Consider the following 115,343-nt stretch of genomic DNA (forward strand, 5'->3'; position numbering starts at 1 on the left):
TCCATCAGGTTTGGTGGCGATAGCGAAGAGGTCACACCCGTTCCCATACCGAACACGGAAGTTAAGCTCTTCAGCGCCGATGGTAGTTGGGGGTCTCCCCCTGTGAGAGTAGGACGCCGCCAAGCTTGTCATATTTATATCATCGCGGGGTGGAGCAGTTCGGTAGCTCGTCGGGCTCATAACCCGAAGGTCGCAGGTTCAAATCCTGCCCCCGCAACCAAAATGGTCCGGTAGTTCAGTTGGTTAGAATGCCTGCCTGTCACGCAGGAGGTCGCGGGTTCGAGTCCCGTCCGGACCGCCATTTTTATGACTTGTAAACGAAAACGTATAGTTTCGTTTTTTTTTATGTCTTTTTCTTTTCGTACGTATCCAAGATGCAATGAATTGGTTTGTGTTTGGCTACACGTTATGTGAAAAGAAAAAGATAGATCACTTCAACCCAGCCTGGTTTTTTCATACCAGGCTTTCTTTATATCATTTTTAATTGGAATTGAAACTCATATTGGCTTACACTAATACTAATTATGTCTGACATCGTGTCTACTCAATCAATTGATTGCATGAAGGGGCTGCTTTTTATGGATGAATTTGATCTTATTCGCCGAATTACACCAAAAGAAACACATCAGCGTTCTTTGGTTATGGGCATCGGTGATGATGCAAGTGTTTATCAACCTCATTCACATTGTGAAGAGGTCGTTTGTGTTGATACAATGGTGGAGTATGTTCATTTTCGCTTTGATTTTTCCACACCTTTTGAGATTGGCTTTAAAGCACTAGCGGTCAATGTCAGTGATATCGCCGCAATGGGAGGAACCCCAAAGTATTATCTTGTATCGATTGCGATCCCCCCTCATGGTGATGAGACGATCGTCTCAGCTCTTTACGAGGGAATGAAAGCATTGGCTGACACCTATCATATGGATTTAATTGGTGGAGATACAGTCGCCACTCGCAGTGACTTTGTCATTACAGTGACGGTCATTGGCGAGGTTCCCAAGGGAACAGCTTGTTATCGTCACAGTGCTCAGACAGGAGACGTCGTCTTTGTCACAGGTGAGCTTGGTTCATCAGCTGCTGGCTTATCACTTTTAATGAACGAAGTAACCCCTACCAAGGCAGTCGACAAAGCCTTTTTTCTTGATCGTCATAAAAAGCCTCAGCCTCACATTGCTGCTGGACATATTTGCTCAAGCTTCCCACGGGTCACCTTGAATGATGTGAGTGATGGATTAGCGAGTGAGCTGAATGAGATAGCCGAAGCGAGTCATGTGACGATAGAGATAGAAGCAAACAAGCTCCCCACACATCCAGATTTACCAGTGCTGCGTAAAGACTGGCTGGAATGGGTGTTATTTGGCGGGGAAGACTTTGTATTAACTGGTACGATTCCAGAGGCTGATTGGGAAAGCTTTGAAATGCAATGTAGAAAAGAAGACATTCAAGTCAAACGCATTGGACAAGTCAAAGGTGATCAATCAGCAAGCGTTATATTAAAAGACAATAAACAGCAAACAATGTTAATGAAAAAAGGATATAATCATTTTAAGAAATGAGGTGACATAACTGTGAAATTAACATGGACGACAAAAGGTGCGGATGAGACGAAACGAATTGCCGCTGCTTTGGCCAAACTTGTGATGCCAAGCGATGTTTTGACATTAGAAGGGGATTTAGGTGCAGGCAAAACTACTTTTTCAAAAGGTTTTGCAGAAGGCTTAGGGATTACCCGTATCGTCAACAGCCCTACCTTTACGATTATTAAAGAATATACCGATGGCAGACTGCCACTTTATCATATGGACGTGTACCGCATGGAAGATGCGGAAGAAGATATTGGGCTCGAAGAATATTTTGAGGGCGAAGGTGTATGCTTGGTTGAGTGGGCACATCTCATTGGACCTCAATTGCCTTCCACCTATTTGAAAATAGAAATGCTGAGAACAGAACGTGAAGAAGAACGTCATCTCACGTTTAGTGCAAAAGGGGAACGCTATAAGACCCTTTGTAAGGAGATGAAAGAATTTGACCATACTGGCAATTGATACGTCTAACCATACACTAGGAATTGCCCTTGTAAAAGGTTCCACAGTGATTGGTGAGAGCATCACGTATTTAAAAAAGAACCATTCCGTCCGAGCGATGCCGACTGTTGAGGCATTAATGAAAGAATGTGGTGTAGCGCCAAGTGAACTAAGTAAAATCGTTGTAGCGAAAGGACCTGGTTCCTACACTGGTGTCCGAATTGGTGTGACCATTGCAAAAACACTCGCGTGGACGCTGTCTATCCCGATATCGGCTGTTTCAAGTTTAGAAACACTTGCGGCAAATGGTCAATACTTTGATGGATGGATCTCGCCACTATTTGATGCGAGAAGAGGACAAGTTTATACTGGGCTATATACGTTTGAAGAAGGAAAAATTAAAGAGATCAAACCAGACCAAAATATCTTGCTCACGGATTGGCTTCATGAGCTGAAGCAGACAGGAAAGCCTGTCCTATTTCTTGGGCAGGATGTGCATCTTCATGAAGAGAGCATTCGCTCCATTTTAGGAGAAACTGCTGTGATAGCAGAGGGAGCTTTTCAAAACCCAAGACCTTCAATGCTTGCGTTTTTAGGGACAGATCGTCCTGCTGAAGATGTTCATCAGCTTGTTCCTAACTATATTCGTTTGGCAGAAGCGGAAGTGAAATGGCTTGAAGGACAAAAATAATCTCAACATAACAGAGATTCGAAAAATGACGGTAGCGGACATTCCAGAGGTGTATACGATTGAAGTGCATTCATTTACTGCACCTTGGAAAAAAGAATCATTTGTCTATGAGATTCTCCATAACCAGTACAGCCATTATTTCCTCATTGAAGAAGATAAACAGCCTGTTGGGTATTGCGGGGTCTGGATCGTCATGGACGATGCACAAATTACGAACATTGCGATTCTCCCTGAGCATAGAGGAAAGGGCTACGGGGAAGCATTGCTGCGATATGTCATGGAATTTTGCAAAGAAAAAAAGACAGATCATCTTTCTTTAGAGGTGCGGGTTTCGAATACACCTGCACAATCCCTTTATGAAAAGCTTGGTTTCAGACCAGCTTCTATTCGAAAGAATTATTATACGGATAATGGGGAAGATGCATTGGTCATGTGGGTGAATATAAATGAGTGAACAAACAGATCGATTCATATTAGGTATAGAGACAAGCTGTGATGAAACAGCTGCATCCATTGTAAAAAATGGGAAAGAAATTGTGGCGAATGTTGTAGCCTCGCAAATAGAAAGTCATAAACGATTTGGCGGTGTTGTACCAGAAATCGCTTCAAGACATCACGTGGAACAAGTTACCATCGTATTGGAAGAAGTGATGACACAGGCCAATATGAGCTTTCAGGATTTAGATGCCATTGCTGTCACAGAAGGACCGGGCTTAGTCGGTGCCCTTCTGATCGGTGTCAACGCAGCCAAGGCACTAAGCTTTGCTCATCAGATTCCTCTTGTTGGTGTACATCATATTGCTGGGCATATTTATGCAAACCAGCTTGTAGATGAATTACAGTTTCCATGTTTGGCTCTTGTTGTCTCTGGTGGACATACTGAACTTGTGCTAATGAAGGAGCATGGATCTTTTGAGGTCATCGGAGAAACATTAGATGATGCGGCTGGAGAAGCCTACGATAAAGTGGCTCGGACGATGGGTCTCCCGTATCCAGGTGGACCTCATATTGATCGGTTAGCACATGAAGGAGAGCCAACGATTAAACTTCCTCGTGCATGGCTTGAAGAAGGTTCCTATCACTTTAGCTTTAGTGGATTAAAATCAGCTGTAATTAACACATTACACAATGCATCTCAAAAGGGAGAAACAATTGCTCCAGAGAATTTGGCAGCAAGTTTTCAAGCAAGCGTCATTGAGGTGCTTGTTGGGAAAACATTAAAAGCGGCTGAGGCCTATGGCGTAAAGCAGGTTGTCCTAGCTGGTGGAGTCGCTGCCAATAAAGGACTGAGAGAAGCTTTGACGACAGCATTCACAAAGCTACCTGACGTGAAGGTCATTATTCCGCCGTTATCTCTTTGCACAGACAATGCAGCCATGATCGCTGCTGCTGGAACCATTGCGTTTGAAAAGGGAATAAGAGGCGATATGGCGATGAATGGCCAGCCGGGCTTACCGCTTGTCTCATATGAATGAAAACTCCTGTGGATACACAGGTTTTTTTCATTTTCAATGAAAGCGATTTATTCACATGTAAACGTTATATATCCACAATTATTTGAAAATTTTGTTTTAAAATGAAGAGAATGTGTATAAAAAAGAAATTTTGTGTGGATATGTGGTTAAAAACCTGTGAATAAAGTGGATAAGTTCAAAATTTTTAAGAATAACAAAGAAGTTTTTGTGGATATTAATGTGGATAATAAATTTTCACTGAAAGAAAAAAGAGCACCCATTTGGGCACTCTTTAAGATTCGGATAGCTCTTCCCACTCCGCGAAAAGTGATTCAAGCTCTTGATTAAGCGTATCATTTTCTGTTTGAATGTCTTGGACCTTCTCATGATTTTGGAAAATAGCAGGATCACATAGAAGCTCTTCATTTTCACCAAGTTTCTCTTCAATGACAGCAATCCGCTTTTCAATTTCCTCGATTCTGCGCTGCTTTTGTCTTTCTTTCTTTTTCAGTTCTTTTTCTTCCGCATAAGAAAGCTTTGCTGTTTCTACTGGCTTTGCTGCTTGTTTTTTAAGCGGTTCATTTTCTTGAAGCGCCTCAAGCTCTAATTGTTCATTTTTCTTTTCAAGGTAGTAGTCATAGTCACCAAGGTATTCTTTTGTTTCCGCTCGCGACAGCTCGAATACTTTCGTTGCTAGTCGATTAATAAAATAACGGTCATGCGAAACAAATAAGATGGTTCCTGGATAATCGATCAGCGCATTCTCTAAAATTTCCTTACTATCTAAGTCCAAATGGTTCGTAGGCTCATCAAGTATTAGGAAATTGGCTTTTTGGAGCATCAGCTTTGCCAGGGCAAGCCGGGCTTTTTCTCCACCGCTTAATGCATGAACGGGCTTTAAGACGTCATCACCAGAAAAAAGGAAATTCCCTAAACATGTCCGAATTTCTTTTTCATTCATATGAGGATAGTCATCCCAAAGCTCATTGAGCACTTTTTTGGATGATGTCAGTTTGGCTTGTTCTTGGTCATAGTAGCCGATCGTGACATGAGATCCAAAGGTGATGTCGCCTTTTACAGGCGTTAATGTGTTCGTTAACGTTTTTAAAAGGGTTGATTTCCCGATCCCGTTAGGACCAATGAGTGCCACGCTATCCTCACGTTTGATCTGAAAAGAAAGGGAGGATAGGAGCGGTGTTTTTTCATCATAACGAATGTCGAGATCATGTACCTTCAGCACATCATTGCCGCTTTGTCTCGTAATATCAAAATGAAAGTTTGCGGATTTTTCATCACCTAATGGCTTATCTAAACGATCCATCCGTTCCAGCTGCTTGCGTCTGCTCTGAGCGCGCTTTGTGGTTGAGGCTCTTGCCAGGTTGCGATCTACGAAGTCTTGGAGCTTTGAGATTTCTCCTTGTTGCTTTTCGTAGAGCTTCATATCACGCTCTAGCTGCTCAGCTTTCAGTTCAAGATACTTACTATAGTTGCCTGCGAACTTTTTCATGGCAGTTCTTGAGACTTCATACACATGGTTCACCACTTTGTCTAAGAAGTAGCGGTCATGGGACACGATCAGAATGGCGCCTGTATAATTTTGCAAATATTGCTCCAGCCATGATAAGGTATCAATATCTAAATGGTTGGTCGGCTCGTCCAGAATTAAGAGTTCTGGTTTCATTAATAAGAGCTTTCCAAGCGCTAGACGGGTTTTCTGGCCGCCGCTTAAGGATTGAACGGTTGTCTCATCTTCAAAGTGACTAAAGCCCAGCCCATGAAGAATGGAGCGGACATCTGCTTCGTATTGATAGCCGCCTTGATCTTTAAATTCCTGCTGCAGTCTGTCATAGGTTTTCATGAGGGAATCCAGCTCAGAACCTGTGGAGGAAGCCATTTTCTCCTCAATGATTCTCATCTCTTGTTCTATCCCTTTTAAATGATCAAAAACCGATAATAATTCGTCTTTTAACGTACGTGTAGATGTCACATCGGTATGCTGTGCTAAATAGCCGATCGATAGGTCTTTCGGTTTGATGATCTCACCTTGCTCGTAAGACAATTGACCGGCAATGATTTTCAAAAGCGTGGATTTGCCTGCGCCGTTACGACCTACAATGGCAATCCGATCCCTTGCTTTGACTTCTAATTTTATATTCGTTAAAACGGTATCAGCACCAAACGATTTGGACAGCTGATTCACTTGTAGAATCATCATGTAACTTCACCTCTGCTATAATATGTTAAGTGTAGCTTATCAGCAGTAAACCGGCAAATGTTACATACAATCGCCATATTCAAATGAAAGACAGATAGGAAAAAATAGTGTATCATTTGAGTGAGGGAGCGTTGAAAGATGAGTCAATTTAGCCACTTTAACGAACAGGGAAGAGCAAAGATGGTCGACATTAGTGACAAATCGTCTACAGTGAGAACCGCCGTTGCTGCTTCAAGCGTTCGTATGATAAAAGAAGTGTTTCATAAAATACAACAACGTGAAATTGGAAAAGGGGATGTGCTGTCTGTTGCACAGGTTGCTGGCATCATGGCAGCAAAGCAAACATCTACCATCATTCCAATGTGTCATCCGCTTGCACTAAAAGGCGTGGATATCTCCTTTGATTGGGAGGAAGACGGAAATGCGTACATTCTGAACATACAAGTACAGGTGAAAACAAAAGGAAGTACGGGTGTGGAGATGGAAGCGCTCACTTCTGCTTCAGTATGTGCACTGACCGTTTACGACATGTGCAAAGCGATTGATAAAGGCATGATCATCGGTCCTACCTATTTAATTGAAAAGACAGGCGGGAAAAACGGTGATTTTCACAGAGCATCTGATATTTAAGTTGGAGGACCTTATATGAATATAGATCAGTCAAAAATTCCACAAGCGACAGCCAAACGTTTGCCGCTATATTACCGTTTTTTAAAAAATCTGCATGCATCAGGAAAACAAAGGGTGTCATCGGCAGAGCTTAGTGATGCAGTCAAAGTGGATTCTGCCACCATTCGCCGAGATTTTTCGTACTTTGGTGCACTTGGGAAGAAAGGGTATGGCTATAATGTCGATTACCTCTTGACCTTCTTCAGAAAGACACTTGACCAAGATGAAATGACCAATGTCATGCTCATCGGTGTCGGGAATTTAGGGACTGCTTTTTTACACTATAATTTCATCAAAAATAATAATACAAAAATTTCAATGGCTTTTGACGTCAATGAGAGTAAAATAGGAAGTGAGATAGGCGGCGTGCCTGTCTATGATTTGGATAAGCTTGAAGAGCATGTTCAAGAGGTAGGAGATATTCCTGTTGCCATTTTGACAGTACCTGCCGTAGCAGCTCAATCCATTACAGATCGTTTGATTGCCCTTGGCATCAAAGGAATCCTTAACTTTACGCCGGCTCGATTGAATGTGCCGGAACACATTCGAATTCATCATATAGATTTGGCGGTTGAACTTCAGTCTCTTGTGTATTTCTTAAAGCATTACTCTGTTACACAGGAGGATTGACGAAAAGGGGTAAAGGGGGTGGAGCAAATGGGTCCGATTGGTCCTGGAAGTTTGGTTCTGATTGCGATTGTTGCGCTCATTATTTTTGGGCCGAAAAAGCTTCCTCAATTAGGAAGAGCAGCAGGAGATACATTACGTGAATTTAAAAATGCCACAAAAGGTTTAGCTGATGATCAGGAAGAAAATAAGAAAAAAGAAGATCAGTAGAATAGGATGAGCTTCATGAATGTCAAAGATATGCCGCTTATGGAGCATATTGTGGAACTGCGAAAACGTTTAGTGATCATTGCGATGTTTTTTGTTGCCTTTATGGTGGCAGGTTTTTTTCTCGCTAAGCCGGTCATTGTGTATTTACAAAATACGGATGAAGCGGCGACACTGACGCTGAACGCGTTTAAGCTCACAGATCCTCTGTACGTGTTTATGCAGTTCGCATTTGTCATTGCTTTGGTTTTGACGTGTCCCGTGATTTTATATCAGCTATGGGCATTTGTGAGTCCTGGCTTATATGATAAAGAAAGAAAGGTGACACTTGCTTACATTCCGATTGCACTGCTTTTATTTTTGAGCGGTGTGGCTTTCTCTTATTTTATTTTGTTTCCCTTTGTCGTCGATTTTCTGATGCGGATGTCGAATGATTTAAATGTAGAGCAAGTGATTGGGATTCATGAGTATTTTACATTTCTGATGCAGTTAACACTTCCATTTGGCTTTTTGTTTCAGATGCCCGTTGTGTTGATGTTTCTCACAAGACTTGGCATCATCACACCGATGTTTTTATCAAAAATACGGAAGTATGCCTATTTTGTCCTCCTTGTCATTGCCGCACTGATTACACCGCCAGAGATCGTTTCTCACCTCATGGTTACCTTGCCGATGCTCGTTTTGTACGAAGTGAGTATTGTCATTTCGAGAGTGACCTATCGCAAAATGCAGCAAACAGAGACAGAGGAGAAAGAAAATTATGATGTCTCATAAAAAAGCATCGTGATCCAAATAAGGGTCACGATGCTTTTTCTATTGTGAAAGGAATTGATTGATCGCTTGAAATAGATGTTGATAATAGGTAGGCTCATGCGGGACAAAATCTTGTACACAGACTACTCTGTTTTCCTCACGTTGTTCTTCGGCTTCATCCACTTTAAAGCCCTCCAGATGAATATTTTCACATTTTCTCATGAAAAGCTGCTGTGCATCCATTAGCTTTGCTCTGTAAAGTCCAGCGACTTCTTCTTTTTGTAATTGAACGTTCATCTCTTCTTCTTGATGAATGTAAAGATACACATGGCTAAATTCACGATCGATGAAATTTGGCAGATGGATTTCATCCTGTATAACTCCTGCAAAGTTCAGATCCTCAAAAGGGATAGAAAGACCAAGCTCTTCTTTTACCTCTCTCATACCGTCAGAAGGCTGTTCATTTGCAAGAAGGTGGCCTGCTGCTGTGATATCAAACAGAGCAGGAAAATCTTTTTTTGCGGGGCTTCTTAGCTGAAAATAGAGATACACGGTGTCATGTTCCTTTTTGAGAAGCCAGAAATGAAAGGTTTCATGCCAAAGGCCTTGGGCGTGGACATCTGAACGGGGTGCAACTCCAATCGCTTCATGCTGCTCATTTAAGATGTTCAGTTTTTCTTGTTCCATGAAAACTTGTCCTCCATAAAAAAACCATTTTCCAGAGATTAGAAAATGGTTTTTGATTTATTTTTGCTGCTGTTTTTTGAGTTTGACAGAGAAGGCAAACATTTTAAACGCGATATTGATATTATAGGCCGCAAACACCATCAGCAAAATGCTGTAAAATGACCACATGTCACCTGGATTTTGAATGGCCATATAGGTGAAAGCAACACCTACGGCAAAATAAATGACGCCCCATACGACAGGGTTTCTCATGAGAAAAAGCCTCCAATAATCATTTGCATTGTTTGAGATTGTTCTTCAATCATTTTTCTTACTGGCTCAATCTGCACAAGAATGACGAGCGAGTTCATCAGCATATGTGCACCGATTGGAACGATGATACGTTTTGTTTTCGCATATAAAAAGGCAAATGTAAAGCCCATCGCAGTATAAAGTAAGATATGAGCAAAATCATTGTGTACAGCTGCGAATACCACTGAACTGACAAGCGCTCCAATAAAGAAGTTCGTTTTTTCATAAATCACACCAAAAATGATTTTTCGGAAAATGATTTCCTCTAATATCGGTCCAATCAGGGCGATGACAATTACAAGCCATGGAACTGCATCCATAATGGATAAGATGGCTTGAGTATTTTCGGATTCACGGCCAATGCCAAATGCATATTGTTCAATCGCTCCTGCAATCGATTGTGCAAAGAGGGAAAGAAAGAAACCGCCAATGATCCAGGCGATAGCTACCCCGACTGAAACCGGTGCTTCATTTCGAAGTGAAGCTTTTGGCACAGTCCGAAGAATGAGCAGAATAATGATTAATCCGATACAGAAGCTGATGATTGTCCATGTTCCTGACAATTTAGAGAGCTCTGTTTGTGTCATCGGTGTCTGAATGAATCCTAACCATTTCATGATGAACACATAAGGAATCGCAGAAACCTGCACCAATATATACGTTAAGATGATGTACCAATATTGTTTTTTCAAGTAACGAAAACCCCTTTACTAAAAGAACTAGATTTATTGTAACACAAGTCTTCTTTTTCGATGAAAAGGAAAGAATCTGAGTTGAAAAAAGATCATGAAAGCGTAAAAATTTTTAAAGGTTTTTACTTGAAATTACAGAAGACATTCTTTATTATAATAAATGTGTTAGCACTCACTGGTGATGAGTGCTAAAAAAGACTACATATAAAAATTGAGGAGGTTGTTTCTTATGTTAAAGCCATTAGGCGATCGCGTAATCATTGAACTCGTTGAATCTGAGGAAAAAACCGCTAGCGGTATTGTGTTACCGGATTCTGCAAAAGAAAAACCGCAAGAAGGTAAAATTGTTGCAGCAGGTTCAGGTCGTGTACTTGAAAGTGGTGAGCGCGTTGCGTTAGAAGTAAACACAGGCGACCGCATTATCTTCTCAAAATATGCAGGCACTGAAGTGAAATATGAAGGCAAAGAATATTTAATCCTTCGTGAGAGCGACATTTTAGCTGTTATTGGTTAATCACATAAAAAAACATTGAGATATATTTCTAAAAAGACTGAGGAGGTTTCGTTATTATGGCAAAAGATATTAAGTTCAGTGAAGAAGCACGTCGTGCGATGTTACGTGGTGTAGATGCACTTGCAGATGCTGTAAAAGTAACTTTAGGACCTAAAGGACGTAACGTGGTTCTTGAGAAAAAATTCGGTTCACCACTTATCACAAATGATGGTGTAACAATTGCAAAAGAAATCGAATTAGAAGATGCATTTGAAAACATGGGTGCAAAACTTGTGGCTGAAGTTGCAAGCAAAACAAATGACGTAGCTGGTGACGGTACAACTACTGCAACAGTTTTAGCTCAAGCAATGATCCGTGAAGGTCTTAAAAACGTAACAGCTGGTGCAAACCCTGTTGGCGTTCGTAAAGGGATCGAAGAAGCAGTGAAAGTAGCACTTGAAGGCTTGCACGAGATTTCTAAACCAATCGAAGGCAAAGAATCAATTGCTCAAGTTGCGTCTATTTCTGCAGCAGATGAAGAAGTAGGCAGCCTAATCGCTGAAGCAATGGAGCGTGTAGGTAACGACGGCGTGATCACAATCGAAGAATCTAAAGGGTTCACAACTGAGCTTGAAGTGGTTGAAGGAATGCAGTTTGACCGCGGATATGCTTCACCATACATGGTGACTGATTCTGATAAGATGGAAGCGGTTCTTGAAAATCCTTACATCTTAATCACTGATAAAAAGATCACGAACATTCAAGAAATCCTTCCTGTACTTGAGCAAGTTGTACAACAAGGAAAACCATTATTGATCATTGCTGAAGATGTAGAAGGCGAAGCACTTGCAACTCTTGTTGTGAACAAACTTCGTGGTACATTCAACGCAGTGGCAGTCAAAGCACCTGGATTCGGTGACCGTCGTAAAGCAATGCTTGAAGACATCTCTGTTCTAACTGGCGGAGAGTTAATCACAGAAGACCTAGGACTTGACCTGAAATCAACTGAAATCGGTCAGCTTGGCCGCGCGTCTAAAGTTGTTGTGACAAAAGAAAACACAACCATCGTAGAAGGCTCAGGAGATTCTGCTCAAATCGCAGCACGCGTCAACCAAATCCGTGCGCAAGTAGAAGAAACAACTTCTGAATTCGATAAAGAAAAATTACAAGAACGTCTTGCAAAACTAGCTGGCGGCGTCGCTGTCATCAAAGTTGGGGCTGCAACGGAAACAGAACTAAAAGAGCGCAAACTCCGCATCGAGGATGCACTGAACTCAACTCGTGCAGCAGTTGAAGAAGGTATCGTATCCGGTGGTGGTACAGCACTTGTGAATGTATACAAAAAAGTCGCTTCAATCGAAGCAGATGGTGACGTTCAAACAGGTGTAAACATCGTTCTACGTTCTCTTGAAGAGCCAATCCGTCAAATCGCTCACAACGCAGGTCTTGAAGGATCCGTCATCGTTGAGCGCTTGAAAAACGAAGAAATTGGCGTAGGCTTCAACGCAGCAACAAACGAATGGGTAAACATGATCGAAAAAGGAATCGTTGACCCAACAAAAGTAACTCGCTCTGCACTTCAAAACGCAGCTTCTGTTGCAGCAATGCTTCTAACAACTGAAGCAGTCGTTGCTGACAAACCAGAAGAAGGCGGCTCAGGCGGCGGAATGCCAGACATGGGCGGCATGGGTGGTATGGGCGGCATGATGTAATCAGGGTTTCAAAACCTTGTTATATCAACGTCTGAAATAATAATATGCTTTTCTTGTCGTCATATTTGTCCTTGTGTTATTAAAAACAAGGCAACCTGTGACAAATAAGTTAACTATAGAAGAAGGCCTTTCATCAGTTTGCAAAACTGTTGGGAGGCCTTTTCTTCCATATTAACAGTCATATGAGTATAGATATTCCTATAAAAGAGAAAGGCTACTCTCGAAGTTTTTAAACCACTGGTTAGTTGCTATCAATGTTTAAACAACCTATAGTAATAGGAGCTTTTAAATCTGAGGAAGATATTTTTAGGTATATTAAAGGAATTGATCTTCTAGTGCTGATGATGTTGGCTCAGAGGCAATCGATGGGAATGGAAAAATATAGTGACTGTAAAGAGAGTGACGGAGAGTTTTCAATTTGTAGAAAGTTTAAAGCTTAGCAAGAAAAGAGTAAACCCTAAAAGTCTACTCTTTAATGTTTAATCATCTTATGATTAGCAATCTTCTGCTTTGCTATGATGAAGAGGTGGTGGAATTAACCATCCTTTTTCTTTGTTAAGTCTAAGGGCTTTTGCTCCAAGTGCTGTCTTTTGAACATGAAACTGTCCAAACATCATAGCTATGTCTTCTCGAATGGATTGCCCCATAATTGTGCTACACGATACTAAGCCTGCCGCAATGTTCGCCGAAAGGCCAGCGGCTATTTCTGGATCTTGAAAACGTGCCCCTACTGGAATATCGTCTATACAAGCTTTAGGTCGTTCAGGAGGTGTTGGAGGTAAGCCGATTCCATTTTCTTTTAATAAAGTTTCAATTTCTTTGATTTCTTGTTGCCCACCCTGAATAGCTTCTTCAATTAATTTTTGTAAGTCTTCGTCACCTGCATGGTTTAAGTGGGTTTGATAACCAGCAACTAAACCTTTAGCTACCATCAAGTAAGACCATGTACCAAACACTTCACCATAGTGCATAGGTTCATCCGTTGGATTTCCACTTAAAATTCCCATTGTCATCCTCCCTAATTGTAAAATATTCATTAAGCGACCTTCCTTTCTTGACGATTGGTCACCTTTTTATAGTTCCTAAATTAAACCATTATATTCATCATTTTAATGATGGTTGTTAAAGGTAAAAATTCTAATTTTAATCTATGTGGACTCTTACGAATAATGGCTAATAAAACTGGAGAGATTATGTTATAAAAAGAGGCGGTTGCATAAAGGGAAATTATCTTCTAGCAACGAATATATATGATAAAATGTAGTGGCATATTATGAGCTCTCTTCTTCTTTTTCCCATTGCCTAACCACCTTCGTTCGCGATGATCAGAGATCGTTATTTTTTGTAACGATTACCACTATTAAAGAAACGAGCGAAATAAAGAAAATGAAAAAACACTTTCTCAATGAAGGTGTTTTTTTATTGTGTTTACAACAAAAATAAACTATAATATTGTTATGTTTTATGTTGTAAATGCAACAAAAGGAGTCGTGATAAATGAGAGAGATTTTGCGAGAGATTGGCGTCATCGCTCGGGCGCTTGATTCTATAAGTAATATTGAATTTAAAGAGTACGATTTAACGAAGGGGCAGTATTTGTATCTTGTGCGTATCTGTGAAGAGCCTGGCATCATTCAGGAAAAGCTGGCGGAAATGATCAAGGTGGATCGAACAACGGCTGCTCGTGCTATCAAAAAATTAGAACTGCATGGTTTTATTGAGAAGAAAGATGATCGAGTGAATAAAAAAATCAAAAAGCTGTTTCCCACTGATAAAGGGGAAGCGGTATATCCAATGATCAAACGAGAAAATGATTATTCGAATCAAGTAGCGCTGGATGGATTTTCTGAAGAGGAAGCAGAACAGATATATGAGTATCTTCTAAGGGTGAGAAAAAATATCGAAAAAGATTGGGATTATGTGAAAAAAGGAAATAAGAGACGCTACTAAATGATAAGGAGTGATGACTTCAATGACCGTCACTTTTATTCCATGTAATGAACAGCATATAGAAGAGCTGCAAAAAGTCGGTATCGACACATTTATAGAAACCTTTCAGAATCAAAACAAAGCGGAACATATCGATGCTTACGTAAAGACAGCATTTCATCCGAACCAGCTGTTAAAAGAATTACATCATCCATCTTCACAGTTCTATTTTGTTCAAGTGAATGGCGAAGTTGCTGGTTATTTGAAGGTCAATATGGATGATGCGCAGTCAGAAGAGATGGGAAGTGAAGCGTTAGAGATTGAAAGAATTTATATTAAGCAGTCCTTTCAAAAACAAGGATTAGGCCGATATTTAATCAATCAAGCCTTTGAGATCGCGAAGAAATATCATAAACGTGATGTTTGGCTTGGGGTGTGGGAGCACAACAAAGCGGCCATCGCATTTTATCAAAAGCTAGGGTTTGTTCAAACAGGAGTGCATGCATTCCTTATGGGGGACGAAGAGCAAATGGATCTCATTATGACCAAAACACTGAGCTGATCTAAAAGGGGGAAGAGAACATGCATGTTCCATCATTTTTTCAAATGAAAGATATGGAGAAAATCAAATCATTTATTCAATCAAATTCATTTGCAACAGTTGTGACCACAACGGATGAAAAACCCATTGCGACACATATTCCAGTGAGTTTTCATCAAGTTGAAGATTCGTATGTGATTACAGGGCATATGGCGATTGGAAATCCACAGTGGAAAACGTTTGAAGAAAATGAGAAGGTGCTCGTCATCTTTCAAGGACCGCATGCCTATATATCCTCTTCATGGTATGAAAAAGAAGCCGTACCGACATGGAATTATCAGGCTGTCCATGTATATGGAAAGGCTGTGCTGTTAGAAAAAGGGGAACTGGTAAAAGAATTAACCACGATGCTGGAAACATACGAAAGCCACAGAGAACAGCCTGTTTTATGGGATACATTGTCTGATGAACTGTTAGAGAAACAAATGAAAGGGATTGTGGGCTTTAAAATCATCATTGATGAAGTTCAGGCTGCTTTTAAACTAAGCCAAAATCGCCATGAAAGGGATTATGCTCACATCATTGAAAAGTTGGAAGCAGAGGGTGACCTGGAAATGGCTGAGGCGATGAAGAGAGAGTAAAGGATGTATGAGAAAAGCACTCTTATGATCAAGAGTGCTTTTTTTTGTTTTGAGAGAAATGAGATATCTTGGCTTATAATGTCACATTTTCTTTAAAATTACATAAAAAAATCCACTATTTCCATAAAAAATCAGATCAATTCCTTATAATAAAGGTATCTGAGAATGGGGAGTGAGTCGAGATGGACCAAAACTTGCTGCAAATGAATCAAGTGAGATCAGAGGATGAATTAGCGGTTGTTAATATATCTTCTACAGAAATTGGGGCGCTGTCAAAGGAAGCGGCTGAGCGGATTTTACAAACGAAGGATACGGATGATATTCATTTACTGATGTATGTCCCGATTGAAAAGAAAGCAGATTTGATTTGGTTGATTGAAAGTGTTGGACAGGCGTTAGAAGATGAGGATGACGATAACGTTGCACTTGAATTGGCTGATTTGCTCTATTTCTTTGTCATTCCATTTTATAAGGAGTATATTTTGAGGGAACATCATTTGTATGAGTGTATAGATGATTTGTTGGTACGAATAGCATCAAGGACTCACTCAGATATTCACACACTAGTCGATGCGATGAGAGACGATTTGACTGAATAAACATGAAAAAAGGCTTGTAGAGAAGTCCTCTACAAGCTTTTTTCATCGTAAAAAACCATAAATTATTGGGCTCTTTCCCACGTGATTTTTGTTTCATTTGTTTTTTTCTTTCCTTTTGCCAGTACTTTGCCGTTTTCTTGTTTTACGGTGATGTTTAGGTCGTAAAAGGAATAGAGGGCGCCAAGGCTGTCATTTTCTGGTTTGTGCAGATTGTTTTCTTTTTCAGTTGATGCCCCGATAGCCAGCGTCTTGGCAAAGTTTAAACCGATGACTTCAGCGTAATCACTATTGGTATCAGAGGAAGCTGTTACATTTAAAGAAATGACTTTTTTCTTTTGATCAACAGTGATATCCGTGTCTTTTATAAGTTTAGACTGTTCCATGACTTCTTTCGTTTCTTTTTGAATGCGTTCATTAATCGTTGGAAGTGTCTTCGTTTCTGTTTTTTGTTCGTTTGTCGTATTCGAGCAAGCTGCTAGTATGAAGAGACTTGCAACTAGGCTCATGAAAACAAGTAGACTTTTTCTCACGTTCGTTCTCCTTTTTTCTGCGAAGTATGTATGTTTATGTTACCACGAATCCTAGTTTTGATTAAAAGAGAAGTGTTGATAAGCTGTGAACAATAAAAAGCACCCAAAATAGGGCGCTTTTTTCTTATTGTGCTGAAAGGCTTGTACTTAATGGAACAGAAGAAATGACGGTGAATTTAGGAGCCGCAGCACCAGACTCTAAATTTTTACGTAAAAGCGATGATTTGATTGTTCCATCCCATTTTTTATAGACACTTCCTGAAGTATTCGCACGAAGCTGTACATTCGAGAAACTTGCTTGTGAGTAGCTGTTTGTTCCATTATCTTGGACGCCGTGAACCATTTTGACGACATCGAGGTTTTTCAGACGACTAGGGTTGAAAACAGGCTGCTTATAGCGCAATTTCCCATTGACGTATAGTGACACTGTGCCATCACCATTGTTGATGAGCTTTAAGTTGACACGTGCACCATCCGTAATGCTCTTATCGTACTCACTGTTCCAGTATTGACTGCCGCCTTGTGAGCCGCTGCCAAGAAAGACCTTATAGCCAGAAGACGTTTTTGAAATACCGCTCTCTACAACGGCAGAGCCGAGACCGAGGTACCAGTCCGCATAGCCATTTTTAATAGTGGCTGTTTTCGGCAGCACAATATCAGCAGAGATACCTGACCATTTGGCTTCATCCGTTTGTGTCACAATCGCACCGTGACGGGGACCAGCTGCTGAGGCAGGGATACTTGATAGCATCAAAACGAAGGCCAAACTTACACTCAAAACGATGAACCACTTTTTCATAAAAATTCCTCCTTAAATTGGATTCACTTTTATTATATAAAATGAAAGAGAGGGGCTACTTACATTGTTTTGGCCGATTTTGGTATTTTTTGTGAACAAAATCGGTCATAAAGTGGTCAACTTGTATCCGAATTGTAATGTGACTGTAAAATAACTGGGGGCATCTTCATGTATAATAAGTGCAGAAACCAAATACGGAGGATTTTTTAATGAATAAAAAGCTTATCGCGACAATCGTAACAGTAGCTAGTTTATTTTTGGCGTTTAGTTTCTCACATGGAGCAAGTGCAAAAAAAGTAAGCGGCAATATTACTTGGTATAATGGTGTCGGTAAAAAGGGCGCAGATGGAAAAAAACTCGGTCATTGGGATGCAGCAACTAAAATGGGATTTGACGTACCGAAAAAAGGTACAAAACTTAGAGTGACAACAAAAGCGAAACCACATAAAGTGATTACAGTATATAAATATGATGTAGGCAGAATGCCAAACGCTGTATTAGACGTCAGTCCAAAAGCATTCAAAGCACTAGGGTATAAAACAAGTAAAGGTGTCGTAAAAGGGCATTACACTTATTAATACATAGGCATGCAGAGAAGCGGGAAAAGTTCATTTTCTGGCTTCTTTTCTTGTAGAGAGGGTCTGAAAGGCAATGAAAAAATCAACATGGTGGATCATCACGGTCATCGGAGTCGCAGTGATTGCGGCAGTCATTTTCTTCATGATGAAGCCGGGGCAAGAGGCAAAGCATGCAGGAAAAGTGAAAACAAATCAAGATGCAAAAGACGAATTACTCGTTTCATTTACAGATCAACAGTTAAACAATACGTATTACCTGCATGACCGGGCGCTTCATACGGAGAAACTGACAGCATATCCTTCGATTGCTTATGATTCTACGAAACAGCTTTTATATTACACGTATACGGATGAAGACACGCAAAAAGTGAGTATTCGAGAATTGAATGTGAAAACAGATGAAGAAAAAACGCTGTTTACGAGTGATGATTCCATCGACAGTATGAGGCTGTCTGGGGACGGGAAGCAGTTATATCTCAGGTATAATAAGGATTCTGGCGAACAATTTTATGTCGCTTCTTATGATTTGAACACACAAAAAATGAAGGTGTTATATCCAGAAAAAAGCAAGGATGATACGGTGAGTTCTTTTGCTTATGATCCGGCGTCAAACCTTCTGGCAATCCAGCATTATTCCTTAAAAGAAGATTACAAGAAAACCGATGAAGCGAATGAAAAGGGAAGAGACCCTGAACCAACGACCATGAAGATCACCCTTCAAACAGGTGCGAAGGGGAAGCGTATTACACGTATCTCGCAAACGATCAATGATATTTCATTTTCACCAGATCATAAGACATTGATTTATACAGAAGTGAAGGTGCGAAACGAAAAAGAAGTATCCTCTATTAAAATGCTTGATGTAGAAACAGGAAAACAGGCGACACTCGTTAAGAACAGTAAGAATGTGCATATTTTAAGTGCCGCACAGCCGCAATTTTCTACGGACGGATCTTCTGTTTATTTCTTAGGTGTTGCTAAAAACGCAAAGGAATTAAAGGATGACACCGGACGAAAAGCAAAGGTAAGAACGATATTTGAATACAATATCAAGAAGAAAACAGTGGAAGCCGCTTGGGAGAAGGATGGCGGAATTGTTAACAATTTCACTGTCAATCGATAAAGGGTACGTTCAGTTATTTGATATAACTGGACGTTTTTTTATTTTGCCGCTTGAAATGATGGTGAAATTGAGGAATTCATGGAAGGGAAAGCAATTTTTAAGCAGGAAACGTGTGGTATTTTCGTATTTTGCTTATGTGACAGAGGAAAAGAAAGAGAGTAATATGAGTGTACATAAAAAACGAGAGGACAGATGACTTCTCGTTTTCACTGATTTATTTGGTGTTATTGTCTAATAAATTTTGAAAGATAAACAGGGCATTAATGGAGTGAGGGAATCCAGCAACTTTTGTACAGTGCTTAATAATCTCCATGATCTCTATGACAGAAAGTCCGATATGTAATGCTTGTTCAAAATGAGTCTTTAATTCTTCATCACAATCGCCTTTTGTAATGAGGGCAGATAATGTACTGATGGCCTTTTGTTTTTCATCTAAAATGAAGTGGTTGAATTCTTTTTGTTCACCGAGTTCAATTGTTAGCTGTTCAATATTTGACCAAATGCTCTCGTTTTCCTGAATTGAAAGCTTTTCTATGTTACCTGCCGCTGTTTCTTGTGTGACCTGGCAAGTCTCTTTTTCTTCATTCAAATTGAACTCCTCCGTTTTTTATCGCAATTTTCCATTTGTTCGTTCATTGTGGCTTATGTGCCTTTTGATAGATGCAATGGGTATATAGTAGTATTATCGGTTTGCTGCGTCAACATTTTAAGTGTTGAATGCTCAAAGAAACCATTCATGCGATTTATTATTCCATTTTGAAAGGGCTAATGAATGGATGTCCGTTAGCCCTTTGGTGTATCAGAAGTTTTATACAAGTTTCTACGCATTTACGGGAAGAGTGGTTTCATTTTTATTAAATGATATCCATCGGCCTCATCATGTCATAATCTTCATGCTCTAAAATATGACAATGCCACACATATCGGCCGCTGTATGGAACAAATCGAGCAACGATCCGAATGACTTCACCAGCATGCGCCTGAATGGTGTCCTTGTAGCCTTGTTCATGTAAAGGAGGCGCTTCGTTTGGTCCTGTATACACGATTTCTCCTGTCGATTGATAGACTTCTGTATCAAATGGTCTTCTGTCTAAAACCCTAAATTGAACAAGGTGCAAATGAATAGGGTGTGTGCCCCTGGTTGGATTGACGATGGACCAAACCTCTAGACTGCCAAGACGAGGATTTTCGGTGACAGGGTCATTCCAAAATTGATTATCCAACAATAGGATAGGGCGGCCGTATTTATCCTGCGTGCCGCTAAGTGTGAGTGTACGCTCTCTATCAGCTTGACTTGGCCGAAGCGTTGGCAGCGGTTTGAAAATCGGACGTAATGTTTTAGGTACTCTCCCTTTTAGCGGACGTGTGACTTTGAATTGCATAATGTTCGCATCTGTTTCAGGATTCACATCCTGTCCGCAGCCGGCTGTATTTTTGAGAGTGATCGTTTTGTTTTCGTAAGCTGAAAAGTCGATGATGACATCGAAACGTTCAGCAGGTGCGATGCTAAAGGATTGATGGCGAACAGGTCTTGGCAAAAAGCCCCCATCGGAACCAATTTGCAAGATTGTGGCGTCGTTATCTAGATGCAGCTCGTAAGTTCTAGTATTGGACGCATTTAAGATACGAAAGCGGTATTTTCGCGGCTCTACTTCTAAATAAGGCCATACTTTTCCATTGACTAAAATCGTTTCTCCACAAAAAAAGGGCACGATGGATGGGTCTGGTAGGTCACTGTCTTCTGGCGTGTCGTTTGGTCTGCTAGGATAAAACAGTGAGCCATCCTCCTGAAACGTACGGTCCATGATCATTAAAGGAATGTCATAGTCATCTTTCGGCAGCTCTAAGGACTTTTCAAACGCATCAGAGATCAAATAAAACCCAGCTAAGCCGGCGTACACATTTAATCGTGTCAATGCCATCGCATGATCGTGATACCACAATGTGCAGGCTTGCTGATGATTTGGGTATACGTATACCTCTCGTTCAAAGAAGGGGCCGGTTGCTTCAAAGTCTCGTGAAAACCAAGCCTCTGGATAGCCGTCACTGCTTGCTGGTGTGACGCCGCCATGCAGATGAACGACCGTTTTGACTTCTGGTTCATCATGATGGCCGGCATGAATGGTGTGATCGACCGGCAGGAAATGCTTCAACGGCAATTTGTTCATCCATTTCACTTTGACTTTTTCATTTCGATTCGCTTGAATGGTTGGACCAGGCAAACTGCCATTATAGGTCCATAGCTTGGTTGGGGGCAGGTCTCTATGAACTTTTAGGAATACCTCCTCCATAGCAATTTCATAATACGTTTGTCTTGGGTTCTTTTTGACGGGCTTCGCGACTTCTGGAATTGGAAGCTCGTCAACAAATTTTTCTAGGTTCATGTCGTCTAATCCTCACTTATAATCCAATTTGATACAGTATAAGTGCGGACATGAAAATAGGTGAATAAAATAAAAAAACCCGCTTTTCAGCGGGAGCATTACGGGTGTTTATTTTCAAGCGCTGCATTTGCAGGCACTTTTTTATTCGGTTTAAAGACGAAATAAGCGGCAAGCACACCGAAGGTAATGATACTTGTCAAAATGAGCTGTGGTCTCATTGATTCGATAAACAGCATCGATGCCAAGATGGCGCAAATGACCAAAATGGTAAAGTACGTGAGATATGGGAACAGCCACATTTTGATTTTGAGCTGCTCTGGATTTTCTTTTTCGATTTTACGGCGCATTCTTAATTGTGAAACAGCAATGACCAAGTAGACAAGAAGGGCAATGGCGCCGGATGCATTGACTAAGAACAAAAAGATGGTTTCAGGATAAAAGTAGTTCATCATGACGGCAATGTAGGAAAAGAAGGTGCCTGCGACTGTAGCCGCTACGGGAACACCACGTTTGCTGATTTTCATAAAGCGTTTCGGTGCTTCGCCTCTTTCTGCCAATGAATAAAGCATTCTGGACGTTGTGTACAACCCAGAGTTTAAGCAAGATAGAACGGCTGTTAAAACAATGACGTTCATGACTTGAGCAGCTGATGGAACGCCGATGTATTCTAATACCGCAACGAACGGGCTTGTTAAAATACTCGCTGAATTCCATGGAAGCAAGGTCACAACGACAGCGATGGATCCGACGTAGAACACGATGATACGCCATACAACAGAGCGGGTAGCTGTTGTCACAGACTTGACTGGGTCTGCTGATTCTCCGGCCGCTATTGCCACAATCTCGGTTCCCATGAAGGAAAAGATGACGACGACAATTCCGAGTAAAACAGAGCTGAATCCATTTGGAAGGAAACCACCGTTCCCCGTTAAATTGGCAAGACCTGCAGTATGATGACCGCCAAAACCAAAGATAAATGCAAAACCGATGAGTAGAAAGAGAATAATGCTGACGACTTTTATTAATGAGAACCAGTATTCAAATTCGCCAAAAGATTTAACAGAAAAGATATTTGTTAATGTTAAGAGGATAGTGAGGATAAGACTTGTGAGCCAAACAGGTGCATCTCCATACCAATACTGAATAATGGCAGCACCGGCAATGGCTTCGATGGCGATGACGATGACCCAGAAGAACCAGTAAAGCCAGCCAATTGTAAACCCGGCCCAAGGACCGATGGCATCACTCGCATATTGTGAGAAGGAACCGCTTGTCGGATAGGCGCATGCCATTTCTCCAAGCATTCTCATAATAAAGATCACCAGAAGTCCGGCAAAAGAATAGGAAAGAATGGCTCCAGGCCCTGCAGAATGAATGACAGCGCCGCTACCAACAAATAGCCCTGCGCCAATAACCCCAGCAATGGAGATCATTGAAATATGTCTTGTTTTCAGATTTTTTTGAAGACCGTTTGTCATGTTGGACATGTCTTTACCTCCAAACATTTCTCTTCATAGAGAAATTGTTTTTAGAATATTTTAAATTTTATCATACTGAATTGTCATTCAGCATTGGACAGGTTATCAAACTGACATTTCAAACCTCTTAACATGATGTTAAAAAGTATAAAGGATTTGAGAGATTATGTTCCCTCTTTTTCCTCTGTTCATTCTTAAAAATAGCATAAGATAGGATGGGGAGAAGTTGGCTCTCAAAATAAAATTATTCTGACAATTTTCTAGAAAGAGTGATATTGCCAGATGTTCATCACAGAGTGAATTGGAAAAAGGTTGATGGGAGTAGGTCTTGAGGTCAATTGACCTTATAAAAATAAGTTTACTTAGGTCAACACATTTCTATGTATCCTATTTTGCTGACACAAGCGAATCATGTTGCTGTAGACCCACACGGGCTTTGCTTTGTAAGATAAATAATAGAAAAGTGATGTGTGAGGAGGCGCGGTTCGACATGGAGCGCTATAACGAATTAAGACAAGGTGAAACAGGTGCTTGGGTCAGCATCATTGCCTATGTGATCTTATCAGCGGTGAAACTTCTAATTGGGTATGTGTTTCATTCAGAGGCTCTTTCGGCAGATGGATTGAATAATACGACGGATATTATTGCATCCCTTGCTGTGTTGATTGGGCTGCGTATTTCTCAAAAGCCGCCTGATGAAGATCATCCATACGGTCATTTTCGAGCAGAGAATATTGCGTCTCTTGTGGCGTCCTTTATTATGATGCTTGTTGGACTTCAGGTGCTGCTGAGTGCAGGCCGGTCGCTCTTCTCATCTGAGCATCAAACGCCTGATATGATCGCAGCTTGGACGGCAGCAGGAAGTGCTGTGGTGATGTACGGCGTGTATATTTACAACCGCAATCTGTCCAAACGGATCAATAGCCAGGCTCTTCATGCAGCAGCAGCTGATAATAAATCAGATGCGTATGTGAGTATTGGAACATTTGTAGGGATTATCGCCTCTCAATTTCAGCTGGCATGGATTGATACGCTTGCAGCGTTTGTCATTGGCCTCATTATTTGTAAAACGGCGTGGGAGATTTTCAGAGATGCTTCTCATTCGTTAACGGACGGTTTTCATATAAAAGATATGTCCAAATATAAAGAGACCATTGAAGCAACACCTGGAGTGGGCGATTTGAAAGATATTAAGGCACGGTATCTCGGAAGTACGGTCCATGTGGATGTAGTAGTGGAGGTCGAGCCGCACTTGAACATTGCAGAAAGCCATGATATTGCAGATGAGATCGAACGTAGAATGAAGAAGGAACATGATATTTTACACTCTCATGTTCATATGGAGCCAGCAGGTGAGACAAAAGAAGAGAAGAAGTCTTTTCCATCGTGAGAAGGCTTCTTTTTTCTACATGCTGATGTTTTATGCAAATGCGCGTTGTATGGTAAAGTTAGACTATATGAAATTTAACGGAAACGTGATAGGAGGATCAGGATGGCATTTGATGAACCGATGCATTCAGATTTACAAAAAATCGTAGATAACATCAATAAAGTCATGGTTGGGAAAAAAGACATTGCGATATTAAGCCTTGTTGCGATTTTGGCGAAGGGGCATGTGCTGCTAGAGGATGTGCCTGGTGTTGGGAAGACGATGATGGTTCGTGCTTTGGCAAAATCGATTGGCTGTGAGTTTAAGCGAATCCAATTCACTCCTGACCTTTTGCCTTCAGATGTAACAGGTGTGTCGATTTATAATAAAAAGACAAATGAATTTGAATTTAGGCAAGGACCGATTATGGGGCAGATTATTTTGGCTGATGAGATCAACCGGACCTCTCCTAAAACACAGTCGGCATTGCTCGAAGCGATGGAGGAAGGCAGTGTCACAGTGGACGGAGAAACCATGCCGCTTGCGGATCCTTTTTTCGTCATGGCGACGCAGAATCCAGTGGAATATGAAGGGACCTATCCGCTGCCAGAAGCGCAAATGGACCGGTTTTTATTCAAGCTGCAGATGGGATATCCGACCATGCTGGAGGAGCTGGAGGTGCTCAATTTGCAGGAAAAGCAGTCCCCGATTAATACGCTCCAAGCAGTGATGACAAAGGATCATATCCATGCTTTGCAGCAAGCTGTTCAGACCATTCATGTGGATGCATCCATTAAAGAATATATTGTGGAAATCGCTCAAGCGACGCGTCAACATCCATCTGTTTATTTAGGTGTGAGTCCAAGGGGATCGATCGCCCTCATGAAAGCGGCTCAGGCGTATGCACTGTTGAATCAGCGAGATTATGTGATTCCTGATGATGTACAGTATTTGGCGCCATATACATTGCCGCATCGAATGATTTTGACATCAGAAGCGACGTATGAAGGGAAGAAGGCGGAGACACTGCTGCGACAAATGCTTGAGCAAATTGGCGTGCCAGTTCAAAAGTCGATGACTCAATGAAGTCACGTCATCGTTTCGCTGTTTCATTATGGTTACGGGTAATGATGCTCATCATCCTCACTGCGGCAGTCTTTTGTTATGCCATGTTTCAGGGGGGGTTTGTGAGTTGGTTCCTTTTTTATGCATTTTTACCATATACTTTGTATGCTTTGCTGTTTGCGCTCATTCCGCTGCGAGCGACAGCCAAAAGGACATTACAGCAAACCCGCTTGAAGGCGGGAGACGTGCTGTCCGTTGACCTTGAAATCAAGCGGACAAATCCATTTCCATACGTTTACGTCTTGATTGAGGATGATCCGCCGGACACCTTTCATTTACAGGAACAAATTGAAATGAAGCAAATGCTGTTTCCATGGTTTCGGAAAACGTGGCGTTTTTCCTTTCAATTGAATGATGTCAAGCGCGGGGAACATCATTTGTCAGCGGTTCGAATCAAAACGGGTGATATGTTTGGTTTTGTGGAGAAAGAAGTGATCATTCCGTTAGAAAAAAAGCTGCTGGTCTATCCGAAAATGCTGGATCTTCAGGTGGAGTCAGCTGAGTCAGCGAATGAAAATGGAGGCAAAGCGGTTCACTCGTGGTTCAATGAACCGACCCATGTGACAACAGGCGTGCGGGAATACCAGCAAGGAGACCGTTTTGCTTGGGTGGACTGGAAGACGACGGCTAGAAGGGATCAGCTGATGACGAAGGAATTTGAACAGAATCAAACAAAGGATCTTGTCGTGTTTGCTGATTTTACAGATGAAGCGGTTTTTGAGACCGTCGTGTCTATTACAGCTTCTGTTCTCCAAACGGCAGTGAAAAAAGGGGTGCCTTCAGGTTTTGTACCTCTAGGAGATCAGCGTGCCTTTCGAGTGGATCAAGGAGAACTTCATTTACAGGACATGCTCTATTATTTAACAAGGGTGCAGCATCAACCTTCTCGCGCACAAGAATATAAGGCGTTAGCAGCGAGTGAGTACCAGCACTCTGGAAAATATGTCGTCACGGGTCAGCTGCAAGAAGAGCTTGCTGCGAGCCTGCTTGGAAATCGAAACAGAAAGAACATCACTGTTCTTTTAGTGAAGAGAGCCTTGGATCGATTCACGCCAAAAGAAAAACAGCTTGTAGACCGGCTCAAGGCATCTGGAATACGCACGACCCTTTTATTTGAAGACCGGCTGCACGAAAGAACTGTGAGGTGACAAACATTTATGCTGCATACGCATCAGCGGCAAAGCCGTTTTGAGTTGTTCATCTATTATGCTGTAGCATTTCTGCTGCTTTGGGAGTGGCTTCGTCCGCTTCAAGATTTTACAGAGACGAGTCATACGTCTTATTTCATCATTTTTATAGGGCTTACGTGTTTGTTTACATTCTTTCGTTTGAAGTGGTATGTGACGTTTCCTATTTGTACTGGCATGATCTTGCTCGCCTTATATTTGATCTTTTATCAAGCAGAGCCAAGCTATCCGGCTGCATTATTTGCTGATATCAAAGATAATATCACCTTCATGAGCACAGGCATGTGGAGTGACATGTACCCCTCTTTCCGCACATTATTGTTTTATATTTTGCTGTGGCTGCTTGTCTACTTGCTTCATTATTGGGTGGTCTATCAGCAGCGTATCTTTTTCTTTTTACTCATGACGATTGTGTATGTCACGATTCTGGATACGTTTACGCCATATGATGCTGCCTTTGCGATCGTTCGCATTATGGTGTTTGGTTTTTGTTTGCTTGGGTTGCTGTATTTCGATCGACTGCGTTCGGCTGAAGGCATCCGGGTGTCACAGAAGGCGCGTCTAAAATGGTTTTTGCCCATGCTGGCGCTCGTTCTTCTATCAGCGGCACTCGGCGCTTCTTTGCCAAAGTCTGATCCGAAATGGCCTGATCCTGTCCCGTTTTTTAAGGCGGTGACGAATCAAGATAACGCAGCCGGGCAGAATAAGGTGGGATATAGTGCAGATGATTCAGCGCTTGGCGGACCGTTTAGTGAGGACCGCACACCGGTCTTTAAATGGAGCGGAAAGGAGCCGTCTTACTTTCGTGTCGAAACAAAAAGCATCTACACAGGAAAGGGCTGGGAGGATGCCTCAAATGATACAAAGCCTACTCGGCTAAAGGACGATGATGTGCCAAATCGTTGGTTTACCGAGCGTGTGAAAACAGAGGTGCATGAAACGAGAGTCGATATGGAAACGGACTATCGATTTAATCATGCTGTCTATCCGATTGGGACGATCACACTGATGCCAATGGAAAATATTCCGCTGCAAATGATGGGGAAAACGGAAAAAATTGTCCCATCCAGTCAAAATCCGCCGAAAAATTTAGGGAACTACCAAGTCACCTTCTTGTCTCCTACATTTATCCTTGAGGATTTGCAGAGGATTAAAGTGCCAACAAAGAAGCAGGTAAATCAGGAGGTTGGCCGTGAATACTTGCAGCTTCCTTCCTCATTGCCAGAGCGTGTGAAGACACTGGCAAACAGCTTAACGGAAACGAAGGATAATATGTATGATAAAGCCAAAGCGATCGAGGATTATTTAGGATCTGCGAAGTTTTCATATGAAACGCAAAATGTCGCTGTGCCTGGTCGTAATGAAGATTATGTAGACCAATTTTTATTTGATACGATGATCGGCTACTGTGATAATTTTTCATCCTCTATGATTGTGATGCTTCGTTCGATCGGGATTCCGGCAAGATGGGTGAAAGGATATACGTCAGGTCAGTTATATGAAACACAGATGGATGGAAACAATGTGTATGAAGTGACCAATAACAATGCGCATTCATGGGTAGAGGTTTATTTTCCAAACAGAGGCTGGGTCACCTTCGAACCGACAAAAGGATTTACGAACCCAGAGACATTTACGAATGAAGCCGTTTCAAGCGATCAAACGGATGATCAAAAGGAAGAAGATCAGCCTAGCTCTGATGCACGCGAAGAGCAGCCGGCAGAACAGCCGCAGCAGCAGGAGACAGAGCAGCCGGCAGAACCAAAGAAACAAACAGCACAAGCAAAGCCAAGTATGGTGCATGTTGGTTCAATCTTGGGATTTGCGGCAGGATTTATGGTCCTTCTAGGGTTGATGAGCTGGTTGCTTTATCGATTCAGAGCAAGATGGCTGCCATTCTTTATTGTGAGAAAGGTGAAACGTCTGCCAGAGGAGGAAGCATTCTTCTATGCGTATGCTGCTTTATTAAAGCAGCTGAAGCGCAGGGGAATTGAGAAAAAACCTGGCATGACGCTAAGAGAATTCGCTTCATTGATCGATGACAAGCATGGAGATCATCGCATGTCTGAGCTGACGCAGCTCTATGAGCGGGCACTCTATCGACGAGAGGATGCGTCGGTGCTTTGGCGGCAATCGGCAAAGTTATGGGAAAATTTAATAAACAGGAGATAGTCTTGACCCCGTACCTTCCTGTTGTTAGAATAGGTGAATATTAAAACCTTCTAAAATACATGAAATTGAAGCGTTCGGATGTGAGTCTGGGCGCTTCAAAAGCGTGATTCACACTGAGAGCAGGTTTTCTCCTCTCATTTTTTCTGTGCGTTTATAAAAAACTATATTGGACATAGAGGTGACACCATGACAAATTTAGTAAATGAAATGATTTTGGTTCTAGATTTCGGCAGTCAGTACAATCAGCTGATCACACGCCGTATTCGTGAATTTGGTGTGTACAGTGAGCTTCATCCGCACACTTTAACTGCTGAAGAAATTAAAGAAATGGCGCCTAAAGGAATCATCCTTTCTGGCGGACCAAACAGTGTTTATGATGAAGGATCTTTCCGCTGTGATGAAAAGATTTTTGATCTAGACATTCCGGTTCTAGGCATTTGCTACGGCATGCAGCTCATGACTCACTATTTAGGCGGGAAAGTAGAAGCGGCAAGCCAGCGTGAATATGGAAAAGCAGATATCCACATTAATGGAACGCCTGCTTTATTCAAAGATCTTCCGACTGATCAAGTCGTTTGGATGAGCCATGGTGACCTCGTTTTTGAAGTACCAGAAGGCTTTACAGTTGATGCAACAAGTGCACATTGTCCAAACTCAGCGATGAGCTTAGCTGAGAAGAATTTCTATGGTGTTCAGTTCCACCCAGAGGTTCGTCACTCTGAGTACGGAAATGACCTATTGAAAAACTTTGTCTTTGGCGTGTGTGACTGCGATGGCAAATGGTCAATGGAGAACTTCATTGAAATCGAAATGCAGAAAATCCGTGAAACAGTAGGCGACAAACAAGTATTGTGCGCATTAAGCGGCGGTGTGGATTCATCTGTTGTGGCGGTATTGATCCACAAAGCCATCGGCGATCAGCTGACATGTATTTTCGTTGACCACGGTCTTCTTCGCAAAGGCGAAGCAGAAGGGGTTATGAAGACATTTAGCGAAGGTTTCAACATGAACGTGATTAAAGTAGATGCGAAAGATCGTTTCTTAAATAAGCTAAAAGGTGTATCTGATCCTGAGCAAAAACGTAAAATCATCGGTAACGAATTCATCTATGTATTCGATGATGAATCGGACAAGCTAAAAGGAATCGACTACTTAGCACAAGGAACGCTTTACACAGATATCATTGAGAGCGGAACAGCAACGGCACAAACAATCAAATCTCACCACAACGTAGGCGGTCTTCCAGAAGACATGCAGTTCGAATTGATTGAGCCTTTGAATACACTATTCAAGGATGAAGTCCGTGCCCTAGGTTCAGAGCTGGGCATTCCTGACGACATCGTCTGGAGACAGCCATTCCCAGGTCCAGGACTAGGTATCCGTGTACTAGGTGAAATTTCTGAAGAAAAACTAGAAATCGTCCGTGAATCGGATGCGATTCTACGCGAAGAAATTGCCAACTTCGGTCTTGAGCGCGATATCTGGCAATACTTCACGGTTCTCCCAGACATCCGCAGCGTAGGTGTCATGGGTGACGCAAGAACATATGACTACACAATCGGCATCCGTGCTGTTACATCTATTGATGGTATGACGAGTGATTGGGCAAGAATCCCTTGGGACGTGCTTGAAAAGATCTCAACTCGTATCGTGAATGAAGTGAAGCATATTAACCGTGTGGTGTATGATATTACGAGTAAGCCGCCTGCTACGATTGAGTGGGAATAGTTATAATAGAGCTAGAAACCTTTGTGTATCAAGGGTTTTTAGCTCTTTTTTATTTTTAACTGCACTTTTTCCTTCCATTTTAATGTGTTCATTCATCATTCCATCTCTTACACACATCAATCCATTGTGAATAACCGGAGTATTTTTCTAATTGTTTTATTGTTAGTTCAATAGCGCTGTTACTGCTCCCGCAGGCTGGATAGACTGTCTCAAAACGTTTTAGTGAAATATCTAAATAAACAGAAACGCCATTCTTTATAGCAAAAGGACATACTCCGCCAATTTCATGGCCGACCAAGTCAACGACCTCATTAGGAGAAAGCATTTTAGCTTTTGTTTTAAAATATTCCTTGAATTTTTTGTTATCAACTTTTGCATCGCCAGAGGTAACAACTAAAATAGCTTGTCCATTTACTAGAAAGGAGAGTGTTTTTGCGATTCTTTCAGGTTCGCAGCCCAATGCAGAAGCAGCCAAGTCTACGGTTGCACTAGATACTGAAAATTCTTGAATTCGAGTATCCATATCATATTGTTTAAAATAATCTTTTACTTTTTTGATTGACATGATGATTTCTCCTTTTTATTAGTATTGATTTGACATTTTCTCGATTTTAAAATGGTCCTTTTAAGATAAGCGTCATTCATTCTGTTAATTTTTAAGTAATCTTTTTTTTCAAAATAACAAGTACAGTCTCTCCAAATACTAATACAATGGAGTCATTATGATCATTATCTATTATTTAAACGATATTGATGTGGTGTTAGGTGATACTTTCTCTTAAATAAACGAATGAAATGCTCTACATTCTGATAACCAACGGCTGCCGCAATATCATCTATTTGTAAATGGCTACCAGTGATCATTTCGCAGGCTTTTTCCAATCTTATTTCTTGTCGAATCTCACTAAATGATTTGCCAAGCTTACGAGCTATATATTTAGACAGATAAGATTGTGAAAGGTTAAATTCCTCTGCCATCTCCTGAATTGTTATATGCTCACAACATTGCTGAATATATTGGAGCATTTGAATAATACGTATATCACTATATTGTTTGACCTGATTTACGTTTATATGACTTGGTTTGAATCTTAATAAGAGACATAATAATATCTCAAACAAATTATTCATAATCAACTGGTATCCAGGAAACCGATTATAATTTTCTGTAAATAGTTGAAGAGAGCAGTCTAGCAAATTTTTATCCAAGCGACTATGGAAAATAAGAATATTTTTATTTTCTTTTATATACAATGCATTCAAAAAGAACTCTGAAATGACATTATTTCCTTTTAACATTTTAAAAAACACTTTTTGAAAAGTACTTTTACGGATCATGATTTGTATTGCGATTGTATTCTCCATTACAATTGGCTTGTGTATTGTGTCAGGTGGAATAAAGGCAATATCTCCTGATTGTAAAGCCATTTTTTTATCTTCCACTTCTACATACATCTCATTTTCCAGAACATAGATCATCTCAAAGAAATCATGGATAGCCGACAATTGAGGCATAAAACGGCTATACTTTCTCACTTCGATATCATTCTCCTGACCTAACCACATGGTATCCTCTTTTTCAAATTCATTCTGCCCTTTTAGCAAAAATTCTTCTATATATATTTGCTTATGCATGAAATTGTTTTTATCATAATCCTTCAAAAATAATTGCAACGATTGATTGTTATGCTTTTTCTGTTGGTATTGTTGATAAAAGATTTCTTGCTCGTTATATTCTCTTAAATATTGCATCGCTTCATGTTTTTCAAGTTTATCTTTTTCCATCTACATCCAAACCTCTAGTCTATTTACTGCAACCACCAGGGCCTTCACTGTTGCTTCTATAATATCTTTATCAATTCCAGCACCCCAATGCATTTTTCCTTGATATGAAATTCCAATCTGTGCACAGGCTTTTGCTTGAGAATCCTTGCCCAAAGAATTCTGTTCATAGACTTCCAAAACATACTCGAGATGAAAATATGCTTTTAACGCATTACTGATAGCATCTAAACTTCCAGTCCCAGTTCCTTGTATTTCAATTTGTTGATCATCTCTCAGCAGAGTTAAGGTGACTTCCTGCTTCTCTCCTTTATTGAATTGATAATCAAGCAGCTGGAAATGAGGGTGAAAATCAACATACTGCTTTTCAAAAATATGATATATTTCTTCGACAGACAATTCCCTATTTGTCTGATCAGATACTTTCTTCGCTTCATATCCCATGGCTTCATTCATTTTATAAGGAAGTTGAATGCCATAATTTGTTTCTAGTATATAGCCTATGCCACCTTTTCCAGACTGGCTATTGATTCGAATCACATCCGTTTGATAATTCCTCCCCAAGTCAACTGGATCTACTGGGATATACGGAACGTCCCATTTATCAACATGATTTTCCTTTCTATATTTCATACCTTTAGATATAGCATCTTGATGTGACCCAGAGAATGCGGTGAATACCATTTCGCCAGAATATGGCTGTCTCTCATGAACAGTAATTTTGGTTAGTTTTTCATATTTTTTACGAATAGCTTCTAGGTGATTGAAATTCAATTTTGGATCATAACCTTGTGAGTACATATTCATCGCCAAGGTAATCAAGTCTACGTTCCCTGTACGTTCACCGATACCAAATAATGTACCTTCGACTCTTTCTGCGCCAGCTAGCACGCCAAATTCTGCATCACTCACCCCAGAGCCACGGTCATTATGAGGATGAACAGATAATGTCACACTGTCTCGGTAAGACAGATTTTTGTGTATATACTCAATCTGACTTGCAAAGATATGAGGCATTGAATATTCAACTGTTGTCGGAATATTGATGATCGCTTTATGATTTGGTGTCGGTTTCCAAATATCTAAAACACTCTTACAAATATCTAATGCATAATCAACTTCTGTTCCTGGAAAGCTTTCAGGACTATATTGAAAATAAATATCGCTTTCTGTTTTTTCGGCAAGTTCTTTTACTAAAATAGCTCCATCAATTGCAATTTGTTTAATTTCATCTTTTGATTTCTTAAATACTTGTCTGCGCTGCGCTTCTGAAGTCGAATTATATAAATGAACAATAGCTTTCGGTACCCCCTTAATGGCTTCGAAGGTTCGGCGGATAATATGCTCTCTCGCTTGCGTGATCACCATAATCGTGACATCGTCTGGAATCATATGATGATCAATCAGTGTCCGTAATAGCCTAAACTCCGTATCAGAAGCAGCTGGAAATGCGATTTCAATTTCTTTAAAACCGATCTCTACTAGTAATTGGAACATTTCCAATTTTTCTTCTAAGTTCATAGGAATAGGTAATGCTTGATTTCCATCCCGTAAGTCCACACTGCACCATATCGGAGCACTTTCTAATGTTTCGTTCTTCACCCAATCATAAGTAAGGTTCGGTGGCAAAAAGTATTTCTTTTCGTATTTTTTGTGGTTAAACATCATCGATTCCTCCTGTAATTGGAATATAAAAAAAGCCTATCATCTCCAAGATTGAACTTGGAGACGAAAGACTTCTTCTTACGCGGTACCACCCCTGTTTCATGATAACCTTACATTATCATGCCCTTATTCGGATACAGATTGTTATATCTTATATCCTTCCCATATAACGGTGGGGTGCCGACCTTAACTACATCAATACTTTTCATTTCACTAAGGCTACTCTAAGGTGAGTTCCCTACCTTTTTGTTATTGCTTCTCATCAACCAGCAACTTTCTGAAAACATTTCGGCAAGTACTATTCCTTATCATCGCATTCTCATTTTTCTGATTTTTTCTATTATACCAAGTCTACAAAAAAGAGATAGTGATAGGGATATCTTTTTTAATTGATTTTTTTTGTCCTAAGGGTGCTTATCTTCATTTTACTTCTGTTTTAATGTGGTATCCTCCTCACCAAATAAAAATCCAAGGCCACAAATAAAGGTGAGTGAATTCAAAGCGAACAATAAAATTGCACCAATTTTTTTCATGGCAATTAACCTCCTCTTAAATTCAGTCTGTCAGCCTTCAAAATTTAAATTCACTGGTTCATCCTCTAAATGATCCACAGTATTTTGTTCTGTCACTGGCACACTTTCATCTACAATTTTAAAACTAAGTTCGTCCATCCAAATTTGCCCTGGACCTTGTAGTAAAATGCCAAACGCAAGAACTTCACTTTTTACTGGAACATCTAGTACTACACTAAAGTGATTCCATCCGTTTGTTCCTGTAATAGGACGGTTCATCATATTGTCAAATGCAAGAACTTCACCTGAAGAATGGTCGATTCTCATCCATAAACCAGCTGAACCTTTCACATCTTCACTTTTGACAAAAGCAGAAAATTGAAGCCGTTCCCCTCTGTAACGCTCAGATTTAATTTGCTGCATCAATGTTGCGAAACCTCCAGCTTTTTCATCTTTTGCTTTTAAATAAGCGGAGTTAGTCCCACTGTGTACAATTCTGTTATCCAAACCTGTTTCATAGTCAGATGGGGTGTCCCCTGTCATAATCCAGCCAGTAGGTGTGTTCTGATTATCAGCCATAATTGTTTCCTCCTCATCAATCACATTCCTTAATAATTTCCGATAACGTGCGGGTGACATGTCATATATCTTCTTAAAGGCTCTAGTGAAGGATTCCTGTGAACTAAAACGATACTGCAATGCGATGTCAATCGCCCTTTGGTCCGTATGAATTAAATCCTTCGCCGCTTGGGTCATTCGACGTTCCCTAATATAATCAACAACTGACTTCTTCATCACTTTTTTGAACATACGGTGAAAGTGAAACCTAGAATAACCAGCGTGTTTCGCTAGAGTTTGAAGCGGTAAATCATCTTTCAGATGCTGTTCAATATAATTTAATGTTTCTTGAATCATTTTTTCATGTTCTTGATTGGACAACTGAGCACCTCCTTGCTTTACGAGTTTAGTATAGCGGAAATCATCTTTTAGAAACTTGACTTTTTGTGCTATGTTGCAATTTCAAAGAATAGAGGGACAAGCATTTTAAGAAATATATAAGGAAACTTTCTGTTTGAGAAATTTAATGATTATTTGTAAAAGACTATTAAAAAATAAACAATTAGCACAATTGATCAAAAAAAAGATGAGGGAAGTAATAAAATAAAAGATAGAGGGGGAGAAACAATGGATTACTATGAGAGAATACAACATTCGATTGAGTTTATTGAGAAGAATCTGCAAAACAATATAAGTATAAAGGATATTTCCTCGAAATCCTGCTTTTCAGCGTTTCATTTTCAGCGTTTGTTTCAAGCCATTACAGGTTATTCTGTGCAAGAGTATATCAGAAATAGACGGCTCTCTGAAGCTGCTAGATTATTGAAAGAAAAAAAGCAGAACATTTTACACATAGCGATTGCTTTCCAGTATGGTTCTCAAGAAGCATTTACTCGCGCCTTTGTACAATTCTTTGGGGTGACACCAGGTAGGTTTCGAAAAGAGGAAATGGTGTTAAAGCAACAAAGCAAAATGGATTTTTTATCGTACCAATATAAGCTAGACAGTGAACTCAATATGAATAAACCTGTTATGACTCAATTAGGCAAGTTTTATATCATTGGTTACGAATATCAAACAAATCTTCAGAATGAGGAATATTTCACGGACATTCCTTTGTTTTATATGGATTTTGGAAAAAAGAAGTATTATCAACAGATTCCAAAGAAAATAGCACCTCATATGGCTTATGGTGTATCTACTCATTTTCAAGATGATGGCCGTTTTTCGTTTGTTGTAGGGGAAGAAGTGGAGGAATCCGACGATATAGAATTAAATGAGGGATTTGTAAAAATAGTGATTCCTGAGGGGAAATATGCAGAATTTAAAGTGAGTGGATCGCATGAAATGGTGCAAAATACTAGAAGATATATTTATGGTAGCTGGCTTCCAAATTCTAATTATGAAAGAACGAGTGGACCAGATTTTGAAATAACAGATGTCTTACATTCGAATGGCCCAAACGATATCAAAATGAGAATCTATATTCCTATTGAGGAATAAACAAAGGGGATCAAGAGATGAAAATAGAAAGTCTTTTTGGAACTTTTCCTGTATTAGCGTCAAAGAATCTATTGTTAAAAAAGGTGGATGAACACCATTTACCAGAGTTATTTTCAATTTACGACAATGACACAGTCTTTCAGTATTGTGGGATCATTCCCAAACATAACCTCCAAACGGTAAAGAAGATGATCGCTCATTTTGAACGAGATTACACTAAGAAAAGCAGAGTGAAGTGGGGAATCTTTCAAAAGGGCAAGCCTCATACGCTGGTCGGCATCATCGAAACAATGGACCTCAATCAAAAAGTGAATGCGGTGACGATTGGCTATTTCTTGGCAGAAGAACATTGGGGCAAGGGCATCGCAACAGAAGCTGTCTCTACACTTGTGACATTTCTGTTTGAAGAGATTGATATCAATAGAATTCAAGCGGAGGTCATGCCGGCAAATGAGGTATCAAAAAAAGTCCTTTTGAAAAATGGTTTTATCAAAGAAGGACTGCTTAGACAAGCTGTTTTATGGTCTGGCAAAGGAATTGTTGATTTAGAAATATACAGCATGTTGAAAGAGGATTACATGCATGATGAATAAGAAGCTTGATAACATGATGCTGATATGGCGTTTAGGATATCAGCATTTAGTTATGATCTTATTTTTATGTATTTGGGAACTCCTTTTAGAAAATAAAAAAGCGAAGCCTGTGCTCGCTCATTATGGTTTATATCATTTCGTTGGAAAATCGAATTTGTCTATCTTTTAGTTCATCATAAAATGTGAAGTGTTGTAACTTCAATTCTTCACAGACTTTTTTGATGATCCATTTGCCTCGTTCTTCAATCCTGAGATTGACTTTATGTAGATACTCACTTAATTCTTGTTCATTTTGAGGTTTTAATTGATTGTAATTTCCTATGCTATCAAAATGTCCTTCCCAAAATTTACTCACTGTCCATTCTTCATCATTATTCACATCAGGTTGAAGGAAACAGGATGCCTCGAAAAATACCTTCTTCAAAAATACCTACAAACACCATGAAGAAACAAAGTGCAGTAAAGGAAGGTAAGGATAGATCCTAATGCTTGAATATAAAAACGTGAAATCATCACTTTGAATTGAATGATTAAAGGTGAGGAGAAAGCCGTCGTATCAAAGATTTGAACAGTTTGTGTGTGGATAGGGTACTATTCATCCGCAAATGAGACTCTCTTTTATTCACATTATTTGTGAAAAAGGAGAGTCTTTTTTATGACTGAAATTACAGACTTACTAGATGATTTTAAAATGAAAAAGATCAACATCATTAGGATAAGCCGCGAGTCAAGATCGTGGCTTACCTTTTTGTGTTTTCCCATGTTCGGAGCAGGTGCAGTGCATTTAAGTACATTCACCTAACATAGTGCATAGAATAATTTGATAAACTCTGAAGGGATTGAGAAAAATGTATTACTATCCAAATATGTATCCATATCATTATCCTTATTATGTTAATGTACCAATGAATAACTATGGTAGACAGTCTGTTTATTGGAATATGCCCGTTGAGGGACATGCAAACAGTTCTTTTCGTTTTTCCAATAGTGATGCTGCAAGCATTTTATCAAAAGATTATGGAGCAGAACCGTTTGCCGTTAATATCAATGAGGCTACAAAGAAAAACAATACGTATCGTACCGCTTTATGGACAGGAACTCATTTGCAAGTTACCTTAATGAGTCTCAATGCTGGCGAAGATATCGGTTTGGAAATGCACCCTAACGTTGACCAATTCTTACGTGTTGAACAAGGTCAGGGGATTGTTCAAATGGGCAAAAAGAAAGATAAATTAAATTTTAGAAGAAATATCTATGATGATACTGCAATACTGATACCTGCTGGAACATGGCACAACGTAACCAATACAGGTAGTATTCCGCTTAAACTTTATTCAATATATGCTCCTCCTAACCACCCGTTTGGTACTATTCATGTAACAAAGGCAGATGCAGTGGCTGCGGAAGAAGGTGACGGTCACGGCAACAAAAATACAGTTATTTTTGGCAGAACTCCAGATGAATGGATAAAGCACACGGAATTTTTAGTAAATGAAGGGTTAGAGGATGTTAAAAGAGGAATAAATGCTACACACATTCTTCAAGAATTTATTCTAATGGGCGTTCTTGTAGGGAAAGGGTATTCTCCCGAAAATGCTTATGAAACAGTAGAAGAATGGGAACGGACAGGAGAATCTAAACTTCTTCAGCTAAGTAAAAATATGTAGAATTAGAGTAAATGCATATAGTGAGGAGAAAAAACCTTTTGATAAAAGATTTACTTAACCTTTAGGTTCCACTAGTTAACAATACAAAAGGAGTATGATTTCATTAATAATCATACTCCTTTTTCTGTATTTAAAACTAATGAAAAAAAGGATTATATTGGAAAAGTGATTCATGTAAATTGACATCATTACACCTTCATCTAAAAGGCTCCTGCGAGACCTCTTTCAAATGCTGCAAGATGATTCAAAGAGGCGTTACGAAGTTGTGAAAAAACTGTTCTCATATCGTTAGGGATATCAAGTGATAAAAATCTTTCATACATAGAAATATTGTCTATTTCCCCCTGAACACCAGCAGCATATGCTGCCTTAATGTTTTCTGGAGTCGAAACGAATGATTGTGATATATCTAGAGGTAAAGGAACTTGATAACGTTCAAATAGGGGTAACAACGCATTTATATGTCTCATTTCGGCTTCTTTTATTTGTGCAAATGTACGAATATATCCAAAATTTCCTAGAATATTGTCATATCTTGCTTGTGCCAAGTATTCGTCTTGAAGGGCATAAGTCAGCATTTGAGGGACGGACAATGTGGGAGCACTTAACGCTCCTTTAGCACCGTAATTTTCAACTTGCCGATTAGTGTGTGTTACCTTTGAATGTTGAAAAAAAAACAAAAACCATACAGCGTGATTTTGTTCATCTGCTGCTGCACGCCGAAATCTATCTTTAATAGTAACATCCTGTGCCTTATCTGCTATATCTAAATAAAAATCAACCGCTTCTTGTTCATCTTTAAAGGCAAATTCGATTCCTACTCTATACTTATCTGGACATTCCTCACTGATTTTAAAAGTTGGCTGCCTACCTGTTAGATTTCTATAAATTCTGCTGAACTCTTCAAGATGACGCCTTTCATCTTTTTGTATCTCAAGTATTTTGTTTCTTTCATCCTGTGTAGGTGCTTGTTTGGCTAACTTTTCATAACAAGCAACAGCACTATACTCTGCATTAATTGCTTTCTGAATATCATTTACAAGTTGAGTGTCATTTGTTGTACGATTATAGTTATTATCATAAAGACCATAATGATTGAAATTTTGATTTGAATACATGATTGTCCTCCTTCTGTTTAATTGTCAACGTATCTTATGTCTTATACATAGGTAGGTGTGCAAGGTCAATTATCGGAGAAATAGTAAGTTAGAGAAATTGGAGGTTTCTTACCCCTTATGTTTTGGATTGAATCTGGAGCATATTATGAAGTCTACTGTGAAGTTCCGTGTTAATTTGTAGGTAGATACAGAAACCAAGCTCATCCACACAAGCATTCTTTAAATTTCCGATACTTTAAATAAAAATATCTCGATCATTCAGCCAAGCTACTCTTCATCAAAATACGTATCCCACTCACAGTCCTCAATTTTATAAAATTCATTCACTGTCTATTCTTCATCGTTGTTCACATAAGGTTGAAGGTAATATATTTAGACGAATTTTTTTCAACAGCCTAATGGTTGAAAGAGTTCAAATAGTGAATGCATAAATAAATAACGGCCCGAATTCATCCAATGTGATAATACAGTGAAATTCCCAATGCAGTGGGTGGCAGTAGCGAATTTTTCAAACTTATGGTTGATATGAATATCAGAAGTTAGTTTTTTAGAATGATTGAAAGTCGTAATGAACGTATTCATTGTTTCTCCACGGAGCAAGTTGTAACGATCTAAATAAAGCTGTGTTTTGGCTTTGGTTCATAATCAGTACTCCAAAGTAATTGATAAATATAAAAAGAAGGTTCTTTATCACAGTCAGCTTTGCGACCAGCTTTTTTGGTGACATTACAGATTCCAATTTCTTTGAGTTTACGACTTTTATAATCTAATATTAACTCAATAGATGATTTATCTTTTGATATCGGTTCTTTGATATAACTTTGTTTAAAATCCCATTCCCATGGCTTTATTTCAAGTTCTTCGCACTTTTGAAACCATTCTGTTATCCAAGTGTGCTCCTTCATATCTTTCCTCCTGTTCTACTCATTTTTCAGTATGAAGCATTCGATTTTTAATTCTTCTCCACAACATCAGCGCAAGAACCAGCAAAATGACACATTGAATCGAAAGTAAAAGCATCTGCATTGCCATAGGCGTTTGCCCATTTGTGGTTTGATCCACAATATTATGCACCGCGTGCCATATGATGACCCATTGTAGGCTGTGAGTGAGCGTCACAATTTCAGCCGCAACGAAACCAAATAAAAAGGCGAATAGGATTTGTGACACTGTTAAGGTGAGGCTTTTTCCGCTTAGTAGATGAGCAGAATGACCGAGGCCGAATAATATGGCGGAGCCCCAAATGGCAGTGCTTAGATTGATTCGTTTTAAATATTGGAACAGGATGCCTCGAAAAATACCTTCTTCAAAAATACCGACACACACCATGAAGAAGCAAAGCGCCGTAAAGGAAGAAAGGGATAAATCCGTGTTTAATCCAGCAATAAACGGGATGGCCTCAATGAAAAGGATGGGAATGACCCACATACCAAGAGACCCTTTTCGAAAACCTATTTCTTTCAAGTGAAAACGGCTTTTTTGAATAATGAATAGAAGTAAAAGACACCCAGCCAGCATCGCACTGCCATTGATGATATAGATGGTCATTGGATCGGTCACTTCTTTGATGGATATATAAACACCTGCACTTGTTGGAATGATTAAAGAAAACAGCAGTAGAAGCACAGCTTTTCGAATGATTGTGATTGGTTTCATGTTTTGATTCCTCCTCTAATCTCAGAGTAGTGGAATCAAGCAGAAGCCTCAATCAAATGTTCCTAACATGTCAATTTTTAGCCCTAAGATGCATATTAAGATGTTGTTCGTTTTTTTCGCTGCTGTAAAAGCTCATTGATTTCCGCAGCGGTTGCTTTGTCTTTTTTATACAAGAGGTACTTGATCAAAAAGAATAATGCCATAACCACAAGGAAATTCACGATGAACGAAAGGAGACTGATTTCCCCGCTGACGATAATGATAGTTGTCATAATCATACACATCACAAGGACAACATACAGGATTTGTTGAAAAAGAATCCGGTGATGGCTATATGTTTGTTTTGGGTATAGCAGGAAAGTCAGTGCGCTTGAAAAAAAGGAATTTAAAATGATCGCTTGTAAAATGTAAATCGGCATTGATCCAAACGTGAAACAGTAAATCAACACTAACGCCGTAAAGATGATACAAAATGTGATGAAAAGATTGCTGATGTAACGTTCCATACTATTCACTTCCTCCGTAATCCAAGCTTCTCTTTTAATGCTTTAATATAAAAACGAGAAATCATTACTTTTTCTTCATTTGTAAGGATTGCCTCGAAACGGCCACTCGTTTTAGGAGAAATGGTGACAATTGAATCAATATTCAGAATCATCGATTTCGAGATCCTGACATAATCATATGCTTCAAGCCGTTCTTCAAGTTCAAACAACTTTTCTTTTATGAGAAACACCCCATCTGTCGTATATAAAAACGATCTTTTATCAACACTTTCTATATACAAGATGTCGTGATAATAGATCTTTTTCATGCTTTCTTTCTCAGGGTCTTTCGCTAGGAAGAAGGGGACTGATTGCTCCACTTGCTGGATAAGTTTTTCAATCGTCGAATTGAGCTCATAAATGTGAAAAGAAACATACTCTACTTGCGGCTTTTGAATGAAATGAATATCTGTTTTCATTTATTTTGTTCGTAATCCCTCTTCAAAATCGCATACATAAACACATCATCAAACCCATTCTGACCAAGATCATACTCTCTCAATAAACCCTCTCGTACAAAATCAAAGTTCTCCAATAATTGAACAGAAGACGTATTTGCTGGATCAATGATGGCTTCTATTCGATTCAGGTTCATCTCCTGAAACCCATATCGCAACACCGCAGCAATCGCTTCGCTCATGATGCCATTTCTCCAATGATCGTGGTGTAATTCATAGCCAATTTCCGTACGGCGGTGCTGTTTTTCTAGATTGAGAAAGCCACAGCTGCCGATAATAGCAGGATCATCTTTTAAAGAAATGCCCCACCGGATGCCTGTTTGTTCTTTGAAGATATTGTCATACCATTTGATTTCTCCTTTTGTGTCTTCGATGGTTTCATGTGCATCAATGCCCATGTAGCGGCACACGGTTTCATTGGATAAATAGATGTGCATATCCTTAGCGTCTGCGATCGTTGCTTTTTTTAAGATCAATCTTTCGGTATGTATTGTTGGAAATGATTGTGGAAATATCAGCTTATGTCTAGTCATATGTATCTCCTATTGTTTATTTTATTTAAATTATACCTGTATTGGTACAATTTGTGGAATGCTCTGATATAATATGAATTTATTATCGAGGGAATCATTTACATTCGAATTATACAAAAGAAAAAGAGGATAAGAAGGAATGGGCATTTTTTTGATCATGATTTGTATCATGATGATCACCGTATCTTTAGTGATTTATTTATTTAAAAATGGAATCATTCGTTCTAAAGTGTTAGTGATAGTAGGTTCTGTTTTAGGAGGAACCGTACTAGTTGTTTGGATAGCAATGTTTTTTAATTTTCACTCTATCACTTTAACAGATGAATCGATAGGTCATTTTAAGATCGGTCAAACATTCAAGGGAGATCATCATTTTGTGGAGAATTCTCAATTCTCTCATCCTAAACAGACGGTCTATATGGAAAAAGAAAATCAAGATTTTTTAGTATCAGTTGATCAACATCATCGAGTTATATCTATTTACAATCAGTCAAAACAAAAAAATCTTCAAACATCTAAGGGAGTTAAAATTGGAGAAGATTATTCATCTGTGATACAAACATATGGAGATCAATTCAAGAACCTCTGGTTTGTCGAAGGGTATAGCAAAGGTATACAATATCAAGATCAATCAAATGGTCTCATTCTGGAGTTCTTTTTCAATGACAATACACTAGCACTCATTGAACTTCGTAGTAAGCGGAAATAAAAAAGTAGAAAGTAAAAACAAGCATTTCAATTGAAATGCTTGTTTTTATGTTGCTTTTCCATAACATGCCTTACAATAAAAAACCCCTTCATTCCTTTTCTTTTTGGATAGACCAGTTTGACGTACACTTCTTCGTTTCCTTCTATCTTTTTCTGACAGCTAGCACACGTGGGTTCTTCAAATAGAAACAATCGACTTACTCCTTTTGTACATATTTCTTCCATTATATCAAATGTTCTTTGCGGCCCGTTATTCACTTTTTCTATTTTTGTCCGACATATGCTAAGTAAAAGAAATTTCCATTTGTTGAAACCGTTTGAGAGAAAGCTTGCTCTAACAGGTGTAGGAGGTGTGAGTGAGATGAAGCAAGTGCGTCTAATTAAAAAAGCACAAAAAGGGAATGTCCCGGCATTTGAGAAATTAATGCTGATGAATCAGGAGCGTTTATATAAAACGGCTTTTCTCTACACAAGAAATAAAGAGGATTCGTTAGATGCTGTTCAGGAGACGGTATTTAAAGCGTTTAAGCATCTATCTGGCTTGAAAGAACCAGCTTATTTTTCTAGCTGGCTGACTCGGATTTTGATTCATACGATTTTTGCGATGAAGAAAAAGCAGCAAGATGTTGTTCCGTTTGAACAGCAGCATGAAAACGTTGAGCGTCATGATTTTTTGGAAGACAAGCTTGATTTAAAACATGCACTTGATGTGTTAGACGAGCAATACCAACTCGTGATTCAGCTATTTTATTTTCAAGATTATTCGATTTCGATGATTTCTGAACAGATGGGTATGCCTGAAGGGACGGTCAAAACTCATTTGTATCGAGCAAGAAAGTTATTAAAGCAAACGTTGGAAAAGGAGGAGAATGTCGATGGAACGAAAAAAAATGAAAAAGCTCTATGATGAGATTGAAGTACCAATGGTTGAAGTAACCTCAGCGATTCGTCAAGCCATTGGAGATGTGAAAGCGGAAAAGAAAAGACGTTGGTTCACATGGAATTGGAGAACGCCAATCTACTCTGTCATCGTACTTATCGTCCTTTATTTTTCATCAGGCTTCCTTTTTCCTTCTCTTAATACAGCGATGGCACGTGTCCCGATTATTGGGCAGTTTTATATGATGTTTCACGATAAAGTAGGAATGTCTCTTTTTCAGAGTGATATGGTGAAGCATGTTAATGAGGGGGCTGAATCAAGAGGGGTTACTGTGAAAGTAAACAGTGTATACTATGATGCCGGGCGGCTTGTTTATACGTTTACGGTGGAGAATTTCCATACAAAAGAAGAATTTGTATCGTTCAGAGTGAATGCAGAAAAAATCGATGGAAACTTCCAACTAAATTATGATAAAACAGAATTGAAAAAATTAAAAGATGGCCGCTATGTTGGACAGACGGAAGTCTATACAAATGGACAAACGATCAAACAAGGTCAGCAAGTGCCACTTGTCATTTCGAAGATAGGGGATATTGTAGGGAATTGGCGCTTCAAGTTACCTGTGGTAAAGCAAAAAACCACTTTATTATCGGGACAAAAAGACGTGTCTATTTTAGATGGGCGTTATCAAATAAGGAATGTAAAGGTAGAAAATGGAGTGAAAGGCTCTGCTATTCAATATGCCATTGATTATAATGGTTTTGCCAAAGATGATAGAGTCAGTATAGATGGAATGAAGGATAATTTAGGGAATGAGTATGAGCTTGAGATTGGAACCGTTTTAAGAAAAAAACAACTGACTTCTGACAAAACTAGAAAAGATCATTTGACGATTTTGAATCAACCGATTAATCCAAAGGCGACTGAATTGACATTTTACACGGATGTGAGAAACGAACGAGAATACAGCCACATTATTCCTCTTCAGACAAAGCTGCCTGTTCAGTTCAAAACAAAACACCATGGCATCGGAATCAAAATCAATAAGATAGAGCAAAAAGACCGATCTGTGATTGTTGATTATCAATTTACTGGAGTAGATCAAAAAGAATTAGATCAGGATTTGATGGAGAATATAGGTGAATTCATTGGATTAGGCGATGTTGAAAAGATGAAATCATGGCCCGATCCACAAGCAGACTATGAAAGCGGATATTACTTGAAGGGGAACCATGCGAAGGTGACGAATTTAAAGACAGCTTCCATGCAATCCACCTTTGAATTTGATGATAAGAATCTAGAGACTTTATCATTAAACCATTTTTCTTTTAAAGAATATGGGCTTTACCTTGATTTGTCAGAACTGAATATGTTGGCGCCACAGAAAGCGATAAAGGTAACCATTCCAGTCAAAAAAGAAACATCAAAAGCTAGTCGATAAATAAGAGAGCGAACATGGTTATGCATGTTCGCTTTTTGTCTGTTGATGCACCAGTCGATTACGATTGAACGAGTACCGAATCAACATGAATGCAACAAAACTGGCTAAACCGCCAATCCAGCTTAAGTTCGTGACATTTGTATATTGTATAATCACACCGCCGATTGACGATCCGAGCATCATGCCGATATTCATAATCGCTGTATTAAAACTCAGCACGGTTTCTGATGCTTGGGGTTTTAGAGAGATGAGGTAAAACTGCTTCGCTGGAGTTGTCGTCCATGTAGCGATGCCCCATATGGCTAGTGTGATCAAGACACTAATTGTAGAGAATTGCGTAAAAAATAAGGCAAAGAGAGCGAACATCTGGATCATGATGCTGATCGAGATGGTTCGGTTTGGTCCCCATTGATCAACGGCGAAGCCGCCAAAGCGTGAGCCGATAAAAGCAGAAATGCCTAAGACGAGCAAGGCCATGCTTGTCATTTCAAGTGAAAAGCCGGCGGTCTGTCGCAATAAAGGAGAGATATAAGCAAAGACCATCGTGTAGCCTAAGATCCAAAAGACGGTCGTTGCTAAGCCGCTGATCACTCTGCGGTCTTGAAGAATGTGTAATTGCTGCTTTAATGGCAGATGTGAATGTCCCTCTATGCGTGGCAGCAATTGATAAAGAAGCAAGAAGAGACAAGCAGTACCTAGTGCAATGATGAGAAAAATATAGTGCCAATCCACGTGACCTGATAGAAATGTTCCAATCGGCACACCAAGTACGAGTGAAACAGTGAATCCAGTGATGACAGTCGCCATTGCGCTTCCCTTTTTTTCTGGCGGGGCGATCTGCGCTGCATAATTCGTGGCGACGACAATATATAAACCGCCGCTCATGGCCATGATGACACGAGATAGCAGGAGCAGCACAAAATGATGGCTGAAAAAGGCGAGCATATTGCCTAAAATAAACACAAAAATAGCCGCTAACAAAACCTTTTTTCGGTTCAATTTCGATGTTGCCATGACTAAAAAGAGAGCGCCTACTGCATAAAATAGAGAGTAAACGGTGATAAGCTGCCCGGCAGCAGGAATGGAGATGTGTAAATCAACTGCAATTATATCTAGAATGCCAGACACGACGAATTCTGAAGTGCCTGTGACAAATGAACCGACAGCTAAAAGAATAATCAATAGCTGATGAGATGTGTTTTTCATTTTTGAACCCTTCCTTCATTTTGATACGTTTTTGAACCCTTCCTTCATTTTGATACGTTGTATTTAGTTTAAATTCCGTGCTAACATAAGTAAAATTGATGTTTTTCATGAAGGAGATGAGTGAATACTCATGAGCTTTGTTCGCTTTGATATTATTGCAAAAGTGGTCGAGCTTGGCAGTTTTACCGCAGCAGCTGAAGCATTAAATATGACGCAGTCCGCGGTGAGTCATGCAGTGGCGAGTTTAGAAACGGAGTGGGGTGTGTCTTTATTCATTCGCGACCGAAAAAAGGGCATTATGCTGACAGACATCGGTCAAACCCTTCTCCCGCATATTAGAGAAGTGTTAAATAGGGTGGAGAAGATTCAGCAGGAAATTGCGTTAACGAAAAATATCGAAACGGGCTTGATTCGTATCGGAACATTTGCCAGTGCATCTGCTTGTTTATTGCCTAAGCTGCTTGTGAGCTATCAGAAAAAGCATCCGAAAATCGAATTTAAATTTTATGAGGGAACGTATGAAGAAATATTAGAGTGGCTGGACTCTGGCATCATTGATGTTGGTTTTGTTGTGAAAGGCCATGCAGATGAAGCCTTCGACTTGCTGCCGCTGATCAAAGATGAGATGGTGGTCGCCTATCATCCAAATCATCGATTTCACCGGCAGTCCATTGTAGATATCACAGATTTGGCGGATGAACCGTTTATTATGCCGACTGGCATGTATCAATCACATGTAGAGGATATTTTTGCTGAGGCTCAATTGAAGCCAGCTACTTTATTTGAAGTACACGATTGTACGACCATTGCTCGTATGGTTGGGGAAGGGCTTGGTGTCACAATAGGTCCTGAGCTGTTTTTAAAAACGCAGCAGCTTGTGCACATTCGACAGTTGAATGTCTCTCATCACCGCGAGGTTTCGCTCGCCTGTCCTTCTCTCTCCCAAGCTTCTCCGGCAGTGAAAGAGTTTTTCCATGTGGCCGAAACGGTTTTTGTAAAAGAGAAGGATTTAGAGAAGGGTGTATAAAGAACTAGATGTGATTTTCCAAATTCGTGTAATAAGACGAATGAAGCGGACATTTCTTTGAAAATTGTTCGCTTTTCGTATTGTGTTTTAAAAATGAAGTTGGTACAATAGACACAGAAATCAAATAGATAGAAGTCGTATAATCGCGGGGATATGGCCCGCAAGTTTCTACCAAGCTACCGTAAATGGCTTGACTACGTCAATTCACACTCGTTTGATATAAATCATGCATTGTTCTTGTTTTATGTCACGGTCTGAATTCACACTTGTAGTCAAGCGTCCCAAAACTGTTGGGGCGTTTTTTATTTGACTTGTGAATGGGACAGACTAAAGCAAAAGGACATGAAGGGAGTCAGTTGGCTTTGAAACAGTTTTTTCAGTTTGATGAGTTAGGAACGAATTACCGCAGAGAAATCATCGGTGGTTTAACCACATTTTTGTCGATGGCTTACATTTTGTTTGTCAATCCGATCACACTTGCTTTAGTGTCTGTACCGGATTTTCCAGATAAATTACGAATTGATCAGGGCGCTGTCTTTACAGCGACGGCGTTAGCCTCTGCCGCAGGGTGTATTCTGATGGGGTTGATTGCCAGGTATCCGATTGCAATTGCACCAGGTATGGGTTTGAATGCCTTCTTCGCCTTCTCGGTTGTTCTTGGCATGGGCATCACATGGGAAGCAGCACTTTCTGGTGTGTTTGTTTCAGGATTGATCTTTGTTGCCCTTTCTTTAACAGGTTTCCGTGAAAAAATCATCAATGCCATTCCGGCTGAGCTGAAGCTGGCGGTTGGTGCGGGTATTGGCTTGTTCATTACGTTTGTCGGTCTGCAAGGCTCTGGCATTATCGCCAATAATGATAATACGCTCGTTTCGATTGGAAACATTCACAGTGGTCCTGTCTTATTAACGGTGTTTGGTATCGTTGTGACCGTCATTTTAATGGTTCTTCGAGTGAATGCAGGTGTCTTCATCGGGATGCTTGTGACAGCTATTGCAGGAATGATTGTTGGTCTTGTCCCAGTACCGACGCAAATTGTGGGAAGTATTCCAAGCTTATCTCCAACCTTTGGACAAGCCTTGATTCATTTGCCAGAAATCTTCTCGATTCAAATGCTTGTCGTGATTTTAACGTTCTTATTCGTTGGGTTCTTTGATACAGCAGGAACGCTTGTGGCTGTTGCAACCCAAGCTGGTTTAATGAAAAATAATGAGCTGCCGCGTGCAGGAAGAGCACTTCTGGCGGATTCATCTTCAATCGTTGTAGGTTCTGTCCTTGGAACATCGACGACAACGTCTTATGTTGAATCCAGCTCTGGTGTAGCTGCTGGTGCGCGATCTGGATTTGCAGCTGTCGTAACGGGTATTTTCTTCTTGCTTGCGATGTTCTTCTCGCCGCTATTATCCATCGTTACATCGAATGTGACAGCACCTGCTTTAATCATTGTCGGTGCACTGATGGTGGCTCCGCTTGCGAAGATTGCCTGGGATCGTTTTGAAATTGCAGTACCAGCCTTCTTAACGATGATTATGATGCCACTCACATACAGTATTGCAACAGGGATTGCGGTTGGCTTTATTTTCTACCCGATTACGATGATCTTTAAAGGGAAAGCCAAAGAAGTACATCCGATTATGTACGGATTGTTTGTGATCTTTATTCTCTACTTTGCTTTCTTAAATCATTAATTGTTGACAAAGGGTTAAAATGATCTTTATTTTAACCCTTTGTCTTCTTTTTTCAGTGTGATAGAAAACCTTTGCAGTCTAGAAAGGACGAGCACTGACGCGGAGCGAATTTGACATTCGTGAGCATCAGCGCGCAGGACTGACAAAGAATGCGAGGGTTTGTCTACACGCTGAAGCAGTAGCTCATGGAAGCTGCTGTTTTTTTGTTTTGTCTAATTTTCTTACCATTTTAAAACCTCTGCTGCCCTTTATCCGTCTATTCGTATGAACGTCAAGGAATCTTGACTGAACAGAGAGACTCCGCTACTTTAAGAGGAGTCATCCGAACAGGACATTCGTATGAGCCTGTTTGGATTGTGCTGGATAGGAGTTGATATGAATGTTAGAAAAAGATCAAGAGCAAAGTACATCAGACTTAAAAAATGAAGAGCCATCAATAGATCAAGAAACGAGGCAATCCCGCCTCAGCAGAAGTGCCGCAAAACGTGGAAGAACCTCGAAAGCAAAAGCAGCAGCGGCTGATGAGCGTTCTGCCATTCAGCGTATGCTGCAAGGTGTAGGAGGCGCGTTTAAGCGCTATGGCTCATATGGACTTGCGATGTTAAAATCACCGAGCCGGGCCATCAATCAAGCGGAAACATTACGGATGAAGTACGCCTGGATCTCGATTGTGTTATTCAGCGTGTTTTTTGCTTTAGGCAACTATGTTCAATTAAAGGCGTCAAAGACCCGTTTATTAGGCTTTGGCATTCATTACTCTTTTGGTGACGCCTTTTTGAGGGTAGCGGTCTTTACACTCATCCTGTTGACATTGATGATGCTTACCGTCTGGTTACTCGGAAAGTACATGCTAAAAGGAAACATATCACTGAAAGAAGTGATCATGAAGTTTGGTGCCGCCCTTGTGCCGGTTTTGGTTTTATCCATCCTTTGGCTTGTATTTGCCATGATGAATATTCCATATGTGACGGTCATTTTATCTGTGATGATGTTTTTTGGTCTCCAGCTGATTGCGGTCGTACTCTTTCGCTCGATTCAATCAGAGCATGAAGCGGTGCGCGGTGATTTGATGTATGCGGGCTGGATCTTTTTATTGGTGGAGCTTGTCATCATTGCACTACTCTGGAGCATTGTCGGAGAGTATTTGATTCCATCACTTGTTCCTGTTCGATTTGGATAAACACACTGAAAGCCTCCTTTTTTGAAAAAGGAGGTTTTCATGTTGAGAAGAGGAAAAAACGGGTAAACTCTTGGTAACAAAGACCACCTTTGTTGTCGAAAGATATATGTGTTTTTCTCGCGCAAATTTGATTGTATCAAGGTATGTTCTCTAGTAGAATATGGGGTGCTTTATTTGATTTTTAGTGCAGGGGGTTCGAATCGTGCTTCAACAACTTTTATCCAATGCGTTCACCATGGTTTTGATCATTTTAGTGATTAATATTGTCTATGTTTCTTTTTCCACTATGCGTTTGATTTTAACAATGAAAGGCAGACGGTACGCAGCTGCTTTTGCTGGTACGATTGAAATGCTTATTTATGTCATTGGGTTAAGTATCGTACTTGATAACTTAGATCAAATACAAAATGTCATTGCGTATGCGCTAGGTTATGGGATGGGAATCATTGTCGGGATGAAAATTGAAGAGAAGCTGGCACTTGGCTACACAACTGTTAACGTGATCACAAAAGAATTGGATGTCGATCTCCCAAGACAATTGAGAGAAAAAGGATATGGTGTCACCAGCTGGGTAGCAGGCGGTCTTGAAGGAGACCGGACAGCATTGCAAATTTTAACACCGAGAAAATATGAACTGCAATTATATGAAACGATTAAAACGCTGGATTCAAAGGCGTTTATCATTTCGTATGAGCCCAAATCGATTCACGGCGGCTTCTGGGTGAAGGCTGTGAAGAAAAGGAGAATTAAAGAATGACCGCAAAACCAAAGAAGAAGAAATTCTATGTGGAAGACAACATGTCGATCGATCAAGTGTTGTCCCAGATGGCAGCGGAAGGCTACTCGCCTGTCCGACGAATGGAGGAGCCGATTTTTCAAGAAAAGAAGGAAAATGGGTCGATTCAGATCATTCCGATTGGGAAAAAAATCGTATTTGAAGGAAAAATAGTCTAAATCCGAACATTAAAACGACGACTTCGTAGATTGTTCGATAAATCCGTTGACATCATGAACATCCGTTGTTAAGATAAACATGAATTCAAAACACGAACCTCATATAATCTTGGGAATATGGCCCATAAGTTTCTACCCAGTTACCGTAAATGACTGGACTATGCAGGATAGTGAACAAAACTGACATGGCGTTTCAAAAGCGAACAGCGCTTACCATGGCCCGGTTTGTGTTGCTTCCTAACAATGCAATGCAAATCGGGCCTTTTTGTTCGGCGTTTGGCAAGCTGCTTAGGTTTGGGAAGCGTGTCAAACGATACAAAATCGAATATCAGCTTAAAGGTGGGGACAAAATGAAGCCGCTTGTAGGTGTCATCATGGGAAGTACATCTGATTGGGAAACAATGAAAAATGCGTGCGATATCTTAGAGGAATTAGACATTCCGTATGAAAAACAGGTGGTATCCGCACATCGGACACCTGACTTGATGTTTGAATATGCGGCAGAAGCAAGAGGTAAAGGACTAAAAGTCATCATTGCCGGTGCTGGAGGCGCAGCACATTTACCGGGGATGGTCGCAGCAAAAACGACACTGCCGGTCATTGGTGTGCCCGTACAATCAAAAGCACTAAATGGGCTGGATTCCTTATTATCCATCGTTCAAATGCCAGGCGGTGTACCGGTTGCTACAGTGGCGATTGGCAAAGCCGGTGCAACAAATGCAGGGCTTCTTGCCGCGCAAATGATTTCAGCATTTGATGAAACAATCGCTGCTCGCCTTGAAGAAAGAAGAGAGCAAACAAAACAGACTGTACTAGAAAGCAGTGATCAGCTTGGCTAAGCAGACCATTTTTCCAAACGCAACCATCGGTATTATCGGCGGAGGACAGCTTGGCAGATATATGGCCGTCAGCGCAAAACAAATGGGATACCGGGCAGCTGTGTTAGATCCAGTCGCACAATCTCCTTGTGGACAGGTTGCTGATACAGAAATCACAGCTGCATATAGTGACCTCGAAGCGATTCGACAGCTGGCAGAAATCAGCGATGTCGTGACATATGAATTTGAAAATATTGATTATGATGCACTTAATCAATTGAAGGAAGAAGCCAATTTACCGCAAGGAAGTGAACTTCTTCTTTTAACTCAAAATCGTGAAACGGAGAAAAAAGGGATTGTAGACGCAGGCTGTGAAGTCGCGCCTTATCGCATCATTCATGATGAAAAAGAGCTGGAAGACGCAGTGGCCGTGCTTGGTTTGCCAGCCGTTCTGAAAACGTGCAGAGGCGGCTACGACGGAAAAGGGCAGTATGTGATCAAGGAAAAAGGACAGCTTCATGAAGCAGCAGCATTGCTCACACATGGAACTTGTATTTTAGAAAGCTGGGTCCCATTTCAAATGGAGCTCTCGGTGATCGTCACTCGTTCTATTCATGGGGAGATTGCGGTATTCCCAGTCGCTGAGAACATTCATAAGCATAACATTTTGTTCCAAAGCATTGTGCCTGCAAGGGTAGAGGAACGTATTCAGGAGAAGGCAAAAGAGCTGGCAACGACACTGGCTGAAAAGCTGGGGCTAGTCGGTACACTTGCTGTAGAACTGTTCCTGACAAACGAGGGAGAGCTGCTCGTCAATGAACTGGCGCCTCGCCCGCATAATTCTGGTCATTATACGCTCGATTTATGTGAGACGAGTCAGTTTGAACAGCACGTTCGCGCGATATGTGGTTTGCCGCTTGGCGGTACAGCCCTTTTATCAGAGGGCATGATGGTGAACTTATTAGGCGATGAAGTAGACATTCCAAAAGAGCATCCTGAGCTTCTCAAAGAAGCGAAACTTTATCTATATGGAAAGCATGAAGTAAAAGCCGGCCGCAAAATGGGTCACATGACATTTATGAAACAGCTTGATGATGAATGGATGACAAACATGACAAAGATATGGACTGAAAGAGATGGAGGAAACGGGAAATGATCGAACGTTACGCACGACCAGAAATGTCAGCAATCTGGACAGAGGAAAACAAATTTAATGCATGGCTTGAAGTAGAAATTCTCGCTTGTGAAGCTTGGGCAGAGCTTGGTGTCATTCCGAAAGAAGACGTTGTGACTATGCGTAAGAATGCAAGCTTTGATATTGATCGTATTCTAGAGATTGAACAAGACACGCGCCATGACGTGGTTGCCTTTACGCGTGCTGTATCTGAATCTCTAGGAGAAGAAAGAAAGTGGGTTCATTACGGGTTAACATCTACAGACGTAGTGGATACGGCGCTTTCATATCTATTAAAACAGGCGAACGATATCTTGCTCAAGGACATTGAGAGATTTGTTGACATCCTAAAAGAAAAAGCAAAAGAGCACAAATATACCGTCATGATGGGCCGTACACATGGTGTACACGCTGAACCGACAACATTTGGCCTGAAGCTTGGTCTTTGGTACGAAGAAATGAAGCGTAACCTAGAACGTTTTAAACAAGCAAAAGCTGGCATCGAATACGGCAAAATTTCTGGAGCTGTTGGCACATATGCGAACATCGACCCGTTTGTTGAGCAATATGTATGTGAGAAACTTGGCATCAAAGCTGCACCAATTTCCACCCAAACCTTGCAGCGTGATCGCCATGCAGATTACATGGCTACTCTTGCGCTCGTCGCAACAAGCATTGAGAAATTTGCTGTTGAAATTCGTGGACTTCAAAAGAGTGAAACACGTGAAGTAGAAGAGTTCTTCGCAAAAGGACAAAAAGGATCATCAGCGATGCCGCATAAACGCAACCCAATCGGCTCTGAAAATATGACGGGAATTGCCCGCGTCATCCGTGGATATATGCTGACAGCTTATGAAAATGTACCGCTTTGGCATGAGCGTGATATTTCTCATTCCTCTGCTGAGCGCATCATTTTACCAGATGCAACGATTGCACTGAACTATATGCTGAACCGTTTCTCAAACATCGTGAAGAACTTGACGGTCTTCCCTGAGAACATGAAACGCAACATGGACCGCACACTTGGCTTGATTTATTCACAGCGCGTTCTTCTTGCATTAATCGATACAGGCATGGCACGTGAAGAGGCATATGATACGGTTCAGCCAAAGGCAATGGAAGCGTGGGAGAAGCAAGTACCATTCCGTTCATTAGTAGAAGCGGAAGAGAAAATCACATCACGCTTAACACCTGAACAAATCGCTGACTGCTTCGATTACAACTATCATTTGAAAAATGTCGATATGATTTTCGAACGTCTAGGTCTTGCGTAAGAAAAGGGCCGCCTGCTTGTCAGGTGCCCAATCCTGAAAATTGCCAACATTCAAATTAGGAGGCCAACCTGAATGACTGTGAAACAAGAACTTCTCTACGAAGGCAAAGCGAAAAAAATCTATCAGACCGATGACGAGCATATTTTATATGTCGAATATAAAGACTCAGCGACAGCATTTAACGGCGAAAAGAAAGCTGAAATCGAAGGCAAAGGCAGACTGAATAACGAAATTTCGAGCTTAATCTTTCAAATGCTGCATGAGAAAGGGATCAACAATCACTTTGTGAAACGAATCTCTGAAACAGAACAGCTCATTCAAAAGGTGCAGATTGTTCCGCTTGAAGTGGTTGTACGAAATGTAGTGGCAGGCAGTATGTCAAAGCGCCTTGGCATTCCAGAGGGAACAAAACTGGATACACCATTAATCGAGTTTTACTACAAAGATGATGCACTCGGCGATCCGCTCATTACAGAAGATCATATTCGCATTTTACATGCAGCGACACCAGAACAGGTCGAGGAAATGAAACAGATCACAAGACAAGTGAATGAAGAGTTAAAGCAAATCTTCTCAGACTGCCATGTAAATTTAATTGATTTCAAGCTTGAATTCGGAATAGATCACGAGAATCGTATTTTGCTAGCTGATGAGATTTCACCTGATACGTGCAGGCTTTGGGACAAAGATACAAACGAAAAGCTTGATAAAGACGTGTTCAGACGAAACCTGGGCGGCTTAACGAATGCATACGAAGAAATTTTCAAAAGACTTGGAGGCCATAAACATGTATAAAGTGAAAATTTTTGTCAGCTTAAAAGAGAGCGTTCTTGATCCACAAGGAAGTGCCGTGCAGCACGCCTTGCACAGCATGTCTTATCAGGAAGTAAAGGATGTCCGTATCGGAAAATACATGGAGCTTGTCATTGAAAAATCAGATCGTGATTTAGACACAGTCGTCAAAGAAATGTGTGAAAAATTACTGGCCAACACGGTGATTGAAGATTACCGCTATGAGGTGGAGGAGGTTGTCGCACAGTGAAGTTTGCAGTGATCGTCTTGCCTGGCTCTAACTGTGATATCGATATGTACCATGCGATTCAAGATGAGTTAGGTGAACAAGTTGAATATGTATGGCACGACGAAACGAGTCTAGACGGATTTGACGGTGTACTCGTACCAGGCGGTTTCTCTTATGGGGATTACTTAAGATGTGGTGCGATTGCTCGCTTTTCAAACATCATGCCGGCGGTGAAAAAAGCAGCTGCGGAAGGAAAGCCTGTTCTTGGTGTTTGTAACGGGTTCCAAATTCTTCAGGAGCTTGGCATTCTTCCGGGTGCGATGAGACGAAATAAAGACTTGAAATTTATCTGTCGTCCAGTTGAACTCATTGTAGAGAACAACGAAACGCAATTTACAAGCGGCTATCAAAAAGGCGAATCCATTTCGGTTCCTGTAGCGCACGGTGAAGGCAACTTCTACTGTGATGAAGACACTTTAGCAAAGCTTATTGAAAATAACCAAATCGCTTTCACTTACGGAGACGATATTAACGGCAGTGTCAATCGAATTGCAGGTATTACGAATGAAGAGGGCAATGTACTCGGCATGATGCCGCACCCTGAGCGCGCGGTGGATACATTACTAGGCAGCGCAGACGGACTTAAATTGTTTCAATCTATCGTGAAAAATTGGAGGGACACTCATGTCACTACTGCTTGAACCAAGTCACAAGCAAATTAAAGAAGAGAAATTGTATCAGCAAATGGGATTGAGTGATGAAGAATTCGCTTTAATCGAATCCATTATTGGCAGGCTGCCAAACTACACAGAAACGGGTATTTTTTCTGTCATGTGGTCAGAGCATTGCAGTTATAAAAACTCAAAGCCTGTTTTAAGCAAATTCCCGACAAAAGGAGAGCATGTTCTTCAAGGTCCTGGGGAAGGCGCTGGAATCGTTGATATTGGAGACAACCAAGCGGTTGTATTTAAAATCGAATCACATAACCATCCATCTGCGATTGAACCGTATCAAGGAGCGGCAACAGGTGTCGGCGGAATTATCCGTGATGTATTCTCCATGGGTGCGCGTCCAATTGCTGTACTAAACTCTCTTCGTTTTGGTGAATTGACTTCACCGCGCGTGAAGTACTTGTTTGAAGAAGTAGTGGCAGGGATCGCAGGCTATGGAAACTGTATCGGAATTCCTACAGTCGGCGGAGAAGTTCATTTTGATCAAAGCTATGAAGGCAATCCGCTTGTGAATGCGATGTGTGTTGGATTAATCAACCATGAGGACATCAAAAAAGGGCAGGCCAAAGGTGTCGGCAACACGGTGATGTACGTTGGTGCTAAAACGGGACGTGACGGTATTCACGGTGCAACATTTGCGTCTGAAGAATTTTCTGATGAATCAGAAGAAAAACGTTCAGCGGTTCAAGTCGGCGATCCGTTCATGGAAAAGCTGCTGCTTGAAGCGTGCCTTGAAGTCATCAAAAACGATGCGCTCGTTGGGATTCAAGATATGGGAGCGGCTGGCTTAACAAGCTCAAGCGCGGAAATGGCAAGTAAAGCAGGTTCTGGAATCGAGATGAATCTAGATCTCATTCCGCAGCGTGAAACAGGTATGTCGGCATACGAAATGATGCTGTCTGAATCGCAGGAAAGAATGCTGCTGGTCATTGAAAAAGGCCGCGAACAAGAAATCATTGATATTTTCGAAAAATACGATCTTGAAGCGGTATCAGTCGGTCATGTGACAGACGATAAAATGCTTCGTTTACTCCATCAAGGTGAAGTCGTATGTGAGCTTCCTGTTGACGCTCTTGCAGAAGAAGCTCCGGTTTATCACAAGCCATCAAGTGAGCCTGCATACTATCGTGAGTTTTTAGAAACAAAAGTTGAAGCTCCAGCCATCACAGATGCAGCCGAAACGTTAAAGCAGCTCCTTCAGCAGCCAACAATTGCAAGTAAAGAATGGGTTTATGATCAATACGACTACATGGTTCGGACAAATACGGTTGTTGCACCAGGCTCTGATGCGGGCGTACTAAGAATCCGCGGAACGAAAAAAGCCCTAGCAATGACAACAGATTGTAACGCACGTTATCTCTACCTTGATCCAGAGGTTGGCGGGAAAATCGCCGTCGCTGAAGCAGCACGTAACATTGTCTGCTCAGGCGCGCGTCCGCTAGCAGTGACAGATAACCTGAACTTCGGTAACCCGGAGAAACCAGAAATTTTCTGGCAAATAGAAAAGTCAGCTGACGGTATTAGCGAAGCATGCCGCACGCTAAGCACACCAGTTATCGGTGGGAACGTCTCTTTATATAACGAATCAAATGGAACAGCGATTTACCCAACTCCAGTTATTGGAATGGTTGGATTGGTTGAAGATACTGCTCATATTACGACTCAATCGTTCCAGCAGGCTGGCGATGTGATTTTCGTCATTGGTGAGACGAAGGAAGAATTCGCAGGCAGTGAGCTTCAAAAGATGACAGAAGGCCGTATTTACGGAAAAGCACCAGACATTGATTTGGATGTAGAGCTGACGCGTCAAGAAGCTCTGCTAGCCGCGATTCAAAACGGTCTCGTTCAATCAGCACACGATGTATCTGAAGGCGGACTAGGTGTAGCACTTGCTGAAAGTACATTTGGAACAGACGGTCTTGGCGCTGATATCCAAATCGATTTAAACAGCGAAGCTTCCTTATTCAGTGAAACACAGTCACGTTTTGTTGTCACAGTGAGACCAGAGCACCGCGAAGCGTTTGCTGCGGCTGTCAAAGATGCGAAAGAAGTCGGAACGGTTACAAATGATGGTATATTTACTGTCAAAAATCAAGAAGGACAACAATGGATTCATGCAGCGGTCAACGAGCTTGAACGTGCATGGAAAGGAGCGATCCCATGCTTGCTGAAATCAGAGGCTTAAATGAAGAGTGTGGTGTCTTTGGGGTTTGGGGACACGAAGAAGCCCCGCAAATCACATATTACGGATTGCATAGCCTTCAGCACCGAGGACAAGAAGGTGCGGGAATCATTGCAACAGATGGTGAGAACCTGACATCACACAAAGGCCTTGGACTGATTACGGAAGTCTTTCAAAACGGTGAGCTAAAGGATTTGAAAGGAAAAGGGGCGATCGGACACGTTCGGTATGCGACAGCAGGCGGAGGCGGCTTTGAAAATGTGCAGCCCCTCTTCTTCCGCTCGCAAAACAACGGCAGTCTTGCCCTTGCTCATAATGGAAACTTAGTGAATGCAACGCAGTTAAAGCAGCAGCTAGAGAACCAAGGGAGCATTTTCCAGACCTCTTCTGATACCGAAGTGCTGGCTCATTTAATTAAGCGCAGCGGGCATATTGAATTAAAAGAGCAGATCAAAAATGCGCTGTCCATGCTGAAAGGAGCATATGCTTTCTTAATCATGACGGAAACAGAAATGATCGTGGCGCTTGATCCGAACGGCTTACGCCCGCTTTCACTTGGTATGCTTGGAGATGCTTATGTTGTCGCTTCTGAAACATGTGCATTTGATGTCGTTGGCGCTACGTATTTACGTGATGTGGAGCCTGGCGAAATGCTGATCATTAATGATGAAGGCTTGAAATCTGAGCGCTTCTCGATGAACATAAACCGCAGCATGTGCAGCATGGAATACATTTATTTCTCAAGACCTGACAGCAATATCAACGGCATCAATGTGCATAGTGCGAGAAAGAATCTTGGCAAAAAGCTTGCCGAAGAAGCGCATGTCGAAGCAGATGTTGTGACAGGTGTACCAGATTCCAGTATTTCTGCAGCGATTGGATATGCCGAAGCAACAGGTATTCCGTATGAGCTCGGTTTGATTAAAAACCGTTATGTTGGCCGGACGTTTATCCAGCCGTCTCAAGCATTGCGTGAGCAGGGCGTACGGATGAAGCTGTCTGCTGTGCGCGGGGTTGTCGAAGGAAAACGTGTCGTGATGGTGGATGATTCCATCGTACGCGGTACAACGAGCCGCAGAATTGTCACGATGCTAAGAGAAGCGGGTGCGACGGAAGTCCATGTACGCATTAGTTCACCGCCAATTGCACACCCATGTTTTTATGGAATTGATACATCCACACACGAAGAGCTGATTGCTTCTTCTCATTCAGTGGAAGAGATTAGACAGGAAATCGGTGCAGACTCCATTGCATTTTTATCTGTAGACGGTTTAATGGACGGGATTGGCAGGAAGTATGATGATCCGCAGCGCGGTCAGTGTTTAGCATGCTTTACTGGGAAATACCCGACTGAAATTTATGAAGATACGGTTCTTCCGCATGTGAAGGAAACGGTCCTGACGAAATAATCGAATAAAGGAGCAGCAGTCAAGATGAGTTGATATGCTGCTCTTTCATTCTGCCGAAAATACATGGAAAGCAGCAGCTAAAAGGAGTGAATGGGATGTCAGAAGCATATAAAAACGCCGGTGTCGACATCGAAGCAGGGTATGAAGCCGTCAAACGAATGAAAACACACGTAGAACGTACAAAACGAGCAGGTGTCATGGGCGCTCTAGGTGGATTTGGCGGTATGTTTGATCTATCTGAGCTGCCATATAAAAAGCCTGTTCTTGTTTCAGGAACAGATGGTGTCGGAACGAAATTAAAGCTTGCCTTTTTAATGGATAAACACGATACGATCGGCGTCGATGCCGTGGCCATGTGTGTCAACGATGTGCTTGCACAAGGGGCAGAACCGCTCTTTTTCTTAGATTACTTAGCCGTTGGAAAAGCAGATCCGCTAAAAATTGAATCCATTGTCAAAGGGGTGGCTGACGGCTGTGAGCAGTCTGGTTCAGCACTTGTCGGCGGTGAGACAGCCGAAATGCCGGGTCTTTACACAGAAGAAGAATATGATATTGCTGGTTTTTCGGTAGGTGTCGTTGAAAAGAATGAAATCGTGACAGGAGACAGCATCAAAGAGGGACATTTGCTCATTGGACTGAGCTCAAGCGGAATTCATAGCAATGGCTACTCTCTCGTTCGTAAAGTTTTGCTGGAAGACGCTGGTCTTGATCTGCACCAAACGTATGAACCTTTTACAAGACCGCTTGGAGAAGAGCTTCTTGAACCGACAAAAATTTATGTGAAGCCCGTTCTCAAACAAGTGAAAGCCGGCAAAGTTGACGGCATGGCACATGTGACAGGCGGCGGCTTTATCGAGAATTTACCACGTATGCTGCCTGAAGGTCTTGGCGTTGAGATTGATAACGGCTCATGGCCAGTACCACCAATTTTCTCTTTTATTCAAGAAAAGGGTCAGTTGAAGGCAGAAGAGATGTTCAACGTGTTTAATATGGGCATTGGCTTTGTCTTAGCTGTAAAAGAGGACGATCTTGTGGATGTGATTAGTGAACTTGAACAAGATGGAGAGAAAGCATTTCTCATCGGTCGTGTTCAAAAAGGAGAAGGTGTCACATTCGGCGGTGGAAGCCTCTCATGAAGAAGTTTGCGATCTTCGCCTCTGGAAGCGGGACGAACTTTCAAGCCATTATAGATACGTTAAAAGAAGAACAGTGGCAGGCAGAGGCCGCCATTGTGATTTGTGATAAACCGGGTGCGAAGGTGCTGGAGCGTGCTGAGAAAGAGGGCATTGCCTCCTTTGCTTTTACCCCGAAGGCTTTTCCGAATAAAGCCGCTTTTGAACAAACGATCATCGAACAGCTTAGGCTTCATGAAGTAGAATGGGTTTTCCTTGCTGGGTATATGAGACTGATCGGTCCGACATTACTTGAAGCGTATAGAGGGAAAATCGTGAATATTCACCCATCTTTGCTGCCAGCCTTCCCAGGTCTTGATGCCATCGGACAAGCCTATCAAGCAGGTGTCAAAGTGGCAGGCATCACTGTCCATTTTGTCGATGAAGGGATGGATACAGGTCCGATTATTGATCAAGCCGCGATTTATATTGAACAAGGCGAAGAGCTTGCATCGATTGAAAAAAGAATGCATGAACTAGAACACACACTATATCCAAAAGTGATCAAATCACTTTTAGAATTATCTTAATGAGGTGACGAAGGCATGACGATCAAACGCGCATTAATCAGTGTTTCCGATAAAACGAATCTAGTACCTTTTGTGAAAGAATTAACAGAACTTGGTGTTGAAGTGATTTCAACTGGAGGTACACATAAGCTTCTTCAAGAGAATGGCATTGATGTCATTGGGATTTCTGAAGTCACTGGATTCCCTGAAATCATGGACGGACGACTCAAAACACTTCACCCAAACATTCATGGTGGATTATTGGCAGTGAGAGAAAACGATGAGCATATGGCACAGATTGAAAAGCATGGCATTCAGCCGATTGATCTTGTTGTCGTGAATCTCTATCCTTTCAAAGAGACGATCTCAAAAGACGATGTAACGTATGAAGAAGCGATTGAAAACATTGATATTGGCGGACCGGGAATGCTTCGTGCGGCATCGAAAAACCACCAAGACGTCACAGTGATTGTCGATCCTCGTGATTATGGTACAGTCGTTCAGCAAATCAAAGAAGGCGGCGTGTCACTTGAGAAAAAACGTGAGCTTGCGGCGAAGGTATTCCGTCATACAGCTGCTTACGATGCCCTCATTGCAGATTATTTAACGAACTTTGTTGGCGAAACAGAGCCAGAGCAGTTCACCGTCACGTTTGAGAAAAAACAATCCCTTCGTTATGGAGAAAACCCGCACCAAGCGGCGACTTTCTATGAAAATGCTCTTCCAAGCAAAGGCTCTTTGGCTACTGCAACGCAATTACATGGAAAAGAACTTTCTTATAACAATATCAAAGATGCAGATGCAGCTCTTCAAATCGTACGTGAATTTACGGAGCCAGCGGCTGTGGCTGTAAAACATATGAATCCGTGCGGCGTTGGTACAGGAGAAACGATTGCTGAAGCCTTTGACCGTGCATTCAAAGCAGATGAAACCTCTATTTTTGGCGGCATTGTGGCGCTTAACCGTGAAGTAGACAAACAAACGGCTGACGTGCTGCATACGATTTTCTTAGAAATCGTCATCGCCCCATCTTTTAGTCAAGAAGCACTTGACGTGTTAACAGCGAAAAAGAATCTTCGTCTATTAACACTAGATGTAGAAGCGAATCTTGAGAAAAAAGAAAAGCAGCTGACAAGTGTCCATGGCGGACTGCTCGTGCAGGATATTGATACGTATGGCTTAGAGGAAGCAACGATCTCTATTCCAACGAAAAGAGAACCTACAGAAGACGAATGGAAAGACTTAAAGCTTGCATGGAAAGTCGTCAAGCATGTGAAATCAAATGCCATTGTCCTCGCGAAGGATCAAATGACAGCAGGTATCGGCGCTGGTCAGATGAACCGTGTGGGCTCAGCGAACATTGCGATTGAACAAGCAGGTGAAAAAGCGAAAGGAAGCGCACTAGGCTCTGATGCATTCTTCCCAATGGGCGATACAGTGGAAGCTGCTGCGAAGGCAGGCGTCACAGCGATCATTCAACCAGGCGGTTCCATTCGTGATGAAGAATCGATTCAAAAGGCAGATGAATACGGCATCGCCATGGTCTTCACTGGCGTTAGACATTTCAAACATTAAGGGGATGACAGTGTGAACGTATTAATTATCGGCAGAGGCGGAAGAGAGCATACCATCGCATGGAAAGTGAAGCAAAGTGAACTTGTCAGCCAAGTATTTGTCGCACCCGGCAATGATGGAATGACAGATGCTGCGAAGCTTGTCCCAATCGATGAAGGTAATCATGAGGCATTAATTCGTTTTGCAAAAGATAATGAAATCGACTTAACGATTGTCGGCCCAGAGGTTCCTTTAATTGCAGGTGTAGTGGATGCATTTGAAGAGGCAGATCTAAAGGTATTTGGACCAAATGCAAAAGCTGCGGTTATTGAGGGCTCAAAGGAATTTGCAAAAGACTTAATGAAAAACTATGATATCCCGACCGCCGCTTACGCTACCTTCACATCGTTTGAAGAAGCGAAGGCTTATGTGGAAGAAAAGGGTGCGCCAATTGTCATTAAAGCAGACGGTCTTGCAGCAGGAAAAGGCGTGACAGTCGCTATGACACTTGAAGAGGCGATCAACTGTCTGCACGACTTTTTGGAAGATGAAAAGTTTGGCGATGCGAGTGCATCTGTCGTCATCGAGGAATTTTTAACAGGCGAGGAATTTTCACTGATGGCCTTTGTCAATGGAGAAAAGGTGTATCCAATGGTGATCGCGCAGGATCACAAACGGGCATTCGAAGATGACAAAGGGCCGAATACCGGCGGGATGGGGGCTTATTCGCCAGTTCCGCAAATTTCAGAAGAAGTCGTCCAAAAAGCGGTGGAATATGTCGTCAAACCGGCGGCTCGCGCAATGGTGCAGGAAGAGCGTCCGTTTACAGGCATTTTATATGCAGGCTTAATGCTGACACCAGAAGGCTCAAAAGTCATTGAGTTCAACGCACGCTTTGGTGATCCTGAAACGCAGGTGGTTCTCCCTCGTCTTGAATCAGATCTAGTTCAAGTCTTCCTCGACATTCTGGACGGAAAAGATGTGGACTTACAGTGGAAAGACACTGCGGCTGTCAGTGTAGTCCTAGCATCAGAGGGATACCCAGAGGACTACGCAAAAGGCACACCGATTGGTGCTTTGCAAACAACGGTGTCTGATGTCGTGACCTTCCACGCAGGAACAAAAAAAGAAAACGATCAATTTGTCACAAATGGCGGCCGTGTAGTTAATGTAACCGCATTTGACGATACATTTGAAGCGGCAAGATCAAGAGTGTATGAAGCGGTTGAAGAAATCACTCAACCAGGTCTATTTTACCGCCGTGACATTGGCGCCCGTGCACTGAAGGCTGCGGGGAAATCCGTTTAATTAAAACACCTTTCTATCTGTCCAGATGGAAAGGTGTTTTTTGTTCGTGAGAAGGGATGCCGATTGAATATGAAGAAGTAATATGGGATCACGAGTTGATGGGGAGTCAGTATGATCATTCAAGGAATCATTCTATTTGCAATCGTATTACTTATTTTATTTGTCGTGTTCTCAAATCTCATCATGAATGAAGCAAGAAAGCAAAACAAAGTCAAAAAGAGATCAGCCATGATGTATATGAGCATGTCTATATTGGTGAGTATGGCGATTGTCTCATCCATTTGGAAATTATTTATTAACTGATTCATAAGAGAGGAATGAGTGTATGGTGCAATTGAAGAAACTTGCAAACGAGCGTTTTTCTGCCTTGATCTGTATTGATTCATTTAATGAGCGAATCCGTTTAGATGATTATAGCGGCAGGGTGCGGGATGTCATTCAATCCGTTCTTCAGGAAGCGGCGGACTGTAAGGCTTCTAAGATCATTGTGAAAGTAAGACGTGAGCATGTACCTCTTTTTTTAGAAAAAGGCTTTCGGCTTGAAGGGGTGTTTTCTCATTATTTCCTCGGAAGTGATGCGTACGGCATGTCGCTTTTTCTCACTGAGGATCGAATGAACAGTTCGTATTGGCTGGAGGAAGATAAGATCGTCGCATCCATTCAAGCGAAGGAGATGAAAAAAGACCAAGGCACGTGGCAGGATGAGTATGTGATGAGGAAAGCCGATCCGAAGGATATTCACAAGCTGGCAAAGCTCTATGATACGGTCTTTGAAACGTATCCTACGCCAATGAACGAGCCAGATTATATCCAAAAGGTAATGGCGGAAGGGACTGTCTTTTATGTTGTTGAACATGACGGACACATTGTGAGTGCAGCATCCGCTGAAATCAATGCGTTATATGGCCATGCGGAATTAACAGATTGTGCGACCCTTCCATCATACAGAAAACTAGGATTCATGCATCATTTGATTCTAGCACTTGAAAAAGAACTCCAGTCGATGCATATCTATGTCTTTTATTCTCTTGCACGTGCACTGTCCTATGGGATGAATCAAGTGTTTTATCAGCTCGGGTATACGTATACCGGGCGCTTCCAAAACAACTGCTATATTTTTGACAAAATTGAAGATATGAATCTATGGGTCAAAACGCCGAATGAATCATGAAATGGTTCTCATCTGATCTAGCAGACCAGATAGACGGTACGCCATGATACTGAGCTGCAGCTTCATCCGATCATCAGTGGATTTGAGGCTGCAGCCTGTTCTCGTTTCAATTTGTTTCAGCCGGTAGCTTAATGTATGTCTATGAATAAACAATTCTCCCGCAGATTTTTGAATATTTTCATTGTGTGCCAAATACACTTCGAGTGTATGGATCAGGTCAGCCCCTTGTTTTTTCGTAAAAAGCAAAGGACTTAACAGCTCCACGTAAAAGTCATGCAAATTCATACCCGCTTCATTCATTTCAAGAAGCATGCCATATAAGCCAAGCTTTTGATAATGAATGATGCTTTCGTCTGTTTTTAAAAGCGGAAGGAGCCTTGCTGCATACTGCGCTTCCTTCGCGCTTTTTGCAAAGAGACTGATCTGGTCATAGGCTCTCCCGATGCCAATGACAATCGGATGGACGGGAAAAAAATACGACCAAGTGCTCCGGCACTCCTCTGCTGCGCGATACCACTCCGCTTCTTGAAACGCTTTTTTTCCTGCGGGTGTCAGGACAAAAATGGAATCGAGCCTTGCCTTTAGTAAAAAGGGAATATGTCTGCGTTCAAATATCGATGTGAGTAATTGAGAGAGGCGCTGCATCATTTGATGATCGAGCTGTGTGTGCTGATGCTGGAATTGAAAGTAGATCACCACCTGCTCCTCGCTCATATCATATTGCAGCTTTGTTGCTTGTTCGACCACGTAGCTTTCTTCTGTATATTGCTGCTGCAAAATATCATCTAACAAATGTCCCTGCATTTGGTTTTCTGTATCTTGAATGGCCTTTTGCTTCAGCCATTCAATCGCATACACTGCCCCGGCATGCTCAATGGCAATCGCGTCGAGATGATGCCACGTATCCTTTTTCTTTAAAGACACAATAAACCCGAAAATATCCCCCATCGCAATCACCGGACATGCGGCGAGGACAAACGCTCCGCACGTGTCATAGACGAGCCGGCCTTTCTCCTCTGCCTGCTTAAGAAGGGGCATGGTTTCAATTGGTTCACGATCTGTCAGAAAGCCAAAGGCAGGAGAGTACGTCACTTCATCTTTGATGAGATGAGCCGCTGTTTGATGTAAAAAGACATCAAGCACGACGATGTTCGCTGCAGTGAGATGTGCCAGTTCATCTGTAATTTGCGTCACATTTTTATTCCTTACATTTAATTGGGTCAGTCTTTGATGAATCGCTGATGAATATTTAAGCTGATGGAGCTGACTGCTCACGATTTGTTCTAGGACGGCTTTTGTAATGTCTGAGAAATTGATGTGCGGCGGAATTTCGATGAGCGGAATGCCGCTATTTTTCGCTGCTTGAATGAGTGATGCTGGAATGTCGCTTAAGTATACACCTTTATAAATAGCGATGGCTGATAGCCTTTGAGATTGAATCAATTCCTCAAGCCGGTCGCGTCTTTCTTGATTGTCCGCGAGTCCGAATCCGGTTGTGACGAGCAATTCCCCTTCGGAAAGTCTTGACGTGTCTTCGATGATTTCCACGATGGTCACCCATTGAATGAGTCGGTCCAGTCCATTTTCTCCAGCAAGCAGCTTTGTTCCCTTCATGATATCGAGCGAGAGTGCATCTTTGACGAGAATCGCCATAGACTCATGACCTCCTTTTGAACACTCTTATACACGATGTATAAAAAATGCGTGTGAAATTCGGGCATGTGGCGAATGGAGGATGACTGCCCTCTTGATTAAGCTAATCTTATAACAAGTATACAAAATTTTCTTGCGATTCATGAAAAAAGAAAGATGCAGCTGCTGACAAGAGAGGGAGGAATGGCAAAGTGGAGACCCGGGATTACTTAATCAAACCGATGTTGAATCAGCATTATCCTGTGGCTGTGAAAGGAGAGGGGATTTATTTATATGATCGGGACGGGAAAAAATATTTAGACGGCTCTTCGGGGGCTGTCACGGCAAGTATTGGACATGGCATACGTGAGATCATTGATGCCATGACAGAGCAAGCGGAAAAAGTGAGCTTTACGTACAGATCGCAATTCACAAATGAACCAGCAGAAGAACTTGCCTATGAATTGAGTACGCTTTGCCCAGGTAACCTGAACTGGTCTTTTTTTGTCGGAAGCGGATCAGAGGCAACGGAAACGGCTATGAAAATTGCTATTCAGCATTGGCAGGAGCAGGGGAAGGCTGAGAAAAATCACATTATCTCAAGATGGATGAGTTATCACGGCATCACACTCGGTGCGCTGTCGATGTCAGGACATATTGCAAGGAGAGAGCGCTTTGAACCATTGCTCGAAAAGCATGCGGTGCTGTCTCCGCCATATAGCTATCGTTCATGGCTGCCAAAGGAAGAGGTCAAGCAGGTCGAATGGTATGTCCAGGAATTTAAAACCGTCATTCAGCGTATAGGAAAAGAGAGGATTGCCGCTTTTATTGCAGAGCCGATTGTTGGAGCATCGGGAGCGGCGCTTGTACCGCCAGACGGATATTTTGAAGCGATGAAGCGTGTCTGTGAGGAAAACGGTATTTTAATGATTGCAGACGAAGTCATGACAGGCTTTGGACGAACTGGGAAAATGTTTGCGATGGAACATTGGGGCGTCGTACCAGATATTATGGTTCTCGGCAAAGGCATGAGTGCCGGCTATTCACCGATTGCGGCAGCCGTCTCAGCAGATCATGTTATCGCACCGATTCTGAGCGGTTCAGGTTCTGTGATGGCAGGTCACACCTATAGCGGCAATCCGCTTTCAGCAGCCGTCTCACTAGCTGTCATACGATATATGAAAAAACATCAGCTTCCTGAACGAGCGGATCTGTCTGGCCGATATTTAATGAATGCTTTAAAGGATTTGCAAACAAACCATTTCATCATAGGAGATGTGAGAGGAAAGGGACTGCTCATTGGCATTGAGTTTGTCGCAGACCGCTTATCGAAAACACCATTTCCTGCCCATGCTCAAATGACGCATTTAGTCGTTGAGACGGCCAAGCAAAATGGCTTGCTTGTTTACCCAGCAAGCGCTGGAGAGGATGGAGTGGGAGGTGCAGCGGTCATGATTGCACCGCCGCTTTCCATCACGCAGCAGGAGATGGATGAACTCATTCAATTATTTGAGCAGACAATCACGCAGGTCGAACAAGAAGTCATCAACCGAGGGTTTTTCCCATCTGCGATGTAGGGAGGAAAGATGATGAACAAAACAGCGAATGTTGATGAAGTGATCACGCATTTTAGGGACGGCATGACCATCATGTTTGGCGGGTTTGGCGGCGTAGGGTCCCCGCCATCATTGATCGACGCCATCCTAGAAGCGAATATCAAAGATCTGACATTGATCGGAAACGATGCAGGCTTCCCGCAAATAGGTGTTGGCCGGCTGATCACAGAAGGAAGAGTCAAGAAGATCATTGCTTCTCATATTGGCTCAAATCCAATAGCCGGACAGAAAATGCAGGCAGGTACACTAGACGTTCATTTTTACCCGCAAGGCATTCTAGCAGAAAAAATTCGAGCAGGCGGGATGGGCTTGGCAGGCATTGTGACAGATGTCGGCATGGATAGCCTCAATCTCGATGAGAAGCAGCTCGTTCCGCTAAACGGGAACACATATATCCTTGAGCCTGCGCTAACAGCGGATATTGCCATTGTGAATGCCCTCAAAGCAGACGAAGCAGGAAATCTGATTTTTGATAAAAGTGCACGGAATACAAACCCGATTGTGGCGATGGCAGGAGACTGGACCATTGCGGAAGTGGAAGAGATTGTGCCTGTGGGCAGTCTTCATCCAGAAGAAATCGTGACACCAGGGGTATTTGTGAACCAGATCGTGCAATCAAAAGGAGTGAACTGGACATGGGCATGGGCATGGGAGACATCGATTTAAGACACCGCATAGCCAAACGCGCGGCGCAGGAAATTGAAGATGGTATGATCGTCAATCTAGGGATCGGCATCCCGACACTTGCAGCTGAATACATCCCAGCGCATTACAGGGTGTGGCTGCATGCAGAAAACGGCATTATGGGGGCAGGAGCCTCACCAGCACAAGGAGAAGAAGATCCGAATTTGTGCAATGCAGGCGGTTTTCCCATTACATTAACAAAAGGCGGTTCATACATGGACAGCACGACAGCTTTTGGCATCATTCGAAAAGGCATGCTGGATATGACCATTTTAGGTGCACTTGAAGTAGGCAGTCAGGGTGATCTTGCGAATTGGATTGTGCCGGGCAAACGAGTACCGGGGATGGGCGGAGCGATTGAGCTTGCGCAAAAGGCGAAAAAGGTTGTGGTGGTGATGAGCCACCTTGATAAACACGGTGAGTCAAAGGTGAAATCTGCCTGTACACTGCCCTTAACCGCTAAGTCTTGTGTGGATCTGATTATTACGGATATGGCAGTCATTGAGGTCAAATCACAGCTGCTCATTTTACGTGAAGTCATGCCGCCGTTTCAGCCGGAAGATGTCATAAGGGCGACAGAGGCCCCATTAATTTTAGCGCCTGATGTCAAATCTGTTGTGTAGAAAGGATGACTGACTTGCAGCCAATTACACGGATCAGAAGCTGGATGAGAGAGCACCAAGATGAAGCGATTGCGCTTCTTCAGCAAATGGTGCAATGTGAAAGCACCCAAGGGAATGAACAAGATGTGCAGCAAATTGTAGCAAATAAGCTTTCCGCAATTGGTTTTGATGTAGATGTATGGGACATTGGCGGAGAAGACCTGCTGGAACATCCGTATTTCTATTCCCCGAGGCGTTCCTTTAAAGGAAGTCCCAATGTCGCCGGACGATTGAAGGGGAAAGGCGGCGGCAAATCCATTTTATTAAATGGGCACGTGGATGTTGTTCCAGCAGGAGATACGAAACAATGGACATATCCGCCCTACAGCGGGCATATCATAAACGGGAGACTTTATGGACGCGGGGCAACAGATATGAAAGGCGGAAATGTTTCTTTACTCTTCGCACTAGAGGCACTGCATGCGCTTCAGATTCCGCTGAAAGGAGATGTTGTGTTTCATAGTGTCGTCGAAGAAGAAAGCGGCGGTGCAGGCACCCTTGCAGCCATACTGAGAGGGTATACAGCAGATGCGGCCATCATTCCAGAACCAAGTCATATGAAAATCTTTCCGATTCAGCAGGGATCTAAGTGGTTCAGACTGTATATTAAAGGAAGGGCAGCTCATGGCGGAACAAGATATCACGGTGTTTCCGCTATTGAAAAGAGTATGATCGTTCTTACGCATATAGCGGCACTTGAAGAAGAACGAAATCAGCGCATCACCGAGCCGTTATTTCAGCATATCCCAATTCCGATCCCCATCAACATGGGGAAAATTCAAGGCGGTGATTGGCCGTCCTCTGTAGCAGATCTGGTCACAATGGAGGGCAGACTTGGAGTGATGCCAGGTGAGACGGTTGAGCAGGCAGAGAAGGAATTAGAAAATTGGATGACGGGACTTGGGGAAAAGGATGAATGGTTCAAAGATCATCCTGTCGAGGTCGAATGGTTTGGGGCAAGATGGCTTCCAGGCTCAATCGATACGGATCATCCACTTTTATGTCTATTGAAGGAACAATATGAAGCAGTCAAGAAGGAGCCGCCAAAGATCGAAGCCGCTCCTTGGGGAACAGACGGCGGATTACTGTCACAGGCGGCAGGTATTCCGATCATCGTGTTTGGACCTGGAACAACGGAGCTTGCCCATTTTCCGAATGAATCTATCGACATTGAGCATGTGATTGAAGCAGCAGAAATTATCGCAGGTACGATGGTGGAATGGTGTGAAGCAGCGGAGTAATGAAAGAGGCAGAAAATAATTACATAAAAAGAAGGCTGTCTCACTCAGCCTTCTCTTTATGTGTGTCCTGCTGCTCACACATATACGTCACTGGACAAAAACGAAGAATGCCAGATGCCAGTTTCATCCCGCCGCACATGATGCTGAAAAGCAGCATTTTACTCCATGGTTTTCTAGCATATAAAGAACCAGCCACAGTACATATTGTCATTCCGCAGGCAATTCGAATGAGCGCTTCCATTAAGCCGAGATTAGGTTTCATTGAAGGTGAATCTCCTTTTTTAAATATTTTAAGTGTGATTTCAAGAAATTGTAACGTTTCATTAATGCGTAACGTGGTTCGTTATGTTACGATAGTGCTAATACAAATGAAGGAGAGTATGTGAATGTCCGAACGTACTTTTAATTGGAGAAACAATGACATCCGCACACAAATCGATGTAGTCGACTCAAAAATAGTTCCAACACTCCTTTTAATGAATGGACTCGTGCTAAACCCATTTTTGAAACAATGGGTGAAGGCAAATATTTGGATACATGATGATCGAATTGTTTATGTCGGAGCAGAGCTTCCTCAAAATAAATCAGCTAAACGTGTGATTGATTGTGAAGGGAAATACATTGTGCCTGGGTATATAGAGCCTCACGCGCATCCGTTCCATATTTATAATCCCCAATCACTTGCAGAATATGTGTCTCAATTTGGCACAACAACGATGGTCAGCGATAACTTATTTCTTCTTTTGCAGAGCAATGAAAAGAAAGCGCTTTCCGCTCTGTGTGAATTAAAACAGCAGCCATTTCAGTATTTCTGGTGGTCTAGATACGATCTTCAGACTGAAGTCAGATATGAAGATGAGATGCTTCCTATCAACTATCGCAAGGAATGGATTGATCATCCTGATGTCCTTCAAGGCGGCGAATTAACAAGCTGGCCAAGATTGATGGACGGTGATGATCTCATTTTATATTGCATGCAAGAAACGAAGAAGCAGAGAAAACGAATTGAAGGGCATTTCCCCGGAGCTTCCGAGAAAACGCTAACAAAAATGAAGCTGTTTGGCGCGGACAGCGATCATGAAGCGATGAATGCGGACGATGTGCTAAAACGCTTGTCCCTTGGCTACCATGTCTCACTTCGTCATTCTTCCATCCGCCCAGATTTAGTGAACATTTTAAGAGAACTGCACGAGCGTGATTTTAGACACTATGATCACTTTTTCTATACAACAGACGGAGCTGCGCCTCATTTTTATGAGGAAGGTATGATTAATCGTTTGATTTCAATTGCCCTTGAAGAAGGCGTGCCTATCATTGATGCGTATAATATGGCGACATTTAACATTGCAAAATACTATCAAATTGATGACCTATTAGGTGTTGTCGGTCCCGGCCGGCTGGCTTCTTTGAATATTTTAGATGATCCGATGAACCCAAATCCTGAAACGGTGATATCTAAAGGGGTTACTCTCAAATTGGATGGCGAGAACCAGCATCAATTTCAAGAAACTAAATGGAAAAATGGCGGGCTTGTTCCATTAGATTTATGCTATGATCTGACGATGAGTGATTTGCAATTTTCCATGCCGCTAGGTGTCAAAATGAGAAATGCTGTCATCATGGAGCCTTATACAGTGGAGATTGATAACTCGGTGAACCAACTGTCCTGTGACCATGATCAAAGTTTCTTTAGCTTGATTGACCGAAAAGGCGAGTGGCGTGTGAATACGATGCTCAAAGGTTTCGCAAACAAAGTGCAAGGCTTTGTCAGCTCATTTTCGCTCACGGGTGACATTTTAGTGATTGGGAAAAATAAAGAGGACATGATGCTGGCACATAAGAGAATGAAAGAAATCGGCGGGGGGATCGTCCTCACAGAGAACGGGAAAATTTTGCACGAAATCCCGCTGCAATTATCAGGCTGTGCATCGGCTGAACCGTTTGAGACTGTTCTTCAGCAGATACAAACATTACGCGAGCTGCTCATTGAGCGAGGCTATCCATTTGATTGCCCAATTGATACACTTGTCTTTTTCCAAAGTACACATTTGCCGTATATTCGAGTGACACCAAGAGGAATATTTGATGTCATGAAAAAAACTGTACTCTTTCCGTCTATAATGCGTTAAAATATAACAGAGTGGAGCTGTATCATCTTTGCCACATTTCTGACAGCTGTTATAGGGCAGAAGTGAGCAATGGATCTCTTCGCTGCCATGTAAGTGAAAATGCTTATGTGGAGTTGTTGAAGCAGAGGGCTTTGACATGACGAGTGAAATGCCCTAATTGAAAAATGAATCTGTCGGTTACGCTGGCCGACCAACATATTTTGAATAATTGAGCGAGGCGGGGCGCATGTTTGTGGTCTCGCCGAGCTTTCCGCACAACCTGTATTTTAGGGCATACCTAATCAAGCAGAAGTGATTCTGATATCGAAAGCAAACAAGTTTGTCAGATTGTCGTACAAGGAAAATGACAGAACTTGTCGAATTTGTATACGATAAAGAAGCTTCGGCTTACGAAAGAACTGACGGCATTTCCAGCGTAGAACCAAACCTGTCATGATTCGTTCAAAGCTCATTGCTGAGGTTGAAAAAAATTAGTCAGGAAAGATACCGCTTTTCTTCATAGAATGTCGTGCGAAGCGGTGTGCCAATAGTAAAGGAGAAGATGTATAAAGATGCAAATTGATAAATTAAGGGGCAAAAGCTTAGATCAGTTATTCAACTCCATCTTATCCCTTAAAGACCTGGAAGAATGCTATCGATTCTTTGATGATTTGTGTACCATCAATGAAATCCAATCTTTATCACAGCGTCTTGAAGTAGCGCGTATGCTTCGCGAGGGGAACACGTATCATAAAATTGAGACGGAAACAGGTGCGAGCACTGCAACCATCTCACGTGTCAAACGCTGCTTGAACTACGGAAATGATGCCTATACGATGGCACTTGACCGCGTAGCAGAACAGCAGGCAAATGACGAAACAAAATAAAACAGCTTTCACTGTAAACAATCCTTTTCAACAAGAATGGAGTTGTTTACAGTTTTTTTATGGAGAGCGCTGAAAAGACAAGCAAGGACTGGCTGAATCAAGCGGTCCTGTTTTTTATTTTAGCTCGCCTATAACCTCACGCATCCTCCATCTCCTATCATTTGTCTAAGTTCTTTATACGCGATTGAGCCAAAATGTCAACGAAAAAAAGGTGCGAAAACGCACCTTTTCTCAAACTAGACAGATGGCTGTGTCCCTGAAAACATCGGCACTTCACTTGTCTGGCCATTTTCTTGTCTGTAGATAATATGTTTTTCATTAAAATGAATGGGAGATTCAATTCCAGCGGCTGCGGATAAGTTAAACAAACCTTCTCTTAGAGAAAGGATATAATTGCAGACTCGGTATTTCTTTTCTTCAATTGATAAACCCTTTTGCAGCTTTGGATCCGTTGTGGCGACCCCGACTGGGCATTTATTCGTGTGGCACACTTGTGCGCGAATGCATCCGACTGAAAACATGAGTCCCCGTGCGATATTTACAAAGTCAGCACCCATGGAAAGGGCAATCGCAATTTTATCAGGTGAGAGAAGTTTGCCGGAAGCAAAGAGTTTTACCTGATCTCTGACACCGTATTCTTTCAATATTTGATGAACCATTGGGAGCGCCGTGAAAATGGGCAGCCCTGCGGAATCTGCCAATTCATGAAAGGATGCACCAGTGCCGCCTTCTCCGCCATCCACTGTAATGAAATCAGGATGCTTTCCGCTTTTTTTCATATACGCTGCAAGCTCTTCAATGTTTTCTTTATGTCCGACAACAAGCTTGATGCCAACAGGCTTTCCGCCTATACTTCGCAGCTGTTCAATGAAATCAAACATATCAGGAATGGAGTGGAACATCTCAAATCGGTTTGGGCTGTCAATGGATTGATGGGGCGGCAATTTACGGATATTCGCAATTTCTTCGGTGACCTTTTCGCCGTCAATATGTCCGCCGCGTGTTTTTGCTCCTTGAGCCAGCTTCAGCTCAAAGGCTTTGACTTCCTCGTGCTCGCTTTTTTTCTTGAATTCTTCAAAGGAAAAAGCGCCATCCTCTGTTCTCACGCCAAATAGACCGGGCCCAATCTGGCAAATGATATCGGCTCCGCCTTTGAGGTGATATGGGGAAAGCCCGCCTTCACCTGTGTTCATCCACGTACCGCCAGCCATTTTTAATCCAGAGGATAGTGCTGTAATGGCCCTGTCGCCTAAAGATCCGTAGCTCATGGCAGACTGTCCAATCAGGCCTTTTACACGGAAAGGCTTTTGACATGTGTGTTCGCCAATCACTTGTACATCGTCTTGATGGAGATAGTAAGGTTTTGCTTCGACCTCTTTGGTATGTTCACTTCTTCGCAGTAAATTGTCTTGATCAATCTGATACACTTTTGTATGAATTTTTTCAGATTGATCGATGCGTAACTCATCTCGTTGCTTTGGAAAAAGGACGTTGCGAATGTAGTAACCAGGCTTGTCAAAATCACGTTTTGATCCAAAGCCCATCGTCCGGCTTTTGTACTTCCCAGACATGACAGCTTGCTCATATTCTCTTCTTGAGAAAGGAAGCTCCTCCCGATCATTCAGAAAAAGATATTGGCGCAGCTCAGGTCCTATTTTTTCAAAAATAAACCGCAGCTTTCCAATGACCGGATAATTTCGCAGGACAGAATGCTCTTCCTGTTTTTCATCTCGCATCCAAATCCAGATGAATAAAATGATTGGTAAGATGAAACAAATCACTAATAGTGCGCCAATGACAATGAAAGTTGTTGTCACGAAGATCCCCTCTTTTCTCTATCATTGCTGTTGTTATTCCACTTTTCATTGAAAGAGAAACCACTTCAACAGATTGTGACGTTTAGAAATAAAAAGGCGGGGTAACTTACAAATAAGATCATAAGGGGAGGGAACATACATGAATAAGCGTCCAAATGCGTATGTACTTGCAGGATTAGGGGTTGGTGGTGCTGTGTTATTAGCGGTAAAAAATAAACAGCATCTCAAAAAATGGGCAAGCATGTTCCGCTCAGATGAAAAGATTCCTGAAAAAGCCGGACACCCTGATCCATTAGATATTCAAGACAACAAGATGGTCGATGAAGGGGCCATGACATCCGTCCATTATTTCAATGAAGTGAGACAATAGTTTGAAAAAACCGTTTTGACCATTCAAAACGGTTTTTTCTTGTCTTTCTTTTGACGTTATATCGAAGAGGATCGACAATCGTAAAACCGATCAGCCCTTTGTGATCAGGCGTCGAGAATTGAAATTCAATGCCTGACAAATGATAGGTTGAGAGAACTTCCTGATCCGTAAAACGTAACGAAAGCACGTCCTCATAAACGGGTGCATGCTTCAGAACCTCTGCTTCTTCTGCAAATAACTCCAGACCAGCCACTCGGCCCTCTTTATCAATATCTGCATTCACACATTCATTTACGTCTAATTCAATGGTTTCTTTGATTGTTCCGATTCTAGGCGGGATGAGATCAATGTATCCGATGTCGATCGTTTGATCATATGTGATGGTTCTTTTCAAATCATTCACCTGCTTATTAGATAGTAAAATGTTCCTTTATTGTATAATATCATGTGATGAGACGAAGCAGCTCGCATTTCAGTTCAGTATTAATATATTTATCTCCCTTAGTCCTCTTGAAGTGGATCTTTTCACATAGTCTCCATTAGCCTCATTTAGAGTTAAAATCGTCCATTTTCAAAAGAATGAAACTTTTAGCTGAAGGAGGTTACCCATTTTTTGCGGTCACTGATTTTGTTATAATATTTAAATGGAATGAAACGAATGGAGGAACGTTTTTCATGTATGATGTTACCGAGTGGAAGCATGTCTTTAAACTCGATCCAAATAAAGAAATATCCGATGAACAGCTGGAGGCGATTTGTGAATCTGGTACGGATGCCATATTGATTGGCGGCAGTGACAATGTGACAGAGGACAATGTGCTCCAATTGATGTCAAAGGTCCGCCGATTTCTTGTGCCATGTGTGCTCGAAATCTCAACACATGAGATGATTGTGCCGGGCTTCGATCTGTATTTCATCCCGACCGTCTTAAACAGCTCTCATCCTGATTGGATTGTTGGGCTTCATAAGGACGCGATGAAGGAATTCGGTGATTTGATGTCAATGGAAGAGATTGTGCCTGAAGGCTATGTTATTTTAAATGAAGAGTGTAAAGCGGCCAAGCTCACAGAGGCAAATACAGCGCTGGACATCGATGACGTAAGGGCATATGCAAGAGTGGCAGAGCATTTGATGAAGCTGCCCATTTTTTATCTAGAATACAGCGGAACGCTTGGAGATATAGAGCTTGTGAAAGAAACAAAAGCAGTGCTTCATGAAACGGTCCTTTTTTATGGCGGGGGCATTGAAAACGCGAAGCAGGCAACAGACTTTGCGCAGCATGCAGACGTGGTTGTTGTAGGAAACGTCATTTATGACAATTTCAAAGAAGCATTAAAGACAGTGGGCGCAGTCAAAAAGTCATCATAGTCAAACAAGACGAAACGGGTTAAAATAGAACATAAGTTCGAATTGGCGGTGAATGGAATGAATGAAATATCGAATCATCTATTAGAAGGGCTGAATGACGCGCAGAAAGAAGCGGTCAAAGCAACAGACGGTCCCCTCCTCTTGATGGCAGGAGCAGGAAGCGGAAAGACACGGGTGCTCACACATCGAATTGCCTACTTAATGGCCGAAAAGCATGTGGCTCCGTGGAACATTTTAGCGATTACGTTTACAAATAAAGCAGCACGTGAAATGCGTGAGCGTGTACAAGCCATTTTAGGGCCTGGTGCCGATGACATTTGGATCTCTACGTTCCACAGCATGTGTGTGCGCATTTTACGACGCGATATTGACCGTATTGGTGTGAATCGCAACTTCTCTATATTAGACACATCTGATCAGCTTTCAGTCATAAAAAATATTCTGAAAGAACGAAATATCGATCCTAAAAAGTTTGATCCACGCAGCATTTTAGGTTCAATCAGCAGTGCAAAAAACGAACTCATAGACGCAGAGGAATACGCCAAAACAGCTGGTGATTTCTATGATCAAGTGGTCAGCGACGTCTATACAGATTATCAAAAACGGTTACTCAAAAACCAATCACTCGATTTTGATGATTTAATTATGATGACGATTCGTCTGTTTGAGCGCATCCCTGAAGTATTAGAACACTATCAGCGGAAATTCCAATACATTCATGTCGATGAGTATCAGGATACGAACAGAGCGCAGTACATGCTTGTGAAACTGCTCGCTCAGCGTTTTCAAAATATATGTGTTGTCGGTGACTCGGATCAGTCCATTTACCGCTGGCGCGGAGCGGATATTACAAACATTCTCTCCTTTGAAAAAGATTATCCGTCCAGTGAAGTGATTCTGCTTGAGCAAAATTACAGATCGACTAAACGTATTCTAAATGCCGCAAACACGGTGATCCAAAACAATTCAAACCGTAAGCCGAAAAATCTTTGGACAGAAAATGATGAAGGAGCGAAGATTGCCTATTACCGTGCAGATAATGAATTCGGTGAAGGTCAATTTGTTGCTGGAAAGATTCATCAGCTTCATCAGAGCGGTAAGCGTAAATTATCCGATTTTGCGATTCTTTATCGAACCAATGCCCAGTCTCGTGTCATAGAGGAAACATTATTGAAGTCAAACATTCAATACAACATTGTCGGCGGCACGAAGTTCTATGACAGGAAAGAGATCAAGGACATTTTGGCATACTTACGCCTAGTAGCTAACCCAGATGACGACATTAGCTTTGCACGTATTGTCAACGTACCAAAGCGTGGAATCGGTGCAACATCTGTTGATAAAATCGCAGCATATGCGGAGATGAATGACCTGTCTATGTTTGAAGCGCTTGGTCAGGTAGATTTCATTGGACTCAGTGCAAGGGCAGCCAATGCGCTTGATGAGTTCAAACAGCTCATTGATCAAATGACGAACATGCAGGATTATTTATCTGTCACAGAATTAACAGAAGAAATCCTAGAGAAAACAGGCTATCGTGAAGCACTGAAGGTTGAAAAAACGATTGAAGCACAAAGCCGTCTAGAAAATATTGACGAGTTTCTCTCCGTCACTAAGAACTTTGAAGAACAAAATGAAGACAAGTCTCTCGTGACTTTCCTGACAGATCTCGCCCTCGTCGCAGACATTGATAAGCTGGATGAGAATGAGGAAGAAGATCAGGATGCCGTCATCTTAATGACTCTTCATGCTGCAAAAGGTCTAGAATTCCCTGTTGTTTTCTTAATGGGCATGGAGGAAGGTGTTTTCCCGCACAGCCGTTCATTAATGGAAGATGCAGAGATGGAAGAAGAGCGCCGCCTTGCCTATGTAGGCATCACACGGGCGGAAGAAGAGCTTTATTTATCAAGTGCCAAGATGAGAACACTCTTCGGCCGGACAAACATGAACCTTGAATCAAGATTCATTCGAGAAATACCAGCCGATTTATTGGACAACCTAAATGAGAAGAAAGAAACGAAAACACCGTTTGGCCAAACAAGAGAAAGACCGCAAAGACGGGGACCTGTCTCACGTCCGCAAACTCAAACCATTCAAAACACAGGCGGCGGAAGTATTGGCTGGGCTGTGGGTGATAAAGCGGCTCATAAAAAATGGGGCGTTGGAACGGTTGTGAGTGTAAAAGGCAGTGGAGACAGCACAGAGCTTGATATTGCCTTCCCAAGCCCTACAGGCATTAAGCGTCTTCTCGCAGCATTTGCGCCAATTGAGAAGCAATAAACCGATAGCACTTATAAAACGGATGAATTGAAAGGAAGAAGCAGATGGATAAAGAAGCAGCGAAACGCCGGATCGAGGAACTGCACCAGATTTTGAACCAATACAACTACGAATATCATACACTTGATCGTCCAAGTGTTCCTGACGCTGAATATGATGCGCGGATGCGTGAGCTGATCTCTTTAGAGGAAGAGCACCCTGATTTAAAAGCAGCGGACTCCCCTTCACAAAGAGTAGGAGGCGCTGTGTTAGACGCCTTCCAAAAAGTGCGTCACGGCACACCGATGCTCAGCCTCGGGAATGCGTTTAATGAACAGGACCTTCTTGATTTTGACCGACGGGTTCGTCAAGCAGTTGGTGACGATGTCGCATACAATGTCGAGCTGAAAATTGACGGACTCGCTGTTTCTCTCCGTTATGAAAACGGTGTGTTTGTCCGAGGTGCCACGCGTGGAGATGGGACAACGGGTGAGGATATTACTGAAAACCTCAAAACCATTCGTTCCATCCCGCTCAAAATCAAACGTCCTCTGTCGATTGAAGTGAGAGGCGAGGCATTTATGCCAAAACCTTCTTTTGAAGCATTAAATGAAAAAAGATTACAAAACGAAGAAGAGCCGTTTGCGAACCCGCGTAATGCGGCTGCAGGCTCGCTTCGTCAGCTTGATACGAAAATTGCGGCGAAACGAAACCTTGATATCTTCGTCTACAGTATAGCGGAGCTTGATGAAATCGGTGTTGAATCGCAAAGCGAGGGACTTGATCTTCTCGACGAACTTGGCTTTAAAACGAACAAAGAAAGACGGATGTGCCACACGATTGAAGAAGTGATCGACCTCATTGAAACATTGAAAACGAAGCGTGCCGATTTTTCATATGAAATCGATGGAATTGTGATCAAAGTCGATTCGTTAGCTCAGCAGGAAGAGCTCGGCTTTACAGCAAAAAGTCCCCGCTGGGCTGTTGCGTACAAGTTTCCGGCTGAAGAGGTCGTGACAAAGCTGCTTGATATTGAACTAAGTGTAGGACGTACAGGCGTCATCACACCAACGGCGATTCTTGAACCTGTCAAAGTAGCAGGGACGACAGTGCAGCGTGCTTCTCTTCATAATGAAGATTTGATCAAAGAAAAGGATATTCGCCTTTTTGATCAAGTGATTGTGAAAAAAGCGGGCGATATTATTCCGGAAGTCGCAGGCGTACTGATCGATCAGCGTACAGGAGAAGAAAAGCCGTTTCACATGCCGACTGAATGCCCAGAGTGTCATAGTGAGCTGGTGAGAATTGAAGGCGAAGTGGCTTTGCGTTGCATCAATCCAGAATGCCCTGCTCAAATACGTGAGGGACTCATTCACTTTGTTTCCCGTAATGCAATGAACATTGATGGGCTTGGCGAGCGGGTCATTACACAGTTTTTCCAAGAACAGCTTGTCTCTCGTGTGTCCGATCTCTACCGATTAACGAAAGAAGAGCTCATTCAGCTTGAGCGAATGGGCGAAAAATCTGTCGACAATTTACTGCGTTCGATTGAGCAATCGAAAGAAAACTCTCTAGAGCGTTTACTATTTGGACTCGGTATTCGATTTATTGGCTCTAAAGCGGCAAAGACCTTGGCGATGCATTTCGGCGACATCGATCAATTAAAGCAAGCGACGAAAGAACAATTACTCGAAGTCGACGAAATCGGTGAAAAAATGGCTGATGCCGTTGTCACGTACTTTGAGAAAGAAGAAATTCTCAACCTGCTAAATGAACTAAAAGAGCTTGGGGTCAATATGACCTATACAGGACCAAAGCCGGTGAAGGTTGAAGAAAGTGATTCCTATTTTGCAGGCAAAACCATTGTACTGACAGGGAAATTAGAAGAAATGGCCCGAAACGATGCAAAAGCAGCGATCGAAGCATTAGGCGGCAAACTGGCAGGTAGTGTGAGTAAAAAAACAGATTTAGTCATTGCCGGAGAAGCAGCGGGAAGTAAGCTGACAAAGGCAGAAGAACTCAATATTGAAATTTGGGACGAAGCTAAAATGCTCGAGGAGCTAAAGAAATAAGAGGAGTGTTTTCTATTGAAAAAGTTGTTATTGCTGCTGACAATGCTCACACTGGTATTGTCAGCGTGTGCACCTTTTGGGGGAAAGGAAGAGGAAGAGGTCACACAAAAAACGGATGAAACGAAGGAAACAGCCATCATCCCGATGTACAATATCTCTGACTCCTATTACAAAATGGTGCTGCCGTTTAAACAAGGGGCTGCGCGAGGGTTAACAGCAGAGCGTCTCAACACACGCCTGGACATCGATGAATTTGAAACAGGACTTATGCGCCTTGCAACAGAGTCATTTAATACAAACGACTATCTTTTCCAAGAAGGACAGCATTTAGATGAGGACACCGTTCTCAGCTGGCTGTCGCGCAAAAAAACAGGCAGTGATCTGAAAAAGGCAGAAAAAGAAGATAAAGACTTTAAGAATCTCGGCTTAAACCCAGCTCTTCCAAACTCAGGTTCAACAAAGTCTAAAAATGAAAATAGTCCAATTTACTTAGCTTCGATGCTAGAACATAATTACTTAATTCGAAAAGATAAAAACAGCTTACAGCTTGGCGGAGTTGTCATTGGTCTTGCACTGAACTCTGTTTATTATTACCGTGAAAATATCGGTGACCCGCAGCAAGAGGTGACGATCGATTCATCGAAAAGTTCAAAGAAACTTTTGGCAGAAGGTGAAAAAATCGCTGAACAAGTGATCAAACGAATTCGTCAAATGGATGGACTGCAAAAAGTGCCTGTCATGATTGCACTTTATAAGCAAGCACCAAAATCATCTATCGTTCCAGGAAACTTTATCGCCAAAACGGATGTGAAAGCAGGCTCAGCTGATATCGGCAATTGGGATACGATCAAAGAGGAGAATGTCTTCTTCCCTTCAGATAATGCGAAAGGCAACTACAAAGATGATTCCGAGCGATTTGACCGCTTCAAAACAAAAGTCGAAGACTACTTCCCGAATTACACTGGTGTCGTAGGAAAAGGCTTTTACAAAAACGGCAACCTGCAAAAAATGAAAGTCGAAATTCCAATGCAGTTCTATGGAAAAACGGAAGTTGTAGCCTTCACGCAATATTTAACAGGTGAAGTCATGGATTACTATAAGAGTACCAATATCGAAATTAACATCACATCTTCTGATCAACAAGAAGCCCTGATCACGAAAAATGCTGAAGACAAAGAACCAACTGTTCATATATATGACTAAATAAAAACCGCCTATTGGCGGTTTTTTAAATTAGGTAAAATGTATCAAGTTATGAAAATATTGTTATAAAAAGTAGAAGTGTAGAAAATAATGTATTATTATGGGTGATAATGAAGAGAAAATGGAGATCAATATGAAAAACAAATCATTTTACTTTTTATTAGGGGGACAATCCCTAGCTAATTTTGGGGATTCGCTATATGTCCTCGTTCTGACCATCCTGACATATCAATTAACAAATTCTACACTGATTGCTTCAATGGTGGCTGTTTCGCAGTTTGTTGGACAAGCCCTTGGAGCGGTACTCATTCCTTTCTTTATGTATCAATTTAAGCTGAAAAGACTCATTATCTATTTGCAAATGTGTCAAATTGCTTTCTTCGGTTGCTTGATTTTCATTTATATTCTACAACTATCAACTTTTACTATTCCTTTCTTTTTTATCATTGTATTTTTCCTGTCTTTGATAGATGGAGGAACCATTCCTGTTCGAAATTCGATGATCCCGCGTTTAGTAGAAAAGAACTTTTTACTAAAAGCCAATAGTTATATCTTAACTTCTGATCAAATTGTTCTTTTACTAGGCTGGCTTTTAGGAGGGCTGTTTATTGGTATTCTTGGACCGCAGTTTCTCCTATTGACGACACTTGTTTTATACAGTTTGTCGCTCATATCTATGCTCTTTATGATTGATACTGGGGCTGCAGCTAAACAAGAGCAACAGTCTGAATCATTTGCTACAAGGGTCTTTTCAGGGTGGAAGCTCATGTATGAAAAGCCAACTATTCGAACATTAACGGTTTTAGAAATGCTATCCATGAGCGGTAGAAGTATCTGGACTGGAGCCATTATCCTTGTGTATGTCACAGAAGTCTTACACCAGCCTGAAACATGGTGGGGATTTATTAACGCAAGCTATTTTGGCGGAACCATTCTAGGCGGCCTGCTCGTGCTGCGGTTCGCAAAGCATGTGGAACAGCGTTTGTTTGATCACATTTTTTACAGTTCGGTGATCGTAGCTGTGCTAACCCTTTGCTTAGGATTGAATCATTCAGCATGGATGAGTTTGTTGTTTGTCTTTTTATTAGGGCCAGCTTTTCAGCTTCGCAGCATTTCTATTCGTACCTATGTACAAGATACACTGAGTGAAATTGAATTGCCCAAAATACTGTCAGCTCAACATACACTATCAACTTTTATATACGGAATGTCCATCCTTGTTATGAGCACCATGACCGATCTCTTTGGGGCAAGAGTCGTCTTTTTTATAAACGTTGCTCTGTTTACTGTGTCGGCTTTCCTAGCGTCTAGATTAAAAAATGAACAAATTTAGACATTTTATCTCAATTATTTACAAAAATACCGTTATATGATTTAATATGTTCGTAGAAATGTTAACTATATGAAAAGTAGAGGTGGCGTAATTGACTAGTAGTTTAGTATATTGGCCATTAACACATCCGCAGCGGCGCGTGATGAACATGGAAACATTTTATCCAGAAACACCGATCAATCATATTGGCGGTATCATTTTCGTCAATGGGCCGTTGCAGCTTGATAAACTGAAGCAGGCCATTGCATCTTGTATCATGATGACAGAATCTCTTCGTCTCAAGCTAGTAGAGAAAGATGGTGAGACGCTTCAATACGTTGATCCAAACGCCGATAATCCAATTCCTGCCTATGAGTTTTCCACACATGAAGACATGCTAGAATGGGCCGAAAAAGCCTTCAAAACACCATTTCAATTAACAGAAACCCCTCTCGCCGAATTTGCTGTATTAAAAGTCGGTGAACAACAATCCGGTTATTTCATCAAATGCCATCATACAGTAGCAGATGGATGGTCGATGAAAGTAATCATCGATAAAATTAGCCAGCTTTACACTGCTCTTACCCAAAGCTCCTCTATCGAACAAGAAGCAGACAATCATTCTGTATTTATTGATAAAGAATCAAAATATATGAACTCCCCAAGATTTAAAAAAGATCAGCAATTTTGGAAAGAAACATTATCTGATGTGTCTGATAGTTATTTGGTACAGGGAACTGACCAAATCAAAGGCCATCGGCACAGCCATTACCTTGATCGACAACTCTCAGAACGAATCTATGAATTTATAGATACCCATCATTGTTCAATCAACTCTTTATTTACTTTAGGACTCTTCGTTTACTTGCATAAAAGATACCAGCAAAAAGATTTTATTATTGGGACGCCAGTTCTCAATCGTTCCGGACAAAAGGAAAAAGCCACGTCCGGTATGACCGTCAGTACAATGCCATATCGAATGAAGATCGATCCTCATCTATCTTTGTTAGAAAGTCTGACAGACGTTCAAAAAAGCTATAAGGCTTACTTTCTGCATCAGCGTTATCCTTATGATGCACTTGTCAAAGATTTAGAGCTTGCAAAAGCAGGATATGATCAGCTTTTTCAAATCTATATCAACTCCTACAGCACAAATATGGTGCAGGAGATGGAAGGATACAAAGTTGAATACATAGAGCTTTACAATGGCTTCCAGCCATATGGCTTACAAGTTGCTGTGAAAGAATGGGATGAAAAAGGGCAAATCGAACTTCAATATGACTACAAGATCTCAGATTACAGCAATGAAGACATCGGCTTTCTACACGAAAGAATGCTTCTCTTTGTCGAAACCATACTCGCTCAGCCAAAGCAGCTGTTAAAAGACGTACTTCTCATGACAGAAGACGAGGAACATCGAGAGCTATATCAATGGAACGACACGGGCGTGCTATTTCCACAGAAACAAAAAATCCATGAATTGATCACAGACATGTCAAAGTCTTCTCCTGATCGAATCGCGCTTCAGGACGGATCTCATATTATGACATACGGTGAACTTGAGAGAAAAACCAATCAAATGGCGCATTTTCTACAAACACATGGCTTACAGAGACATGACTTAGTTGCAGTATGTATGAATCATTCACCAGAACTTATTGTGCTGCTGCTGGGGATTTTAAAGGCTGGAGGTGCATATGTTCCGATTGATCCTGAGTATCCGCAGGAACGCATTCAGTTTATTTTGGATGACAGCCAGGCAAAACTGTTTTTCACAGATCACGCATCTGCATACCATTTTAATGGCGGTACGTACAATATCTACAACGTGTGGGATCAGTTGGCTCAGTATGATGCGGAACATCCATTCATTGGGGATGCTGAAGACGTCGCATATATGATTTATACGTCTGGCTCTACAGGACAGCCAAAGGGAGTCATGATTGAGCACAGAAGCTTAGTAAACTATATTATGTCTGCCAAAACACATTATACTGATTCACCAGATGATCATTTTGCCTTGTATTCATCCATTGCATTTGATTTAACTGTGACATCCATTTATACGCCATTGGTCATTGGCAGTACAGTGGTGATCTATCGTCAAGAGGATCAGCCAGGCTTTTTATTAGAACATATTTTGTTTGATCAAAAAGCAAAAGTCATCAAGCTGACACCAGCTCATATGGCACTGTTAACAGATGCTGCACTTTCTCAATCAGTTGTGAAACGGATGATTGTGGGCGGGGAACAATTATCGACCGCTTTGGCCAAAAGAATCACAGAGGCAAGTGATGGAAGGATATCCATCTTTAATGAATATGGACCAACTGAAGCAACCGTCGGCTGTATGATTCATCAATTCCATCAAGATGATGGGGGGACATCGGTGTCAATTGGTGTGCCAATGCCAAATACAGAGATTTACCTTTTAGATGAGAATCAGCAAGCCGTGCTTCCTGGGACAGTAGGAGAAATCTATATTTCAGGTGCGGGTGTTGGCAGAGGGTATTGGCAAAGACCTGATTTGCAAGAATCGCGCTTTCTGCCCAATCCATTTGTAAACGATCGCCGCATGTATCGAACAGGTGATATAGCCAAACGAGCAAATGATGGAAAGATTGATTACATTGGCAGGATTGATCATCAAATCAAGCTGCGAGGCTACCGGATTGAGCTGGGAGAAATTGAACTTGCACTTATGGCACTTGAAGAAGTTGATAAAGCAGCTGTCATTGATCAAACCGATGAATCTGGAGAAAAACAGCTGGCTGCTTATATTGAATTGAAAGAAAAAGAGCTGACGTCCTTTTTACTTAGAAAGAAATTATCAGATCAGCTTCCAGCTTATATGGTACCTGCCTATTTTGTTTTACTAGATGAGCTTCCGCTTACTCAAAATGGGAAAATCAATCGGACAGCACTGCCTGATCCATTGTTGTCTCAAGTGGAAACAGCCGTTGAATGGTCCAAGGAAACAGCGGACATTGAAGAGATCATAGTAGATACAGCAAAAGACATCTTAGGGCATGAAACGATCGAACCGGCTGATCATTTTTATCAGCTTGGCGGTGACTCCATTAAGGCGATTCAATTTATTGCGAAGTTAAAAGACAAAGGACTCTATTTAAAAACCAAAGATCTTTTTACGTATCCCATTTTTAGAGAAATGGCACAAGTCGTTCAGCAGGAACCTGTCTTACATATTTCACAAGAGCAGGCTGCGGGCGATGTGAAATCGATCCCAATTATCGAATGGTTCTGGTCCCAGCGATTAAAAGATGAACATTTTTGGCATCAATCCATCATTGTTCATTCAAAGAAAAAGATGGATGAAAAAATCGTGCAGGATGCTTTCAAAGAGCTCGTCATTCATCACGACGGACTAAGGTTAAAAGTACATGAGGCAACAAACACGCTTCATTATGATGAAGACATTCAGGGTATTCCGCTGATGATCCACGATTTTACGGCATTGTCAGAAGAGAATGTGGAAGAAGCGCTACAAGAAGTAGGGTGTCAGGTCAAGCAAAGAACTCATCTTTATCAAGGACCATTGATTCAGGCAGCGCTTTGTCAAACTGCTTTTCAATCACATCTCATTTTTGCCGCCCATCATCTTTTAGCTGATGGTATGTCATGGCAAATTCTTGTGGAGGACTTGATTCAATTATTGCATGCAGAGAAGGTCACAGCTGAAGTGCTTCCGCCTAAAACCCATTCCTATCAAACATTTACAGAGCGGGTGAACGAGTATGCAGTATCAGAGGAGGTAAAAGAGTCGCTCAGCTATTGGCAAAAAGCGGTGCAGGATATTCAGCCTCTGTATCCAGTTTCTTCAAATGAGGGATATGTCAGAGACGAAGTCAAATTAACCAAGGCATTATCAGTGGAGCTCACGGATCAATTGATCAATCAAGCGAATAAAGCGTATCAAACGCAGCCTCACGAACTGTTAATTTCAGCCTTAACGCAAGCCTGTTATCAGCAAACGAATCAAAAGAGGATTTCTTTGGAATTAGAAGGTCATGGCAGGGATGCTGTGGAGGAAGATATTGATGTATCTAGAACGTTCGGCTGGTTCACCACCATGTACCCTGTGAATGTTCATGTGTCTGAATCTCTCTCAGATCACATACGGGCTGTCAAAGAAACGATACGTGAAGTGCCAAATAAAGGTGCAGACTATGGGCTGCTCTCACTCATCAATAGGCAGCTTCCTAATCATTCAGCGCCGCAATTACGCTTTAACTATCTAGGTGAAATTGATCAGGTGCTGAAACAATCATCTGATTATGAGATGTCTTACTTTACATCGGGGATTGATTCGTCATTGGATAATCCGTTAACAACCGTCATCGATATGGTCGCTACCATCAAGGGTGGTCAGCTGATATTCCATCTTTCTTTTAGCGCAAAACAGCTGTGTGAAACAGACATGACGCAGCTATTACAAGAGGTAGAGCGGCAAATTGAGCGTTTGGTACAGCATTGCTTAGAGAAAGAAGGAATCGAATTTACACCGTCTGATTTTGAAACAGTGGATATGTCTCTTGAAGAAATGGATTCATTATTTACATGAGGAAAAATCAGCATGTTATCTACATGTCATGTTTATTAGCGGTCTTATGGATAAGCAGCTTTGCCGGGGGGACACATGCAAAAGCAGTGATTACACCTAAAGCCATTGATCAAGTGATAGAGGAACAGATGAAGCTTGGGCGCATTCCAGGCATGTCCGTTGTGGTTGTGAAAAAGGACGAAGTGGTGTACCAAAAAGGCTTTGGTTATGCGGATCGAAAGAAAAAGGAGCAAGTGACAGCCAGTACTTTCTTTGAAATTGGTTCTACATCAAAGGCGTTTACCGCCCTTGCTATTGTGGAGTTAGAGAAGCAAGGAAAACTTCATTTCAAAGATCCAGTGAGCAGCTATATTCCAGGTTTTTTTCCGACATACAATGGAAAGCCTCAGCGTTTAACGGTGGAGCAATTAATGCATCACACAAGCGGCATTCCCTTTCAATCCATTGCGCTTATCCAGCCTGATACGACAAAGGATGCATTGAAAAAAACAGTTGATCAGCTGAAATCAATCGAGCTTAATCGTAAGCCAGGCAGTTCCTTTGAATATGCGACCATCAACTATGATGTCCTTGGTCTCATCATTGAAAATGTAACAGGAACGTCGTATGAGGCTTATATGAAAGAACTGTTTAAAAGGCATCATCTTGACCAAACGGAGGCTGGGCTAAAACGCATGAAGTCCGGTGTTGTCTCAGAAGGATTTAAACTGCAATTCCTTGCTCCGCATGCTTATGAAGCACCAGAATATCGAGGCAACACCCCTGCAGGCTATATTGTGATGAATAGTCAGGATGTGGGGACTTGGCTGCAATATCAATTGACCGATTCAACTTGGTCTCGTTTTGTAAAAAATCCTGATCATTTAACTGTGAATGTCCCAGAAGAAGGGAAGCATGTCTATTACAATGCCGGCTGGTATATAGAAAAGGCGCATGGGCAGGTGGACTCGCTTTTTCATGCAGGCTCTAACCCAAACTATTCATCATTTTTTCTGATCCAGCCAAAAGAAGATATTGCTATCGGAGTGTTAGCAAATATGAATAGCAGCTACACCGAGCAAACGGCACGTCTTATTGCCAATACGATCGCGGGTACAAATGAAGAAGCAGAGTCATCAATAGATCCATTTCAGCTCATTGATCAATTGAGTTTAGCAGGGACATGTCTTTTTATTTTGCTGCAAATGGTGTCTATCGTTCGTTTTATCAAGTGGAGGAAGCGTGTAAGAAACGGCGCTTTAGTTCGCAGGGACATGTCACTTGGCGTCTGGCTGAAAAGCATCGGCTGGGTGCTGCTGCTAATTGGGATATTGCTCCTGCCAATGATTCTTTCGCAACTAGCCTTTAATGGGCTGCCTTGGAAAATGACTTTTGTATGGGGACCTTCCTCTCTCATTGAATTAGCGATTTCTTATTATTTGTTTTTCATTTGGTTTTGTACGATTGGTTTCATCAAAGGATTTATGGTGACATCTACTGCTGGAAAGAGAGGAAAAAAAGATGACCGTCAAACAGATTTCGGGCATTCATCCTTATAATGATTTGTTTTATCGAAGCTGTTTCTTCAATTGCTTTTTTCCAATTGTGAAGCTGCATGATCAAGAAGTCGCTCCATACTTATTAAATGATCAATTTGCCTATGGGCTTTCAGAGGACGGCTTGCTGCAGATTGACTGGATGTCGGCACACGATCCAGAAAAGATTATGAATTTACAAGGCATTCAAGTTGAAAAAATGACGTATTGTGTCAATCTCATTGAAAAGGTCAAACAAGATGTGATGCGGGACCGCCCCGTCATTGTGTGGGTAGACCCTTACGTTCAGAGAGGCAGAAAAGAGTATTTGACAACCCATAGCCGTCATTCAATTTTAATTAAGGGTTTCGATGAAAATCAGCAAACCTTTCAAGTATTAGAGAATCGGCATTTAGATAATTTGTCTTATGAGCATCAAGTGCTGTCATTTAAAGATGTACAGAAAGGGTATGACACCTTTCATGATCATTTTCAACCGAATGATCAATTTCATTCCTATGCGTCCTTCTACTTTGATCCGGACAAGCTCTCGACTGAATTATTTGATCAAAAAACGACTTATTTCCTGAGAAATATGCATGGTCAGATAGACGTAATCGAAAAAGGAATCACAGCTCTTGAAACATTTTATGAGCAGTATCCGCAATTGGATGATATCGAGAAGCTCGTGGCGTCGTTCAATCAGATCATCAATACGAAGAAAGTGGAGCTGTATCGGCTGAATCTCATCAAAGGCGATCTACCTGAGCTGGTGGGATGGATGGAACGTATTGTATCAGAATGGGAGAAAGCGAGGCATCAGGCAGCAAAACTCCTTTTTTCAGGTGAGATGTCTAGTAGGTACCAAGCCAATATCAAAGCTTCTTTAGAACAAATCATCGTTGATGAAAAAGACTGGCTGGAAGCGTTGGCAATCAAATGCAAAAGGGAGTGTGGCGTGTCGTGAAGTTATTTTGCTTACCGTACGCAGGTGGGGCAAGTACCGTATTCAGTACGTGGAAATCTTATATAGACCAGTCGATAGAAATTCATGCCCTTGAACTCCCTGGGCACGGGACAAGAATGACAGAGCCTGTTCTAACCGATTTACAGCAGGTCGCAGATGATCTTTATGTACAGGCGTCCTCCTCTTTAAAAGAAGGAGAGCCCTATGCCATTTTCGGTCATAGCATGGGAGCCGTCCTTGCGTATGAATTACAAAAAAGAATGAAAACAAGGTTAAACAAAGAGCCTGTCCATGTCTTTTATTCTGGGCGCTTTCCACCACATATTCCAGAAAAGAAAGTCTATCATCAACTGTCAGATTCCAAACTAAAAGAGGCGATCATTGCGATGGGAGGCGTTCCTGAGGAACTTGCCGATAACCATGCAGTGCTTGATTTTTTTCTGCCGATTTTAAGAGCAGACTTTCAGCTTTTGGAGACCTATCTGTGTGATGAAGTCGTTCCAGCTGCTTGTCCAATTTCTATTTTTTATGGTACACGTGATTTGCCTTCTGTGCTGTTCGATTTAGACGATTGGGATCAATATACTAGCGAAGATTGTGCGTTTTTTGAATTCGATGGAGATCACTTTTTTATTCATTCATTAACAAATGAAGTCGTAGAAAAAATCAATGTCATTTTAAAGCGAATTGGAGTGTTGGAGAAATGAACACGAAGCACGTAGGTGTGATTGGAGCAGGTGTGATGGGGGCTGATATGGCATTAGACCTTTCAGCAAATGGCTATCAAGTCACATTAGTTGATGTCACAGAAGAAAAACTAAATGAAGCGCTGGAAAAAATCAAGAAGACCTATCAACTGGTTCAATTTGTGAGAAAGAAGAAAATCTCATTGTCTTTAGAAGATGTATTGTCTCAAATCCAGCTGTCAACTTCACTTGAAGGCTTACATGACGCGCATATCGTCATTGAAAACGTGACGGAAGATTGGGAGATTAAAAGACCCATTTATGAAGAGCTGCGAGATATTTGTGCGAAAGAAACCATCTATTTTGTAAACACGAGCTGTATTTCGATTACAAAGGTAGGGTCCCTTATGCATCACCCTGAGAAGGTCATTGGGGCGCACTTTATGAACCCTGTTCCTCTTAAAGCGTTGGTTGAAGTGATTAGAGGAAAAGCAACTTCTGATGACACAGTTGAAACCGCAAAAGGTTTCTTGAAATCGTTTGATAAAACACCTGTTGTGGTGCATGATTTTCCGGGATTTGTTTCCAACCGTGTGCTTATGCTGACAATCAACGAAGCGATTTGGGCGGTGCAAGATCAAGTCGCCACACCAGCAGATGTCGATAAAATTTTCCGCGGGGGTTTCGGCCATAAAATGGGACCACTTGCGACAGGGGACTTAATTGGGCTTGATACGATTTTGAATTCATTGCTTGTTTTATACGAGAGCTACAAAGATCCGAAGTTCCGTCCATGTCCTCTACTTGTCAAAATGGTCGACGCAGGCGAGTACGGCAAAAAATCAGGTAAAGGCTTTTTCCAATATGACATGTGAGAGGAGAAAAACAAATGGCTAAGCAAATCAAGTGTGTTGTCTGGGATTTAGATCATACATTATGGGATGGAATTTTACTTGAATCAGATGAAGTGATGTTAAAGCCTTCGATGAAGGAAGTGCTAACAGAATTAGATGAGCGCGGTATCCTTCTTTCTATTGCAAGCCGGAATGATGAAGCAGCCGTGAGGGAAAAGCTCTCCGCCTTTGGGATCGAGCATTTCTTTCTCTATCCAGAGATTCATTGGAATGCCAAATCTAGTTCTTTAGAGAGAATCAGTGAGCGCCTAAATATTCATAAAGATACCATTCTCTTTATTGATGATCAGCCATTTGAAAGAGAAGAAGTGAAGGCTGTTCACCCAGAGATTACGTGCTGGGATGCAGTGGATTATATGTCATTACTCACTGATGATCGGCTGCGTCCAGTCTTTATCACAGAAGATGCCAGACGACGCAGAAGAATGTATTTAGAAGCGGACCAAAGGCAGCAGGAAGAAGAGAAATATGAAGGGCCGCCTGAGAAATTCTTGGCGTCTTTACATATGAAATTCGTGATTTCAGAAGCAGGAGAACAAGACCTCCAGCGAGCTGAAGAACTGACCGTCCGTACCAATCAATTAAATGCGAGCGGGAAAACCTATGATTATGAAGAACTTGATTTCTTCCGTCAATCAGATTCTCACTTGCTGCTTGTCTGTGAACTTGAAGATAAATTCGGTTCCTATGGAAAAATTGGACTCTCATTAATAGAAGAAACAGGCGACACCTGGCATGTCAAACTGCTGCTTATGTCTTGCCGCGTCATGTCTCGTGGTGTCGGGACCATTTTACTCACAACGATTTTGCAAGAAGCGAAAAAGCGAGGAAAGCGGCTTGTGGCTGACTTTAAACAAACCGACCGAAACCGCATGATGTATATCACATACAAGTTTGCGAATTTCAAAGAAATCGAGAAGGGGGAGGATGGCTATATCTTGTTTGAAAATGATTTAAGCATGATTCAGCCTTTCCCAGAATACGTAGATGTCAATATTGAATTAAATCAGAAAGATCCAGCCAAACAATAAAAAAGCGAAAAGCGAGGAGATTAAATCATGAACCTACACGAACAAGTAAGAGCCTATATCGAGCAAAACCTAGTGGTATTTGATGAGGAAATTGAGCTTGGAAATGATGATCATATTTTTGAACAAGGCTTTGTCAATTCTCTATTTGCGATGAAACTAGTGAACTATATCGAACATGATTTTCACTTCCAATTAGATAACGAAGACCTCGACATTGCTCATTTTAGTACGGTCAATCGCATTGTCGCCTTAATTGAGAGAAAACAACAGGGGGCCGCTCTTCATGAAAACAGCTGAACAAACGATCGATGCCATTGAAGAAATACGACAGTATTGCGATGAACATATCCGTCCTTTTGCCAATGAATTCGATGAGACGGAACATTTACCAGAGTCGCTCATTCGAGATATGGCGAAAAGAGGCTACTTGGCAGCAGGTATACCGTCTTCCTATCAAGGGCTGGGGCTTGATCCAATCGCATATGGACAGTTCACGGAACAAGTGGGAAAAGCTTGCTGTAATGTACGGACATTATTGACAGTGAATTCACTTGTAGGAGAAGCCATTCTTCGTTATGGAACAGAAGACCAAAAACAAGGCTGGCTTGTTGAATTAGCTAAAGGAGAAAAAATCGGTGCCTTTGCTTTGTCAGAGCCGAATATTGGTTCAGATGCCAATCATGTTGAAACAAGCTATCAAAAAGAAGGACAATCCTATGTATTAAATGGGAAGAAAAAGTGGATTTCCTTTGGATCGATTGCAGATTTCTTTATTGTGATTGCAAGAGACGGTGAACAAGTCACGGCATTCCTTGTCGATCGAGATCAGCCGGGTGTAGAGATTGAGAGAATTACAGGAATGATGGCCAATCGAGCATCATATTTAGCGGAAATCATCCTCGATCATGTCCAGGTGCATGAAGACTGTGTCTTAGGACCAGTTGGGGGCGGATTTAACCACGTGGTGTCACTCGCATTAGACCATGGAAGATACAGTGTCGCTTGGGCAGGACTTGCCATCGCACAAGAAGCCGTTGATTCTCTTGTCACGTATTCACGTAAAAGAACACAGTTTAATGAAAAATTGTACAAGCATCAAATGATCAAAGGCATGATCGGAGATGCGGTTACCCAGCTCCATGCAGCGAGAGCCTTATGCCTAAAGGCTGGGGAAATGAGAGAAGCGAATCATCCTGATGCAATCACAGAAACATCCATTGCAAAATATTTCACCTCTAAAATCGCCGTTGACATTACAAATACAAATGTCCAAATCCATGGCGGAAGTGGATTTAGCCGGGAAAACTCAGCTTCAAGACTATATCGTGAAGCGAAGGTGCTTGAAATTATTGAAGGAACTTCGCAAATTCAGCAGCAGGTTATTGCTAACTATGGTTTACGCCATTATTTCGTGAAACATTCTTAGAGAGAAAGGAGATGATCCCATGGCTTTACAGCCGCAGAAGCTGGATAAACAGAACATTGAAAATATGTTAGGTATCACTACGATCCAAGAGGGACTGCTGTTTCATCATTTAATGGAACCGAACGGAACGGCTTATTTTGAACAACTGCTGATCGAAATAAAAGGACCGATAGATCGAGACATTTTTGAACAATCATGGACGAATGTCACCAAACAGCATGAAATGCTTAGAACATTGTTCAGATGGCAGGAACTCGCAAGACCAGTACAAATTGTGCTGAAGCAGCACCAGCCAGACATTCGATATCGTGATTTGACACAAGCGAAGGAGCCTCTTCATGTGCTGAAAGAGGAGGTGACGGCACAGAACCGAGAAGAACGCTTTGATCTGCAGGAAGTCCCATTTCGCCTGACGTTATGTGAAGTGAATGATGAAGTCAGCTGGGTTCTCATTAGCTTCCATCACATTTTATTGGACGGATGGAGCCTTGGGATTGTATTAAGCGATTGGATGAGTGCATATGAGCGCTTATCGAATGGGGACAAACCCCTTCTTGAACAAAGACCGTCCTACCAATCATTTGTCAAATGGCAGCAAAAAAACCTTCAACAGACAGAAGCACAAGCCGCCTATTGGAAAAATGTTTTCAATGGCTGGAGTTATGCAGAACTGCTTCCGAAGTCAAGCGGCGCATATGAAAATTCAGAAGTTTTTCATCAATATGAACATCAAGTGGATACTTCCATTGCGGAGAGCCTGAGCAAATTCACGAATCAATATGACGTGACGCTCGCATCTGTGATGTATACGCTGTGGGGAGTTTTGCTATCTAAGTATGCCAACCAAGATGATATTGTCTTTGGGACAACAGTATCAGGGAGAAATGCGGATGTCCCTCATATTGAAAAGATGACAGGGCTGTTCATTAACACATTACCGCTGCGGGTCTCATTCGAACAAGAGCGGCCGATTCTTGAACAGATGCAGGAAGTGAGTCGTGAGATAGCTGTAAGAAATGAATATGAACATACACCGCTATCTGATTTAAAGAAATATGCAGGAATGACGGCAGAGCAATCGTTATTTGATTCAATCGTCGTCATTGAAAACTATCCACTAGATCAAATGCTCACGAAAAACGATCAGCCTATTCGTATTCGTGGATTTGAGATGACTGAGCAGACAGAATTCGATCTCACGCTTAGTGTCCAGGCGTTTGATGATCAGCTGCACTTTTCATTGGTGTATAACCCCGTCAGCTTTTCAGCTGAACAAATCGAAAAGTGGTGTCAGCATTTTCTTCATCTCCTGTCTGATGCCTGTGCTCATCCGCACAAATCTGCTGCTCAGCTACAGCTGCTATCAGAAGAAGAGAAAGGAAAGCAATTAGCTGTCTTCCGGCAGTATGGCGGGGCAACATCTAGCAATGAACCAACGGTGATTGACCTTTTTGAAGCACAAGTGGAACGAACGCCAGCGGCAGCCGCAGTTGAGTTTGGTGATACGACGGTTACATATGAACAACTCAATAAGAGAGTGAACCAGCTCGCACATTATTTACAAAACAAAGGAGTCAAACAGGAGCAGCGTGTCGGCATTTTAGCAGAGCATTCCATTGAAATGGTGATAGCATGCTTAGCGATCTTAAAAGCTGGCGGTGCATACGTGCCGATTGATCCTGAATACCCGCAGGAACGAATAGAATATCTATTAGAAGACAGCGGAGTAGAATGGCTCTTAACTCATCCAATTAAAGGGCTCACCTATGCCTATCATGGAGAAAGAATTGATATCACACAGCCGGATCTATACACCGGACCATCAGACAACTTGGCAGAAGCCATCACCTCAGACCAAACAGCCTACTGCATTTATACATCAGGTACGACCGGAAGACCTAAAGGTGTACTCATTCATCATCTTGGCTTAGCCAACTATATTGATTGGGCGAAGCAAGTATATGTTCGAGGAGAAACAAGGCATTTTGCTTTGTATACTTCACTGTCCTTTGACCTGACGGTTACTTCTATTTTCACGCCGCTCATTTCAGGAAATACCATCATGATTTACCACCATGAAAACCGGCAGCTGCTTGTCGAAGACATCATAAAAGATAATCGCGTACATGTGATGAAACTGACACCATCTCATTTACAGTTTATTAAGCATTTGTCTTTCCCAGACAGCCAAATGAAATGTTTCATTTTAGGCGGAGAACAGCTGGAAACATCTCTAGCGAAATCCATTCAGCAGTCCTTCCCGCAGCCAATTGAAATTGTGAATGAATATGGACCAACTGAAACGGTGGTTGGCTGCATGATTCATCGATATGACCAGGATTTTGATCAAGACGTGTATGTACCGATTGGAAAGCCTGCACAGCATACAGATATTCTTCTTTTTGACAGACATATGAATCTCATGCCGGAAGGAACCGTCGGTGAATTATATATTGGCGGGAAAGGTGTCGCAAAAGGGTATTTGAATCGACCGGAACTCACCGAAGAAAGGTTTGTCGATCACCCTTTCCAGCCAGGTGAAAAAATTTATAAAACAGGTGATGCAGCCCGCATTCTGCCTAATGGGCTCATTCAATTTTTAGGTCGAAATGATGATCAAGTGAAGCTGAGAGGCTATCGTATTGAAACAGGTGAAATTGAATTTTGGCTGAATGAACAGCCAGGTATGAAAGCAGCAGCTGTTGTTGTAAAGCCAGATGCTTCTGGTACACCATGTTTGGCCGCATATGTTGTCACGACAGCCAGACTTGATCAAGCTGCAATGAAACAAGCGTTGGCTGATCAGCTGCCGGATTATATGATCCCAACTCACTTTGTTCAATTGGACGATATGCCGCTGACTGCCAATGGCAAACTAGATAAACGGGCATTACCTGCTTTGAAACAGGCGCAGCAAACGAATAAGCAGGCGGGCGCTGCCCATCTTTCTGATACTGAGAAAGTCATTCAAGACATCTGGAAAAAAGTCCTCGGCTTAGATGAGGTAAGTGTTCATGACAAATTCTTTGACATTGGCGGGCATTCACTCAACTTAATCCACGTCAATCAACAGCTCGCTAAGCAATTGAATCAAAGCATTCCAATGGTCGAAATGTTCCGCCGTCCAACGATTAGAGAGCTTGCCGCATATTTAAGCGGCGATTCAGAGCAGGTAACGGCAGGCACGCAGCCTGTGAAACAAAAGACAAGAAAAGCCAATGAGCCGATTGCCATTATTGGAATGGCTGGTAAATTCCCTGGTGCGAAAAATGTTGAGGCATTTTGGCGAAATTTGAAGAATGGAGAAGAATCAATTTCCTTCTTTTCCGATGAAGAACTGCTTGAAGCTGGTATTGACCGTCAGACCTTCGAACGATCCGATTATGTGAGGGCAAAAGGTGTGATTGATGGACCTGATTTATTTGATGCATCCTTCTTCGGCTATTCGCCAGGTCAGGCAGAAATGATGGATCCTCAAATACGCCTCCTGCATGAGTACGCCTATAAGGCGCTGGAAGATGCGGGGTATGTGCAAGAAGATTATACGGGTAAAGTTGGGTTGTTTACTGGGTCCACATCGAACTTTCAATGGATTCAGCGTTTTGCAGCTTCCCTTGATAGCAGCATGTCAGAGCTGTTTGAAGTGGGTTCACTCAATGATACGTATACCGTGAGTACAAGAATTGCCCATAAATTGAATTTGAAAGGACCGGCGCTCACGCTGCAAACCGCTTGTTCGACTTCTTTGGTCGCTTTGCATTTGGCCTGTCAATCCATTGCAAATGGTGATTCAGATGTAGCACTTGCGGGAGGTGTGTCGATCCTGCACCCAGTGAAATCAGGCTACGTTTATCAGCAGAACATGGTGAAATCAAGCGATGGCCATTGCCGCGCCTTTGACGATCAAGCAGATGGAACGGTTGGCGGAGATGGTGTTGGTCTTGTTGCTTTAAAAGCACTGAGTGAAGCCATAGAAGATGGTGACCATATTTATGCGGTCATTAAGGGCTCTGCCATCAACAATGATGGTGATCAAAAGGTTGGTTTCAATGCTCCAAGCGTTGAAGGACAGACACGTGTCATTCAGGATGCCCTGCATCAAGCAGATGTTTCACCAGATACGATTGAGTATGTAGAAACACATGGAACTGGAACATCACTTGGTGATCCGATTGAAATAGAGGCGCTCACAAAGGCTTTCGACACAGAGAAAAAACAATTTTGCCGTATTGGGTCTGTCAAAACCAATATTGGACATTTGGATGCAGCGGCAGGAGCAGCTGGCTTGATCAAAGCTGTGCTTTCGCTTCAGCATCACACATTTGTACCTAGTCTTCACTTCAAAAAAGCCAATGAAAACATTGCATTTGAGCATAGCCCTTTCTTTGTAAACACTGAGCTGACTGACTGGAAGCAGCCAGCTTCACATTTGCGGCGGGCTGGGGTGAGCTCATTTGGAATGGGTGGAACCAATGCACATGTCATATTAGAAGAAGCACCACAAAGAGATCGTCAGCAAATGCCTCGTTCTGCTGAGCTGCTTGTTCTTTCAGCAAAGAGCAAAACGAGCTTGGAACGAATGAAAGACAAACTCGTAAACCAAATAGAAAACACGCCTTCTATCAATTTGGCAGACGCAGCTTATACTCTGCAAACAGGAAGACAGTTCTTTGGTTTCCGTCAGGCATTTGTTGCGGCAAGCAGAGAAGATGCTTTGCGAGTATTAACAGAAAAGCAAGGCAAGGGCATTGGAAAGTTCATGCATTCGCATGTGGAGCAACAAAAGATTATTTTTATGTTTTCTGGACAAGGCAATCAATATCTCAATATGGGATTAGATTTGTACCGGGAAGAGCCTTACTTTAAGAAGCAAATGGATGCTTGTTTTCAAGCATATGAAGAAGCAACGGGGCGAAGTCTTGCCCGTATTCTTTACCCATTAGCGGCTGAAACAGAAAAGGCGCGTGAAAAATTAGCAAGTACTCAATATGCACAGCCGGCCATTTTTGCCATTGAATATGCCTTATCCATGCTCTTCATTGAATGGGGCATTCGTCCTGATGCAATGATCGGCTATAGCTTTGGCGAATTAACAGCGGCCGCTATATCAGGGCTATTCAGCTTAAAGGACGCAATGTCCATGGTCGCCTATCGTGCGAATGCGATGCAATCGTCACCAGCTGGCGTCATGATGAGTGTTCCATTACCTGAGGCAGAGCTAAAACCGATGCTTCCAAAAAATATTTCTCTCGCGGTTGTCAATGATTCATCATGTATCGTGTCAGGTCTAGAAGAGGCGATAAGTGAATTTGAACAAGAGCTGAAAAGCAACAGATTGATGTGTATGCGGTTAGGTGGAACCATTGCTGCCCACTCACATGTCATGAAGGAGGCAGCGGAGCAATTCGGAGAAAAATTAAAGCATATGAAAGCCAAAACACTTCGTATTCCATTTATTTCTAATTTGTCAGGAGATTGGATGACAGATACGAGTGCGAAAGATATGTCTTATTGGAAAAGGCATATGACCGATACAGTTCGCTTTGCTGAAGGCATCACAAATATTTTACAAGAGGACAATATTCAATTAATTGAGATTGGACCAGGACAAGATTTAAGCGTGATGGTCAACAGGTCATTGAACGGCCTGAATCAGCATGTATGTCATGTGCTCAGACATGCAAAACAAGATGTGACGGATACTGAATTTTTACTTGGGCAGATCGGACGTCTATGGACAAACGGATTATCTATTGATTGGGACAGGTTCCATCTAAACCGTCAGCCGCGGAAAATGCCGCTGCCAACGTATGCGTTTGATCAAACCTCCTATTGGTATGATGCAGCAGATCGTGTGAAACAAGAAAAACCAAAGCAGTCTGGACGAAAGCAGCAAATGGATGAATGGTTCTATACCCCTCATTGGGAAGCGGATCTTTTACCTTGCGTGCCATCAGAAGATACATCTGGCGGAGCCTTGCTTTTGTTTGCAGAGCCATCTGCTCTCGGAGAGAAGATTGCGGCTGAGCTCCTGACGAAACGGGACGAGTTCGTAGTGGTTCGTAAAGGAAATGAATTTACGAAGCATGACGAAAAAAGCTATACCATTCGGTCACATGAGCCATCTGATTATGAAAGGCTCATTTCAAATCTGGCAGATGACGAAATGAACGTGTCAGAAGTTTGTCATCTATGGGGGCTTTCAGAACGACAGCCATCTCACACGGAAGAAGAATGGGTGAAGCAAACGCAGCAAGATGCTTATTACTCCTTGCTTTATATCGGCCAGGCATTGAAAAAATATGTTTTGGACCAAAAGGTATCGATTACCGTTCTTTCCTCATTGACATATGCTGTTGGCGGTGAACCTGTACTTTATCCTGAAAAAGCGATCCATCTAGGACCTGCCATGGTTATATCACAAGAAACACCGAACTTGCGTTACCGCATTCTTGATATTGATCGCCCGGTGGAAAATGGGGTTCAAGAAAAGCGATTGCTGAAGCAAATAAGCGATGAGCTAGATCGAGCGTATGGACAGCTTCTCACGGTCTATCGACGAAATAAGCGATATGTGAAAAAGTATGCGAAAGGTTCAGTTCCCGAAACAGGACATGCTCATTTGGCTAAAAAAGATGGTGTCTACATTTTAATTGGCGGACTTGGGTTTATTGGATTGAATATCGCCCAGACTTTGGCCGAGCAAACGAAGGGAACCTTAATCTTAACGAGCAGGTCTGGACTCCCTGATAGAAGCAAGTGGCAAGAATGGCTGTCTACGCACGATGAACAGGATCCAACAAAGAAAAAAATACAAAAGGTAATGGCACTGGAAGAGACAGGCGCAGACGTTCTCATACAGAAAGTAGACGTTCGTCACAGGGAAGATATCCAGCAATTGATCAACACAGTGGATGCGTCATATGGACAGATCGACGGTGTGATCTATGCAGCTGGAGTGACAGGCGACCAATCTTTCCGGGTGATGGAGCAAACAGATGTCACATTTTCGGAGCCGCATTTTGAAGCGAAGATGAATGGCGTACTTCATCTTGATGCCGCCTTAGGTGATCGATCCCTTGATTTCTGTTTTGTACTGTCATCTTTGTCACCGATCTTGGGCGGACTCGGTTTTACAGCCTATACAGCTGTGAATCATTTCATCGATGCGTACGTGTATGAACGCAATCTGCGTTCAGAAACACAGTGGTCTGTCATTAGCTTTGACGGCTGGGAATTTGAGCAGGGGAAGCAGCTCGATCTTCCAATCGGAGATGATGTCACCGAAACGTTAATTACAGAAAAAGAAGGAAGAATGATCTTTGAACGATTGCTTTCACTGGATCAAGTGGAACAAATGGTTATTTCGACAACATCTTTACATGATCGTATTCACAGATATGTAGACCGTTTATCCCGTGAGGAAGAGAGCGGCGGAGAGCATGTACAAGATGGAAACTTGTATTCTCGGCCAGCGCTTTCAACGAATTATGCGGCACCTGAAACAGAGCTGGAGAAGGAATTAAGTCAACATTGGCAAGCATTCTTTAAGATTGATGACATTGGCATAGATGATCATTTCTTTGAAATGGGTGGAGATTCTCTTAAGGCGATTACCTTCATTGGCATCATTCATCGTGCATTTAGTGTAGAGCTGACGCTGCCACAATTTTTCCAAATACCTACGATACGATTAATGGCAGCATATATCGACCAAGCAGATACTGCTGCTTATCATGCGATTGAAAAAGCCGAAGTGAAGGAGCATTATCCTCTGTCGTCTGCGCAAAAACGGTTGTATCTCATGCAGCAAATGGATGTAAACAGCACAGGATACAACGAGTTTAAAGCGGGGCGAATCAAAGGAAAACTCGATATCAGCAGGTTGGAATGGGCATTTCAGCAGCTCATTAAGAGACACGAAAGTTTGCGGACAGCGTTTGTACTAGAGAATGGCGTCCCTTATCAAAAGATTGAAGAAGAGGTACCATTTGCAGTCACATTGTTTGACCTCACAAAGGGATCGACACAAGGATCTGAGGAAGATCAAAAACAAGTGATTGAACAATTTTTGACTGCCTTTACGTTAAGTGAGGCTCCATTGATGAGAGTCGGTGTGATGAAGCTGGCAGAAGAGGAATTCGTGCTCATGCTGGACATGCATCACATTATCTCAGACGGTCTTTCTCAAGATATTTTGGTCAACGACTTTATGCAGTTATATGACGGCAGGACGCTTGAGCCTCTCGCTCTGCAATATAAAGATTTTTCAGAATGGCAAAATGACATGCTTGCGTCTGAAGCACTGAAAGAATCGAGTGATTACTGGAAAAACCGGTTAGAGGGTGCCCCGCTACTTGATCTGCCAACAGATTTCGATCGGCCAGAGGTGAGACAATTCCGCGGTGGACATTATACATTCCGTATAGAAGAAGCGGAGCTGAACGCGTTTAAGCAAATGATTTTAAAAGAAGACGCCACTCTGTTTATGGGTCTGTTAAGTGTGTATCAGATTTTGCTTCATAAATTAAGCGGACAATCAGATATCACGGTCGGGGTTCCGGTAGCAGGCAGAAAACAAGAGGAGCTGCAGCAAGTCATCGGTATCTTTGTCAATATGCTGCCACTTCGTTTATATCCTAAAGCAGAGCTGACGTACCAGCAATTCCTTCAGGATGTGAAGGCACATGTCATCGGCGATTTCGGACATCAAGAATATCAATATGAACAAATGGTTCAAGACCTCCAGTTAAGCCGGAGTGTCAGCCGGAATCTATTGTTTGATGCTGTGTTCGCTTTGCAAAATATGAATCAGCCAGAACTGAAGGTAGGCGGTTTAACCTTTAGTGATTATCCGTATGAGACAGGAACGTCGCGCTTTGATTTACTCTGGATTGCGTATGAGCAGGAAGACGGTCTTTCTTCAACGATTGAATATAATACTGAGCTTTTCAGTGAGGAAACCATTCAGCGGATTGCAGGCTTGCTGAAAGACATCATGCGGGCTGTTTCAGCAGAAGCGATGAGAATAGAAGAGATCGAACTGACTTCTTCATTCAAGCAATTAGACGACGTATCTCTTTTCGAATTAGATGACTTAAAAATATAAGTAAAGAGGTGAATGGAAGAGTGATTGAACATGATGATTTTCAACTGAAAGCAGCGGCGAAGGAAAAGGCGAGGGAAAGAGCCTACTGGACATCTATTTTATCAGGTGTCCAGCTTGATGGCCGCATTCCTCATACGGTTTCGCAAGCCAAGCCTGCTGAAATAAACCGATCGCTTCATTCGTCCTTCCCGGTGGCTATGAACCATTCGTTAAAGCAATTATGTGGAGATTCTGATTTACGCCTGTTTATCGTGCTGACCACAGCTGCTTTTGGCTTGCTTCAACGTTATAGCGGAAAAACTGAGTTGATGGTGACTGTTCCTACAATGGAACAGTCTGCCAATCAATCAGCCATCAATCATATGCTGCCGCTTAAGGCAGAGATTGAGCCTCATATGAGCTTTAGCGCAGGGCTAGAGGCAGTGAAACAATCGTTTCAGGAGGCAGTGCGTCATCAAAACTATCCTGTTCATATTTTAATGGATGAGCTTTGGCATTCAGTAGGAGAAGACAAGAAGCGTGTCAATCTGGCATGTGCGTTTGAGCCATTGCATGGGCATGCTGACCGAGAGCAGCTGCATGCGGATGTGCTCATTGTTTGGAAGAAAGAACAAGATCACTTTCATGCTGAAGTTCACTGGGATGCTTCCATTTATGACGATCAAATGATGGAGCAGTTCTCCAGACATTTCATGACACTCACAGAGCAAAGTCTCAGAACGCCTGAACAAGCGATGAGCACACACTCATTTTTATCTGATATGGAGAAAAGTCAGCTGTTTGATTCGTTTCAAGGAGAGTCGCTCGCTTATCCAGTGGATCGTGATATTGTGTCGTTATTTCAAGAACAAGTCCAATTGCATCCAGCACGAACGGCCGTTGTGTTTGGCACCACCTCCTATACATATGAAGAGGTTGATGATTTATCGAATCGCATTGCGCTTAGACTGTCTCAAAGTGAGATGACACGTGAGACTCCAGTTGGTCTCAGAATGAATCGGTCTGCTGAACTGGTCATTGCCATTCTTGGCATTTTAAAGGCTGGCTATGCTTATTTACCGATTGATGTCCATCTGCCGATCGAAAGAATTCGGTATATGCTCAAAAACAGCGGTGCTGCAGTTATTGTCTCGGATGCGGACGGGCACGAAGGATTGGATGTCGAGGTTCATGTGATTCAAGACATGCTTCAAGAATCGCCAATAAAAGAGAATCTGACTTGGTCTATTTCGCCTTCGGATATGGCGTATGTCCTGTATACATCAGGAACGACAGGGCATCCAAAAGGGGTCGTTATTGAACATCGTCATGTCATTAATTTGGTATATGGAATGAAAACGCGCTTTTTTGATCTGCTCCCTGATCCTTTGCAAGTAGGGATGCTGGCTTCACACATTTTTGATGCGTCTGTGCAAACGTTGTTCCCGGCATTGCTCCTCGGGCATACGCTGCATATTGCCAAAGATGAAGTCCGTATGGATGGGCATGCGTTATGGTCGTTTTACCAAGAAAACCACATTCAGCTGTCAGATGTGACCCCCTCTCATTTAAAGCTGATGAACAAGGCAGCAGCGCAATCGAAACAAGACCTGCCTGCTTTGAATATGCTGCTGGTGGGCGGAGAGGTGTTCACAAAAGAGCTGATGGATCAATTTTTACAGCATATATCAGGTGAAAAACCGATCATGATTAATGCGTATGGGCCGACTGAATGTACGGTTCAGTCATCATCCTTTTTGATTCCCAAAGACTGGAATGAGCAAGTCATTCCTATTGGGCAGCCGATGCCGAATGAGCATATTTTTATATGTGATGCGCAAGGAGAGCCAGTTCCGATTGGCGTTTTTGGCGAAATATATATAACTGGCGATGGTGTAGGTCGTGGGTACATCAATCACCCTGATCTGAGCAAGGAGAAATTTATCAAAAAACCAGAGCTCAGCAGCGGGATGTTATACGGTACGGGAGATCTTGCAAGATGGCGGTTTGATGGTTTATTAGAGTTTGCCAAGAGAAACGACGGTCAAGTGAAAATTAGGGGATATCGAATTGAGCTAGAGGAAATCCGCAGAGCGATTCTTGATGACCCGCATATGCAAGGACTGATTCAAGATGTCATTGTCGTTCCTAAGGAAACGCAGGATCAGGACCAATACATTTGCGCATATATGATGGCAAAACAAGTGATAGATCAGCGTGCGCTTCGTCAGTCTTTAAGTGAAAGATTACCAGGTTATATGGTGCCGAGACATGTCATCCAAATAGAGCAATTTCCTTTGAATCTATCAGGGAAATTGGATATCCAAGCACTGCCGAATCCAGAAGATCAGGCGGCAGGCAATCAAGAGCCGTTGACCATTCAAGCACATAATGAAACAGAGCAGAAGCTTGTTCGCATTTTCGCCTCTATTTTACAAGTCCCTGCTTCGCAGATTCGTATAGATGAACCGTTTTTTGACTTAGGCGGGAACTCTTTTAATATCGTAGAGCTGTCCAATAAAGTGAAAGAGGAGTTTCAGCAGGAGCTGACAGTGATGGAGCTGTTCCAATATACAACTGTTTCGCAAATAGCTGCTCAATTAAAAAATAAAGCATCAGGGCAAGAGAAACAAATCGAAGATGATGGAGAAAATGAAGCGGATGACTTAGAAAGTGCCGCTCAACTGTTAGGCGGGATGATAGATGAGTAAGTTCACAGGATTAGAGGTTGCAGTGGTTGGGATGGCCTGCCGTTTTCCGGGAGCAAAGAATATTCATCACTTTTGGGACAACCTTGCAAATGGAAGAGAGTCCATTACGTTCTTTTCGAAGGAAGAGCTGCTTGAGGCAGGGGTTGAGAAAAAAGCATTAGACCATGAGCAATATGTACGTGCTAAAGGAGCAGTCGATCAGCATGATCACTTTGATGCAGATTTCTTTGGTTATTCACAGCGTGAAGCAGAAGTAATGGACCCGCAAATCCGCATGTTTCATGAGGTGGCATGGGAATCCCTTGAAGATGCAGGCTATAACCCTGAAACCTATCAGGAACCGATTGGTTTATTTGGAGCTGCTTCTGCTAATTTATATTGGCAAGCTGCTTCCATGCTGATGAGAACGAATCACTCATCTGAACAATTTGCGGCTGTTCAATTAACAGATAAAGATTTCATGAACACAAAGGTATCCTACAAATTGAATTTGAAGGGACCGAGCGTAGCTGTTGATACAGCTTGTTCTTCCTCTTTGACTGCCATTCATATGGCGGCGCGCGCCCTGATTACTGGAGAATGTAAAATGGCACTCGCAGGCGGCGTCACCATTACGACCCCTCACAAAAAAGGATACATGTATCAAGAGGGCATGATCATGTCGCCAGATGGGCACTGCCGGGCTTTTGATGAACAGGCAGAAGGAACCGTTGGCGGCGAGGGCTGTGGAGTTGTTGTGCTCAAATCATTAAAGCAGGCACTAAAGGATAAGGACCATATCTATGGCGTGATTAAAGGTTCAGCCTATAACAATGACGGCGGGCGGAAGGTTGGCTACACAGCACCAAGTATAGAAGGACAAAGCGAAGTCATTAAAAAGGCACTCAACATCAGTCGTGTAGAAGCTGAGAGTATATCTTATATTGAAGCACATGGCACAGGTACAACTCTTGGAGATCCAGTTGAAATTGAGTCACTAAAGCAAGCTTTTCAAACGGATAAAAAACAGTTTTGTGCGATTGGGTCTGTGAAAACCAATATTGGTCATCTTGACTCAGCCGCAGGGATTGCAGGTTTTATCAAGACAACGCTTAGTCTGTACCATCAGATGCTGCCGCCTAGCCTTCATTATAAAAAACCGAATCCGAAAATTGATTTTGAATCAAGCCCATTTTATGTAAATACAACACCCGTACCATGGACGAAATCAGAGCAGCCGCTGCGTGCCGGTGTCAGTTCATTTGGAGTCGGCGGAACGAATGTACATCTGATCATGGAAGAGGCACCCGCCGCCGACAAACCGTCAGTAGAAAGAGATCATGAACTAATGGTGATTTCGGCAAGATCGAAGCAGGCGGTTCAAAAGTCTGCTGAACAAATGACCTCTTATTTAAAAGAACATAAGCATGTCACACTATCCGATGCTGCATTTACCCTGCAAGAGGGACGAAAGCATTTTCCTTATCGACAAGCTTTTCTTGCAGGTCCGGGCCGCACATTCCAGTCAGCCGGCCAGCCGCAAAAGGCCTTTCAACAGCCTGCGATCGTTTGGATGTTTTCTGGTCAAGGTGCTCAGTATGTGAATATGGGCAAGGATTTATATGAGAAAGACCCTGAATTTAAAGAAACGCTTCAGAAATGTTTTGCCATTATTTTATCGTTATCAGGTGTTGAGATCGAGAACGTGTTATATCCAACAACCGAAGAAGAGTTCATAGAAGCAGAACAACTCATGCAGCAAACATCATATACACAAATCATCTTGTTTAGTTTTGAGTATGCGCTCGCATCGAAGCTGATGGGACTAGGCATACGTCCGCATTATTTCATTGGTCATAGTATTGGAGAAATCACGGCTGCCTGCGTGGCCGGTATGATCAACCTTGAAGATGCCATCCGGATCGTTTTAAAAAGAGGCAGTTTGATGCAAAAAATGCCTCCAGGTGAAATGGCCGGTGTGTCACTCCCTGCCGAAGAGATTGAACATGATCTTCCAGAAGGTGTCGAGCTTTCTGCAGTGAATAGCTCACAATTATCTGTTGTTTCCGGTCCTTCAGAACGGTTACAGATTTATCTCGAACAAGCTGAAAAAAGAGGAGCTTCTGTCCAAAAGCTGAAAACCTCTCACGCCTTTCATACGAGTATGATGGATGAAGCGTCCGAACAGTTTAAGAACGTTCTCTCGGAGATCACCTACCAGCAGGGCGAGATTCCGATCCTTTCGAATGTGACAGGGAGCTGGTTAACAAATGAACAAGCCGCATCACCTGATTACTGGGCATCTCATATCAGGCAGCCTGTTTTATTTAGTCAAGGAGTAGAGACGTTACTTGGACTTGGAGAAGTGGTTTTCATTGAAGTGGGGCCAGGTCATACGTTAACTCAATTTGTGAGACGACATGATGACTATGATGTGAACAAAGCAGCGGCTGTTTCAATGGTGAGACATCCAAAAGAACAAGCTGCTGATGATGAATATATGAAAAAGGCTATAGGGAAGCTGTGGAGTTTTGGAGTGGAACCGAATTGGAGCGCTGTCAGAAAAGAAAAGGCCCCATATCGAGTGTCACTGCCAACATATCCATTCGAGCATCAAATATTCCCCTCTCCGCAGTTTAAAGCGGATCAGCTGATGACCGCTTTAGCGCCATCAGAAAAGGGGGAGAAACTCTCAGCTGATTTTCAAGACTGGTTTTACATTCCGGTATGGGAACGCTCTGCACCTGTACTAAAAGAGCAGCATCATCAAGGGAAGCGTATCTTGGTTTTTGAGAAAAATGGTCATATTGGCGCTTATTTGAAAGAACGGCATGCAGAGGTTGTCAGCGTCTGTCAAAGTGATCATACGATCAAAGAAAATGACCAGTTGATGAAGGCGGACGTTCATATGCTGTCACATTTAGAGTGGGTGATGGCTGAACTGCAGCAATCTGAATTTATACCGGAAGAGATCATCTGGATGCATGATGAACTAACAGAAGATACAGGTGATCAGCCAAACTACTTATCTGTGCTCGATCTCGTCAGGCTGATCAGCCAGTATCATAACACAGCCATCCGTCTTCATCTTGTGACAAACCAAGCGCATGATGTAATCGGGATGGAGAAGGTCAATCCTCTTCAAGCAACATGTACTGGGCTGGCTCTGACCATTCCTCAAGAATATCAGCATATTGCGTGTCAGCACATTGATTTATGTCAGGAAACAAAGGCGGACTGGCCGCTATTTCTTTCATACGAGGTTGCAATGCACGATCAAGATGCGGTCGTGGCGTATCGCGTGAACAGCAGGTGGGTTCGAAAGGCTTCAAGCACCCCTTTAAACAAAGAGGAATCGTCCAAGCAGCCTTTCAGGACTCATGGCGTTTACCTCATGACCGGCGGTATGGGGGGCATTGGCTTCACATTAGCTAAACATTTAGCAGAAACGTATCAAGTGAAACTTGTGTTCATGAGCCGAGTACAAATACGTGAACGCTCTGCATGGCTTGATCTGCGTGATGCGGAGGGGAAAGAAGCTGAAACCGTGAAAAAGCTGATGACTCTTGAAGGGTTAGGAGCTCATGTACAAGTTGTACACGGTGATGTGTCAGATCAAGATGCTGTGCAGAAAGCGGTCCAGCTGGCTCATACGTCATTTGGTGATTTACATGGTGTCATTCATGCGGCAGGAGAGGCAGACGGGAAGATCATCCAAGCAAGAACAGCAGACGATGAAATTCGCATGTGTCAGGCAAAAATCAACGGGACCTATGTGCTGGATGAAGCACTCAAGGATGAAACGCTCGACTTCTTTTTACTTTGTTCATCCCTAGTGTCCTTTCTTGGAGCGGCTGGACAAGTGGCTTATGCGGCTTCCAATGCTTTTATGGACAGCTTTGCTCATGCGAAGAGGCAGGAAGGAAAGCCAGTGATTTCTTTAAACTGGGATCGGTGGGAAAAAGTCGGTATGGCACACGACTCAGCATTAGCGGCCAAAGTCAATGACATGATGGCACTTGAGGAGCAGGCGGGAATTTTGCCAGAACAAGGGATAAAGGCCTTTCAGGAAGTGCTGCGTCTAGATTATCCGCAAATTCTTGTTTCTGTTCGAGACATGGGTGAGAGAATGAAACATCGATTAACACCTATGCAGCAGGAAGAAGAGCCGTCTCAACAAATATCGAAGGTCATAGATGATCGTCTAGAAGCATCATTGAGTGATGTACTCAGCTCCTTTTTTCATCATGAACCGGATGTGAATGAGAACTTCTTTGAAATGGGTGCGACATCCCTTGATTTGCTGCAGATGAGCGGTCATATCAAATCAATTTATGGCATAGAGGTTCCGGTAGTCATGATGTATAGCCACCCGACCATCGCGTCATTGGCTGCCGAACTGAAGAAGATACATGGGGTAAAGGAAGAAAAGCAAGCTGTCACTGAATCATCTAATCTCCGCAAACAGGCGATGGCAGATGGGAAAAACCGCCGTAAACAGAGATTAAAACGAAAATAGATGGGAGAAATGCAGCGTATGTCTGATCAAGAGCAATGGACCGAATCTGGACTTGAAATTGCAGTCGTAGGATTAGCAGGTACGTTTCCCGGAGCACCGAATGTGCAAACGTTTTGGGAAAATGTATCGCAAGGGAAAGAATCCGTTACGTTTTTCACTGATGAAGAATTAAAGGCAGCGGGTGTAGATGAGACGCTGCTAAAGCGTTCTGATTATGTGAAGGCAAAGCCATTTTTACAAAATGCATCATCATTTGATGCAGACTTTTTTGGCTACTCTCCGCGAGAGGCATCTATTATGGACCCGCAAATTCGATTGATGCATGAATGCACATGGCATGCGCTAGAGGATGCAGGCTATGAGCCTGAGCAATACGAAGGATTAATTGGTCTTTATGCCGGCGCATCTAGCAATCTATCGTGGATGGGGCAGCATATGTCGTCACTTGAAAAGAACGAAGATGTGTTTCAAATCATGCATCTCAATGACCCATCCTTTGCTTCTCGGATTGCCTATAAATTAAATCTAAAAGGTCCAAGCGTATCGGTACAAACGGCTTGCTCCACGTCGCTAGTTGCTATCCATATGGCCTGCCAAGGATTAATTGGCGGTGAATGTGACCTTGCGTTAGCAGGAGGTGTCACACTCCATCAGCCGCAAATCACAGGCTATCTATACCAAGAAGGAATGATTTATTCTCCTGATGGCCATTGCCGTCCGTTTGATGAAAAAGCAAAAGGAACCGTTTTTGGTGAAGGGGCAGGCGTGGTTGCGCTAAAACGATTGAAAGATGCGATAGAAGACGGAGATTTTATTTATGCTGTCGTAAAAGGATCTGCAACGAACAATGATGGAAGCAATAAAGTCGGCTATACAGCCCCAAGTGTGAGTGGACAGGCAAGTGTCATTGAATCTGCGTTAGAAATGGCTGAGACAGAACCAGAGACGATTTCTTATATCGAAGCACATGGAACGGGTACGCCTGTTGGAGATCCGATTGAGATTGAGGCGCTTACCCGTGCTTTTCAAACAGATCAACAAGGCTATTGCCGGATTGGATCAGTCAAAGCCAATATTGGGCATTTAGATGCTGCAAGCGGCGTGGCTGGTTTTATCAAAACAGTCATGATGCTGCATCATCGTCAATTTGCCCCGATGCCGCACTTTGACAAGCCGAATCACCGTATTCCGTTTGATCAAACGCCATTTTATGTTGGGACAGACAAAGAGGAGTGGAAGACGTCTCATTTGCCAAGGAGAGCTGGAGTCAGTGCTTTTGGTATAGGGGGAGCAAATGCTCATGTCATCTTAGAAGAGGCGAAGCCGAGAAAAGCAAACGGCACGGCCTCGTCCAAAGAATTAATTGTGCTTTCAGCTAGATCAACGCATGATATGAAGAACATGACAAAAAACTTGAAGGAATATGTCTCCTCACATCATGAACTCTCACTTGGCCAAGCAGCTTACACCTTACAAAGTGGAAGAAAAGCCTTCAAATATCGAAAAACGTTTGTCTGTTCGTCGCGGGATGAATTATTAGAGCAACTGCAAGTGCAAGATACAGCAGGGAGAGAAAGTCTTCTTTATAAACGGATCAGCATGAGGCTGACGGGGTATCATGAGTCAGGTTTACGTGATTACATCAAGCTGTATGAGAAAGATCATTCTTTCAAAACAGAAGTGGATCGATTAATGAGCCTCGTCCAATCTGCGGTACCTATCAAAAAAGACGAGCTGTTCCATTCCAAACAAAGCAGACAATCAGAAGTGGCTATGCTGATCATGACATCGGCTTTTGCCAACGAGCTAAGGTCACTCGGAATTGAACCAGATGGTTGGATTGGAGAAGGCAGCGGAGTCTGGACAGCTTTATATGCAGCAGGCGGGCTTGAGCTAAGAGACGCAGCATCAATTGTGTACGACCTTCATGACACTGAGACGGTTAATCATAGGCTGGCTTCCCTGCCTCAGAGGACACTCCAACAGCCTGTTTACTTGCA

At 42.1% G+C, this 115,343-nt stretch carries 96 protein-coding genes, 2 tRNA genes, 1 rRNA gene, 1 pseudogene, 2 riboswitches and 1 other annotated feature (1 of these 103 running past the window's edge); of the genes and pseudogenes, 75 read left to right on the top strand and 25 right to left on the bottom strand.

What is annotated here, in order from left to right; all coding sequences use genetic code 11:
• Positions 1 to 9 precede the first annotated feature (9 nt).
• From rrf to tsaD, 8 genes are all read left to right on the top strand, one after another.
• Positions 10 to 125, top strand: a 5S ribosomal RNA gene (rrf, locus tag C6344_RS16415).
• Between the two features lie 18 nt (positions 126 to 143).
• Positions 144 to 220 (top strand) — tRNA-Met (locus C6344_RS16420).
• Between the two features lie 4 nt (positions 221 to 224).
• Positions 225 to 301 (top strand) — tRNA-Asp (locus tag C6344_RS16425).
• Between the two features lie 277 nt (positions 302 to 578).
• Positions 579 to 1,556: a thiamine-phosphate kinase gene (gene thiL / locus C6344_RS16430; RefSeq protein ID WP_060595644.1), complete on the top strand. Its 978-nt coding sequence runs from the start codon at positions 579 to 581 to the stop codon at positions 1,554 to 1,556.
• Between the two features lie 12 nt (positions 1,557 to 1,568).
• The gene (tsaE, locus tag C6344_RS16435) at positions 1,569 to 2,045 is read left to right on the top strand and encodes a tRNA (adenosine(37)-N6)-threonylcarbamoyltransferase complex ATPase subunit type 1 TsaE (protein ID WP_106071928.1); all 477 of its coding nucleotides are present in this window, start codon (positions 1,569 to 1,571) and stop codon (positions 2,043 to 2,045) included.
• Positions 2,026 to 2,715, top strand: a complete 690-nt coding sequence (tsaB, locus tag C6344_RS16440) for a tRNA (adenosine(37)-N6)-threonylcarbamoyltransferase complex dimerization subunit type 1 TsaB (protein WP_106071927.1) — start codon at positions 2,026 to 2,028, stop codon at positions 2,713 to 2,715. The genes tsaE and tsaB overlap by 20 nt, the downstream gene beginning before the upstream one ends.
• Before the next feature lie 25 nt (positions 2,716 to 2,740).
• Positions 2,741 to 3,169 (top strand): ribosomal protein S18-alanine N-acetyltransferase, encoded by a 429-nt coding sequence (gene rimI, locus C6344_RS16445; protein WP_024424460.1) that lies wholly within the window; start codon positions 2,741 to 2,743, stop codon positions 3,167 to 3,169.
• Positions 3,162 to 4,190 carry a tRNA (adenosine(37)-N6)-threonylcarbamoyltransferase complex transferase subunit TsaD gene (gene tsaD, locus C6344_RS16450; protein WP_034664904.1) on the top strand — a complete coding sequence of 343 codons (1,029 nt, stop codon included), beginning with the start codon at positions 3,162 to 3,164 and terminating at the stop codon, positions 4,188 to 4,190. Before rimI ends, tsaD begins: the two co-directional genes overlap by 8 nt.
• 271 nt (positions 4,191 to 4,461) lie before the next feature.
• Here the strand turns inward: tsaD and C6344_RS16455 are convergent, their stop codons facing one another.
• The gene (locus C6344_RS16455; RefSeq protein WP_106072623.1) at positions 4,462 to 6,384 is read right to left on the bottom strand and encodes an ABC transporter ATP-binding protein; all 1,923 of its coding nucleotides are present in this window, start codon (positions 6,382 to 6,384) and stop codon (positions 4,462 to 4,464) included.
• Between the two features lie 138 nt (positions 6,385 to 6,522).
• On the opposite strand from C6344_RS16455, the gene moaC reads away from it, so the two are divergent.
• Genes moaC through tatC form a run of 4 tightly spaced genes read left to right on the top strand, consistent with a single transcriptional unit; the run spans position 6,523 to position 8,661 of the window.
• The gene (gene moaC / locus C6344_RS16460; protein ID WP_066031256.1) at positions 6,523 to 7,014 is read left to right on the top strand and encodes a cyclic pyranopterin monophosphate synthase MoaC; all 492 of its coding nucleotides are present in this window, start codon (positions 6,523 to 6,525) and stop codon (positions 7,012 to 7,014) included.
• Positions 7,015 to 7,029: 15 nt separating this feature from the next.
• Positions 7,030 to 7,683, top strand: coding sequence for a redox-sensing transcriptional repressor Rex (locus C6344_RS16465; RefSeq protein WP_008355687.1), 654 nt, complete (start codon positions 7,030 to 7,032; stop codon positions 7,681 to 7,683).
• A 27-nt stretch (positions 7,684 to 7,710) separates the two neighbouring features.
• A complete protein-coding gene (locus C6344_RS16470; RefSeq protein WP_012009077.1) occupies positions 7,711 to 7,890 on the top strand; it encodes a twin-arginine translocase TatA/TatE family subunit in 180 nt (59 codons plus the stop codon).
• Positions 7,891 to 7,896: 6 nt separating this feature from the next.
• Positions 7,897 to 8,661, top strand: a complete 765-nt coding sequence (gene tatC / locus C6344_RS16475; RefSeq protein ID WP_223250516.1) for a twin-arginine translocase subunit TatC — start codon at positions 7,897 to 7,899, stop codon at positions 8,659 to 8,661.
• A gap of 39 nt (positions 8,662 to 8,700) precedes the next feature.
• Here tatC and C6344_RS16480 read toward each other — a convergent pair whose 3' ends face one another.
• Genes C6344_RS16480 through C6344_RS16490 form a run of 3 tightly spaced genes read right to left on the bottom strand, consistent with a single transcriptional unit; the run spans position 8,701 to position 10,310 of the window.
• Entirely contained in the window at positions 8,701 to 9,327 is a 627-nt protein-coding gene (locus C6344_RS16480) for an NUDIX hydrolase (protein ID WP_106073101.1), read from the bottom strand.
• 57 nt (positions 9,328 to 9,384) lie between these two features.
• The gene (locus C6344_RS16485; protein WP_034664886.1) at positions 9,385 to 9,579 is read right to left on the bottom strand and encodes a YdiK family protein; all 195 of its coding nucleotides are present in this window, start codon (positions 9,577 to 9,579) and stop codon (positions 9,385 to 9,387) included.
• Positions 9,576 to 10,310, bottom strand: coding sequence for a CPBP family intramembrane glutamic endopeptidase (locus C6344_RS16490; RefSeq protein ID WP_106071923.1), 735 nt, complete (start codon positions 10,308 to 10,310; stop codon positions 9,576 to 9,578). Before C6344_RS16490 ends, C6344_RS16485 begins: the two co-directional genes overlap by 4 nt.
• 229 nt (positions 10,311 to 10,539) lie before the next feature.
• Between C6344_RS16490 and groES the strand changes: the two genes are divergently transcribed.
• Both groES and groL read left to right on the top strand, forming a co-directional pair.
• Complete coding sequence (groES, locus tag C6344_RS16495; RefSeq protein WP_003214120.1) at positions 10,540 to 10,824, top strand: co-chaperone GroES; 285 nt, start codon at positions 10,540 to 10,542, stop codon at positions 10,822 to 10,824.
• A 56-nt stretch (positions 10,825 to 10,880) separates the two neighbouring features.
• Positions 10,881 to 12,515, top strand: a complete 1,635-nt coding sequence (groL, locus tag C6344_RS16500; RefSeq protein ID WP_034320371.1) for a chaperonin GroEL — start codon at positions 10,881 to 10,883, stop codon at positions 12,513 to 12,515.
• A 494-nt stretch (positions 12,516 to 13,009) separates the two neighbouring features.
• On the opposite strand, the gene C6344_RS16510 is transcribed toward groL, so the two are convergent.
• Positions 13,010 to 13,522, bottom strand: coding sequence for a DUF3231 family protein (locus C6344_RS16510; protein WP_060595652.1), 513 nt, complete (start codon positions 13,520 to 13,522; stop codon positions 13,010 to 13,012).
• Between the two features lie 490 nt (positions 13,523 to 14,012).
• On the opposite strand from C6344_RS16510, the gene C6344_RS16515 reads away from it, so the two are divergent.
• The 4 genes from C6344_RS16515 to C6344_RS16530 all read left to right on the top strand — a co-directional run bounded on the left by C6344_RS16515 (position 14,013) and on the right by C6344_RS16530 (position 16,225).
• Positions 14,013 to 14,465 (top strand): MarR family winged helix-turn-helix transcriptional regulator, encoded by a 453-nt coding sequence (locus C6344_RS16515; RefSeq protein ID WP_034664870.1) that lies wholly within the window; start codon positions 14,013 to 14,015, stop codon positions 14,463 to 14,465.
• A gap of 22 nt (positions 14,466 to 14,487) precedes the next feature.
• Positions 14,488 to 15,006, top strand: a complete 519-nt coding sequence (paiA, locus tag C6344_RS16520) for a spermidine/spermine N(1)-acetyltransferase (RefSeq protein WP_034664865.1) — start codon at positions 14,488 to 14,490, stop codon at positions 15,004 to 15,006.
• A gap of 20 nt (positions 15,007 to 15,026) precedes the next feature.
• On the top strand, positions 15,027 to 15,626 hold the full coding sequence (locus tag C6344_RS16525) for an FMN-binding negative transcriptional regulator (protein WP_066031253.1): 600 nt from the start codon (positions 15,027 to 15,029) through the stop codon (positions 15,624 to 15,626).
• Between the two features lie 182 nt (positions 15,627 to 15,808).
• Positions 15,809 to 16,225, top strand: coding sequence for a hypothetical protein (locus C6344_RS16530; RefSeq protein ID WP_066031252.1), 417 nt, complete (start codon positions 15,809 to 15,811; stop codon positions 16,223 to 16,225).
• Between the two features lie 62 nt (positions 16,226 to 16,287).
• Here the strand turns inward: C6344_RS16530 and C6344_RS16535 are convergent, their stop codons facing one another.
• Positions 16,288 to 16,755 (bottom strand): hypothetical protein, encoded by a 468-nt coding sequence (locus C6344_RS16535; protein WP_066031251.1) that lies wholly within the window; start codon positions 16,753 to 16,755, stop codon positions 16,288 to 16,290.
• Between the two features lie 124 nt (positions 16,756 to 16,879).
• Complete coding sequence (locus tag C6344_RS16540; RefSeq protein ID WP_034664848.1) at positions 16,880 to 17,554, bottom strand: hypothetical protein; 675 nt, start codon at positions 17,552 to 17,554, stop codon at positions 16,880 to 16,882.
• Positions 17,555 to 17,763: 209 nt separating this feature from the next.
• Here C6344_RS16540 and C6344_RS16545 point away from each other — a divergent pair, with 209 nt between their 5' ends.
• Positions 17,764 to 18,132: an RlpA-like double-psi beta-barrel domain-containing protein gene (locus C6344_RS16545; protein ID WP_003213878.1), complete on the top strand. Its 369-nt coding sequence runs from the start codon at positions 17,764 to 17,766 to the stop codon at positions 18,130 to 18,132.
• Positions 18,133 to 18,205: 73 nt separating this feature from the next.
• Complete coding sequence (locus C6344_RS16550) at positions 18,206 to 19,255, top strand: hypothetical protein (protein ID WP_066031250.1); 1,050 nt, start codon at positions 18,206 to 18,208, stop codon at positions 19,253 to 19,255.
• Between the two features lie 214 nt (positions 19,256 to 19,469).
• Here the strand turns inward: C6344_RS16550 and C6344_RS16560 are convergent, their stop codons facing one another.
• The 3 genes from C6344_RS16560 to gabP form a co-directional block, all read right to left on the bottom strand.
• Complete coding sequence (locus tag C6344_RS16560; RefSeq protein WP_034664837.1) at positions 19,470 to 19,844, bottom strand: carboxymuconolactone decarboxylase family protein; 375 nt, start codon at positions 19,842 to 19,844, stop codon at positions 19,470 to 19,472.
• Between the two features lie 265 nt (positions 19,845 to 20,109).
• Complete coding sequence (locus C6344_RS16565; RefSeq protein ID WP_060595661.1) at positions 20,110 to 21,639, bottom strand: multicopper oxidase family protein; 1,530 nt, start codon at positions 21,637 to 21,639, stop codon at positions 20,110 to 20,112.
• Between the two features lie 98 nt (positions 21,640 to 21,737).
• On the bottom strand, positions 21,738 to 23,126 hold the full coding sequence (gene gabP / locus C6344_RS16570; protein WP_034664831.1) for a GABA permease: 1,389 nt from the start codon (positions 23,124 to 23,126) through the stop codon (positions 21,738 to 21,740).
• A gap of 481 nt (positions 23,127 to 23,607) precedes the next feature.
• Between gabP and C6344_RS16575 the strand changes: the two genes are divergently transcribed.
• The 5 genes from C6344_RS16575 to guaA all read left to right on the top strand — a co-directional run bounded on the left by C6344_RS16575 (position 23,608) and on the right by guaA (position 30,698).
• Positions 23,608 to 24,507: a cation diffusion facilitator family transporter gene (locus tag C6344_RS16575; RefSeq protein ID WP_060595662.1), complete on the top strand. Its 900-nt coding sequence runs from the start codon at positions 23,608 to 23,610 to the stop codon at positions 24,505 to 24,507.
• A 102-nt stretch (positions 24,508 to 24,609) separates the two neighbouring features.
• Complete coding sequence (locus tag C6344_RS16580) at positions 24,610 to 25,572, top strand: AAA family ATPase (RefSeq protein ID WP_060595663.1); 963 nt, start codon at positions 24,610 to 24,612, stop codon at positions 25,570 to 25,572.
• Entirely contained in the window at positions 25,569 to 26,759 is a 1,191-nt protein-coding gene (locus tag C6344_RS16585) for a DUF58 domain-containing protein (protein WP_060595664.1), read from the top strand. The genes C6344_RS16580 and C6344_RS16585 overlap by 4 nt, the downstream gene beginning before the upstream one ends.
• Before the next feature lie 9 nt (positions 26,760 to 26,768).
• Positions 26,769 to 28,970, top strand: a complete 2,202-nt coding sequence (locus tag C6344_RS16590; RefSeq protein WP_066031245.1) for a DUF4129 domain-containing transglutaminase family protein — start codon at positions 26,769 to 26,771, stop codon at positions 28,968 to 28,970.
• Positions 28,971 to 29,156: 186 nt separating this feature from the next.
• Positions 29,157 to 30,698 carry a glutamine-hydrolyzing GMP synthase gene (guaA, locus tag C6344_RS16595; protein WP_106073102.1) on the top strand — a complete coding sequence of 514 codons (1,542 nt, stop codon included), beginning with the start codon at positions 29,157 to 29,159 and terminating at the stop codon, positions 30,696 to 30,698.
• A gap of 88 nt (positions 30,699 to 30,786) precedes the next feature.
• Here the strand turns inward: guaA and C6344_RS16600 are convergent, their stop codons facing one another.
• The 4 genes from C6344_RS16600 to C6344_RS16615 form a co-directional block, all read right to left on the bottom strand.
• Positions 30,787 to 31,263 carry a YbaK/EbsC family protein gene (locus C6344_RS16600; RefSeq protein ID WP_106073103.1) on the bottom strand — a complete coding sequence of 159 codons (477 nt, stop codon included), beginning with the start codon at positions 31,261 to 31,263 and terminating at the stop codon, positions 30,787 to 30,789.
• Positions 31,264 to 31,427: 164 nt separating this feature from the next.
• Positions 31,428 to 32,483 carry a helix-turn-helix domain-containing protein gene (locus C6344_RS16605; protein WP_106073104.1) on the bottom strand — a complete coding sequence of 352 codons (1,056 nt, stop codon included), beginning with the start codon at positions 32,481 to 32,483 and terminating at the stop codon, positions 31,428 to 31,430.
• Positions 32,484 to 34,145 carry a 2-isopropylmalate synthase gene (locus C6344_RS16610; RefSeq protein ID WP_106073105.1) on the bottom strand — a complete coding sequence of 554 codons (1,662 nt, stop codon included), beginning with the start codon at positions 34,143 to 34,145 and terminating at the stop codon, positions 32,484 to 32,486.
• A gap of 56 nt (positions 34,146 to 34,201) precedes the next feature.
• Positions 34,202 to 34,466, bottom strand: a binding site (T-box leader).
• 242 nt (positions 34,467 to 34,708) lie between these two features.
• Positions 34,709 to 35,596: a helix-turn-helix domain-containing protein gene (locus tag C6344_RS16615; RefSeq protein WP_106073106.1), complete on the bottom strand. Its 888-nt coding sequence runs from the start codon at positions 35,594 to 35,596 to the stop codon at positions 34,709 to 34,711.
• 246 nt (positions 35,597 to 35,842) lie between these two features.
• On the opposite strand from C6344_RS16615, the gene C6344_RS16620 reads away from it, so the two are divergent.
• The 4 genes and pseudogenes from C6344_RS16620 to C6344_RS16645 form a co-directional block, all read left to right on the top strand.
• Positions 35,843 to 36,718 carry an AraC family transcriptional regulator gene (locus tag C6344_RS16620; protein WP_106073107.1) on the top strand — a complete coding sequence of 292 codons (876 nt, stop codon included), beginning with the start codon at positions 35,843 to 35,845 and terminating at the stop codon, positions 36,716 to 36,718.
• 17 nt (positions 36,719 to 36,735) lie between these two features.
• Positions 36,736 to 37,311, top strand: coding sequence for a GNAT family N-acetyltransferase (locus C6344_RS16625; protein ID WP_066031240.1), 576 nt, complete (start codon positions 36,736 to 36,738; stop codon positions 37,309 to 37,311).
• Entirely contained in the window at positions 37,301 to 37,480 is a 180-nt protein-coding gene (locus C6344_RS18905; protein WP_066031239.1) for a hypothetical protein, read from the top strand. The genes C6344_RS16625 and C6344_RS18905 overlap by 11 nt, the downstream gene beginning before the upstream one ends.
• Before the next feature lie 679 nt (positions 37,481 to 38,159).
• Positions 38,160 to 38,720 (top strand): annotated as a pseudogene (locus tag C6344_RS16645) (cupin domain-containing protein); the annotation flags it as partial.
• A gap of 458 nt (positions 38,721 to 39,178) precedes the next feature.
• Here the strand turns inward: C6344_RS16645 and C6344_RS16650 are convergent.
• From C6344_RS16650 to C6344_RS16675, 6 genes are all read right to left on the bottom strand, one after another.
• Positions 39,179 to 40,096, bottom strand: coding sequence for a ferritin family protein (locus C6344_RS16650; protein WP_106073108.1), 918 nt, complete (start codon positions 40,094 to 40,096; stop codon positions 39,179 to 39,181).
• A 611-nt stretch (positions 40,097 to 40,707) separates the two neighbouring features.
• Positions 40,708 to 41,001: a hypothetical protein gene (locus tag C6344_RS18910; RefSeq protein ID WP_189313042.1), complete on the bottom strand. Its 294-nt coding sequence runs from the start codon at positions 40,999 to 41,001 to the stop codon at positions 40,708 to 40,710.
• A gap of 19 nt (positions 41,002 to 41,020) precedes the next feature.
• Positions 41,021 to 41,752 carry a CPBP family intramembrane glutamic endopeptidase gene (locus C6344_RS16660; RefSeq protein ID WP_066031235.1) on the bottom strand — a complete coding sequence of 244 codons (732 nt, stop codon included), beginning with the start codon at positions 41,750 to 41,752 and terminating at the stop codon, positions 41,021 to 41,023.
• 95 nt (positions 41,753 to 41,847) lie between these two features.
• Positions 41,848 to 42,258 carry a hypothetical protein gene (locus C6344_RS16665; protein ID WP_066031234.1) on the bottom strand — a complete coding sequence of 137 codons (411 nt, stop codon included), beginning with the start codon at positions 42,256 to 42,258 and terminating at the stop codon, positions 41,848 to 41,850.
• A 5-nt stretch (positions 42,259 to 42,263) separates the two neighbouring features.
• Entirely contained in the window at positions 42,264 to 42,716 is a 453-nt protein-coding gene (locus tag C6344_RS16670; protein WP_066031233.1) for a LytTR family DNA-binding domain-containing protein, read from the bottom strand.
• Complete coding sequence (locus C6344_RS16675; RefSeq protein WP_106073109.1) at positions 42,713 to 43,288, bottom strand: GNAT family N-acetyltransferase; 576 nt, start codon at positions 43,286 to 43,288, stop codon at positions 42,713 to 42,715. The genes C6344_RS16670 and C6344_RS16675 overlap by 4 nt, the downstream gene beginning before the upstream one ends.
• 139 nt (positions 43,289 to 43,427) lie before the next feature.
• On the opposite strand from C6344_RS16675, the gene C6344_RS16680 reads away from it, so the two are divergent.
• The 3 genes from C6344_RS16680 (at position 43,428) to C6344_RS16695 (ending at position 46,317) form a co-directional block, all read left to right on the top strand.
• Entirely contained in the window at positions 43,428 to 43,997 is a 570-nt protein-coding gene (locus tag C6344_RS16680) for a hypothetical protein (RefSeq protein WP_106073110.1), read from the top strand.
• Between the two features lie 360 nt (positions 43,998 to 44,357).
• A complete protein-coding gene (locus C6344_RS16690) occupies positions 44,358 to 44,903 on the top strand; it encodes a sigma-70 family RNA polymerase sigma factor (protein WP_106061974.1) in 546 nt (181 codons plus the stop codon).
• Complete coding sequence (locus C6344_RS16695; RefSeq protein WP_106073111.1) at positions 44,872 to 46,317, top strand: DUF4179 domain-containing protein; 1,446 nt, start codon at positions 44,872 to 44,874, stop codon at positions 46,315 to 46,317. Before C6344_RS16690 ends, C6344_RS16695 begins: the two co-directional genes overlap by 32 nt.
• Positions 46,318 to 46,335: 18 nt before the next feature.
• On the opposite strand, the gene C6344_RS16700 is transcribed toward C6344_RS16695, so the two are convergent.
• Positions 46,336 to 47,523, bottom strand: a complete 1,188-nt coding sequence (locus tag C6344_RS16700; RefSeq protein ID WP_106073112.1) for an MFS transporter — start codon at positions 47,521 to 47,523, stop codon at positions 46,336 to 46,338.
• 130 nt (positions 47,524 to 47,653) lie between these two features.
• Between C6344_RS16700 and C6344_RS16705 the strand changes: the two genes are divergently transcribed.
• From C6344_RS16705 to ablB, 19 genes are all read left to right on the top strand, one after another.
• Positions 47,654 to 48,550, top strand: a complete 897-nt coding sequence (locus tag C6344_RS16705; RefSeq protein ID WP_106073113.1) for a LysR family transcriptional regulator — start codon at positions 47,654 to 47,656, stop codon at positions 48,548 to 48,550.
• A gap of 115 nt (positions 48,551 to 48,665) precedes the next feature.
• Positions 48,666 to 48,767, top strand: a riboswitch (purine riboswitch).
• A gap of 145 nt (positions 48,768 to 48,912) precedes the next feature.
• Entirely contained in the window at positions 48,913 to 50,238 is a 1,326-nt protein-coding gene (locus tag C6344_RS16710; RefSeq protein WP_034664933.1) for an NCS2 family permease, read from the top strand.
• A 379-nt stretch (positions 50,239 to 50,617) separates the two neighbouring features.
• Positions 50,618 to 51,418, top strand: coding sequence for a hypothetical protein (locus C6344_RS16720; protein ID WP_106073114.1), 801 nt, complete (start codon positions 50,618 to 50,620; stop codon positions 51,416 to 51,418).
• A 202-nt stretch (positions 51,419 to 51,620) separates the two neighbouring features.
• Entirely contained in the window at positions 51,621 to 52,175 is a 555-nt protein-coding gene (locus C6344_RS16725; RefSeq protein WP_024424505.1) for a DUF2179 domain-containing protein, read from the top strand.
• Entirely contained in the window at positions 52,172 to 52,372 is a 201-nt protein-coding gene (locus tag C6344_RS16730; protein WP_060595676.1) for an NETI motif-containing protein, read from the top strand. The genes C6344_RS16725 and C6344_RS16730 overlap by 4 nt, the downstream gene beginning before the upstream one ends.
• Positions 52,373 to 52,451: 79 nt before the next feature.
• A riboswitch (purine riboswitch) is annotated at positions 52,452 to 52,553 on the top strand.
• Positions 52,554 to 52,722: 169 nt separating this feature from the next.
• The gene (gene purE / locus C6344_RS16735; protein WP_058015578.1) at positions 52,723 to 53,211 is read left to right on the top strand and encodes a 5-(carboxyamino)imidazole ribonucleotide mutase; all 489 of its coding nucleotides are present in this window, start codon (positions 52,723 to 52,725) and stop codon (positions 53,209 to 53,211) included.
• Positions 53,204 to 54,346, top strand: coding sequence for a 5-(carboxyamino)imidazole ribonucleotide synthase (gene purK, locus C6344_RS16740; RefSeq protein WP_106073115.1), 1,143 nt, complete (start codon positions 53,204 to 53,206; stop codon positions 54,344 to 54,346). The genes purE and purK overlap by 8 nt, the downstream gene beginning before the upstream one ends.
• Positions 54,343 to 55,638, top strand: coding sequence for an adenylosuccinate lyase (purB, locus tag C6344_RS16745; protein ID WP_034664786.1), 1,296 nt, complete (start codon positions 54,343 to 54,345; stop codon positions 55,636 to 55,638). Before purK ends, purB begins: the two co-directional genes overlap by 4 nt.
• Before the next feature lie 72 nt (positions 55,639 to 55,710).
• Complete coding sequence (purC, locus tag C6344_RS16750; RefSeq protein ID WP_106073116.1) at positions 55,711 to 56,433, top strand: phosphoribosylaminoimidazolesuccinocarboxamide synthase; 723 nt, start codon at positions 55,711 to 55,713, stop codon at positions 56,431 to 56,433.
• On the top strand, positions 56,426 to 56,680 hold the full coding sequence (gene purS, locus C6344_RS16755; protein ID WP_003214349.1) for a phosphoribosylformylglycinamidine synthase subunit PurS: 255 nt from the start codon (positions 56,426 to 56,428) through the stop codon (positions 56,678 to 56,680). Before purC ends, purS begins: the two co-directional genes overlap by 8 nt.
• Positions 56,677 to 57,360, top strand: coding sequence for a phosphoribosylformylglycinamidine synthase subunit PurQ (gene purQ, locus C6344_RS16760; RefSeq protein ID WP_066031226.1), 684 nt, complete (start codon positions 56,677 to 56,679; stop codon positions 57,358 to 57,360). Before purS ends, purQ begins: the two co-directional genes overlap by 4 nt.
• Positions 57,344 to 59,575, top strand: a complete 2,232-nt coding sequence (purL, locus tag C6344_RS16765; RefSeq protein ID WP_060595682.1) for a phosphoribosylformylglycinamidine synthase subunit PurL — start codon at positions 57,344 to 57,346, stop codon at positions 59,573 to 59,575. Before purQ ends, purL begins: the two co-directional genes overlap by 17 nt.
• A complete protein-coding gene (gene purF, locus C6344_RS16770; protein ID WP_034664775.1) occupies positions 59,551 to 60,981 on the top strand; it encodes an amidophosphoribosyltransferase in 1,431 nt (476 codons plus the stop codon). The genes purL and purF overlap by 25 nt, the downstream gene beginning before the upstream one ends.
• Before the next feature lie 95 nt (positions 60,982 to 61,076).
• Entirely contained in the window at positions 61,077 to 62,117 is a 1,041-nt protein-coding gene (gene purM, locus C6344_RS16775) for a phosphoribosylformylglycinamidine cyclo-ligase (protein WP_066031224.1), read from the top strand.
• Positions 62,114 to 62,683: a phosphoribosylglycinamide formyltransferase gene (gene purN, locus C6344_RS16780; RefSeq protein ID WP_060595684.1), complete on the top strand. Its 570-nt coding sequence runs from the start codon at positions 62,114 to 62,116 to the stop codon at positions 62,681 to 62,683. Before purM ends, purN begins: the two co-directional genes overlap by 4 nt.
• A gap of 15 nt (positions 62,684 to 62,698) precedes the next feature.
• Positions 62,699 to 64,237: a bifunctional phosphoribosylaminoimidazolecarboxamide formyltransferase/IMP cyclohydrolase gene (purH, locus tag C6344_RS16785; protein ID WP_060595685.1), complete on the top strand. Its 1,539-nt coding sequence runs from the start codon at positions 62,699 to 62,701 to the stop codon at positions 64,235 to 64,237.
• A gap of 12 nt (positions 64,238 to 64,249) precedes the next feature.
• Entirely contained in the window at positions 64,250 to 65,524 is a 1,275-nt protein-coding gene (purD, locus tag C6344_RS16790; RefSeq protein ID WP_106072533.1) for a phosphoribosylamine--glycine ligase, read from the top strand.
• Positions 65,525 to 65,635: 111 nt separating this feature from the next.
• Positions 65,636 to 65,827 carry a hypothetical protein gene (locus C6344_RS16795; protein WP_106073117.1) on the top strand — a complete coding sequence of 64 codons (192 nt, stop codon included), beginning with the start codon at positions 65,636 to 65,638 and terminating at the stop codon, positions 65,825 to 65,827.
• A gap of 22 nt (positions 65,828 to 65,849) precedes the next feature.
• The gene (ablB, locus tag C6344_RS16800) at positions 65,850 to 66,695 is read left to right on the top strand and encodes a putative beta-lysine N-acetyltransferase (RefSeq protein WP_106073118.1); all 846 of its coding nucleotides are present in this window, start codon (positions 65,850 to 65,852) and stop codon (positions 66,693 to 66,695) included.
• Here ablB and C6344_RS16805 read toward each other — a convergent pair.
• On the bottom strand, positions 66,690 to 68,348 hold the full coding sequence (locus C6344_RS16805) for a PucR family transcriptional regulator (RefSeq protein WP_066031220.1): 1,659 nt from the start codon (positions 68,346 to 68,348) through the stop codon (positions 66,690 to 66,692). The genes ablB and C6344_RS16805 overlap by 6 nt on opposite strands.
• Before the next feature lie 191 nt (positions 68,349 to 68,539).
• Between C6344_RS16805 and C6344_RS16810 the strand changes: the two genes are divergently transcribed.
• From C6344_RS16810 to C6344_RS16825, 4 genes are read left to right on the top strand one after another with little or no spacing between them, the layout of a single operon-like run.
• Positions 68,540 to 69,904, top strand: a complete 1,365-nt coding sequence (locus C6344_RS16810) for an aspartate aminotransferase family protein (protein WP_106073119.1) — start codon at positions 68,540 to 68,542, stop codon at positions 69,902 to 69,904.
• A gap of 12 nt (positions 69,905 to 69,916) precedes the next feature.
• On the top strand, positions 69,917 to 70,609 hold the full coding sequence (locus C6344_RS16815) for a CoA transferase subunit A (RefSeq protein WP_106073120.1): 693 nt from the start codon (positions 69,917 to 69,919) through the stop codon (positions 70,607 to 70,609).
• Positions 70,585 to 71,250, top strand: a complete 666-nt coding sequence (locus tag C6344_RS16820; RefSeq protein WP_106073166.1) for a 3-oxoacid CoA-transferase subunit B — start codon at positions 70,585 to 70,587, stop codon at positions 71,248 to 71,250. Before C6344_RS16815 ends, C6344_RS16820 begins: the two co-directional genes overlap by 25 nt.
• Positions 71,251 to 71,264: 14 nt before the next feature.
• Positions 71,265 to 72,530, top strand: a complete 1,266-nt coding sequence (locus C6344_RS16825; RefSeq protein WP_060595693.1) for a peptidase — start codon at positions 71,265 to 71,267, stop codon at positions 72,528 to 72,530.
• A gap of 40 nt (positions 72,531 to 72,570) precedes the next feature.
• Here the strand turns inward: C6344_RS16825 and C6344_RS16830 are convergent, their stop codons facing one another.
• Positions 72,571 to 72,792: a YgaP family membrane protein gene (locus C6344_RS16830; protein WP_060595694.1), complete on the bottom strand. Its 222-nt coding sequence runs from the start codon at positions 72,790 to 72,792 to the stop codon at positions 72,571 to 72,573.
• A 124-nt stretch (positions 72,793 to 72,916) separates the two neighbouring features.
• Here C6344_RS16830 and C6344_RS16835 point away from each other — a divergent pair, with 124 nt between their 5' ends.
• On the top strand, positions 72,917 to 74,659 hold the full coding sequence (locus tag C6344_RS16835) for an adenine deaminase C-terminal domain-containing protein (protein ID WP_106073121.1): 1,743 nt from the start codon (positions 72,917 to 72,919) through the stop codon (positions 74,657 to 74,659).
• Between the two features lie 551 nt (positions 74,660 to 75,210).
• The gene (locus tag C6344_RS16840; RefSeq protein WP_003214053.1) at positions 75,211 to 75,525 is read left to right on the top strand and encodes a YerC/YecD family TrpR-related protein; all 315 of its coding nucleotides are present in this window, start codon (positions 75,211 to 75,213) and stop codon (positions 75,523 to 75,525) included.
• A gap of 236 nt (positions 75,526 to 75,761) precedes the next feature.
• Here the strand turns inward: C6344_RS16840 and C6344_RS16845 are convergent, their stop codons facing one another.
• Entirely contained in the window at positions 75,762 to 77,342 is a 1,581-nt protein-coding gene (locus C6344_RS16845) for an FMN-binding glutamate synthase family protein (protein ID WP_066031215.1), read from the bottom strand.
• Between the two features lie 139 nt (positions 77,343 to 77,481).
• Between C6344_RS16845 and C6344_RS16850 the strand changes: the two genes are divergently transcribed.
• Positions 77,482 to 77,712, top strand: a complete 231-nt coding sequence (locus C6344_RS16850) for a hypothetical protein (RefSeq protein WP_003214314.1) — start codon at positions 77,482 to 77,484, stop codon at positions 77,710 to 77,712.
• On the opposite strand, the gene C6344_RS16855 is transcribed toward C6344_RS16850, so the two are convergent.
• Complete coding sequence (locus tag C6344_RS16855; RefSeq protein ID WP_066031214.1) at positions 77,693 to 78,106, bottom strand: DUF2283 domain-containing protein; 414 nt, start codon at positions 78,104 to 78,106, stop codon at positions 77,693 to 77,695. The two genes, C6344_RS16850 and C6344_RS16855, sit on opposite strands and share 20 nt — an antisense overlap.
• Before the next feature lie 281 nt (positions 78,107 to 78,387).
• Here C6344_RS16855 and pcrB point away from each other — a divergent pair, with 281 nt between their 5' ends.
• The 17 genes from pcrB to C6344_RS16940 form a co-directional block, all read left to right on the top strand.
• Positions 78,388 to 79,080: a heptaprenylglyceryl phosphate synthase gene (gene pcrB / locus C6344_RS16860; protein WP_060595697.1), complete on the top strand. Its 693-nt coding sequence runs from the start codon at positions 78,388 to 78,390 to the stop codon at positions 79,078 to 79,080.
• A gap of 57 nt (positions 79,081 to 79,137) precedes the next feature.
• Positions 79,138 to 81,360: a DNA helicase PcrA gene (gene pcrA / locus C6344_RS16865; protein WP_060595698.1), complete on the top strand. Its 2,223-nt coding sequence runs from the start codon at positions 79,138 to 79,140 to the stop codon at positions 81,358 to 81,360.
• Positions 81,361 to 81,404: 44 nt separating this feature from the next.
• Positions 81,405 to 83,411 carry an NAD-dependent DNA ligase LigA gene (gene ligA, locus C6344_RS16870; RefSeq protein ID WP_106072539.1) on the top strand — a complete coding sequence of 669 codons (2,007 nt, stop codon included), beginning with the start codon at positions 81,405 to 81,407 and terminating at the stop codon, positions 83,409 to 83,411.
• A 15-nt stretch (positions 83,412 to 83,426) separates the two neighbouring features.
• Positions 83,427 to 84,614 carry a CamS family sex pheromone protein gene (locus C6344_RS16875; RefSeq protein WP_060595700.1) on the top strand — a complete coding sequence of 396 codons (1,188 nt, stop codon included), beginning with the start codon at positions 83,427 to 83,429 and terminating at the stop codon, positions 84,612 to 84,614.
• A gap of 133 nt (positions 84,615 to 84,747) precedes the next feature.
• A complete protein-coding gene (locus tag C6344_RS16880; protein WP_060595701.1) occupies positions 84,748 to 85,947 on the top strand; it encodes an MFS transporter in 1,200 nt (399 codons plus the stop codon).
• Positions 85,948 to 86,038: 91 nt separating this feature from the next.
• Complete coding sequence (locus tag C6344_RS16885) at positions 86,039 to 90,508, top strand: non-ribosomal peptide synthetase (RefSeq protein WP_106073122.1); 4,470 nt, start codon at positions 86,039 to 86,041, stop codon at positions 90,506 to 90,508.
• 23 nt (positions 90,509 to 90,531) lie between these two features.
• Positions 90,532 to 92,046 (top strand): serine hydrolase domain-containing protein, encoded by a 1,515-nt coding sequence (locus C6344_RS16890; protein ID WP_223254344.1) that lies wholly within the window; start codon positions 90,532 to 90,534, stop codon positions 92,044 to 92,046.
• A complete protein-coding gene (locus tag C6344_RS16895; protein ID WP_106037210.1) occupies positions 92,009 to 92,989 on the top strand; it encodes a C39 family peptidase in 981 nt (326 codons plus the stop codon). Before C6344_RS16890 ends, C6344_RS16895 begins: the two co-directional genes overlap by 38 nt.
• Positions 92,986 to 93,696 carry a thioesterase II family protein gene (locus C6344_RS16900; protein WP_034664703.1) on the top strand — a complete coding sequence of 237 codons (711 nt, stop codon included), beginning with the start codon at positions 92,986 to 92,988 and terminating at the stop codon, positions 93,694 to 93,696. Before C6344_RS16895 ends, C6344_RS16900 begins: the two co-directional genes overlap by 4 nt.
• Positions 93,693 to 94,550 carry a 3-hydroxyacyl-CoA dehydrogenase family protein gene (locus C6344_RS16905; protein WP_034664701.1) on the top strand — a complete coding sequence of 286 codons (858 nt, stop codon included), beginning with the start codon at positions 93,693 to 93,695 and terminating at the stop codon, positions 94,548 to 94,550. Before C6344_RS16900 ends, C6344_RS16905 begins: the two co-directional genes overlap by 4 nt.
• Positions 94,551 to 94,564: 14 nt before the next feature.
• Positions 94,565 to 95,620: an HAD-IIIC family phosphatase gene (locus C6344_RS16910; protein ID WP_034664698.1), complete on the top strand. Its 1,056-nt coding sequence runs from the start codon at positions 94,565 to 94,567 to the stop codon at positions 95,618 to 95,620.
• A gap of 27 nt (positions 95,621 to 95,647) precedes the next feature.
• Positions 95,648 to 95,917, top strand: a complete 270-nt coding sequence (locus C6344_RS16915; RefSeq protein ID WP_034664694.1) for an acyl carrier protein — start codon at positions 95,648 to 95,650, stop codon at positions 95,915 to 95,917.
• Positions 95,904 to 97,046, top strand: a complete 1,143-nt coding sequence (locus C6344_RS16920; RefSeq protein ID WP_106073124.1) for an acyl-CoA dehydrogenase family protein — start codon at positions 95,904 to 95,906, stop codon at positions 97,044 to 97,046. Before C6344_RS16915 ends, C6344_RS16920 begins: the two co-directional genes overlap by 14 nt.
• Positions 97,047 to 97,065: 19 nt before the next feature.
• Positions 97,066 to 106,155 (top strand): hybrid non-ribosomal peptide synthetase/type I polyketide synthase, encoded by a 9,090-nt coding sequence (locus C6344_RS16925; protein ID WP_106073125.1) that lies wholly within the window; start codon positions 97,066 to 97,068, stop codon positions 106,153 to 106,155.
• 20 nt (positions 106,156 to 106,175) lie between these two features.
• Positions 106,176 to 108,845 carry a non-ribosomal peptide synthetase gene (locus C6344_RS16930; RefSeq protein ID WP_106073126.1) on the top strand — a complete coding sequence of 890 codons (2,670 nt, stop codon included), beginning with the start codon at positions 106,176 to 106,178 and terminating at the stop codon, positions 108,843 to 108,845.
• Entirely contained in the window at positions 108,838 to 113,343 is a 4,506-nt protein-coding gene (locus C6344_RS16935) for an SDR family NAD(P)-dependent oxidoreductase (RefSeq protein WP_106073127.1), read from the top strand. The genes C6344_RS16930 and C6344_RS16935 overlap by 8 nt, the downstream gene beginning before the upstream one ends.
• A gap of 18 nt (positions 113,344 to 113,361) precedes the next feature.
• Positions 113,362 to 115,343, top strand: the beginning of a protein-coding gene (locus C6344_RS16940; RefSeq protein ID WP_189313044.1) for a type I polyketide synthase. It continues 5,245 nt past the right edge of the window; the window shows 1,982 of its 7,227 coding nt (coding positions 1–1,982); it begins with the start codon at positions 113,362 to 113,364; its stop codon lies off the right edge, out of view.

Origin of the sequence: Bacillus sp. GBSW19 (genome assembly GCF_002998655.1) — a bacterium.
Taxonomy (GTDB): domain Bacteria; phylum Bacillota; class Bacilli; order Bacillales; family Bacillaceae; genus Bacillus.

Coding starts and splice junctions, on each gene's coding strand:
- thiL (WP_060595644.1), top strand. CDS start 579: ATGGATGAATTTGATCTTATTCGCCGAATTACACCAAAAGAAACACAT.
- rimI (WP_024424460.1), top strand. CDS start 2,741: ATGACGGTAGCGGACATTCCAGAGGTGTATACGATTGAAGTGCATTCA.
- tsaD (WP_034664904.1), top strand. CDS start 3,162: ATGAGTGAACAAACAGATCGATTCATATTAGGTATAGAGACAAGCTGT.
- C6344_RS16455 (WP_106072623.1), bottom strand. CDS start 6,384: ATGATGATTCTACAAGTGAATCAGCTGTCCAAATCGTTTGGTGCTGAT.
- moaC (WP_066031256.1), top strand. CDS start 6,523: ATGAGTCAATTTAGCCACTTTAACGAACAGGGAAGAGCAAAGATGGTC.
- C6344_RS16465 (WP_008355687.1), top strand. CDS start 7,030: ATGAATATAGATCAGTCAAAAATTCCACAAGCGACAGCCAAACGTTTG.
- C6344_RS16470 (WP_012009077.1), top strand. CDS start 7,711: ATGGGTCCGATTGGTCCTGGAAGTTTGGTTCTGATTGCGATTGTTGCG.
- tatC (WP_223250516.1), top strand. CDS start 7,897: ATGAGCTTCATGAATGTCAAAGATATGCCGCTTATGGAGCATATTGTG.
- C6344_RS16480 (WP_106073101.1), bottom strand. CDS start 9,327: ATGGAACAAGAAAAACTGAACATCTTAAATGAGCAGCATGAAGCGATT.
- C6344_RS16485 (WP_034664886.1), bottom strand. CDS start 9,579: ATGAGAAACCCTGTCGTATGGGGCGTCATTTATTTTGCCGTAGGTGTT.
- groES (WP_003214120.1), top strand. CDS start 10,540: ATGTTAAAGCCATTAGGCGATCGCGTAATCATTGAACTCGTTGAATCT.
- groL (WP_034320371.1), top strand. CDS start 10,881: ATGGCAAAAGATATTAAGTTCAGTGAAGAAGCACGTCGTGCGATGTTA.
- C6344_RS16510 (WP_060595652.1), bottom strand. CDS start 13,522: ATGGGAATTTTAAGTGGAAATCCAACGGATGAACCTATGCACTATGGT.
- C6344_RS16515 (WP_034664870.1), top strand. CDS start 14,013: ATGAGAGAGATTTTGCGAGAGATTGGCGTCATCGCTCGGGCGCTTGAT.
- paiA (WP_034664865.1), top strand. CDS start 14,488: ATGACCGTCACTTTTATTCCATGTAATGAACAGCATATAGAAGAGCTG.
- C6344_RS16525 (WP_066031253.1), top strand. CDS start 15,027: ATGCATGTTCCATCATTTTTTCAAATGAAAGATATGGAGAAAATCAAA.
- C6344_RS16530 (WP_066031252.1), top strand. CDS start 15,809: ATGGACCAAAACTTGCTGCAAATGAATCAAGTGAGATCAGAGGATGAA.
- C6344_RS16540 (WP_034664848.1), bottom strand. CDS start 17,554: ATGAAAAAGTGGTTCATCGTTTTGAGTGTAAGTTTGGCCTTCGTTTTG.
- C6344_RS16545 (WP_003213878.1), top strand. CDS start 17,764: ATGAATAAAAAGCTTATCGCGACAATCGTAACAGTAGCTAGTTTATTT.
- C6344_RS16550 (WP_066031250.1), top strand. CDS start 18,206: ATGAAAAAATCAACATGGTGGATCATCACGGTCATCGGAGTCGCAGTG.
- C6344_RS16565 (WP_060595661.1), bottom strand. CDS start 21,639: ATGAACCTAGAAAAATTTGTTGACGAGCTTCCAATTCCAGAAGTCGCG.
- gabP (WP_034664831.1), bottom strand. CDS start 23,126: ATGTCCAACATGACAAACGGTCTTCAAAAAAATCTGAAAACAAGACAT.
- C6344_RS16575 (WP_060595662.1), top strand. CDS start 23,608: ATGGAGCGCTATAACGAATTAAGACAAGGTGAAACAGGTGCTTGGGTC.
- C6344_RS16580 (WP_060595663.1), top strand. CDS start 24,610: ATGGCATTTGATGAACCGATGCATTCAGATTTACAAAAAATCGTAGAT.
- C6344_RS16585 (WP_060595664.1), top strand. CDS start 25,569: ATGAAGTCACGTCATCGTTTCGCTGTTTCATTATGGTTACGGGTAATG.
- C6344_RS16590 (WP_066031245.1), top strand. CDS start 26,769: ATGCTGCATACGCATCAGCGGCAAAGCCGTTTTGAGTTGTTCATCTAT.
- guaA (WP_106073102.1), top strand. CDS start 29,157: ATGACAAATTTAGTAAATGAAATGATTTTGGTTCTAGATTTCGGCAGT.
- C6344_RS16600 (WP_106073103.1), bottom strand. CDS start 31,263: ATGTCAATCAAAAAAGTAAAAGATTATTTTAAACAATATGATATGGAT.
- C6344_RS16605 (WP_106073104.1), bottom strand. CDS start 32,483: ATGGAAAAAGATAAACTTGAAAAACATGAAGCGATGCAATATTTAAGA.
- C6344_RS16610 (WP_106073105.1), bottom strand. CDS start 34,145: ATGTTTAACCACAAAAAATACGAAAAGAAATACTTTTTGCCACCGAAC.
- C6344_RS16620 (WP_106073107.1), top strand. CDS start 35,843: ATGGATTACTATGAGAGAATACAACATTCGATTGAGTTTATTGAGAAG.
- C6344_RS16625 (WP_066031240.1), top strand. CDS start 36,736: ATGAAAATAGAAAGTCTTTTTGGAACTTTTCCTGTATTAGCGTCAAAG.
- C6344_RS18905 (WP_066031239.1), top strand. CDS start 37,301: ATGATGAATAAGAAGCTTGATAACATGATGCTGATATGGCGTTTAGGA.
- C6344_RS16650 (WP_106073108.1), bottom strand. CDS start 40,096: ATGTATTCAAATCAAAATTTCAATCATTATGGTCTTTATGATAATAAC.
- C6344_RS18910 (WP_189313042.1), bottom strand. CDS start 41,001: ATGAAGGAGCACACTTGGATAACAGAATGGTTTCAAAAGTGCGAAGAA.
- C6344_RS16660 (WP_066031235.1), bottom strand. CDS start 41,752: ATGAAACCAATCACAATCATTCGAAAAGCTGTGCTTCTACTGCTGTTT.
- C6344_RS16665 (WP_066031234.1), bottom strand. CDS start 42,258: ATGGAACGTTACATCAGCAATCTTTTCATCACATTTTGTATCATCTTT.
- C6344_RS16670 (WP_066031233.1), bottom strand. CDS start 42,716: ATGAAAACAGATATTCATTTCATTCAAAAGCCGCAAGTAGAGTATGTT.
- C6344_RS16675 (WP_106073109.1), bottom strand. CDS start 43,288: ATGACTAGACATAAGCTGATATTTCCACAATCATTTCCAACAATACAT.
- C6344_RS16680 (WP_106073110.1), top strand. CDS start 43,428: ATGGGCATTTTTTTGATCATGATTTGTATCATGATGATCACCGTATCT.
- C6344_RS16690 (WP_106061974.1), top strand. CDS start 44,358: ATGAAGCAAGTGCGTCTAATTAAAAAAGCACAAAAAGGGAATGTCCCG.
- C6344_RS16695 (WP_106073111.1), top strand. CDS start 44,872: ATGGAACGAAAAAAAATGAAAAAGCTCTATGATGAGATTGAAGTACCA.
- C6344_RS16700 (WP_106073112.1), bottom strand. CDS start 47,523: ATGAAAAACACATCTCATCAGCTATTGATTATTCTTTTAGCTGTCGGT.
- C6344_RS16705 (WP_106073113.1), top strand. CDS start 47,654: ATGAGCTTTGTTCGCTTTGATATTATTGCAAAAGTGGTCGAGCTTGGC.
- C6344_RS16720 (WP_106073114.1), top strand. CDS start 50,618: ATGTTAGAAAAAGATCAAGAGCAAAGTACATCAGACTTAAAAAATGAA.
- C6344_RS16730 (WP_060595676.1), top strand. CDS start 52,172: ATGACCGCAAAACCAAAGAAGAAGAAATTCTATGTGGAAGACAACATG.
- purE (WP_058015578.1), top strand. CDS start 52,723: ATGAAGCCGCTTGTAGGTGTCATCATGGGAAGTACATCTGATTGGGAA.
- purB (WP_034664786.1), top strand. CDS start 54,343: ATGATCGAACGTTACGCACGACCAGAAATGTCAGCAATCTGGACAGAG.
- purC (WP_106073116.1), top strand. CDS start 55,711: ATGACTGTGAAACAAGAACTTCTCTACGAAGGCAAAGCGAAAAAAATC.
- purS (WP_003214349.1), top strand. CDS start 56,426: ATGTATAAAGTGAAAATTTTTGTCAGCTTAAAAGAGAGCGTTCTTGAT.
- purL (WP_060595682.1), top strand. CDS start 57,344: ATGTCACTACTGCTTGAACCAAGTCACAAGCAAATTAAAGAAGAGAAA.
- purF (WP_034664775.1), top strand. CDS start 59,551: ATGCTTGCTGAAATCAGAGGCTTAAATGAAGAGTGTGGTGTCTTTGGG.
- purM (WP_066031224.1), top strand. CDS start 61,077: ATGTCAGAAGCATATAAAAACGCCGGTGTCGACATCGAAGCAGGGTAT.
- purN (WP_060595684.1), top strand. CDS start 62,114: ATGAAGAAGTTTGCGATCTTCGCCTCTGGAAGCGGGACGAACTTTCAA.
- purH (WP_060595685.1), top strand. CDS start 62,699: ATGACGATCAAACGCGCATTAATCAGTGTTTCCGATAAAACGAATCTA.
- C6344_RS16795 (WP_106073117.1), top strand. CDS start 65,636: ATGATCATTCAAGGAATCATTCTATTTGCAATCGTATTACTTATTTTA.
- ablB (WP_106073118.1), top strand. CDS start 65,850: ATGGTGCAATTGAAGAAACTTGCAAACGAGCGTTTTTCTGCCTTGATC.
- C6344_RS16805 (WP_066031220.1), bottom strand. CDS start 68,348: ATGGCGATTCTCGTCAAAGATGCACTCTCGCTCGATATCATGAAGGGA.
- C6344_RS16815 (WP_106073120.1), top strand. CDS start 69,917: ATGAACAAAACAGCGAATGTTGATGAAGTGATCACGCATTTTAGGGAC.
- C6344_RS16820 (WP_106073166.1), top strand. CDS start 70,585: ATGGGCATGGGAGACATCGATTTAAGACACCGCATAGCCAAACGCGCG.
- C6344_RS16830 (WP_060595694.1), bottom strand. CDS start 72,792: ATGAAACCTAATCTCGGCTTAATGGAAGCGCTCATTCGAATTGCCTGC.
- C6344_RS16835 (WP_106073121.1), top strand. CDS start 72,917: ATGTCCGAACGTACTTTTAATTGGAGAAACAATGACATCCGCACACAA.
- C6344_RS16840 (WP_003214053.1), top strand. CDS start 75,211: ATGCAAATTGATAAATTAAGGGGCAAAAGCTTAGATCAGTTATTCAAC.
- C6344_RS16850 (WP_003214314.1), top strand. CDS start 77,482: ATGAATAAGCGTCCAAATGCGTATGTACTTGCAGGATTAGGGGTTGGT.
- pcrB (WP_060595697.1), top strand. CDS start 78,388: ATGTATGATGTTACCGAGTGGAAGCATGTCTTTAAACTCGATCCAAAT.
- pcrA (WP_060595698.1), top strand. CDS start 79,138: ATGAATGAAATATCGAATCATCTATTAGAAGGGCTGAATGACGCGCAG.
- ligA (WP_106072539.1), top strand. CDS start 81,405: ATGGATAAAGAAGCAGCGAAACGCCGGATCGAGGAACTGCACCAGATT.
- C6344_RS16880 (WP_060595701.1), top strand. CDS start 84,748: ATGAAAAACAAATCATTTTACTTTTTATTAGGGGGACAATCCCTAGCT.
- C6344_RS16890 (WP_223254344.1), top strand. CDS start 90,532: ATGTCATGTTTATTAGCGGTCTTATGGATAAGCAGCTTTGCCGGGGGG.
- C6344_RS16895 (WP_106037210.1), top strand. CDS start 92,009: ATGACCGTCAAACAGATTTCGGGCATTCATCCTTATAATGATTTGTTT.
- C6344_RS16905 (WP_034664701.1), top strand. CDS start 93,693: ATGAACACGAAGCACGTAGGTGTGATTGGAGCAGGTGTGATGGGGGCT.
- C6344_RS16910 (WP_034664698.1), top strand. CDS start 94,565: ATGGCTAAGCAAATCAAGTGTGTTGTCTGGGATTTAGATCATACATTA.
- C6344_RS16915 (WP_034664694.1), top strand. CDS start 95,648: ATGAACCTACACGAACAAGTAAGAGCCTATATCGAGCAAAACCTAGTG.
- C6344_RS16920 (WP_106073124.1), top strand. CDS start 95,904: ATGAAAACAGCTGAACAAACGATCGATGCCATTGAAGAAATACGACAG.
- C6344_RS16925 (WP_106073125.1), top strand. CDS start 97,066: ATGGCTTTACAGCCGCAGAAGCTGGATAAACAGAACATTGAAAATATG.
- C6344_RS16935 (WP_106073127.1), top strand. CDS start 108,838: ATGAGTAAGTTCACAGGATTAGAGGTTGCAGTGGTTGGGATGGCCTGC.